Below are 113,892 nucleotides of genomic sequence, written 5' to 3' on the forward strand. Positions count from 1 at the left end.
CCACCCAACGACGACACACGAAATCGAGCCGGGGGAACATCACCGGGTACCCCGCCACCCGACGGTCACGGGAACTCGGGAACCGCCGACGATTCAGACGACCACCCGTTCTAACACGCAGCCGGGCTGGTACGTGCAAGGAAGGGCCGACCGAGAGTATTCGCTCCATTTTCCGGAAACCACGCCGCACAGATCACCACGTACCCCAGGTATCAGCATCACGGCCGTTCGCGCCCGCGTCTCCTCAGTCCGGCGCCTGCTATGTCCGGAGTCCGTAGAACCCTGCGTCGGCGAGATCCTGCATCCAGGGGTAACTAATTCTTGCGCCCACCAGCGCTGGCATCCGCAGGCCCGTCCTGCCTAGGTTCGGTCCCAGCCAGGCCCGTCCTACCCAGGCCCGCCCCGCCAAGGTCCGGCCCATCCCACCGAGATCAGGCCCAGCTCAGCGAGATCCAGCCCCGCCCAGCTCGATCCCATCCAGACAGATCCGGTCTCAGCCAGGCCCAGCCCAGCTAGGTCCCACCTTAGCCAGCCCCAGCCCAGGTAGATTCCACGTCAGCTGGCCCAGCTGGCACCAGCCCCAGCCAGCCCTGGCCCAGGCCCAGCCACCCTGGCCCAGCCAGACTCAGCCCAGGCCCAGGCCCAGGTCCAGCCACCCAGGCCCAGCCACCCTGGCCCAGCCAGACTCAGCTCAACCAGACTCAACCCGAACGAGACCCCCAGCTAGATCCCGCGTTCGGGCGTGAGAATCCCGTGCGGATCCAGCGCCGCCTTAATGGCCCGCTGCACGTCGAGCGCGGCGTCGTCAAGCTGCCACGGGAGTTCGTGCCGTTTGACGGAACCGATGCCGTGCTCGCCGGAGATGGTGCCACCCAGAGAGATCGCGAGCTTGGTGATGTCGTCGATGAGGGCGTCGGCCTCGGCGATACCAGCCACGCTATCGGGGGATTCGACGGTGCAGTGCAGGTTTCCGTCGCCCGCATGCGCGACGGTCGACACCCGCTTGCCGTGTCGGGCGGCGAGTGCGGCGACGCCCTGAAATACCTCGGAGAGCGCTGCGACGGGCACCCCGACGTCGCAGCTGATCTTGAGTCCGCGCGCGTTGAGGGCGGGGTTCGAGAGCCTGCGGGCCTCGAGCAGTGAATCGGACTCCGAGATCTCCGTGTCGGTCGCCCCCTCGGCGCGGCAAATAGCGGTGATGGTTTCTGCCTTCGCCGCGGCGTCCAGTCCGACCGTTTGCCCCACCAGCATCGCACCGGCGGGCACGGTGAGCCCGCTGGGCTGGAAGGACTCGATGATCTCCACGCTGAACGCGTCCATGAGCTCGAGCACCTCGGGCTGCGCCGGGCCGTTCACGATCGCGGTGACGGCGGCACCCGCCTCCTCGAGCGTGGTGAAGCTTGCGCGGAATGTGCGTGGCGTCCCCGGCGGCACCGGCTTGAGCCGCACGGTCGCCTCCGTAATCACGCCCAGTGTGCCCTCGGAGCCGACGAACAGGCTCGTGAGATCGTAGCCCACCACGTTCTTCCGGGTGCGTGCCCCGGTGCGCATGATGCGCCCATCGGCCAGCACGACAACGAGTGCGGCAATCGAATCGTTGGTGACGCCGTGCGCCACGCAACGCAGCCCTCCCGCGTTCGTCGCGATGTTGCCGCCAACCGTGCAGGTGCGCGCGCTCGCAGGGTCGGGCGGGAAGAACAGTCCGGACTCCCGCGCGAGAGCGTCGAGCTCAGCGGTGATGACTCCCGCCTGCACGGTTGCGGTACGGTTTGCCACGTCGAGCTGCAGGACTTCGGTCATGTTCGCGAGTGAGATGACCACACCGTCGGGGTACGCGTTCGCGCCGCCAGCGAGCCCGGTCCCGGCACCCCGGACGCTGACGGGCACGCGGTGCTCGGTGGCCCAGGCGAGGGCGGCTGCCACGTCCTCGGTATCGCGAGCCAGCACCACCGCGAGCGGCTGCCCCTCGGGCTCCGCACGTGAACTATCTCGTGCATACGGTGCGACGAGCTCCGGATCGCGAATCAGGCGCTCGCCCAGGCGGCTTTCGAGATCCTGCAGCTCCACCATAGTTGTCTCCTTCGTCAACGCTTCAGCCGTCGTGCGACGGGCCCGTTCTCGAGTCTATTGACGGCCGCGGCGTGTCGCCCAAACCCGGCCCACGGCAGGGCCGGGAACCGCGGGGTGTGGTGGCACCGTGGGAAGATGAGGGCATGCCACTGCACACGACGGGCGCCGGGCGGTACGCGCCGAGCCCCTCCGGCGACCTGCACCTGGGGAACCTCCGCACTGCGCTCCTCGCCTGGATGTTTGCCCGGTCGAGCGGCCGCCGCTTCCTGATGCGCATCGAAGACCTGGACCGCGCCCGCGATGCCGGATCCGGCGCCCGGCAGCTCGCCGACCTCGCCAGCCTCGGGCTCGATTGGGACGGCGACGCCGTGATCCAATCGGAGCGCGCCGCCGATCACGCCGCCGCGCTCGCGCAGCTTGCGGCCGCGGGCTTGGTCTACGAGTGCACTTGCACGCGCAAGGATATCCTTGCGGCGCCGAGCGCGCCCCACGCGCCGCCGGGCGCGTACCCCGGAACCTGCCGTGACCGGAGCCCCGTGGAACGCGAGGCCGCCCGCGCCGCCATCGCGCCGCGACAGCCGGCGTTGCGGCTGCGTGCACCCGAGGGGCTGCGCTCGCTCGAATTTTCGGATCTCGTGCTGGGGAACAGCCGCGGCGACATTGACGACTTCGTGCTGCAGCGCGGCGACGGCACCGTCGCCTACAACCTCGCCGTCGTGGTGGATGATGCGGCAATGGGCGTGGACCAGATCGTCCGCGGCGACGACCTGGCGCCCTCCACGCCGCGCCAGATCCTGCTGCAACGCCTGCTCGGCCTGCCCACCCCGCCCGCGGTCGAGTATGCCCACGTGCCGCTCGTCCTCGGCCCGAGCGGTGCGCGGCTCGCGAAGCGCGACGGGGCCGTCACCCTGCAGGATCTCAGCGGCCGCGGCGTCAACCCCGGCGTGGTGCGCAGCTGGATCGCGAATTCGCTCGGCCTCGCCGCACCCGGAGAGGCCATCACGGCAGGGGAGATGCTGCAGCGCTTCGACCCGACGCGCATTCCGCACACGCCATGGACGTGGGATCCGCGCGCACCCGGAGCACCCCGCCAGTAGGTGCCGCTGATCGGCCCACTGGTGGGCACCGTCGGCGAACGCGACGACCCGCCCCGGCGGCTCGTCGAGCAGCAGCTGGGGCGGGTCGTGACCGGGGTGTGTTAGCGCTTGAGGGCTCGGATGACCCGGGCGAGCGCCCGGCCCGCCACCCAGACGAAGGGCACCGCCACGACGAGCAGTGCGATGACGTTCGGCTGGAACCGCGTCACGCCGTCCTGGGTCACGTAGGCACCGACGGGGACCGACATCCCGCCGCCACCGCCGCCGGAGCCTTCGCCTTGCGCGGGCGCCTGTTCGCCAGTGCCCTCACCCATACCCTCGCCCGCGCCGAAACCGTATGTGGTGCACGCGACCGGAAGGATCGTGGCCCCATCGACCTCGACGGGAGCGCCGTAGGCGGAGTGCACCCCGACCTGCGTCACGGTGTCTGCGAGCTGCTTCGTGAGAGATGCCATGGCGTCAGCCTACCTGCTCGGGCGCATCATCAACAGAGCCGTGGCGCGCGGGGCGCAGCGTTTCCGGCTGCGGCCGCTTCGGCTCGATGCCGTCGCCCGAGGACACGTGTTTGATGCGCCGGATCACCCACGGGACGAGGTGCTCGCGTGCCCACACCACGTCCTCTTTCCGTGCTTCGCGCCAGCTCCGTTCGGGAAGCGCCGGAGGATCGAGCGGCGGCAACTCGTGCGGCACGTTGAGTGCGTCGAGGGCCGCCCGGGCGATCGTGTGATGGCCGAGCGCGTTCAGGTGCAGCCGGTCGCCCGCCCAGAACCGGCTGTCCTGCAGCTCCGAGATCGCCCACTGGTCGACAACCACGCAGTCGTACTTCTGCGCGACCTTCCGGACGTTTTCGTTGAAGATCGCGACCTTGCCACGAATACTGCGGAACACCGGCTGGAACGCGGTGTCAACGCCGGTGAAGACGAGGATTGTCGCACCCGTGGCGCTCAGGCGAGACACGATGCGTTCGAGCTTCGCCGCCACCTCATCGGGATCGGTGCCGGGGCGGATCACGTCGTTGCCGCCGGCGCACACACTGATCAGATCGGGGCGAAGATCCTCGGCGGCGGACAGCTGCTCGTCGGTGATCTGCTGGATCAGCTTGCCCCGCACGGCGAGGTTCGCGTACGAGAAGTCCTCGCTGTACTCCGCAAGCACCTCGGCGAAGCGATCGGCCCAGCCGCGCAACCCGCCCGGGCTGTCCGCGTCGGGGTCGCCGACACCCTCGGTGAAGGAATCGCCGATGGCCACGAAGCGTGACCAGGGAAGCTCAACGCCTGCCCGTTCCTCTGCCATACGAAACTCCGATTCTCCTTGGGTGCGACGGTCCTGACGCACACACAGTACCGCTAGTCTAGAGCGCTGTGACAGATTCGGACCCGGGCCTCCACCTCCCAGGGACGAGTGCCGCTGAGCATCTGCCGCCGGTCTACCCCGAGCGCGCCGCTCACGGCACCGCCGGCACACTGCGCGCCTGGCAAGAGGAGGCCATCAAGCGCTATCTCGCCGCCGCGCCGCGAGACTTCCTGGCCTCGGCGACCCCGGGCGCCGGGAAAACGACGTTCGCGCTCCGCCTCGCCGCGATCCTGCGCGCAAATCACACGGTGCGCCAGGTCATCGTGGTCGCACCGACCGAGCACCTGAAGTCGCAGTGGGCCGACGCCGCGATGCGCGCCGGAATCCGGCTGAATCCGAACTACGCGAACAGCGACGGCCTCGGCTACGGCACCCACTTCCACGGCGTCGCCGTGACCTACGCGCAGGTCGCGATGAAGCCGGTGCAGCACCGCCTCCTCACGGAGCACACCGACACGCTCGTGATCCTCGACGAGGTGCACCACGGCGGTGACGCGCTGAGCTGGGGCGACGCGATCCGCGAAGCGTACGGCACGGCAACCCGCCGGCTCTCCCTCACCGGAACGCCGTTCCGGTCCGACGATGCGCCGATCCCGTTTGTCCAGTACGCCCCGCAGGGCGACGGGTCGAGCGTGTCGCTCACCGACTACGACTACGGCTATGGCCGCGCCCTCGCCGACGGCATCGTTCGTCCCGTCGTGTTCATGGTCTACGCCGGGAAGATGCGCTGGCAGACCTCCGCGGGGGAGGAGATGGAGGCGAGCCTCGGCGAGGGCAACACGAAGGACATCACCTCGCAGGCGTGGCGCACCGCGCTCGATCCCGCGGGAGACTGGATCGCGAAGGTCCTGAAGGCGGCGGATCGCCGGCTCACGGAGGTCCGCGAGGACATTCCGGACGCGGGCGGACTGGTGATCGCCACGGATCACGCCTCGGCGAAGTCGTATGCGAAGCAGCTGCGTGAGATCACGGGGGAGCAGGTCGCCCTGATCCTTTCCGACGACGCGGGCGCGAGCGAACGGATCGACGAGTTCTCCCGGGGCGACTCGCGCTGGATGGTTGCCGTGCGCATGGTGTCCGAGGGCGTCGACGTGCCGCGGCTCGCCGTCGGAGTGTATGCGACGAGCTCCGCGACGCCCCTGTTCTTCGCGCAGGCGATCGGCCGATTCGTGCGGTCCCGCCGTCGCGGCGAGGTCGCCACGGTGTTTATCCCGAACGTGCCGACGCTGATGCAGCTCGCCGCGGAGCTCGAAAAAGAGCGCGGGCACGTCCTCGAGGGTCCCGGCAGCGCCGAGGAGATGTGGGACGCGGAGGCGGCGCTCATGAACGCCGCCGAGAAGGAGGACTCCGCGTCTTCCGAGTTGCTCGAGGGCGAAGGGTTTGTCTATCAGGCGCTCGGATCCGACGCCCACTTCGACCGCGCCGTGTTCGACGGTGCTGAGTTCGGCGGGTACGCCGAGGTCGAGAGCGAGGAAGAACTCGATTTCCTGGGCTTCCCCGGGCTGCTCGAACCGCAGGAGGTGAAGGCGCTCCTGCAGCAGCGGCAGGCCCGCCAAGCGAAACGCAGCGCCACCAAGCAGGGCATCCTGGAGCACGCGCCGGATCGGGCGGAAGCCCCCGAAGCGCTGCACCGCACGCTCGGGGAACAGCGGAAGCTGCTCTCCAGCCTGGTCGGGATGTACTCGAAGGTGTCGGGGGAGCCGCACAAGGACATTCACACCGAGCTGCGTCGCGTCTGCGGCGGGCCTGCCGTGCCGCAGGCCTCCGTCACGCAGCTGCAGAAGCGCATCGACCTGCTCCGGCGTCGGCTCCGGCCGTAGCGCAGGGGTGCGGCCGGAGCGCCACCGTAAGGTGGATGCCATGGCAAAAAAGTCGGCGGGGTCGACCCCCGCAACGGTCGCGCTCACGCGGCTGGGGATCTCCTTCACGGAGCGGAGCTACGCGCACGACGCGGCGGTGACCGATTTTGGGGCCGAGGCGGTGTCGGAGCTGGGCGTTCCCGCAGAACGCGTCTTCAAGACCCTGCTCGCGGATGTGGACGGCGTCCTCGCGGTCGGAGTCGTGCCCGTGGCCGGCAAGCTCGATCTCAAGGCCCTCGCGGCTGCGCTCGGCGGGAAGAAGGCGAGCATGGCCGATCCGGCGCTCGCGGAGCGTCGCACGGGCTACGTGGTCGGTGGCATTAGCCCGGTGGGGCAACGTACCCGGCTGCGCACCGTCGTCGACGCCTCCGCGATGGATCACGACACGGTCTTGGTCTCGGGCGGTCGGCGCGGCTTGGACCTGGAACTCGCCCCGGCCGCGCTGTGTCGCGCAACCGACGCGATCCTCGCGCCGATCGGCAGAAATACGTGAATTTTGGGAATCTCGCGGGCCGCGACGCGCGCGAGTTCCCAGAGGAATTGGATGGGGGATCGAGTTCCGTGCTAAGTTATTCCCTGTTCGGCCGGTGAGAAACCGGGAGAACAGAACAACACAACGTGAGCGCGGGTGGCGGAATGGCAGACGCGCTAGCTTGAGGTGCTAGTGCCCGTATTAGGGCGTGGGGGTTCAAGTCCCCCTCCGCGCACGTAAACGAGAACCCCCTCTTCTTCGGAAGAGGGGGTTTTCGCATTCCCGGGCCGGTCCGGGCCGGTCACGTGACCGGAGTCTGCGCCGACCGGTTCCGGCATTCACAAGTTACTGGGCAGACCAGCCGCCATCGGATGCCAGCACGACACCGTTGACGTTCGCGGAATCGTCGCTCAGGAGCCAGGTGATGGCGCTGGCGAGCTGCTCTGGCGTGGCAATCGGGAGACCGAGCGTCTGGAGCAGGGGACCCATCCGTGCGGCGGCCGCCTCGGACTTGAACGCGCCGTCCACGTTGGTCGCGACGCCGCCGGGAGCGACGGCGTTCACGCGGATGCCCTGCGGGCCGTACATGAACGCGGCGTGCTTGGTGAAGCCGACCACGGCGTGCTTGGACGAGGTGTACGCGGCGCCAGCCGCATTCCCGCGGATCCCGGCCGCGCTCGCGGTATTCACGATCGATCCGGTGCCGCGCTCGAGCATGCCGGGCAGCACGGCGCGCGTGAGCCGCATCACGCCGGTCACGTTGATGTCGAACACCCGGTCCCATACCTCATCGGTAACCTCGGCGGCGGGGAGGAAACCGTCCATGATCCCCGCGTTGTTCGCGACCGCGTCGACGGGGCCGTCCGCTGCCGCCACCACCCGCGCGATATCCGCGTCGACCGTGACGTCGCTGACGACGGTGCGCAGCGCGTCGGTGCCGGCCTCCGCGGCGAACTCCTCCAGCCGCTCCGCGGAGACGTCCGAGGCCACCACGACCCCACCCTCCGCGAGAATGCGCTGCGCAATCGCTTTGCCGATCCCCGATCCCGCGCCCGTCACGATCACCGTTTTGCCGGCAAAGCGTGCGGGAACACCCTGTGTGCTCATCTTGACCTGCTTTCTTGATGTCGAGGGAACCCGAGAAGTCCTCCGCCCTCACGGCAAGTGTCGACCCGCGGTGCGCCCCATTCCAAGCGGCGGCCTCCCAGGGAAGTCTGATCATGTCGCCCCGGCGCTCCCGCCGCTCCCGGCGCTGACACAGTTCGTGATCCCGCCCACATTCCGAGGGCTGCCCGGTAGCCTGGGGGCATGACTGTAGAAGCGAACGAGCACGCGCTCTCGGAAACCGTCCGTATCGCCCGCGATCTGATCCGGATCGACACGTCGAACCGCGGCGGCGGCGACGCGGAGCCGGAGCGCCCCGCCGCGGACTACGTCGCTGCGTTCCTCCGCGACTTGGGGCTCGACCCCGAGATCATCGAATCGGCACCGGGCCGCGCGAGCGTCGTGGCGCGCGTCACGGGCTCCGATCCGGCGCTGCCCGCGCTCGTGCTGCACGGCCACCTCGACGTGGTGCCCGCGGACGCCGCCAACTGGACCGTCGACCCGTTCGCAGGCGAGATCCGAGACGGCATGCTCTGGGGCCGCGGCGCGGTCGACATGAAGGACATGGACGCCATGATCCTGACGGCCATCGCAGAGCTGCTGCGGGCCGGCGAGCGGCCGCGGCGCGACGTGATCCTCGCGTTCTTCGCCGATGAGGAGAACGGCGGCATTTTCGGCGCTCACCACCTCGTGACGCACCGGCCCGAACTGTTCGCGGGGGCGGGCACGGCGATCAGCGAGGTCGGCGGGTACTCCATCGACATCGAGGGCACGCGGGCCTACCTGGTGCAGACGGGGGAGAAGTCTCTCGACTGGATCCGACTCCGCGCCCGCGGCACCGCCGCGCACGGCTCGCGCGTGTGGCACGACAACGCGGTGACGCGGCTCGCCGAGGCGATCGCCGCACTGGGACGCCACGAATGGCCGCTCGCGCTGTGCGATACGACGCGCGAACTCGTCGACGCGATCGCCGCCATCCTCGGTGAGGACCCGAAGGAGGTCGCCCCGGAAGAGCTGGTGCTCCGGCTGGGCAAGGGTGGCGGATTCATCCAGGCCAGCCTGCGCAACACGAGCAACCCGACGGTGCTCACCGCCGGGTACAAGCACAATGTCATCCCGGACACCGCGGAGGCGCTCGTTGACGTGCGGTCGCTGCCCTCCGAACAGGCGAACGTGCTCGCCGAGGTGCAGCGGATCGTGGGCGAAGACATCGAGGTGGAGACCGTGCACTCCGACATTGGGCTCGAAGTGCCCTTCGCGGGTGAGCTCGTCGAGGCAATGACCGCGAGCCTCACGCGACACGATCCCGAGGCGCGCGTGCTGCCCTACCTGCTGTCCGGGGGCACCGACAATAAGGCGCTCTCCCGGCTCGGCATCGTGGGGTACGGGTTCGCGCCGCTGCGGCTCCCCGCCGACCTCGACTTCCCGGGCATGTTCCACGGCGTCGACGAGCGCGTCCCCCTCGACGCACTCGATTTCGGCCATCGCGTCCTCGTGGACCTGCTCCGCACGTACTAGCACTGGCACACCCGCGTCTCAGAAGCTGAGAACACGGCCCCGCGCAACGTGAAGTCGCCCGGGGTCGTGGGCTAGTCTGGACGGCGGCCCGTTTTGATGAGGTGCGCCCCGCGTGCCGGCCAGGAAAGGACATCGTGGGAATCTTTGAGGCGATCCTGCTCGGAATCATTCAGGGGCTCACCGAGTTTCTCCCGATTTCCTCGAGCGCACACCTTCGCATCGCGAGCGAGCTGATGGGGATCGGGGACGCCGGCTCCGCGTTCACCGCCATCACGCAGATCGGCACGGAGGCCGCGGTCATCGTGTTCTTCTGGCGTGACATCGTGCGGATCATCGGTGCCTGGTTCCGTTCGCTCACCGGCAAGATTCCGCGCAAGGACCCCGACGCGCTCATGGGCTGGTGGATCATCCTCGGCACGCTGCCGATCGTGATCCTGGGCCTCCTGTTCCAGGATCAGATCGAGGGCTCGCTCCGCTCGCTGTGGTTCGTCGCCATCAGCCTCATCGTCTTCGGGATCCTGCTGGGAATTGCCGACCGCATCGGCCGCAAGCAGCGCCCGCTCGAGCAGCTCACCTGGAAGCACGGCGTCGGTTTCGGCTTCGCCCAGGCGCTGTCCCTGATCCCGGGCGTCTCCCGCTCCGGTGGCACGATCACCGCGGGCCTGCTCATGGGCTACACCCGTGAGGCCGCGGCACGCTACTCGTTCCTGCTGGCGATCCCCGCCGTGTTCGGATCGGGCTTCTACCAGCTCGCCAAGGCGCTGCGCGCCCCCGCTGACACGACGCCGATGGGGCTCACCCTCATCGCCACGGTCGTCGCGTTTGTGATCGCGCTGTTCGTGATCGGTTTCTTTATGCGCTACATCTCGAAGCGCAGCTTCATGCCGTTTGTGATCTACCGCGTGCTGCTCGGCGCAGTGATCCTCGTGCTTCTGGGCACCGGGGTACTGACCGCTGAGGGCGGCACCGCCGCCGCTCAGGCCGCGGTCGTTCTGGAAGGACACGCACTGTGAGGACCTGGACCCCGCCCGAGCTTCCCGAGCTCCCCGGCGTCGGCACCGCCCCGAAACTCTTCAACACCGCGACGCAGCGGATGGAGTACCCGGCGATCCCCGAGGGGAAAGCGCTGCTGTACGTGTGCGGGATCACCCCGTATGACGCCACCCACCTCGGGCACGCCTTCACCTACCTGACGTTCGACATCATGCAGCGCGCCTGGCGCGACGCGGGGATCGAAACCGTGTATGCGCAGAACATCACCGATATCGACGATCCGCTGCTCGAGCGGGCCGCAGCGACCGACGTGGATTGGCGCGAGCTCGCCGACGACCAGATCGGGCTGTACCGCTCCGACATGCACCGGCTCGGCATGCTCCCGCCGGAGCACTTTGTCGCGGTCACCGAGCAGATCGACGAGATCGCGCAGGCCGTGTTCGAACTGCGCGCCCGCGGCTTCGCGTACACGGTCGACACCGCGGACGCGGAGGATCCCGCACAGGACGACATCTACTTCGATACGGCCGCGGCCGAGCGCGACTCCCAGTGGCGCCTCGGCGACGTCGCACCCTACGATCCCGAGCTGATGCGCCGCCTCAGCGCCGAACGCGGCGGCGATCCCGATCGGCCCGGCAAGCGCGGGCCGCTCGATCCGCTGCTGTGGCGCGCCGCGCGGGCGGGGGAGCCGAGCTGGGATTCGCCCGTGGGGCGCGGCCGGCCGGGCTGGCACATCGAGTGTTCAGTGATCGCCACCCGCGCGCTCGGCGGGGCGTTCACCGTGCAGGGCGGCGGGGCGGACCTCGTCTTCCCGCACCACGAGTTCACGGCGGCCCACGCCACCGCGCTCTCGGGAACGCCACTCGCGCACGCCTACTGCCACGCGGGCCTCGTCGCCTACCAGGGGCACAAGATGTCCAAGTCGCGCGGCAACCTGGTCTTCGTGTCCAAGCTGCTCGCCGCCGGGGCCGACCCCTCGGCGATCCGGCTCGGCTTGCTCGTGCACCACTACCGTTCCGAGTGGGAGTGGCAGGACGCCGACCTGGCGACCGCGAACCGGCGGCTCGACGCCTGGCGTGCCGGCCTTGAGCGCCCCTGCACGGACCCCGTAGCCGCGGAGACCGTGCTGCAGCAACTGCGTGCGGCGCTCGCGAACGATCTCGACACGCCCGTGATGCTCGCGACGCTCGACGCCGCGCTCGACCGCGGCGTGGACCAGCCCGAGCTCATCGCTGACGCGGTGCTCGCCCTGCTCGGGGTGCGGCTCTAGGATTCCCGGGGACGCGGGGGTTCTCGGGGCTTCCGGGCACCCGGGGGGTCCTCCCGGGGACGAGTGACTCCCCACCAGGCTGTGGAGCGCCGAGAACTCGATCGCGCAGCTGAACGCCGTGGAAAAGCCGCGAAAACGCGAGTTCGGGGTGCACGCCCTCCGGGTTGCAGCGGCGCGGGCTGGCCCGATCAGCGGGATTCGGGGTTCTCGGAGGAGGGGGTGCCCGCATCGTCAGCCGATGCATCGGATGGGGGAGCGGGTGCTGCGCCGGGGCCCGCGGCCGGGGCATCAGCGTCCGTCGGGGGCACCGCGGCATCATCTGCATCTGCGTCTGCGTCTGCGTCTGCATCTGCAGCTGCACCTGCGTCTGCAGCTGCATCATCAATGCCCGCAGGCTCAGCGCCCGAAGCATGAGCGCCCGTAGCAGCGTCGGCCTCGCTCCCGGCCTCAGCGTCGAACGCCGCCGCCGCGCCCGCATCGATGCCGGTGGTGCTCCCGTCGTGGCTCCCCGCGTGGGCCCCGGACCCCTGGTGCGAACCGTCCTCGAGGAACTTCTCGAACTCCGCGGCGATCGCGTCGCCGGTGGTCTCCGCCGCGAGCGCCTCGTCGCGTGTCTCTTCCAGGCCCCGAATGTAGCGCGACATGTCCTCGTCGGCGGCGGCGATCCGGTTGATGTTCGCCTCCCAGTCGTTCGCCTGCGCGAGCAGCTCCCCGCGCGGGATCACGACGTCGAGGAGTTCCTCGAGCTTGTCGAGGAGCGCGAGCGTGACCTTCGGCGACGGCGTGCTGTGCACGTAGTGGGGGACCTGCGCCCACAGTGATACGGGCGGAATGCCGGCGGCGGTGAGCGCGAGGTCGACGACCGTGGCGATCCCGGCGGGGCCCTCATAGGTGCTCCGCGTCGCGCCGGTGAGCTCGCGTCGCTCCGCGCTTTCGCTCGTGATGGTCGTCACGACGGGGCGCGAGTGCGGCGCGTCGGAGTACATCGAGCCGAGGATGATGACCGTGTCGATCGCCCAAACGTCGACGAGTTCAACGATTTCGTCGGCGAAGCTTTGCCAATCTCGGGCGGGCTCCACCCCGGAAAGCAGGAACAGCTCGGTGACCCGCCCGCCGTCGATCCGGCGCACGGTGTCGCCCTCGGGGTCGTCATCACTGCCGGGGCGGTGGAGCGTGCCGAGCAGCCGCGTGTCGGGCCACTCCAGACTGCGATCGCCCGCCTCGTCGAGCACCACCTTGGGGCGATGCACCTGGTAGTCCACGTACCCCTCGGAGCCAATCACGTGGAGCACCTGCGCGTCGACAAGTTCGCCGAGGTGCTGGAGGACCTCGGTGGTGGCGTCGCCCGCATCACTCCATCCCTGGAAGGCGGCAATGAGTACGCGGGGGTACCCGGGGGAGACGTCGGTCACTGCAGGGTGCTCCTTTACGGGTCGACAGGTCTGGCCGCACGCGCGGCGGCCTGCCTCAAGGATAACGACACCGGGCGGATAGAATGGTGCAGATGACCTCGAATCCTGCTCTGCGAACCCCCGCGGCCGTGCTGTGGGACATGGACGGCACCCTCATCGATTCCGAACCCCTGTGGCTGGAGGCGGAGCTGAGGATGCTCCGCCGCTACGACATCGAGCTCACGGAGCAGGTGCGTGACAGCCTGATCGGCTCGGGCTTGCGCGCCGCCGCGGCGACCTTCCAGGGGCTCGGCGTGCCACTGACGATCGAGGAGATCATCGCCGAGTGGACGGCGAGCGTCATCGCGGGCCTGCGCTCCGAGGGGCCGCAGTGGCGGCCCGGCGCGATCGAGCTGCTGGGCTCCCTGCGCGATGCCGGGATCCCGTTCGGCCTGGTCACGATGGCGGTGCGCGAGATCGCCGACGCGGTGCTCGCGCTGCTCCCGGACGAGCTGCGATTCGCGGCGGTGCTCGGGGGCGACGAGGTCGCGCACGAGAAGCCGCACCCCGAGCCATATCTGCGGGGTGCCGAGTTGCTTGACGTTTCGATCACGGAGTGCGTCGCGCTCGAAGACTCGCTCACCGGGGTGCGCGCGGCGCGCGCATCCGGCGCGGTGACGTTCGGGATCCCGAATCTCCTGAACATCGACGCGGCACCGGCCCACGAACACTGGCCCACGCTCGCCGGCGTGGACGCCGACATACTTTCCGAACGATTCCGGCGTTATGCGCGCCCGGACACACCCACCCGAGAGGACACACACGCGTGAGCGAACAGGAAGCGGTCATGGGGACCCCGGCACCGAGCGGCCCGCTGGGCTACGGGGACCGACTGCAGTTGACCGGCCCGAAGGGGCGGTTGAACACGATCACGCTCGTGCCGGGCGGCGAGTTCCACAGCCATCGCGGCGTCATCCCGCACGCGGACATGGTGGGCCTCCCGGACGCCTCCGTCGTCGTGAACAGTAGCGGCGAAGAGTACCTGCTGCTGCGCCCGCTGCTCTCGGACTTCGTCATGTCGATGCCGCGCGGCGCCGCGATCGTGTACCCGAAGGATGCGGCGCAGATTCTGTCGCTCGCGGACATCTTCCCCGGCGCGCGCGTCGTAGAAGCCGGCGTCGGATCCGGCGCACTCTCGCTCCACCTGCTGCGCGGGATCGGCGCGACCGGTGAGCTGTTCTCGTTCGAACGCCGCGACGAGTTCGCGGATGTCGCGCGCGCAAACGTCGCTGCCTACTCGGGCGCTGCCCCGGAGAACTGGACGCTGTCGGTGGGCGATCTGCAGGACACGCTGCCCGCCGTGTGCCCGGACGGCACGGTGGATCGTGTGGTGCTCGACATGCTCGCACCCTGGGAGTGCGTCGATGTCGCCGCGAACGCGCTCCAGCCCGGCGGCGTGCTGATTTGCTACGTCGCGACGGTGACCCAGCTGTCGCGCACGGCGGAGCAGATTCGGCGCAGCGGCCTGTTCACCCACCCGCAGTCCTCCGAGACGATGGTGCGCGGGTGGCATGTTGAGGGGCTCGCGGTCCGCCCGGATCACCGGATGGTTGCGCACACGGGCTTCCTTATCACCGCCCGCCGGCTCGCTCCCAACACGGTGATGCCGAGCCTGAAGCGCCGCGCCTCGAAGGGGGAGTTCAGCGACGAGGACCTGGCGACCTGGCTGCCCGATCTGGCCGGCGAGGCGAGCGGGGACGAGGTGTGGACCCCGGAAGCGATGGGGGAGCGACCCAAGAGCGAGAAGGTGCTCCGAAAGAAGGTGCGCGAAGCCCGCACGCTGGCCGACGAGCGCGGTGCCGAGGCGGCCGCATACGGTGGCGACACGGACGCGTGATCGCCGTTCGGGGTGGGGTGCGCGGATGCGCAGCCGAGGTTCGATAGGATGGCGGAGTTCACACTGAGGCTTCCGCGAGAGGTGCATATGCTTCGTCGACTTGTTCCCGCAACCGCAGTGGCGACGCTGCTTATCGCCGGGGTCACCGGGTGCACCGCGCAGAGCGCGGCGAGTGCAGACTGCGCCCCCTCGATGTCGCCCGGTGCGCTCAGCGACAACGTGGTGGTGCTTGGCGAGTTCGGCCAGAGCCCGCAGATCACCGCACCCGAGGGCACGGAGATCCTGTCCTCGCAGCGCACCGTGATCACGGAAGCGGCGGATCGCAGCTCGATTGCCTCCGAGAATTCGCTGGTCGGCGTGAACATGGCCTTCGTGGATGCGGAGAGCGGGAAGAAGCTCTATGAGAGCCCCGGCTTCGTGGATGGCGACATGGCCCCCGAGTACCTGCTCGTCTCGGAAGACATGGCGAACCCGCTGAGCGAGGCCGTACGCTGCGCCGCCGAGGGGGACCGAGTCGCCCTCGCGCTCTCCCCGGAGGAGAGCATGCAGCTCGCCATGCAGCTCGGCGGCACCCCGGGCAGTGCGCTCGTGGGCGTCATCGACGTGACCTCCACCTCGCCGCTCGCGGCGCAGGGACCCGTCCGCGGCCTGCCGAACGGCTACCCCGCGGTCGTGACGAACGAAGATGGCGTCCCGGGTGTCGTGCTGCCGCCGCGCGCCGCGCCGAAGGGCACGACCTCGGCCACGCGCATCGAGGGTGACGGCGTGGTCGTGCAGGCCGACGACAACGTCATCGGCCAGGTCCTGGCGGTCGGCTGGGACGGTACGCCGCAGCAGAATACGTGGAACACGGGCCTCATGGCGCTCGGTTCCGAGGACCAGATCTCGCAGTCCGGCAACACGTTCCGCACGGAGCTTACGGGCGCACAGCTCGGCTCCCAGGTGGTGATCGTCGAGAACGAGGGCGGCGCTGCACGCGTAGTGGTCGTCGACGTCCTCGGGGTGAACTAGGCGCCGAGTGGCGGGCCGTTCGACGGTACCGAGCGAGCAGCGGGTGTTCAGCCTGGTGCTCGCTCTTGTCGTGAGTCCCGAGGGGCTCACGAAGCGTGAACTCCTCTCCTCGGTGTACGGGTATGCCGGCCGGGACCAGCGCGGCGCGGGCATGGCGGCACTCGAACGCCAGTTTGAGCGCGACAAGGAGCAGCTCCGGAGTCTCGGCATCCAGATCGAGACACGCGACTCACCGCTGGAACCGGGCAACAATCAGCTCACGCGGTACCGAATCTCGAAGGAACGGCTTGAGTTCCCGCGGGAACTGCGCTTCAGCGAACGCGAGCTCGTGCTCTTGCGACTGGCGGCCCTCGCCTGGCAAGAGGGGAGCCTGAGCGCGGAGTCGCGCCGGGCCGCGATGAAGCTTGAGGCGCTCGGCGCCGGCCTCGACGTGCAGCACCTCGGTGTCGCGCCGCGCCTCGGCACGCTGGAACCCGCGGCCGCGCCGCTGCAGGACGCGATCACCCAGGGCCGGATCGTGCGCTTCGACTACACGCTTCCGGGGCGTGATGCGCCACTCGAGCGGCGTGTTGCCCCGCTCCGACTGCACCGGGCCGACGGCCGCTGGCACCTTCTTTCATGGGACCTCGATCGGGAAGCGGATCGGGTGTTTCTGCTCGCCCGGATCGACGGTCCCGTCACGCTTGAGAAGCAGGAGTTCGATCCCGAACTCCGGGCACGGGTCCCCGCCGCGGAGGCCGAGCTCGCCGCGCTGCGCGAGCAGCAGCGCGCCACCGTGCGGGTGCGGCGCGGATCCATTGCGGAGGCGCGGCTCGCACCGCGCGCACGCACGCACGCCGAGGCCGACCCGGCGCTGGACCCGGAGCTGACGCTGGAACTGTCGCTGGGCATGCTCGATCCGCATCTGCTGGCGGCCGAGCTGCTGAGCTTTGGCGCGGACGTTGCCGTGGTCGCCCCGCCCGCGCTGCGCGAGCTCGTGACGACCGGCCTGCGCCGGATCGCGGCGACGCACGGGGCGGAAACGCACGCGGCGACGGCACCGACGGCACCCGGAAGTGACCCGGCCACAGGCCCGGGGGACCGTTCGGTAGATACCGGGGAGGTGTAACGTGCGGAAACCCGTGCTGGGCCCGGACCGGGTGCTGCTGCTCCTGTCGCTCGTCCCGTACCTGCGTGAACATGGGGCGGTGCCCGTGGCAGAGCTTGCCGAGCGCTTTGACGTGACCCCGGAACTCCTCCGGTCGCTCGTGCGGTTCCTCGGCACCGCGGGCGTGCCCGGAGAGACGCTGAGCTACCAGGACGAAGACCTGTTCGACATCGACTGGGACGCCCTTGAGCTCTATGACGAGGTCAGCCTGACGCGCACGGTCGCGGTGGAGGAGGCCCCGCGGTTCTCGCCCGCGGAGACCGCGGCGCTCGTCGCGGGCCTCCAAGCGATCACGGCGATGCTCCCCGAGGCGGACGCTGAGCTTGCGCGCGGGATCGCCGCGAAGCTGGGCGCCGCGCTCGGCGGGGCGGAACCCACGATGACCGTGAGCGTCGAGCCGGAAGATCCGCGGGTGCCGCGCCTCGTTGCCGCGATCGACGCTGGGCAGCCGGTGCAGTTCGTGTACCGCGACGCCGCCGGTGCGACGACGCTGCGGCGCGTCGCCCCGATCGCGCTCACACAGCGCGCGGGCGGTTGGTACCTGCGCGCCCACTGCGTCGACCGACAGGCGGAGCGCACCTTCCGCGTGGAGCAGATGTCGGAGCTGCGCGAACTCGACGGGGCGATTCCCGCCGATCCGGCACCCGCCGATCCGGCACCCGCCGATCCGGCACCCACCGATCCGGCACCGGGCGCCACGCCCGTGCTCTCCGCGATCGTCGCTCGGGTCGCGGCCCGCGCCGTGCCCCGGCTCGCCGGATTCCAGCCGACGATCCTGCAGGAGCACGCGGACGGTTCCGTGCAGCTCCGCGTGGACGCCTGGCACCGGGACACCGCGATCCGACTGGTGCAACTCGCGCCGGGGGAGATCGCGATCGTGTCGCCCGAGTCCGCGCGCGATGCCGTCCGGATGTGGGCCGATCGCGCGCTCGCGAGCTACGACGCGTAGTGCCCCGGCTCACCGGCGACGCGCGACGGGGCGCGCCCCGTCCTGAGATACACTGATCGAATGGCACGAGAGCCTCGCACGAAGCGTTCCCCGGACGGGCGCATGACCCTTGGCGACCACCTGGTTGAGCTGCGCAAGCGCCTCATGATCTCCGCAATCGCGATCGTCGTTGCGCTCGTCGCCGGCTGGTTCCTCTCGGACTGGGTGTGGGACATGCTGCGCCGCCCGATCGAACAGCTCGGGGAGCAGGGCCGGGACGCGATCATCGCCTATGGCGACATCACGGGGGCGTTCGACACCAAGGTGCAGATCGCGCTGTTTATCGCCATCCTCATCGCGTCTCCCGTTTGGCTCTACCAGATTTGGGCGTTCCTTGCCCCCGGCCTCACGAAGCGCGAAAAGCTGTACGGCGTGGGGTTCCTCGGCGCGGCGGTTCCCCTGTTCCTGGGCGGCGCGTTCGCCGGGTGGATGGTGATGCCCAACATCGTCCGGCTGCTCGCGAGCTTCCAGCCCGACGAGGACGCGTTTTACCTGCAGGCGCGGCTCTACCTGGACTTCGCCGTCAAGCTGCTGCTCGCGGTCGGGATCGGCTTCGTCATGCCGGCGCTCCTCGTGATGCTGAACTTCATGGGCGTGCTGCGCGGCCAGTCGATTCTGAAGAGCTGGCGGATCGCGATCCTGCTGATCATCCTGTTCGCGGGGATCACGACCCCGGCCGCTGACCTCATGAGCATGTTCCTGCTCGCGGCCCCCATCGCGGTGCTGTATTTCGCGGCCGCGGGCATCGCGATCCTGCACGATCGTCGGGCGGATAAACGCCGCGCCGCCGAGTTCGCGGAATACGACCTCGATCCCGTAGCCACAAAGGACGACGAATGACCGAGACTGCAGCGCCCACCACCACCCCCGAAGAGACGGCGCTGCAGTTCTTTGCCGGCCGTCTCGACTATCCGCTTGACTCCTTCCAGGTCACGGCCTGTCAGCGACTCGAAGAGGGACGCAGCGTGCTCGTTGCCGCCCCCACGGGATCCGGGAAAACCACCATCGCCGAGTTCGCGGTGTATCTCGCGCGCCGTGAGCGCGACGCGCGCATCTTCTACACGGCCCCCATCAAAGCGCTCTCGAACCAGAAGTTCCGGGAACTGTGCGCCGAGTACGGCGAGGACGAGGTGGGACTCCTGACGGGGGATCTGAACATCCGCGGCGACGCCCCCATCGTGGTGATGACCACGGAGGTGCTGCGGAACATGATCTACGCGGAATCGGACGCGCTCACGGATCTCGCCTTTGTCGTGCTCGACGAGGTGCACTACCTGGGCGACCGCTTCCGCGGCGCGGTGTGGGAAGAGATCATCCTGCACCTGCCGCGGGAGGTGCGGCTCGTCGCGCTCTCGGCCACGGTCTCGAACGCCGAGGAGTTCGGCGATTGGATGCACGCGGTGCGCGGCGACACGGACGTGGTGCTCTCGGAGCACCGCCCCGTCCCGCTCTACCAGCACGTGCTCACGCCCAAGGAGCTGATGCCGCTCTACGTAGGGCGCGACGGCGGCCTCGCGGAGCGCGGGCGGCTGAACCCCGAGCTGCGGATGTTGGAGGCCGGGGGCCGGGGCTCCGGGCGCGGCGGGCGCGATCGGGCGCGGGGCCGGGCCCCGCAGCGCCGGGGTCGCCGGGTGTCCCGCGCCGACATCGTGCGTGCGCTCGACGAGACCGAGCTGCTGCCCGCGATCGTGTTCATCTTCAGCCGGAACGGCTGCGATCAGGCGGTGCGGCAGTGCCTGTTCGAGGGCATCACGCTCACCACCCGGGAGGAGCGCGAGGAGATCCGGCGCATCGCTCGGGCCGAGACGCGCGACATGAGCGAGGAGGAGCGTCGAGTCCTCGGCGTGCGCGAGTGGATCGCGGGCCTGGAGCGGGGGATCGCGGCCCACCACGCCGGGCTGCTGCCCGCGTTCAAGGCCGTCGTGGAGCGGCTCTTTCAGCAGCGGCTCGTGAAGGTCGTGTTCGCGACGGAGACGCTTGCGCTCGGCATCAACATGCCCGCTCGGGCGGTCGCGATCGAGCGGCTCGACAAGTTCAACGGCGAGCAGCGGGTGCCCCTGACCTCGGGGGAGTACACGCAGCTCACCGGGCGTGCCGGCCGCCGCGGCATCGACGTCGAGGGGCACGCCGTGGTCGTGTGGAGCGACAGCGTCGAGCTTGAAGCGCTCGCGCACCTCGCCGGGGCGCGGTCGTTTCCCGTGAAGTCCAGCTTCCGGCCCACCCCGAATATGGCGGTCAACCTGTTGCAGCGGATGGACGAGGAGCGCGTGCGGGAGACGCTCGAACTGTCCTTCGCGCAGTTCCAAGCGGACCGCGCGGTGGTGGATCAGGCGCGGGAACTCCGCGCCGAGCAAGACTCGCTCGCCGGATACGACCGGGCCGCCGCGAAGGCACAGGGAGCCGACCGCAAGCGCTGGGAGGATCGGGCCCGCAAGCTGCGGCGCCGGATCGAGCGCGGCCGTCGCCAGGTTGCCTCGCGCACCGGCACGATCGCGCGCACCTTCGACCGGGTGGTGCACATGCTGCTCGAACTCGGGTACCTCGATCGCATCGCGGGCGAACCCCAGGTCACCATCTGGGGTGAGCTGCTGCGACGGATCTACGGCGAACGCGACCTGCTGGTGGCCGAGTGCCTCCGCGCGGACGCGTTCCGCGGCCTCGACGCCCCCGGCCTCGCGGCGATGTGCTGCGTGCTGAGCTACGAGGCGCGCCGCGACGAGGAAGGCTCACCGCGGCTTCCTGGCGGCGCCTTCCTCGCCGCGCACGATCGCGTTCTCGAGATCTGGGAGCGCCTGGACGATCTCGCGGAGCGCTCGCGCCTGCCGCGCAGCGAAATGCCCGACGCGGGCCTCGCCGGTACGATGCACGCCTGGGCCTCCGGCCAGCCGATCGAACGGGTGCTCGAAGAGGCAGGTCTCGGCGCTGGGGACTTCGTGCGCTGGACCAAGCAGACCATCGACCTGCTCGATCAGATCGCACAGGCCTGCGAAGCGGGCGTCCGGGCCGGCCTGACGAGCCCGGACCTCGGGGACCTTGCACAGCTGGCACGCTCCGCGAAGCGCTCGGTGCGCCGCGGCATCGTGGAAGCGTCGAGTACGTCGTGAGCGGGGCGCATGCCACGGGGGCAGTGACCGGGGCTGGCTCTCCGCTGAGCACGGCCCCCGTTCTCGGCAGCGCGCGCGCCGACGACGCGCACCCCGACGACGCGCGTGCGCCGCGCAGGCTGCGGTGGTGGACGTCCCTGCTTGCCGCCGCCGGGGGCGGGCTGGTGCTCGACGCGGCCGGCCCCGGACTGGGATGGTGGCCGCTTGCGCTGCCCGCGGCGGCACTGATCCTCCTCGCCGTGTGGCAGCAGCGCGCACGGTGGGGCCTGCTCGCCGGCGCCGTCGCCGGGTGCGCGTTCTGGGGTCCGCACATCTCCTGGCTGACGCTGTACCTGGGACTCGTGCCCTGGGCCGGACTCACCGCCGTGATGACGGCGTGGTTCGCGCTGTTCGGTGCGCTCGTGGCCGCCGGCACGCGCGGGCTTGCCCGGGCCGCCGTGTTCCGCTCGCGCCCGAACCTGCTCCTCGGGGCGCAGGCGGCGACAGCCGCCGGCCTGTGGGTGCTGCGTGAATCCGTGCAGGGGTCCTGGCCCTACGGCGGCTTCGCCTGGGGGCGGCTCGCCCACACGCAAGCAACGGGTTGGCTCGCGGAGTCCGTATCGTGGCTGGGGTTTTCCGGGTTGAGCGGGGCGATCGCCTGCGTCGCGGCCCTCTGCGTGGCGGCCGGAATGGCGGCGTGGGGCGCGCGTGGCGGCGGCCCCGGTGTCCGGACGCGCACGACGGCGGCCGTCGCGGGCGCCGTCGCGCTGCTCGCGGTGATGATGCTCGTCCCGGCGGCGCCGCTGCCCCAGGACGGCACGCTTCGGGTGGCCGCGATCCAGGGAAACTCGAAGTCCGCGATCTTCGATGATCGCGAATCGGGGGCGGTGTTCCGCGATCATGCCCGGGCCACAACGCGCCTGCTCGACGAGCTTGACGCTGCGGGGGAGCGCGTTGACCTCATCGTGTGGCCCGAGAACAGCGCCGAGTTCGACCTGCCCGGCAACACGCTTCGCGACTTCGAGGTTGCGGGGCTCGCTCGCCGGGCGGGGGCCCCGATCGTGGCGGGATCGATCCTCCAGGATCCGGACGGCAGCTACACGAACAGCGCCGTGGTGTGGGACGCGCGTGGCGACACGGGCGCGCGCTACGATAAGCGCTTCCCCGTGCCCTTCGCGGAGTACATGCCGAATCGGGACTTCTTCCACATGCTCGCGCCGGACCTCGTGGACCTGGTGCAGCTCGAATACACGGCGGGCACACGGTCCACCGTGCTCGAGCTGGACACGCCCGCGGGCACGGTCGCCGCGGGCCTCGCGATCTGCTTCGACATCATCTTCGACGCTCAGGCGGATGCGATGGTGGACGGGGGTGCGCAGGTGATCCTCGCCCCCACGAACAACGCGGACTTCGGGCGTACGGACGAGAGCGCCCAGCAGCTCCAGATCGCCCGGTTGCGTGCCACTGAAACGGGCCGGCCGCTCGTGAACATTTCCACTGTCGGCACGAGTGCGGTGGTGTCGCCCGCCGGCGAAACGCTCACCGGGCTCACTCCCTTCACCGCCGACGCGATGGTCGCGGAGATTCCGCTCGTGAGCGGCACGACGCCCGCGGTGCGTTTCGGTGCGGTGATTGCGGGTGCGTGGATGCTGATCGGCGCGATGGGTGCGGCGATCGGTGTGGTGCTCGGCTACGAGCCGCGGCGCTTGCGCAGGAGCTGAAGCCGCTCCTCCAGCAGTTCTTCGAGCTCTTCGCGCGTGCGGCGTTCGATGAGCATGTCCCACGGGGTGCGCTGCGAGGACTCCTTCTCCTCGAACTCGGCGCGCGCGGTGCGACCCGCCTCGTCATCCAGGAACCCGAGTTCGCCACTCTTTTGGTCGAGCCATTCGGCGGGCGGCTCGGCGTCCGCGTCGAAGAGCACCGAAAAGCGGGTGCCCCGGTCGGTCAGGTATTCGACGGTGCGACGCGGCGAGAGCTCCACGCCCTCTTCGCCCTGCAGGCTGGTCGCGCCGATGCGCGTCCCGCGAAGTGTTCGATCGGCCATGCTGGACCTCCTCACCTTCGGGGCCGGTCTGGACGGCCCCTCCCGTGCCTCGCAGCCTACTCCGTCGGGCACCCCCGCCGAAAGCCCCCCTGGAGCGAACCGGAGGCGCGGCCGTGGGGCTGGACACGGGGCCGGACACGGGACTGGCGCGCGACTTCGCCCGGTCATGCCCCGGGGGCGCGCCCGCCTCCACTACCCTGGAGTACGTTCACTTCGTCGATGTGAGGAGCACTAGTGACACAGAATCTTGAGCCGGGAAGTCTTTCCGGCCGCCGCGCGCTCGTAACCGGTTCGTCCCGCGGGGTCGGGGCCGACACGGTCCGGATCTTCGCCGAGGCCGGGGCCGACGTCGTCGTGAACTTCCGGAACAAGGCGCCCCGCGCCGAGAAGCTCGCCACGCAGCTCCGTGAACTCGGCGTGCGCGCGCTCGTGCAGGGGGCGGATCTCACGGATCCGGCCTCGGTGGCGGGCATGATGGACGCGATCCGCGAGGAGTTTGGCGGGCTCGACATCCTCGTCCTGAACGCATCCGGTGGCATGGAGGGCGGCATGGCCGAGGACTATGCGCTCCAGCTGAACCGGGACGCGCAGCTTTCCGTGCTCGAGGCGGCACTTCCGCTGATGGCTGAGGGGGGTCGCGTGGTGTTTGTGACGAGCCACCAGGCGCACTTCATCAACACCACGCCCACGATGCCCGAGTACGAGCCTGTGGCGCGCTCGAAGCGTGCCGGCGAGGACGCGCTGCGCGAGCGCATTCCGGCGCTTGCCGAGCGCGGCATCGAGTTCGCCGTGGTCTCCGGGGACATGATCGAGGGCACCGTCACCGCGACCCTGCTCAACCGCCTGAACCCGGGCGCCATCGAGGAGCGCCGCGAGCAGGCCGGACGCCTGTACAACGTCGCGGAGTTCGCGGCCGAGGTCGCCCTCGCCGCCGTCGAGCCCGTCCCCGCGGACCACACCCGCCTCGTGGGGGACACGAGCAGCTTCGGCGGCTAACGCGTCCCGCACCATTCTTTTCGCGCGGTGCCCCCTCCCGCGCGCGAGCTTCGAAGGGTGAGGTGTGACCGCTTCCGCGTACGGAAGCGGCCACACCTCACCCTTCGGCGTTTCGGACCGGTGCATGCGGCCGGCCGCGACGTGTTCGATAGTTGGCACGAGCTGGGGCGTGGTTTCAGGTATCGGATTCGACCGCGCTACGGCCTGCTCGGGCGCGATTTCCGTGGCGAAACGGTTGTGTTTCGGGCGTGTTACGGGCGCGTCAGACCTGCGGTGCCCGGGCGGCATGATCGCATGATCTGCGACAACTCCCGGGTGTCCACCGAATGCTCCGCAGGAACTGCGTTCAAGTGGTCAAAACGCCGAAGAAACGAGTGTTAGATTCGAAGTCCCCGAACAGTGAGGACCTCGATGAGCGCACGCACCCCCTCAGAACACCCCGCTGCGGTCGGGCTCTACGATCCCGCGGACGAGCGCGACGCCTGCGGCCTCGCGGCCGTCGTGACGCTGACGGGGACCCCGGATCACGAGATCGTCACCCTCGCGCTGCGGGCACTCGAACACCTGGAGCATCGGGGGGCCGTCGGCTCCGACGCGGGGACCGGGGACGGTGCGGGGATCCTGTGCGATCTCCCCGACGGGTTGATCCGGGCCGAGCTGGCCGCGCAAGATCCCGCGCTCGAGCTCCCGCCACTCGGGGGCTACGCCGCGGGCCTCGCGTTCCTGCCGACCCAGTCCACCGAGCGTCGCGCCGTGCAGTTCCGGATCGCGGCCCTCGCGGCCGAGGAGGGCCTCGCCGTGTTGAGCTGGCGGCCCGTCGCCGTGCGACCCGAGGTGCTGGGCGAGAGCGCGCGCGCCGCAGCGCCCACGATCACGCAGCTCATCGTGGCACCGGGCCACGCCACCCCGCTGTCCCCGGAGGAACTCGAGCGCCGCGCGTTTCGTCTCCGCAAGCGTGCGCAGCACGACACAGGCACCTACCTGCCCTCGCTCTCGGCCCGCACCATCGTCTACAAGGGGATGGTCACGACGCTCCAGCTCGCGGAGTTCTACCCCGAGCTGCGCGATCCCCGCTTCACGTCTCGCTTCGCGATCGTGCACTCCCGCTACTCCACGAATACCTTCCCATCGTGGCACCTGGCCCAGCCGCTGCGCCTGGTCGCCCACAACGGCGAGATCAACACGGTCCGCGGGAATCGGAACTGGATGCGCGCCCGGGAGGCGCAGCTCGAGTCCGATCGCCTGGGGGATGTGCGGCAGCTGCTCCCGATCTGCACGCCCGGCGGGAGCGATTCAGTGAGCTTCGATGAGGTCCTCGAGCTGCTGGTCATGGCGGGGCGTTCGCTGCCGCACGCCCTCGCGATGATGGTCCCCGAGGCGTGGGAGTCGGAGACGGGCCTCAGCGCCGAGCTCACGGACTTCCTCGAGTACCACTCCCTCCTCATGGAGCCGTGGGATGGCCCGGCCGCGATGATCGCGACCGACGGGAACGAACTCGTCGCCCTGCTGGATCGCAACGGGCTTCGCCCCGGCCGCACCCTGACCACGACGGATGGCCTGCTCGTGATCGCGAGCGAGGCGGGCGTGCTCGACATCGCGCCGGAACGCGTGGCCCACCGGGGCCGGCTCCGCCCCGGCCGGATGCTCGCCGTCGATCTCGCGACCGGACAGATCCGCGAGGACGCCGAGGTCAAGCAGGATCTCGCCACGAGCGCGCCGTGGGGACAGTGGCTGGACGAGGGCCGGATCCGGCTCGCCGAACAGCCCGAACGCGAACACCTGGTCCACCCGCCGGCCTCGATCAACCGCCGCCAGCGCACGTTTGGCTTCACCGAGGAAGAGCTCCGCCTCGTCCTGACGCCCATGGCGCGCGACGGCGTGGAGCCCCTCGCGGCGATGGGCACCGACACCCCGATCGCGGCGCTCTCCGATCGGCCGCGCCACCTGCACGATTACTTCGTGCAGCAGTTCGCGCAGGTCACGAACCCGCCGCTCGACGCGCTCCGTGAAGAGCTCGTCACGAGTCTGCGCGCGGGCATGGGGCCGCAAGAAAATCTTCTGACCCAGTCCGCGGCGCACGCCCGCCAGGTGATCCTCGACTTCCCGGTGATCAATAATGACGCGCTGGCGCGGATCCAGCACTTTGGTGACGATCCGCTCCGCGAGCGCGCGGTGACCCTGCGCGGCCTGTACCCGGTGGAGCGGGGGGCCGCGGGGCTCGCCGAGCGCTTGGACGCCATGTGCGCGGAGGCCGACGCCGCCATCGCGGCCGGGGCCGAGTTTCTGATTATCTCGGACCGCGACTCCACCCGGGCCCTCGCGCCCGTGCCGTCGCTGCTCGCCGTTTCGGCCGTGCACCATCACCTGATCCGGGCGGGATCGCGCATGCGCGTCGCCCTGATCGCGGAGTCCGGCGATGTGCGGGAGGTGCACCACGTCGCCGTGCTGATCGGCTACGGGGCCGCCGCCGTCAACCCCTACCTCGCGATGGAAACCGTCGAGCTTTTGGTGCGCGACGGCTCGATCACGGGCGTGGACGAGACGCGGGCCGTGGCGAACCTGATCACCGCGCTCGGCAAGGGCATGCTCAAGGTGATGAGCAAGATGGGGATCTCCACGGTCGCCTCGTACTGCGGGGCCCAGACCTTCGAGGCGATCGGCCTGGGCCAGCCCGTGGTCGATCGGTACTTCACGGGCACGGCGTCCCGGCTCGGCGGGGTCGGCCTCGACGTGCTCGCGGAGGAGATCGCCGCCCGGCATCGCACCGCCTACCCCGACGACGCGGCGGCGCTGGCCCACGAGCGCCTCGAGACCGGCGGCGAGTACCGCTGGCGGCGCGATGAAGCCCCGCACCTGTTCGACCCGCACACCGTGTTCACGCTGCAACACGCGACGCGGACGGGCCGCCGCGACGTGTTCGCCGACTACACGGCGCGCGTGAACGAGCAAGAGCAGCGGCTCATGACGTTGCGCGGCCTGTTCCGTTTCGCACCGCAGCGCCCGGCCGTGCCGCTCGCCGAGGTGGAGCCGGCCGAGTCGATCGTGCGGCGCTTCGCCACCGGCGCGATGAGCTACGGCTCGATCTCGCCCGAGGCGCACGAGACGCTCGCGATCGCGATGAACCAGCTCGGCGGGCGATCCAACACCGGCGAGGGCGGAGAGAGCACGGACCGCCTCGACGATCCGGCGCGGCGCAGCGCGATCAAGCAGGTCGCCTCGGGCCGCTTCGGGGTGACGAGCCACTATCTCACGAGCGCGGACGAGATCCAGATCAAGCTCGCGCAGGGCGCGAAGCCCGGCGAGGGCGGGCAGTTGCCGCCCGGCAAGATGTACCCGTGGATCGCCCGCACGCGGCATGCCACCCCGGGCGTGGGGCTGATCTCCCCGCCGCCGCACCACGACATCTACTCCATCGAGGATCTGAAGCAGCTCATATTCGACCTGAAGCGCGCCAACCCGGCGGCGCGGATCTCGACGAAGCTCGTCGCCCAGAGCGGGATCGGCCCGGTCGCGGCCGGCGTCGCCAAGGCGCTGTCCGACGTGATTCTCGTGTCCGGCCACGACGGGGGCACCGGTGCGAGCCCGATGAACTCGCTCAAGCACGCGGGGAGCCCGTGGGAACTCGGCCTCGCCGAGGCGCAGCAGACCCTCATGCTGAACGGGCTGCGCGAGCGCGTGGTGTTGCAGGCGGACGGTCAGCTGAAGACCGGGCGCGACGTGGTCATCGCTGCGCTGCTCGGGGCGGAGGAGTTCGGCTTCGCGACCGCCCCACTCGTGGTGTCCGGCTGCATCATGATGCGGGTGTGCCACCTGGATACCTGCCCGGTCGGGGTGGCCACGCAGAACCCCGAGCTGCGGGATCGCTTCACCGGGAAGGCCGCCCACATCGTGAACTTCTTCACCTTCATCGCGGAGGAGGTGCGTGAGATCCTCGCCGGGCTCGGCTACCGCACGCTCGCCGAGGCGGTCGGCGACACGGCCTCCCTCGACGTGAGCGAAGCGATCTCGCACTGGAAAGCGTCGGGGCTCGACCTCACGCCGATCCTGCGCGGCCCCGCGTTCGGCCCGGACGCCCCCCGCCGCCACGGCATCGAGCAGGATCACGAACTCGAAACGCACTTCGACGTGCCCGTGATCGCGCTCGCCGAGGACGCGCTCACCGCGCGGCGGCCCGTCGTCTTCGACCTGCCGGTGCGCAACGTCGACCGCGCGGTCGGCACCCTGCTCGGACACGAGGTGACGCGCCGCTTCGGTGCGGCCGGGCTCGCGCCCGAAACGATCGACCTCACCCTGCAGGGCTCCGCCGGGCAGTCGCTCGGCGCGTTCCTGCCCGCTGGGATCACCCTGCGCCTCCTGGGGGAGGCGAACGACTACGTCGGGAAGGGGCTCTCGGGCGGCGAAATCACGATCCGCCCCCACCCGCGCGCCGCGCACACGGCGGCGGGGAACGTGATCGCCGGCAACGTCATCGGCTACGGGGCGACGAGCGGCGCCCTGTGGATCGCGGGCGTGGTGGGCGAACGGTTCCTCGTGCGCGGGTCCGGGGCCACCGCGGTGGTGGAGGGCACCGGGGACCACGCGCTCGAGTACTTCACGGGCGGCTTCGCGCTGATCCTCGGCCCGACGGGCCGGAACATCGGGGCGGGCATGTCGGGCGGCGAGGCCGTGATCCTGGACCTGGATCCCGCCGACGTCAACGCGGCGGAACTCGCCTCGGGGGCGCTCCAGCTGCAGCCGCTGGGCGCGCAGGGCGAGGGCGCGATCCCGGATGGCGAGGCCCGAGCCCTTCGCGCCCGGATTCGGGAACTGCTGGAGCGGCACGTGGAGCAGACGGACTCCGCCCGGGCCGTCGCCCTGCTCGCCGAGCTGGACACCGATCCGGAACGCGGCTTTGCCCGCTTCACCCGGCTCATCCCGCGCGGCTACGCCCGCGTGCTCACCATCCGCGCACGCGCGCACGCCGCCGGGGCCGACCCGGACGGGGCACCCGTGTGGAACGAGATCTTGGAGGCAACACATGGCTGATCCGCGCGGATTCCTCACGGTGCGGGAACGGGAACTCCAGCCGAAGCGTCCGGTGGCCCTGCGGCTGCTGGACTGGCGCGAGGTCGTCGACCCCGCCGACCCGACGCTCGTGGCGCGCCAGGCGTCCCGCTGCATGGACTGCGGGGTGGCGTTCTGCCACCAGGGGTGCCCGCTCGGGAACCTCATCCCCGAGTGGAACGACCTGGTGCACCGGGGCCGCGGCCGTGAGGCCATCGAACGGCTCCACGCGACCAACAACTTCCCCGAGTTCACCGGGCGGGCCTGCCCGGCGCCCTGCGAATCCGCGTGCGTGCTCGGGATCTCCGAACCCGCGGTGACGATCAAGCAGGTCGAGAACCACATCATCAACACCGCATTTGCGGAGGGGTGGGTCGTGCCGCACCCGCCCGAGCGGCTCACCGGGAAGACCGTCGCCGTGGTGGGGTCCGGCCCCGCGGGCCTCGCGGCCGCGCAGCAGCTCACCCGCGCCGGACACACGGTCGCCGTGTACGAGCGCGACGAGGCCCCCGGCGGCCTGCTGCGGTTCGGGATCCCGGACTTCAAGCTCGAGAAGTCGCTCGTGACGCGCCGGATCGAGCAGCTCAAAGCCGAGGGCACGCGCTTCCGCTGCGGCGTGGAGATCGGCGTGGACATGAGCTGGGCGGAGCTCCGGCGCCGCTTCGACGCCGTGATCGTGGCGACCGGCGCGACCGTCCCGCGGGCGCTCGGGGTGCCAGGCGAGGAGCTCGGCGGGGTGCTCCCCGCGATGCAGTTCCTCACCGCCGCGAACCGGGCGCAGCAGGGGGAGCCGGGAGACGTCGTCCCGCCGGAGCTGTCGGCCGCGGGCAAACACGTGATCGTGATCGGTGGCGGCGACACGGGTGCCGACTGCGTGGGCACGGCGCACCGGCAGGGGGCGCGTTCGGTGACGAGCCTCGCGATCGGCGCCCAGCCCCCGGAGACCCGCGCGGCGGGTCAGCCCTGGCCGGTACATCCCACCCTGTTCGAGGTGTCTAGTTCGCACGAGGAGGGCGGCGAGCGACGCTACCTCGCCGCCACGGTCGAGTGCGTGGGGGAGGACGGCCGGGTCACGGGGCTGCGCGTCGCCGAGACCGGATTCACCGAGCACGGGCGCGCCCCGATCCCCGGGACCGAGCAACGGTTCGCGGCGGATCTCGTGCTCGTCGCGCTCGGGTTCAGCGGCCCCGAACCGATCGCGGATCCGGCGCTCTCGCTCCCCGCTGGCCCGCGCGGCGCGCTGCTGCGCGGGGACGACTACGCGACCGAAATCCCCGGCGTGTTTGTGGCCGGCGACGCCGGTCGGGGCCAGTCGCTCATCGTCTGGGCGATCGCCGAGGGCCGTTCCGCCGCGGCCGCCGCCGACCGTTTCCTGACGGGCAGCACCGTGCTTCCCAGCCCGGTTGGCGCCCAGGAACGCGCCTTTGCCGTGCCAGCTGCGCGGGAATAGGCTGAGCCCAGGCGCGGTTGCCTGACACGAGCGCCGCGAACCACGCGACGCAGCCGAACGAAGGGAAATACCCATGACTCGAGTGACCATTGTCGGCGGGAGCGGCTACGCGGGGGCACACATCGCGGAGGCCGCGGCCGTCCGCGGCTTCGCGGTGACGAGCGTGACGCGCGGCGAAGTGGCGCAGCAGATTGGCGGGGTCACCTACACCCGCGGTTCGATCCTCGATCCCGCGGATCGCGCGCGCTGGATCGCCGGATCCGACGTCATCGTGGTCGCGATCTCGCCGCGCGGGGACATGTCCGGCGAGACGCGCCGCGCAATCGCGGAACTCGCGACGGAAGTTGCGGACGCCGCCGCACCGGGCGTGCGGCTCGGCGTCGTGGGCGGTGCCGGATCACTCCTGCAGGCACCCGGCGGCCCGCGCGTGATGGACGGCCCGGACTTCCCGGCCGAGATCCAGGCGGAGGCCGCCGAGATGGGCGACGTGCTCGAGGACCTCCGCGCCACCCCCGAACGGCTCGATTGGTTCTACGTCAGCCCGGCCGGCGGCTTCGGCCCCTGGGCGGCTGGCGAGTACACCGGCGAGTACCGCCTGGGCGGCGACGTGATCCTCACCGACGACGCGGGCAACTCGAACATCTCGGGTGCCGACTTCGGGGTGGCCGTGGTCGACGAGATCGAGACGCCGGAGCACCGCCGCCAGCGCTTCACGCTCGCGTACTAGGACCGGAAGGTCCCGGCCCGGCTCTACGCTAGAGGGATGGACCTCGAACTGATCCGTCATCTCCGCGCAGACCTCCGTGCCGCAGACTACCGATCGGCCGCCGTCCGCGGCCTCCTCGGCGAGGACGCGGACGCGGCGCGGCGGCGGGGCGTATTTGTCCCCGCCGCGCGCGCCCTCGCGGAGCGGGACGCGTCGCCACTGGCCACGCTGATCCGCGTGTTCCTCCTGGGGGAGGCGGTGTCCGCCGAGCTGCTCGACGCGGCGCTGCCGACGCTCGGCGCCCAGGGCGCCCGAGAACTCGAGCTCGTGGCCGACACGCCGACCGGGCTGCGCGCCGCGCTGTCGCTGAACCCCGAGACGGTGCCCGACGCGCGGGCGGACACGCCGCCGGAGTGGTGGATCCTTTCCGACCTCGACGATCAGCTGCGCCGCGGCCCCGCCCGCCCCGATCACGTCATGGGCGTGGGCGGGGCCACCCGCTCGCTGATCGCGCAGGCACCCACCAGCGATGCCGCGCTCAGCCTCGACCTCGGGACCGGCTGCGGCATCGTCGCCCTGCACCTCGCGCTGCGCGGTGGCCGCGTCATCGCGACCGACATCTCCGATCGCGCCCTCCGGCTGGCCGCGGCGAATGCGGTGCTGAACCGCATGGAGCACGCAATCGAGTTCCGGCGGGGGAGCCTTCTGACGCCGGTCGCCGGGGAGCGCTTCGACCTGATCCTCTCCAATCCGCCGTTTGTGATCACCCCGCGCACGGGTGACGGGCCGGTCTACGAGTACCGCGACGGGGGCCTCGTCGGCGACGCGCTCGCGGCGGCCGTCGTGCGCGAGGCGCCGGCCGCGCTCGCGCCGGACGGGACGCTCCTCTGCCTCGCGAACTGGGAGACCCCGTGGGGCGGGAACGGATTGCAGCGTGTCGGCGAGTGGCTCACCGCCGCGGCGGTGCCGCTGACGGCGTGGGTGATCGAGCGCGACCGGGTGAGCCCCGCGCAGTACGCCGAAACCTGGGCGCGAGACGGGGGCGCGCGGCCCGGCAGTGCGGAATTCGATGCCCTGCTGACGGGCTGGCTTGACGACTTCGCGGCGCGCCGGATCGTGGCGATCGGCCTCGGATCGATCCGGATTCGACGCGAAGACGCCGCGGCGGATCACGCCGCCGAGTCCGTGATTCACGTTGAGCAGGCCACCGGGGCGTGGAGCGAGGACGCGCTCGGTCAGGCCCTGGAACGCGCCTTTGCCGCCGGGTCCACCGCCGCACGGTTCAGCGATACGGAGGTGCTCGCGCACCGGTGGCTGGTGAGCGATTCGGTCGCTGAGGAGCGTGTGCACGATCCCGGATCGGACGCACCCCGGGCGATCACCCTGGTCACGGACCGGCCGATCGCGCGGCGGGTGATGGCGGATCCGCTGCTTGCCGCTGCGGTGGGCGCGAGCGACGGGGACCTCACACTCGGCCAGATTGCGGACGCCCTCGCGCAGCTCCTGGAGGTGGCCCCGGCGGCCGCCCGCGCCGCGGTGGTGGCGGGCGCCCGGGAGCTCGCCTGGCTCGGAATGCTGCGGCCCGCACTACCCGACGAGGTCGACGATCCCGCGAATCAGTGAGGCGGTCGCCCCGGCGAACGCCAGGAGGATGACGAAGCGCCGCACCTGTGCGGGCGTGACGACCCGCAGCAGCCGCTCGCCGAGCACGATCCCGCCGATGACCGAGACGAACACGAGCACCCAGAACCACCACTCCATGCGCGGCAGCGCGACCGGGTCCAGCAGCAGCTTCGTGACCACGGAGACGCCGCCCGTCAGGATGAAGTACGGCTGGAGCGTCGCCGCGAACGCGGTCTGGTTCCAGCGCGTGAGCACCGCATAGGCGCTGACCGCCGGCCCGCCGACCCCGGCGAGCGAGTTGGTGAGGCCGGAGAGAAACCCCGCGGCGGCGCGGGGCGAGCGGAGATCCGTCGCGAAGCGGTTCCCCGAGAGCACCAGCGACGCTCCGAGCGCCACGATCACGATCACCCCGACGGCCACCGCCATCACCGCGGGAGAGAACTGCAGCGCGAGCCAGGATCCGAGCACGGCCCCCACCACCGCGAAGGCCCCCAACCAGCGGAACATCGACCAGTCGACGGATCGCCACACCCGCGGCAGGATCAGCACGCTCGAGATCACGCCGAGCACGTTCACGAGCAGCACGCCGGAGTGCGCGCCCAGGAGCAGCGTCATGAACGGGGCAACGAGCAGCGCAAAGCCGAGGCCGGCCATCCGTTGGGCCGCGGAACCGACGACGACCAGCCCGATGATCAGGATCGCCGTTGCGAGCGTCACCGGGGACCCCCGATGCTCAGTGTTCGGTGCGTGTGTGACTCGCGCATGTGCCGCCTTCCGTCGTGCCCCACCCATCCTCGCAGACGCGTGATGCCGGGCAGTCCCCGCCCCCTTCGGTAGGATGGACGCCGTGATGCGAACGATTGACCTTCGAGGGCGCGAGCTCTCCCGCAGCGATCTCCTGCAACTCGTGCCGCGCGCGGCGCTGAGCGCCGACGTCGCCGTCGAGCGGGTGCGCCCGCTCGTGGCCGCGGTCGCGGAGCACGGCGAGGCCGCGCTCCGCGATCAGGCCCGGGATTTCGATGGGGTCACCGGGCACGCCCTGCGCGTCCCCGCCGAGGCGATCACCTCCTCTCTGGACGCGTGCCCCGTGGACGTGCGGGAGGCGCTGACGGAGCTGATCACCCGGCTGCGCCTCGGCTCGGCCGCGCAGGTGCCCGCGGCGCAGGAGACGCGGATTGGCGACGGAGCCGTGATCCGGCAGCGCTGGCAGCCGGTCTCGCGCGTGGGGCTGTACGCCCCGGGCGGCAAGGCCGCGTATCCGTCGTCCGTGATCATGAACGCCGTTTCCGCGCAAACCGCGGGCGTCCCGAGCCTGGCCCTCGCCTCGCCGGCGCAACGCGACCACGCCGGACTGCCGCACCCGGCCGTCCTGTGGGCGGCAGCGCTGTGCGGCATCGAGGAGGTGTACGCGATCGGCGGTGCCGGTGCGATCGCCGCCTTCGCTCATGGCGTCCCCGAGATCGGTCTGGAGCCCGTCGACGTGGTCACCGGCCCCGGGAACGTGTTTGTCGCCGCGGCGAAGCGCGTGGTGAGCGGCCTGGTCGGCATCGACTCCGAGGCGGGCACCACCGAGATCCTCGTCATCGCCGACGAGTCCGCCGACCCCCGGTTCGTGGCCGCCGACCTGATCAGCCAGGCCGAGCACGACGAGGCCGCCGCATCGGTGCTCGTCACCGATTCGATGGAGTTCGCCGCCCGCGTGCAGGCGGAGGTGGCGGCGCGCGCCCCGCGCACCGCGCACGCCGACCGCGTCGCGACCGCGCTCGCTGGCCCGCAGTCCGCGGTGATCCTCGTCGACAGCCTCGCGGATGCGGTGCGCGTGAGCAACGCATACGGCCCGGAGCACCTCGAGATCCAAACCCGCGACGACGAGGGCGTGCTCGCCGGCATCGCCGACGCGGGCGCGATCTTCGTCGGTGGCTTCACGCCGGTGAGTCTCGGGGACTACCTCGCCGGATCGAACCACGTGCTCCCCACCGGCGGCACGGCGCGCTTCGCGTCCGGGCTCGGTGCCCACACGTTCCTGCGCCCGCAGCAGATCGTCAGCTACGACCGCGCCGCGCTCGCCCGGGCCGAGGCACCGCTGCTCGCGCTCGCCGGCGCCGAGGGGCTGCCCGCGCACGGCGAGGCCGTCAGCACCCGTTTTGAGGAAGAGACCGCGTAATGCACTGTCCGTTCTGCCGCCACCCCGATTCCCGGGTCATCGACTCGCGCACCGCCGACGACGGCCTCTCGATCCGCCGCCGGCGCCAGTGCCCCGAGTGTGGGCGACGCTTCACCACGACCGAGACGGCGAGCCTCACCGTGATCAAGCGCTCCGGCGTGGTCGAACCCTTCAGCCGCTCCAAGGTGATGAGCGGCGTTCGGAAGGCCTGCCAGGGGCGCCCCGTCACCGAAGCCGATCTCGCGGTGCTCGCGCAGCAGGTCGAGGAGTCCGTGCGCTCCAGCGGCATCGCCCAGTTCGACGCGAACGAGATCGGGCTCGCGATCCTGCCGCACCTGCGCGAGCTCGACGAGGTCGCGTATCTGCGCTTCGCGAGCGTGTACCAGGCGTTTGAATCGCTCGCGGACTTTGACGCCGCCATTTCCGAGCTCCGCGCGCACCCGCCCGTGGCCGCCGATCCCGCCGACCGCACGACCGGGTCACCGGCCGCGACCCAGGAGTAGTCATGCGCCTCTATCCGATGCTGTTCTCGACCGTGCTGCGCCGCATGGATCCCGAAACCGCCCACCACCTGGCGTTTCGGGTGATCCAGGCAACGCCGTTCCTCGGCGGGCTGGTGCGCCGGTTCTGCCGCCCCGCCCCGCAGCTGCGGGTGCGTGCGCTCGGGCTCGAATTCCCGAGTCCGTTCGGGCTTGCGGCGGGCTTTGATAAGAACGCGATCGGAATCGCGGGCCTCGGCGAGATCGGCTTCGGCCACGTCGAGGTGGGGACGCTCACGCGCCACGCGCAGGACGGCAACCCGCAGCCGCGCATGTTCCGCCTCGTGGGGGATCGCGCCCTGATCAACCGCATGGGCTTCAACAATGGCGGATCCGCCGCGGCCGTCCCCCGGATCGAGCGCGCACGGCTGCGCCGCAACCGGCCGGTGATCGGGGTGAACATCGGCAAGAGCCGGATCACCGAGGTCGACGACGCCCAGCAGGACTACGTCTGGAGCACGGAGCGCCTGGCACCGATCGCGGACTACCTCGCGGTGAACGTCAGCTCGCCGAACACGCCCGGGCTGCGCGGGCTCCAAGAACTCGAACTGCTCGAACCGCTGCTCGCGGCGGTCCGGGACGCGGCGGGGGGCACGCCGCTGCTCGTGAAGATCGCACCCGACATGGAGGACGCGCAGATCGACGGGATCGTCGAGCTCGCGGTCCGGCTCGGGCTCGACGGGATCATCGCGACGAACACGACGGTCTCTCGCGAGGGCCTCATGGCGTCTGCGGGCGAGCTCGAGCGGATGGGGGCCGGGGGAGTGTCCGGGGCACCGCTGAAGCACCGCTCGCTCGCCGTCCTGCGGCGCATCCGGGAGACCGCGCCGGATCCAGACTTCTGCGTCATCTCCGTCGGCGGCGTGACCACCGCCACCGACGTGCACGATCGCCTCTTGGCGGGTGCCACGCTGGTGCAGGGGTTCACCGCCTTTATCTACGAGGGGCCGCTGTGGGCGCGCGCGATCAACCGCGGGCTCGCCCGGATCGGATATCGCGGGAACGCCGCCGCCTAACCGGGTTCACCACGAGAAACGGCCCCGCTTCGATCGGATCGAAGCGGGGCCGTTTCTGGCTGCGGTGGGGGAGTCCTACTCGGGACGCTGCCCGCGCTTGACCTGCGGCTTGGGCATCCGCAGCGGGCGGAACTGGAACGCGCGCATCGCGGCGTACCAGCGGAAGCCGGGCTGCACCCGATCCTCGCCGAACTTCTCGCCCAGAATGCGCTTCAGCCGCATGCCGAGGAACACGGCATCGAGCACCGCAAGCGCCACGAAGGCCCAGATCACCACAAGGCTGATCACCTGGACGATGCCGGGGATAAACGTCATCACCAGGACCACCAGCATCATCGGGATGAGCATCTCGCCGATGTTCCACCGAGCGTCGACGTAGTCGCGCACGAAGCGGCGCTGCGGGCCGCGATCGCGCACCGTGAGGTACCGCTCGTCGCCCTCCATCATGCCCAGGCGGGCGCGCTCGCGCGCGTCGGCCTGCTGGCGGCGCTGCTCCTTCTGGAGGGCCTTGTCCTTCGATCCCACGATGGGGCGCGCGTTGGCGGCCTGGGCCTGCTTCCGCGACGGCGTTGGCCGGCCCTTGCCGACCGGGGCGGCCGCGTCCTGCTCGTTCGTGCCCGCCGCGCCTGCAGCGTCCTTCTTCGACACGCCTGTCCTCTCGATCTGGTGCGCACAGCTGCGCCCGGTCCTTGACCCACACGCGTGGGCTCACTGCGCCCCAGAATACCGTGTTGCTTCGAGGGTTTCCTGCCGACGCCGCAGCGGTAGACTAGAGGCATCTCTATTTACTGCGCGAGCGAGGAGAAGTCATGAGTACTGAGACGATCGCGGCGGACGCCGCAACGACCGGCGTGGAGCCGGCGCACGGGGTGGCACTGAGTGACGCGGCACAGGACAAGGTCCGGAGCCTGCTGGCCCAGGAGGGCCGTGACGATCTGCGCCTGCGGATCGCCGTGCAGCCCGGTGGCTGCTCGGGGCTGATTTATCAGTTGTTCTTTGACGAGCGTGAGCTTGACAACGACTCGGTCGTGGACTTCACGGGCGTCCAGGTCGTCGTCGACCAGATGAGCATCCCCTACCTGAACGGGGCCACGATTGACTTCGAGGACACGATTCAGAAGCAGGGCTTCACCATCGACAACCCCAATGCGCAGGGGAGCTGCGCCTGCGGCGACAGCTTCGGGTAAGCGAATTGCGCACCGATATTCCGCGACACCCTGCGTTGGTTCGGGGAACGCCTCGGTTCGCGCTAAGCTAACAGGGAGTAATCAGCTTCGCCTGCATTCCGGGCGGCACGAAACATTTCGAAAGGTATGCGGTGCGTTCCAATCGTCGAATGAAATGGGTTGCGGCCCCGGTAGCGCTCTCGGCAGCGTTGCTCTTGGCAGGCTGCACCCCGGAGCAGCAGCGAGGCTTCTTGCCCGCAGGCTCTGAGGGAGCTACGAACCACACGGACGGCATCACCGGGCTGTGGGTGACCTCATGGACCGTGCTGCTCGCCGTCGGCGTGCTCACCTGGGCCTTGATCATCTGGGCCACGATCGCCTACCGTCGCCGCAAGGGCCAGACCGGACTTCCGGTCCAGCTGCGGTACAACATGCCGATCGAGACCTTCTTCACGGTGGTTCCCGTGATCCTCGTGCTCGGCTTCTTCGCGTTCACCGCGCAGGAGCAGAGCAAGATCGAGTCGCGGTACGAGAACCCCGAGAACGTCGTCGAGGTCATCGGCAAGCGCTGGGCGTGGGACTTCAACTACACAAACGAGGACGTCTTCTTCTCCGGCGTGCAGGTGCAGACCGACGCCGAGGGTGAGCCGACGGAAGAGACCATGCCGGTGCTCTACCTCCCCGTCGACAAGACCACCGAGATTCGTCTTGAGACCCGTGACGTCATTCACTCCTTCTGGGTGGTGGAGTTCCTCTACAAGAAGGACATGATCCCGGGCCAGACGAACTACATGAGCTTCACGCCGACGAAGACGGGCACCTTCATGGGCAAGTGTGCCGAGCTCTGCGGCGAGTACCACTCGATGATGCTCTTCGAAGTCAAGGTCGTTGAGCAGGACGAGTACGACGCCTACATCGCGTCGCTGCGCGAGGCTGGAAACACCGGCGAGGCCGGAATTGACCTGAACCCGAACCAGGATCGCTTCTACGGCGACCAGGCCAAGGCTCAGAACGAGTAATGAGGGATATCAAGAACATGAAGAAGGGCAACGTCATCGTCTCGTGGCTGACGTCCACGGACCACAAGGTGATCGGATACATGTATCTGATCAGCTCCTTCGTGTGGTTCCTCATCGGCGGCCTCATGGCCCTCGTGATCCGCGCGCAGCTGTTCGCCCCCGGCCTTGAGGTCGTGGCGACGAAGGAACAGTACAACCAGCTGTTCACCATGCACGGCACCATCATGCTGCTGATGTTCGCCACCCCGCTGTTCGCGGGTTTTGCGAACGTCATCATGCCGCTCCAGATCGGTGCCCCCGACGTCGCCTTCCCGCGACTCAACGGGTTCGCGTTCTGGCTCTACACCTTCGGCTCGCTCATCGCGGTTGGCGGCTTCCTCACCCCGCAGGGCGCGGCATCGTTCGGCTGGTTCGCTTACGCGCCCCTGTCTGACATGACCTACTCCCCGGGCGTGGGCGGCAACCTCTGGGTGCTCGGCCTCGGTATTGCCGGCTTCGGCACGATCATGGGCGGCGTGAACTTCATCACGACGATCATCACGATGCGCGCTCCCGGCATGACCATGTGGCGCATGTCGGTGTTCACCTGGAACACGCTCGTGACCTCGATCCTCGTGCTCCTCGTCTTCCCGGTGCTCGCGGCTGCGTTCTTCGGCCTTGCCGCGGACCGTATCTTCGGCGCACAGATCTACAGCGGCGAGGGTGGCGCGATCCTCTGGCAGCACCTCTTCTGGTTCTTCGGCCACCCCGAGGTCTACATCATCGCGCTGCCGTTCTTCGGCATCGTCTCCGAGATCTTCCCGGTGTTCAGCCGTAAGCCGATCTTTGGTTACAAGACCCTGATCTACGCAACCATCGCGATCGCTGCACTGTCGATGACGGTGTGGGCGCACCACATGTACGTCACCGGCTCCGTGCTGCTGCCGTTCTTCTCGCTGATGACCATGCTCATCGCGGTTCCCACCGGTGTGAAGATCTTCAACTGGCTCGGCACCATGTGGCGCGGCTCGATCACCTTCGAGACCCCCATGCTGTGGTCGCTCGGCTTCCTCGTCACCTTCGTGTTCGGTGGTCTCACCGGCGTGATCCTGGCATCGCCCCCGCTCGACTTCCACATCTCCGACACCTACTTCGTCGTGGCGCACTTCCACTACGTCGTGTTCGGCACCGTGGTCTTCGCAATGTTCGCCGGCTTCTACTTCTGGTGGCCGAAGTGGACGGGCAAGATGCTCGACGAGCGTCTCGGCAAGATCCACTTCTGGGTCCTCTTCATCGGCTTCCACATGACCTTCCTCGTGCAGCACTGGCTGGGCGTCATGGCCATGCCGCGCCGGTACTACACGTACCTGCCGTCGGACGGCATCACCTGGGGCAACCAGCTCTCCACCGTCGGTGCCATGATCCTCGGTGCGTCGATGATCCCGTTCCTCCTGAACGTGTACATCACCTCGCGTCGCGGGTCCAAGGTCACGGTCAACGACCCGTGGGGCTACGGCCGCTCGCTCGAGTGGGCCACGTCCTGCCCGCCGCCGCGTCACAACTTCACCTCGATTCCGCGCATCCGCTCCGAGTCTCCGGCATTCGACCTCAACCACCCCGAGGTCAGCGGAGTGGAGCAGCCGACACCGGCTCCCGCGCTCTCCGAGCAGAAGTGATCTGAGGAGCACTCACTATGAAATCCAACATTGTCATCTTCTGGATCCTGACCGCCTACATGGTCTTGCTCGCCTCGGTGTACACCGTCTGGAACATCATCGAGCACGGCTACATTGAGTGGGCCGGATCGACCACGATCCTGCTCTCGGGCGGCCTGACGGCGTTCATCGCGGTCTACCTGATGCTGGTGCAGCGCAAGCAGGGCGGCGTCCTCACCGAGGACCTGCTCGACTCCGACATCGACGACGGGGACCCTGAGCTCGGCGAGTTCAGCCCCTGGAGCTGGTGGCCGCTGTTCCTGGCGCTCGCGATCTCGCTCGTGATTCTGGGCATGTGCATCGGCTTCAACTTCTGGTTCTCGTTCCTGACGATCCCGCTGGTGCTCGTCGGTGTCGTGGGCTGGGTCTACGAGTACTACCGTGGCAACTTCGCCCGATAAGTCGGCGTCCGAGTCACGTATCGTGATTCGCCGCGCGCAGAGCGAGGACGGCCGCGCCGTCCTCGCTCTCGCCCGGCAGTTCACGACGGGACGCGAGTCGATCGGGAGCGACGAGTTCCTGGTCGCCTTCGACAACGTCCTGCGCCACCGCGATCAGGAGACGAACGTCCTGTTCGTCGCCGAAGCGGGAGACACCGTCGTGGGCTACTCGCTCCTCACCGTCTCGCGCCTGCTGCACGCTCCGGGTCTCACGGCTCACCTCCAGGAGATCGTCGTCGACGAAGCGTCACGGGGTCTCGGGATCGGGGATCGCCTGATGCAGGCGAACGAGCACTACTGCATGGGTCGCGGCGTTCGGCAGTTGTCGACCGCGACCGCGCGGATTGGCTCCTTCTACAACCACCGTGGCTTCGAGCCCGTGGGTGAGCACTACCGTAAGATTCTTGACCTGGGATAACCGGATGCCGGAGCGCCGCTCTCGCCGGCGGCCCGGTGAGAATCGTGAATACCTGATTGAGGCCGGACTCGAAGAGTTCGGCCTCTCGGGCTATCACGGGACCTCGACCGCCCGCATTGCCGCCCGCGCCCAGGTCCCTCAACCGCACGTGTACACGAATTTCCGCACGAAGCGCGAGCTGTTCCTCGCCTGTGTCGACGCCGCGGTGGGACGACTCCTCGCGGGTGACGGACAGACCGCAGACGAACGCCTCGTGCTCCAGGCGATCGCGGCGGTCCCCGAGCCGAGCCTGAGTGAACCGCTGCGGGCGCAGTTGGCCCCACTCTTCACAGCGGTGGATGCAGCGCGTATGGGCGAGCTCCTGAGTCGAGCGGCGACAGAGCTGCTCAGCTAGCCAGCGCTTCGCCCGTTTCGCCGAAAGGTGCACTCAGCCTCGGGCGAACTCGACACTCAGCTCGCAATTGTTCGGCTAGTCTAACTTTATGACGCGCCACCGCGAAGCTTCGGCTTTTCCCCGCACCGGCCCGGCCACCGGTCGCCCCGCGCGCCGGGCGAGCGGGGTGGGCCTCCTCGGCCCCGCCTTCGTCGCCGCGATCGCATACGTCGACCCCGGGAATGTCGCCGCGAACCTCACCGCCGGCGCCGAGTACGGATACCTGCTCCTGTGGGTCCTGGTGGCCGCGAACGTGATGGCGATGCTCGTGCAGTACCTCTCGGCGAAGGTCGGCTTGGTGACCGGGCAGAGCCTGCCTGAACTCCTGGGTGGCCGGCTGCGGAAGTGGCCCCGTCGCCTCTACTGGCTGCAGGCCGAACTCGTTGCCGCGGCCACCGACGTCGCCGAGGTGATCGGCGGCGCCCTCGCGCTGTACCTGTTGTTCGGGGTGCCCCTGCCCGTGGGCGGGCTCATCGTCGGGCTCGTCTCCATGCTTCTGCTCGCGGTCCAGTCGCGTCGTGGGCAGCGTACCTTCGAGTTCGTGGTGATCGGTCTCCTCGGGATCATCACGATCGGCTTCCTTGCGGGCCTCCTGTTCAGCCCGCTCGACGGACCCGGGATGCTTGAGGGCCTGGTCCCGCGCTTCCAGGGCACGCAGACGGTGCTGCTCGCTGCGAGCATGCTCGGCGCCACGGTGATGCCGCATGCCGTCTACCTGCACTCCGCGCTCGCTCGGGACCGTCACGGCGCCGCGCACACGCCCCGTGGCCTGAAACGCCTCCTGTCGGTGACGCGCTGGGATGTCGCGCTCTCACTCGTCGTCGCCGGGGGAGTGAACATCGCGATGCTGCTCCTCGCCGCGGCCAGTCTTCGCGGCGTCGAGGGCACCGACACCATCGCGGGCGCGCACGCGGCCATCACGGACGCGCTCGGCCCGACGATCGGCGTGATCTTCGCGGTGGGCTTGCTCGCCTCCGGCCTCGCCTCCACGTCGGTGGGCTGCTACGCGGGCGCGACGATCATGTCAGGCCTCCTCCGCGTCCGGATTCCCATGGTCGCCCGTCGCGCCATCACGCTCGTTCCCGCGCTCATCATCCTCGCGATGGGCGTCGATCCGACGTGGGCGCTCGTCATGAGCCAGGTGTTGCTCTCGCTCGGCCTGCCCTTCGCGTTGATCCCGCTCGCGCGGCTCACCGAGAACCGGACACTCATGGGCGTGTTCCGCAACGGCACCGCGCTGCGCGTGGTCACCTGGATCGTGATCGGGCTGATCGTGACCCTCAACCTGCTCCTCATCTGGCTGATCGCCACCGGGCAGGCGTAGGGGTCGAGCGAGCCCGGGCACAACCCGGCGCGCCGGGGGGAGCCCACGGCGAGATCTGAGCCGCGGGTGACACGCCCCGCCCGCCCCCGCACAAGCCCCCGCCCAAACCCCCGCACAAGCCCCCGCGCAAAGCCCCGCCCAAACCTAGGCATTTTCGCCAGAACGAGTGAATTTCTCCCGTATTTGACTCGCTCTAGATAAAACGCCTGGGTGGAGGTGGCGGGGCGGGGGAGCCGGGGGCCCGGGGCGTCGGGTTCAGGGGCCCGTGACCGGGGAGCCGGAGCGAGCCCAGTGAGATCGAACGCGCCACTGGTGGGGTACCGGGATAGCCGGGCCGGCCGGTCGTGTGAGGGGGGATGGCGCGGGGATGTGCGCCGGGGAACCGCGGTGCCTCACCCCAGCAGAGGGCTGCTGCGCTGCCCGGGTCTCCTTGCGCGAGAACCGCGTGGGGTGCGGGACCGGGCCGCGGGTGGCGTGGCTGGGTGAGGGCATGGCGCGCAGGATGCTCCGGGGCCTCCGCCTACCCGAGGCCGCGGAGGGTCGCGGGCTGTCGCCCGAGCTCGCCAACGACTGCGCGAACGCGGCCGAAACGACGCTGGCCCCCACAGGACGAATCCTGTGGGGGCCAGCGGGGAAGCGGAGGGTTAGTGGCCCTCGTGCTTGCTCTGTTCGATCTCACCCTGCGACGGGGGAACGATCCGATCCTCGAAGAACCAGCGGCTGAAGCCAGCACGCAGGCGCTCGGAGAACGGGATACGACCGTCGTCGTTCGGGCGGAGCATGAGCGGAGCGTAGTCGTGGTAGCTCACGAGCTCCCACTTCTCGTACTCGTCGAGCGGCTTGTGCACCTCGACGAACTCGCCGCCGGGCATCCGGACGATGCGGCCGGACTCGTAGCCGTGGAGGGCGATGCTGCGGTCCTTCTTCTGGAGCGCGAGGCAGATGCGCTTCGTCACGATGTACGCGACGATCGGGCCCAGAATCAGGAGCGCCTGGAGTGCGTGGATCACGCCTTCCATGGAGAGCTGGAAGTGGGTGGCCATGAGGTCGGAGCTTGCTCCGGCCCACATCACCGCGTAGAACGTCACACCGGCGGCACCGATCGCGGTACGGGTCGGTGCGTTGCGGGGGCGGTCCAGCAGGTGGTGCTCGCGCTTGTCTCCGGTGACCCACGCCTCAATGAAGGGGTAGGCGGCAACGGCGACCAGGAAGATGCCGATGATGATCAGCGGCAGGAGCATGTTCCAGGACCAGGTGTAGCCGAACCACTCGGTCTCGAGCCCCGGCGGCACCAGACGCAGCATGCCGTCCGCGAAGCCGATGTACCAGTCAGGCTGGGTACCGGCGGACACGGGGGAGGGATCGTACGGGCCGTACGCCCAGATCGGGTTGATGCCCACGATGGAGGCGATCAGCACGATCACGCCGAACACGATGAAGAAGAAGCCACCGGCCTTCGCCGCGTACACGGGGAGGATCGGGAAGCCAACAACGTTCTGCTGGGTCTTGCCCGGGCCGGGGTACTGCGCGTGCTTGTGGATGACCACAAACGCGAGGTGCAGTGCCACGAAGAGGATCACCAGGGCAGGCAGCAGCATGATGTGCAGCATGTACAAGCGGCCAACGATGTCGGTACCCGGGAACTCGCCTCCGAAGAAGAAGTACGAGAGGTAGGTGCCGATCACGGGGATCGCCTTGATGATGCCGTCGATGATGCGGAGGCCGTTGCCGGAGAGCACGTCATCGGGGAGCGAGTAGCCGGTGAAGCCCTCAGCCATTGCGAGGACGAACAGGACGAAGCCGATCATCCAGTTGAGCTCGCGCGGCTTGCGGAATGCACCCGTGAAGAAGATCCGGAGCATGTGCAGGCCGATGGATGCGACGAAGAGCAGTGCCGCCCAGTGGTGCACGTGGCGCATGAGCAGACCACCGCGGACCGAGAACGAGATATCGAGAGTCGACGCCATCGCGCCGGACATCTCGACGCCCTTCATCGGCACGTAGGGGCCGGTGTAGACGGTCTCGATCATCGTTGCCTGGAAGAACAGCGTCAGGAACGTACCCGACAGCAGGATGACAACGAAGCTGTAGAGCGCGACCTCGCCGAGGAGGAACGACCAGTGGTCAGGGAAGACCTTACGGCCGAACTCCTTGACCGCGACGCCGATCTTCGTGCGCTCATCGATATAGTTCGCCGCAGCGGCAGTGAAACGGCTGGAGCCGTTCCGCGCGGGCGCTTCGGTTACGGTGCTGCTCACTTGAGGCGCTCCCAGTAGCTCGGGCCGACAGGTTCATGGAAATCACTCTGGGCGACGAGGTAGCCCTCGTCATCCACGGTGATGGGCAGCTGCGGAAGGGGGCGCTTGGCGGGGCCAAAGACGACCTTCGCGTGCTCCGACACGTCGAACTGCGACTGGTGGCAGGGGCACAGCAGGTGGTGCGTGTGCTGCTCGTACAGGGCGACGGGGCAGCCGACGTGGGTGCAGACCTTCGAGTACGCGACGATGCCGTCGTACGACCAGCTCTCGCGCTCGGGGAGCTCCTTGAGCTCGGCCTGGTCCAGGCGCATGAGGAGCACGATGGCCTTGGCCTTCGCGTCGAGGAAGTTGTCGCTTCCGCCGCGCTCGTCGAGCGTCATCTCGGAGAACTGCTCGTGCGTGAGCGTTTCGGGGATGACGTGGAACGCCGAACCGATGGTGACGTCGCTCGCCTTGATCGGCACACCGGAGGGGTCGCGCGCCAGGCGCACACCCTTCGTCCACATGGTGTGCTTCAGCATCTGCACCGGATCGCGATCCTGCGGGGCGAGGCCGCGCAGGAGGGTGATGCCGGGCAGCGGGAAGGCGATCAGCGCGCCGATGAGGCTGTTGCGCACGAGCGAGCGGCGGGAGAACCCGGACTCTTCGTCGGCGACCTTGAAGATCTCAGCGGACGCCTCGCGCGTCTCCTCGTCGCTGGGGACGGGGTGACGCATGTCGATGGACTCGTGGTCCGCCATCAGGGCCTTGCCCCAGTGGACGGCACCGATTCCGACCGCGAGCAGGCCCAGCGCCATGCCCAGACCCACGAACAGCGTGTGCAACCGGATCGCCATCGGGTCGCCCGACTCGATCGGGAAGAACATGTACGCGAGTACCGCACCGAGGCTGCCGGCGATCGAGATGTAGAAGAGGGTGTAGACGGTGCGCTCCGCACTCTTCGCCTTCTTCGGGTCCAGATCCGTGACGCGCTTGCGGTGCGGCGGAAGGCCCGGATTCTGCACAGCGTCGGCCGCGATGACCGCGGTACCACCCGCAGCTTCAGCCGAGCTGTGGCTCTGGGCGGCAACAACGGCACCCGTGCCGCCGCTGTTTTTCGCTTCCTCTGCCATGTTGCTCCTTGACTCCTGACTCATGAACGTTGTGCGCTGTCGAGCGCTAGTTCGACTTCGCCGTGACCCAGACGGTGAGGCCGATAATGGCGCCCAGTCCGATCACCCAGATGAAGAGGCCCTCAGCCACGGGACCGATGGACCCGAGAGCCACACCGCCGATCGCGGGCTTCTCTTCGATGTACTTGAGGTACGAGATGATGTCGGCCTTCTCCTGCGGCGAGATGTTCGCGTCGCTGAAGACGGGCATGTTCTGCGGCCCGGTGACCATTGCCTCGTAGATGTGGTTCGGTGCAACGCCGCCCAGCTTCGGAGCGAACTTGCCCTGCGTCAGCGCGCCACCGGCGGCGGAGACGTTGTGGCACATGGCGCAGTTGATGCGGAAGAGATCCCCGCCGCGCGCAATGCCCTCGTCGTCGCTGTCTGCCTGGAGGTACTGGGACTCGGGGAGCCCGGGTCCCGGCGCGAGCGAGGCCACGTAGGCCGCCATCTGCAGCGTCTGCTCGTCGGTGAACTGCGTCGGCTTCACCATGCCCTGCGGGCCCTGGAAGGCGAGGGGCATACGGCCGGTGCTGACCTGGAAGTCCACCGACGCCGCGCCGACACCGATCAGGGTGGGGCCGTCAGGAGTGCCCTGCGCAGCGGCACCGTGACAGGTGGCGCAGTTGGCACCGAACAGCTTCTCGCCGGCCTCGATGGTCGCGGGGGCCTCGAGGTCGATCTCCGCGGTCGCGGAGGTCTGGCTGAAGCCTGCGTATGCGCCGCCCGTGACGAGCAGGCCGACCGCGATCAGCGCGGCAGTTGCAAGGGGGTGGCGACGGCCACTCTTGCGGACGTTCTTCTTGGCGCGAGCCATGATGTCGATACTCCTGACGCTACTTGAGGACGTAGATGATGATGAAGAGGATGATCCACACGATGTCGACGAAGTGCCAGTAGTAGGACACAACGATCGCCGTGGTCTCTTCCTTGTGCGTGAAGTTCTTGACCGCGTAGAGGCGACCGATCACGAGGAGGAAGGCCACGAGGCCGAGCGCCACGTGAATTCCGTGGAAGCCGGTGGTCATGTAGAAGGCGGAACCGTAGGGATCGGAACCGAGCGTGATGCCCTCAGAGACGAAGGTCGCGTACTCGTAGATCTGGCCCGAGACGAAGACGGCACCCATGAAGAAGGTGAGGTAGAACCACTCCACCGTTCCCCACTTGCCACCGCTCCGACGGGGACGGCCGTTCTCGGCGGCGAAGACGCCGGCCTGAGCCGTGAAGGATGAGGCGACCAGGATCAAGGTATTGATCAGGGCGAAGGTGAAGTTGTGCTTCGCGGTCTGCTCGGCCCACAGCTCGGGGTTCATCGCGCGCAGCGTGAAGTAAATCGCGAACAGGCCGGCGAAGAACATCACCTCGCTGCCGAGCCACACGATCGTGCCGACGGCGACGATGTTCGGTCGCTTGACCGACGGCACGGCTGACTTGGTATTCATAGTGGTCGTTGTCACCCCTCCATTATGGCTGAAAGTTTGGTGTGCGTTTTCACTGGTAACCGGCGCGCCGAACTTTCTGCGAGATTCCTGACAAGCCTACCGCTTCGCGGGGGTGGTCAAAGCCAGCACGCCGTGCTTTTCGGCTCTGGGTGTCCTTTTTTCGGCATTCTTGAGTGGCGACACGCGGCCGGCCGCGCGGGAATCCGCCCGGGGGTCGCGGCGCCCGCGCGTGGCGTGCTCCTCGCTAGACTTGAGTAATGATTGATGAGCGCACCTGGCCGACCGTTCTCACGACCCTGCTCGAGCGGGAGAATCTGAGTGTGTCTCAGGCCGAGTGGGCGATGTCCCGGTTCATGACGGGCGAGGCGAGCGGTGCGCAGATCGGCGCCTTCCTGGTCGCGCTCAACGCGAAGGGGATCACCGTCGACGAGGTGATCGGATTCCGCGACGCGATCCTCGCCGAGGCGATGCCGCTCGCGCTTCCGGCGATGTCGCTGGACATCGTCGGCACCGGTGGCGACCGCTTCGGCACCGTGAACGTGTCGACGATGGCGTCCATCACCGCCGCCGCGGCCGGCGTTCCCGTCGTGAAGCACGGAAACCGGGCGGCGAGCAGCCAGTCCGGCTCCTCCGATGTGCTCAGCGCGCTCGGCGTCGAGCTCGAACTCGACGCGGCACAGCTCCAGGAGACCTTCGAACGCGTGGGCATCGCCTTCGTCCACGCTGCCCGGTTCCTCCCCGGCTTCCGGCACGTGGCACCCGCCCGCGCCGAGCTGGGGATTCCCACGGTCTTCAACTTCCTCGGGCCCCTGTGCAACCCGGTCCGCCCCGAGGCCTCGGCGGTCGGGGTCGCCGACATCGATCGTGTCCCGATCTTCGTGGGCGTGTTCCGGCTCCGTGGGGCCTCCGCGCTCGTGTTCCGTGGCGATGACGGGCTGGACGAGCTCACGACCACCGGCCACTCGCGCCTGTGGGAGGTCAGCCGTGGGGGCCTGACCGAGCACGACATCGATCCGCGCGAGCTCGGTATTGCGCGCGCCGAGATTCAGGACCTCGTGGGCGGCACGCCCGAAGAGAACTCGCAGGTGGTGCACCGCGTGTTCCAGGGGGAGCGCGGCCCGGTGCGCGACATTGTGCTCCTGAACGCGGCCGCCGGCCTCGTCGCCTATGACCTCGCGAAGCATCCCGAGAGCGTGGAGCGCGCGCTGCTCGAGCGGCTGCAGGAAAAGCTCACCATCGCCGAGGCCGCCATTGATTCGGGTCGCGGGGCGGCGAAGCTCGCCGAGTGGTCTGCGGCGACGAGCGCCGTCCGCGCTTAACTCGGCGGGGCTGCGAGGTCACCTCGCGCCGCATGAGGCCCGCGCCACTCAGCTGAGTGGCGTGGGCCTCATGCGTGTGGCGAAAGCGCCTAGTCCGCAGCGGGCGTGGGGACCGGCACGGGAGTCGTCGTCGGAGCGACGGCCTTCTCGTCGCGATCCATCTGGCTGTACTTGGCGAGGAACGGCATCGGATCGACGGGCTCGTCATCCACGCGCAGCGCGAGATGCAGGTGCGCGCCGAAGGCCATTCCGGTCGCGCCGACGCGGCCTGCCGGATCGCCCATCTTGATCTCGTCACCCACCTGGTAACTGTGGGAGGCGTCCTGCATGTGGCAGTAGCGGCTCGTGACCGTCTTGCCGTCGATGTCGTGCTCGAGCTTGAGGCCGAACCCGCACCCATCGGTGGTGGAGCCTGCCTCGAGGACCTTGCCGTCGGCGATCGCCTGGATCGGGGTGCCCGCGGCCGCGCCGAAGTCCTGCGCGTCGTGGAACTGCTCGACGGGTGCCGTGCGGTATCCGAAGGGGTCAGTCAGCAGCACGGTCTCCGTGAACGGATAGTTCACGAGGGAGCGCGCGCGGAAGGCGTAGCTGCCCGGGATCGGCTTGTCGACGTCGACGGCCGTGATCTCGGAGAGGCTTCCGGGGATCTCGTCGGCAGACACCTCGGAGAACAGCTGCTGCTGTGCGGCGGCGACCTGCGTGTCCTCGCTGTCCTGCAGCAGCGGCACCGCCGCGGAGAGGAACAAGCCGCCCACGCTCGCCGCCGCGACCACTCCGGCGACGCGGCGGCGGAAGGACCACCGAGCGCGCGGCGCGGCCGGAGTCGTGGCCGCCTCGGAGGGCACCGCGGGGACGTGCTCGCGCACGGGCACGCGGACGTACTCCGCGGCACCGTTCACCAGGTGGCTCGGTGCCGGATCCTGCGCGGGTGCTGGATCCTGCGCGGGTGCTGGATCCTGGGAGGCTGCCGGATCCTGGGAGGCGGCCGGGGCCGCCGACGCGGCAGAGGCGTCGGGGGTCGCCGGGGCCTCGGGGCGCGCCTCAGGGGTGCTGGAATGCACCGCGCGAAGTGATCTGCGGGACGGGAACGGGCTGCGTTCGCCCGTGGGTGAGTCGGTCATGCACACTTTCGGTTGGCGGAGCATCGGTCGTGCGGCCGTGCTGAAGATAACGAACAGGTTACAGTTCGCTCCTGAAAATTGCGAACTTTTTGTTCATTCCCTGATCACGCCCCATCCTTCGGCGGGACTTCTGGGTCCTCCGGGAGGTGATCCACGCGCTCGCCGACCGTGAGTGAAGCGTCACCGGAGGCGGCGTGATCCGGGCGATCCGGACCCTTGGGCTGGATCCGACCTGGCTCAAGCGTGCGCTGCACGTCCTCGGGGGTGACCTGTTCGATCGGCCCGGTGGTCGCGTCAACGTACCACTCGGTGAGCACCGGATCCGCGCTGTCGAAGCCCGCACCCGCGCCCTCGTCCGCCGGGACCTCGCTCGTGCCGAACACGAAGTCGTCGCCGTACTCGTCGATCCCGCGCCGCACGCCCTGCGCGATCGCGGCCTGTGCGTACTTGCGGCGGATGATGTAGGGGTCGGTCTTGAGATCCTTCGCCCACGCGATCATGATCCCGATCACCACAAACGCGAAGGGCAGCGCGGAAACGACCATGAGGGATTGCAGCCCGCCGAGGGTGCCGCGCCCGCCGGCCAGGAGCAGTGAGATCGCGATGAGGCTGAGGAGGAGGCCCCACATAATGGTGACCCACTTCGACGGTTCCGGCCGGCCGGCCTGCGACATCGACGCCATCACGATGGAGGCCGAGTCGGCGGCGGTCACGAAGAACACGACGACCGCGATCATCGCGATCACCGAGGTCAGCATGCCGAGCGGGAGGCGCTGCAGCAGGTGGAAGAGGACCTCCTCGCCGGAATCGCCGGTCTGCAGGTTCACCCCGTTCAGGCTCATGTAGATCGCGGTGCCGCCGTACACGACGAACCAGGCGATCACGATGGCGGAGGGAACGAGCACCACCGTAGTGACGAACTCGCGCAGCGTGCGGCCGCGGGAGATCTTCGCGATGAACATCCCCACGAACGGCGTCCAGGAGACCCACCACGCCCAGTAGTAGGTGGTCCATGACGCGAGGAACTCCGCCGTGGGCGCCCCCTGATTCGGGTTGCGGGCGAGCATCATCGGGAGTTGCTGGAAGAACTCCACAAGCGACGAGGGGACGAAGTTGAGGAGGAACACGGTGGGGCCGAGCACGAGGACGAAGAGCCCGAGGCTGCCGGTGAGCACCATGTTCAGATTCGAGAGGCGCCGGATCCCGCGCTTCACGCCCGACACTGCGGACGCGATGAACAGCGCCGTGAGCACGGAGATCGCGCCCACCAGGAAGGTGTTCCCCAGTGGTCCGAGTCCCGTGACCATCCGGAAGCCGCTCTCGATCTGGAGCGCGCCGATTCCGAGCGACACGGCCGTGCCGAACAGCGTCACGATGATCGCGAAGATGTCGATGGTGCGGCCGAGCGCGCGGTGCGTGGCCCCGGGGAAAACGGGTTCGAAGAGGGCCGAAATGAGCGGGGCGCGGCCGCGGCGGTACGCGCTGTACGCGATGGCCCCGCCGACGAGCGCGTAAAACGCCCACGCGATCGGTCCCCAGTGCAGGATCGTCTGGGCGAGCGCTGGGAGCGCGGCGTCCGCGGTGCCGCTGGCCTCGCTGAGCCCCGGCGGCGGGTTCAGGAAGTAGGTGAGCGGCTCCAGCGGGCCATAGAAGAGGAGGCCGATGCCGAGTCCGGCGGCAAAGAGCATGGAGATCCACGAGGGGGTGGAGAACTCGGGGGCCTCGTCGTCCGCGCCCAACCGGATGCCGCCCGTACGGCCGTAGCCGACGACGAGCATGAACAGTGCGACGGCGATGGCCAGCGCCCCGAAGAGCCAGCTGAAGTTCTCGGTGACCCAGGCCAGGGAGGTGGCCCCCACCTCGGCGAGCATGTCGGGGGCGATGAACGCCCACGCGATCACACCGACCGTGAGGCTCAGGGCCACGATCAACACCACCCAGTTGGTGGGGAAGCGCATCCCGGTCTGCTCGACGCCGATCCCGGGGATCAGGCCGGGGTGTGGCAGCGGCGGTGGCGTCGGCAGCGTAATTTTGCGCGTGCGTTTGCCTGGCTGTTGCGGTTCGGGCATGGCCTCCGCCTCCGTTCCTCACGCAGTCGGGGCGGTCGGGATCGACGTGCCCCCTCAGGCCACGCTAGTGAGGCGAGTGCCGGAACCGGCGTCAATTCTGCGCGGTTCGCGAAAGTCGCGGGCGGGATCAGACCCGGGATCGGGAATTTCTTCCGCTATGTGGTCGGGGCGAGCCCCTGGCGCGCCGCCGCGATGAACCGCGTGATCCGCTCCAGGTCCTTCTCGCCGGGGGCAGATTCGACGCCGCTTGACACGTCGACGCCGCCCGGACGCACCGCCGCGATCGCCTCGGCCACGTTCTCGGGCGAGAGGCCGCCCGCGAGGAGCCAGTCCGTGCCCAGCCGCGCCGGATCGAGCTGGCTCAGGTCCCAGGTGCTGCCCGAGCCGGGCTCGGCGCCGTCCACCAGGAGGCGTTCTTCGCCGTACGCGCCGGCGGTGAGCGCAGGATCGTCGGTGAGTGAGGTGGCGCGCCACACCCGCGGGATCAGTTCCTGCGCGGCCCGCACGTCGGCGGCGCGGTATCGGCCGTGGAGCTGCAGCACGTCGAAGCCGAGGTCGCGGGCCAGCGCGGCGGCCTCCGCCGCGGCCATGCGATTCACTACGAGCACCGTATCGACGTCGGCGCGTGCGGAGCGGGCCGCGGCGAGCACCACGCGCGCCTGCTCGGGCGTCGCGTGGCGGGGGCTGCGCGGGCTCATGACCACGCCGATCGCGTCCGCCCCCGCGCGTACCGCGTGCCGCGCGGACTCGGGCGTGCGCAGTCCGCAGATCTTGACGTACATGGGAGCCTCCTCGGTGACGCTCCCAGCGTACTGCGCTGGGAGCCGCGGTGACCGCGGCCCCCAGCCTGGCGCTACTTCGCGGGCGCGATCAGCCCGGAGGTCTGGGCCTGCGCGGCAGTGAAGCGGCGCTGCACATCGGCCCAGTTGACCACGTTCCAGAACGCCTTCACGTAGTCGGCGCGCACGTTCTGGTAGTCGAGGTAGTAGGCGTGTTCCCACACGTCGAGCTGCAGCAGCGGGGTGACGCCGAGCGGCGCGTTGCCCTGCTGATCGAAGAGCTGGAACACGACCGGGCGCGCGCCCACCGAATCCCAGGCCAGCACCGACCAACCGGATCCCTGGACCCCCAGAGCGGTGGCTTCGAAGTGGGCGCGGAACGCGTCGATCGACCCGAAGTTCGCGCCGAGCGCCTCCGCGAGATCGCCCTCGGGCTCGCCCCCGCCGTTCGGTGACATGTTCTCCCAGAACACGCTGTGGTTGATGTGGCCGCCCAGGTTGAAGGCGAGGTCCTTCTCGAGCTTGTTGACGTTGCGGAGGTCGCCGGACTCGCGGGCCTCGGCAAGCTGGGCCAGTGCGGTGTTTGCGCCCGTCACGTAAGCCTGGTGGTGCTTGGAGTGATGCAGTTCCATGATGCGGCCGGAAATGTGCGGCGCGAGCGCGGCGTAGTCGTAGGGCAGGTCGGGGAGCGTGTATTCAGCCATGACAGCATTCCTTTCGGTGGGCGCGGCGCGGGATCGCGGGGCGCGTGGTGTGGCGTTGCGGTGGTCTGGATCGGGGCGGGGCCCCGCGGCTAGTGAGCTTCGCTGAGCTGCGGCGGGAGTGCGGCGACGATCGGGTGATCGAAGTCGTACGCCCCGGCCTTCGCGGCACCGCCGGGGGAGCCGATCTCATCGAAGAAGGCGACGTTGGCGGTGTAGTAGTCCGCCCACTCGCTCGGGAGGTCGTCCTCGTAGTAGATGGCCTCGACGGGGCAGACGGGTTCACAGGCGCCGCAGTCGACGCACTCGTCCGGGTGGATGTAGAGCATCCGGTCGCCCTCGTAGATACAGTCCACGGGGCACTCGTCGATGCAAGCGCGGTCTTTTAGGTCAACGCAGGGGAGCGCAATAACGTACGTCATCGGGACTCTGTGGGGGAAACGTGCATGACTCCACCGTAGAACCTCAAGTACACTTGAGGTCAAGCGGAAGGAGTCGCATGTCAGACGCGGTCGAGCCGGTCCTCGGGGGCGCGCACGTGCCCGAGGAACTCCTCACGGTGGGGGAGATGAGCCGCCGCACGGGCGTCGCCGTGTCCGCGCTGCACTACTACGAGGAGCTGGGGCTCATCGCGTCCAGGCGCACCGCCGGCAACCAGCGCCGCTACCCCCGGTACATGCTGCGCCGGGTCGCGCTCATCTCGGTCGCCAAGCGGCTCGGCATCCCGCTCGCCGACGTGCAGGAGAGCTTTTCGGGGGTGCCGCTCGAAACCCCACCGAGCCACGAGGACTGGCAGCGCGCCTCCCGCAAGTGGAAGCGCACGCTCGAGCTGCGGCGCCAGGGGATCGAAGAGCTGGAGCGTGAGCTCACCGGCTGCATCGGCTGCGGCTGCCTGTCCATGAAGGCGTGCCGGCTCCTGAACCCCGACGACGAACTCGGAGACAGCGGATCCGGCGCGCGTCGCATTCGCGTGTGAGGGCGGCGCCGTGCCCCGGACGCGGGCCGGGTGGATAGGCTGCCCACATGCGGGTGCGTGTGAGTGTCGAGCAGATCCGGGCGTTCCGGCTGCGCGGGCACGGACTGGATCGGGACGGGGGTGAGCGGCCTCCCGAAACCGCGATGCTCGACGCCGCGAGCCGCTGCGGCGTGCAGAACAGTCCGCCGGGTGCCGCGCTCCTCGCGCTCGGCGCCCGCGTGGAGGACACGAGCATCGCGCACCTCGAGCATGCCCTCGCGAATGAGCGCTCGCTGCTGCAGACGTGGAGCCTGCGCGGCGCGCCCTATATCTTTCCCACCGCGGATGCCGCGCTGTTCACGAGCGGAGTGCGGCCACCCAGCGAGGACGCGGCGCGGCGATTCTTGCCCGGGGTGGTGCCGGCGCTCGACACGCTCGGCATCACGCTGACCGAGATGACCGATCGGTTGGCCGCCGAACTGCCCGCGGTGCTCGCCGGGCGGCAGCTCGACATCCACGAGTTGGGGACGGCGCTCGCGCCGCGGGTCGAACCGCGCCTCAGCGCCGCACAGCGCGCCTTCTGGAGCGAGGAGGGGCCGCACGCGCCGGGGCAATCGCAGGGCGAGGCCGTGGTCCACTTCGTGGTGCGGCTGCTCGCGCTGCGGGGGCTCATCTGCATCGCGCCGCGCACCGAAGCCCGGGCACAGTTCGTGCTGGTGCGCGAGTTCCTCGGGGCCGAACTCCCGCAGGGTGATCCGGCGCTCGCGCGTGCGGAGTTGCTGCGCCGCTACCTGCGCTGCTCCGGTCCCGCGACCCGCGCGGACTTCGCGGATTGGGTGGGTGTCGGATCCCGCGACGCGGAATCCTGGTGGGGGCTCTGCGCGGACGAGCTCGCGCCCGTGCGCACCGAGGCCGGGGAGCGGTGGCTCCTGGCCACGGATGTGCCAGCGCTAACGCGGGCGGCGCCCGGGGCTGCGTCGGGGCCGGTGTCGGGAGCACTGTCGGATGGTGCCGAGGGGGTGCGCCTGCTGCCGCCGAGCGACCCGTATCTGCGCCAGCCGGATCGCGAGGTGATCGTGCCGCGGGAGCGCCACGCCGAGGTGTGGCGGACGGTCGGCGCGCCCGGGGTGGCGTTGCGCGACGGGATCGCGGTGGCGAGCTGGCGCGCCAGGCTCCGGGGGCGTCGGCTCGACGTGACCTTCGCCCCGTGGGGCGCGCTGAGTCGTCAGGCACGGGATCAGCTCGCGGACGCCGCCGAACGCATGGCGCGGCTCCGGGGCGCGGCGCGCGCCCGCGTCGAGTGTGCGGCAGGCTGATCCGACACCAAATCCGAACACGCCGCACCTGAGTTCCGGAGCGCCGTGCCGTAGCATTTCGTGTACGGTGCATCGCACCCGATGCGTGGCCCGCGGAGGCCCGAGCACGCACGACCACCGACGAAGGGCACCCGATGGGTATCAAGACCGAGCTCGAGACTGCACAGCCGACCGCGATGAAGGAGCGCGCGGCCGCCACGGGCGAAGCGCGCGAAGTCGCCGACCGCCGCCTGCTCGCGATCCGTGGCGCCCTCGGTGCTCTGGGAGAGGCCGAAACCGCGGGCAAGGAACGCCGCGAGCTTGACGATGCCGAGCAGCTCGCCATCGTGAAGAAGGAGGTCGCGAAGCGCGAGCAGAGCGCCGCGATTTACGACGAGGCTAACGAAGCCGAGCGTGCTCGCGCCGAGCGCCTCGAGGCCGATGCGTTGCGCGCATTCCTCCCGGCCGAAACCTCAGAGGCAGAGATCCGCGCTGCGGTCGAGCAGATCATCGCGGAGCAGGGCCTCGCAGGCCAGGGTGGCCGCGCCATCGGCGTCGTCATGGCTGAGCTGAAGACCCGTTTCGAGAACTTTGACTCCCGCGCGGCCTCCGCGCTGGTGAAGGAGCTCGTCTCCTAGTTCGCGGCGCTCGCGGGGCGGCCCGGCGGTGTTCTGCTGGGTCTCCCGCGCCCGCGCGCGCGGGGCTTCCGTGCTGCGATCCTGCCCAGGGGCTACGGCTCGAGATACGCGGCAAGATTCGCGAGCGAGGACGTGAGCCCCGCGGCGTGATCGCGCGCGCGGACCCCGGCGGGAACGTTGCGCGCGACCACCTCGACGTCGGTGCCATCCTCGGTGCGGCGAAGCGTCCACTCCATCCGCATCGTGCCGTGAAACGCCGGGTCCTCCGACTCGAAATCCACCTCCTGCACCACGCGCTCTCCCGGCACGAGCTCCGCGATGCGCACCTCCGCCACGTCGGAGGCGTCCGAGGTCTTGCCTGGGGCGCCCGAGGTGTCCTCGTAGCTGAGCACGAGGCGGAACGAGCCGCCCTCGCGCATGTCGAACCGCTCGAAGTGACCACGCATCCCCTGTGGTGGAAGCCAGGCCGCCAGCGCGTCAGAACTCGTGAGCGCCGCGAACACCTCCGCCGCGTCCAGGTGGATCAGGAGACTCGCGCGATCTGTTCTGCTCATGACGCCACCGTATGCGCTGGTGCCGACTGAGCGCCAGAGTCAATGCCACCTGAGCGTAGGAACGCACTGTACGCAAGATCTCCGGAGGAGTACGCGAGGCCGCTGCGTGCGCACGCTGCCGCCGCGCCACGGAATCGCACGACGGTCATTGTTGGGGTGGGAGCGTGGGGGAGCCTGGCGTTACGCCCCCTCGCCAACGCCGCTTCGCCCCGAGGCACTCGCCGGCGGCAGCACCAGGTCGAATGCCCACGCAAACACGAAGGTGTAGACGAAGAAGAACGCGAGGATGCCGAGCTCCAAGACGAAGGCGTCCAGCAGCGAGATCCCGAGGATCCACGAGAGCACGGGGATGAGAAACACCACGAGGCCGCCCTCAAAACCCAGCGCGTGGGCGATCCGGCGCGGCACCGTGCGGGTCTGCGACGCCTGGCGCTTCTCCCACGCCTCGAACAGCGAGGTGCAGACGAAGTTCCACATCAGCGCGACCGTGGAAGATGCCACCGCGACCAGGCCGGAGCCTCCGCCGCCATGACCGAGAGCGAGCAGTCCGAGCGTGATGAACAGGATCGCGAGCGCTTCGTAGCTCACGACGTAGATGATCCGGCGAACAATTGCAGACATAGATGTCCTCCTGAGATGAGTCCATGGGAAGTCCTCAGAGGTTCACGTCCATGAAGTGAGTCACACGTTCGATCGCGCAGGGCGATGCGTGCGCGATGGGTGCAAAGCTACTCACATTCCCTGATCACCCCCTGATCAGACCGTGGTCATGTCCTGACCAGGTGGCGCACGCGCGGCGGAGCGGCGTGCGTGCGCAATTAATGGGGGTGTGCACCCATTAATGTGTTACGGTGTTTCCGGCCCGCCGCGCGGGCATCATGTCGAGCCTCCGGAGATCCATGCACCGCAGCCCTGCAACGCCCCGCCCACAGATCCCGCTCCTGCTGTCCGCGGTATTCCTCGCGTACCTCGCGCAGATGACGCTCAACCCGATCATCGCACCGCTCGCGCGGGAGGTGGGGCTCGCGGAGTGGCAGGTGGGCGTGACGATCAGCACCGCGGCCGTCATGGTGGTCGCCACCAGCCAGTTGTGGGGGAGACGCTCGCAGTCCTGGGGGCGCAGAGCCGTGCTCGTCGCCGCCCTCGCCCTCGCCGCAGTGACGATGACGGGCTTCGCAGTGACGGCGGCCGCGGGCATGCGCGGCGCCCTGACCGGGACCGCTCTGTTCGCGCTCTTCGTCCTTCTCCGCGGGATCGGGTTCGGCACTGCGATCGCGGCGATCCCACCCACCGCACAGGCCTATATCGCGGACGTGACGCCGGGTGAAGCGGCCCGCGTGAAGGGAATGGCGGGTGTGGGCGCCGTCCAAGGCGTCGCGATGATGGCGGGCGCGGTCGTCGGCGGTGCCCTCGCGGGATTCGGGCTCCTCACGCCACTCATCGTCGTCCCGGCGCTGCTCGTGATCGGACTCGGGATCGTGGCGTTCGGGCTGCGGCGTGAGCCCCGACACGAACGCATCGCCGATCCGCCCCGCGTCCGCGTCACCGACCCCCGCGTGTGGCCGTTCCTCCTCACTGGGTTCGGCATGATGACCGCGCTCGGGTGCATCCAGGTGATCGCGGGCTTCATCGTGCAAGACCGCTTCGGACTCGATGCGGCGCGCACCGGGCTTGCGACCGGCGGCGTGCTGCTTGCCGCCGGCGCCGGCATGGTCGTCGCCCAGGCCGTGATCGTGCCGCGCAGCGGCTGGGCACCCACGCGTCTCCTGCGGGTGGGAACCGCGGGGGCTGTCGCGGGGTTCCTGATCCTCATTCCGAACGTCGGTGCCGTGGCGCTGGCCGCTGCGATGCTCCTGATCGGTCTCGGCCTGGGGGTTGCGATGCCTGGGTACTCGGCCGGCCCGTCGCTCCTGATGCGCCGCGACGAACAGGGCGCCCTCGCCGGGCTCATCGGTGCCACGAACGGACTCACCTTTGTCGTTGCACCCACCGTGAGCACCGCGCTCTACGGAATCTGGCACCCGCTCCCCGTTATTCTGGGCACAGTGATCATGGCCGGGGTGTTCGGCTTCGTGTGCGTGCACCCCCGCTTCAGGCAGCTCGTGGGAACACCCACTCGCGGGTGACGGTGGAGAACAGGGGACGCAACATGAGCGAAGGACCGCGGCGCGGGCGCCCGCCGCGCATCGGTCGCGAGGATATCGCCGCCGCCGTGCTCGACGTTGGCTTTTCGGAGCTCACCTTCGCGGCGGTGCGGGAGCGGCTCGGCGTGGGGGAGAGCACCCTGTACCGTCATGCGCCGGATCGCGACGCGCTCGTGCGGATCGGCCTGGATCGCGCCCTTGCCGAGATCTCCTGGCCACCGCTCGACGCACCTTGGCGTCAGCTCCTCGAAAGCTACGCGCACGCCGCCTGGCACGCGCTCGCCGCGCATCCCGGCTCGGCGACGGAGATCGCGCGCGGCGTCGTCCCGCCGCGCATGACCGGCCTGTTCGCGCGCGTCGGCACCGCCCTGATGCGCGAGGGATTCACCGCCGAACACGCGGTCTTGAGCGGTGACCTCGTGTTCGATCTGGTGACCGATAACCGGCGCGGGATCGAGCAGCTCGACGCCCTCGTGGGGGCCGCGGGGCCGGGGCGCGCCGGGGTCGCTGAGCAGTGGGCGGCCGGTGAGGTCGCGGATGGTGCGGGCGGCGGCGAGCCCGAGGCGGCGAGCCACGCTCCAGAGACCGCGGAACTCCACACGCGGGTGCACGCCGCGATCGCCGCCGAGCCGTTCGCGTGGTTCGTCTCAAAGCTGGGCGTCGTGCTGGCGGGGATCGACGTGACGCTCGCCCCGCCGCGAGGCGACACATCGAAAGCCGGCCCGGACCGAGCCTGAGCGCCGAACGGTCCGCAGCGCCGGATCAGGCGGTCCCGGGCGCCAGCGGCCCGACGGCCGCGTGAGCGTCGGCGTCGCCCGGATCGACGAGCGCGCGGGCCCCGAGCTCGAAGCCCACCGCGGGGGAGAGCGCCGCGTGGCGGGTGATCACGTGCGCGTCGCGCCACAGTCGACCCACGGTGTCGCCCTCCAGGCAGGCGCGGGATCCGGCGACGAGGCTCAGCTCGTGCGTCGCGGCGGCGACGTCGGCGGTGACACGGCCCAGTATCATCCGGGCCGCGGTCAACTGCGCCGCCGGAAGCAGCTCGCCGTGCGCGACCGCGGCATCGAGTTCGTCCGCGGCGGCGAAGAGCACCGCCCGTGCCCCCGCGACGCGCGCGTGTGCGGCCCCGAGCGTCTGTGCCACGCCGGGCCGGTTGATCCCGCGCCCCGGCAGCGCGGCGACGCGCGCGCGATCCGCGTCACCCCGGACCGCTGCGGCGAGCCCCGCGACGAGTGCCTCCGCGGCACCCACCCCCACCGCGGCGAGGCCGAGCGCGGTGCGGAGGCGGCTCGGGACGCGCAGCGCGAGCGGGCCATCCGGTTCGGGCGCGAACAGCACCGAGGTCGGGAGGAATCCGGCGCTCGGCACCACCAGCTGTGCGGCGGCGAGCGTGTGGCTGCCGGTGGCGCGCAAGCCGAGCGCCGCCCAGCGTGCGTGTACAGTCAGCGCCGCGCGCGGCACCCAGACGAACCCCGCGCCGTGCTCCGCGGTGGCGACGTTCAGGAGCGCCCACTCGGCCAGCTCGCTGTTCGACGCGTACCGCCACACGCCGTCGACCACCCAGTCCGGGGAGCCCGCACCCTGCGGGGCCGCGTGCGCCTCGGTGCTCGCAAACACGCCGCACCACTGGGTATCGGGATCCGCGGGGAACGCGGTCCCGCTAAGACGTGCAAATGACTGCGCGAGCAGGCTGTTGGTGTGCGAGACCACCAGGTTCCAGGCGGCCGCCGCGTGCACGCGGGCGAGCCCGGCCGCGACGCGAACCAGCCCGGCACCCCCGAACTCGCCGCCCGCCGAGAGCCGGTACCCGCCCGCCTCCCGGATCGCCGCTGTGACCGCGGGGGCAATCTCACCGGAGGTATCGGCCGCTTCGGCGTCGGCACGGAGCAGGCCGTCGACCGCGGCGAGTCGCCCCAGAACGTCATTCGCGCGCGCAACGCCGGTCTCGACGGCGGGTGTGTGGTGGATCATCGCTGACTTCCTTCGCTGGGGGATTAGGGCTGGGTGGATCAGGGGTGGGTGCTTCAGAGCTGGGACTGCGGCGTCGGGAGCGCATCGGAGGTGTGGAGGAGCGCGGCGAGCAGGGCGCGGCGCGGCGCGGTCAGCGCCGGATCATCGAGCGCGCGATCCCTGCCGAGGTGGCGCAGATCGAGCTGTTCCGTGATGCGGGCCACCGGCGCGCCACCGAGCACGAGCGCGCGATCCGCGAGGGCGAGCGCATCGTCGACGTCGTGGGTCACGAAGACGATGGTGCGGGGCCGCTCGCGCTGCATGGCCTGCACGTCGTGGATCAGCGCGCGCCGCCGCCGCACGTCGAGCCCGGCGAAGGGTTCATCGAGGAGCAGCAGGCCGCTGTCGCGCAGGAAGCCGCGGGCGAGCGCCCCGCGCTGCCGCATTCCACCCGACAATTCGGCGGGTCGGCGATGCGCGGCGTCCGCGAGCCCGAGCGCCGCGAGCTGCGCGCGCGCCGCGTCGGAGGAGACGCCCGCGAACAGCGCGACGTTGTGCTCCAGGGTGCGCCACGGCAGGAGCCGATCCTCCTGGAATACCCACGCGGTGCGCGTGTCCGGCGCGCGCTCGACGGTGCCGTGTGCGGGCCGGGCGGTGCCCCCGAGCACGCGCAGCAGTGACGACTTTCCGATGCCCGAGGCACCCAGGATGGCGGTGATACTGCCCGGCGCCGCGGAGAAGCTCAGGTGCTCGGCGAAGAGACGTTCGCCGTGCGCAAGAGACACCTCCCGGCAGGCAATCGCGTCGGGCTGAGCCGGTGCCCGCGAGGGCTCGGGTCGTTCCGGCCCACCGCACCCCCGGCTGCTGGGGCGTACGCGCGCCGCGTCCGGCGTGCTCCGGTGCCCGGTGCCCCGAAGCCCCGTGAGCAGCCGGATCCCACCCTCGATCACCACCCACGTGCAGACGAGCACCACGGTGATCGCGATCACTCGGTCGGTCTGCATGTGCGCCTTCGCGACGACCAGCTGCTCGCCGAGCCCGCGCGAGGCCGTCAGGAATTCGCCCATCACGGTGAGTTTCCACCCGAGCCCCGCCATGGCGAGCAGCGCGGCGCGCGCGGAGCTGAGGAGAGGCGGCAGGGTCACGTGTCGGAACCGGGTGGTGCGGGGGAGCTCGAACGCGTCGGCGAGTTCGTCGAAGCCGGGGTCGCGATCCCGCACCGCGTGCTGCAGCGCCGCGGCGAGGATCGGGGCGCTCGTGACCACAACGAGGAACACGGTGGGGCCCGCGCCGAGCCCGAACCAGATCATGGCGAGGCCCATCCAGGCCACGCTCGGGACGGCGTTGAGGATCGCGATGAGCGGCGCGAGCGCGGCGCGCGCGGCGTCGCTGAGACCCGCGAGGAGCCCCAGCGCACCGCCCAGTACGGCGGCAACGAGGAGGCCGCCCGCGAATGTCGTGAGCGATTCGCCGAGCGCGGCGTAGGTGTCGGGCTCCCGGAGCAGGCCCCCGACCGCGGCCGCCGTAGCACCGAGGCCGGGCAGAACGATCGCGGGGAGTGCGCGTGCGGTGATCCACCACACGAGCCCGAGCACGAGCACGCTGGCGAACGACCAGATCCACGGCGCGGGGAACCCGGACCTCGGATTCCCCGCGCAGGGCGAGCGACGCGGGATCACCGCTGGTAGAAGCTCGCCTCGGGCAGCGCGCCGCCGACGCTCTCCGGCCAGCGCGTGAGGAGTGTGCTGAAGTACTGTTCCACCGCCGGGCGCGCTTCGGACGCGGCCTGCGCATCCCACGCGATCCTGGGGATTGCGGCGGCCACGATGGCTCCCGGGAGGCCCAGCTCACGCTCGGCGAGCGCTCCCGCTTCCTCCGGATGCTCTGACACCCAGGTTGCCGCCTCGGCGTACGCCTCCTGGAACGCGGCGGTGGTCTCCTCGTGTTCCGCGGCGAAGCTGCCGTTGACGAAGGTGCCGGCGGTGGGGAGCGGCAGCTTCGAGTCGGTGAGATCCGCCCACTCGGCAGCGAAGTCGATCAGGTTTCGCGCTTCGGGGTCCCGGGCCTGGAGCATCGTGACCTGGGGTTCGACGGTGACGAGCGAGGAAATCTGGCCGGAGAGGAACTGTTCGGGGCCGTTCATCGGGTCGACGTAGACGATGTCCACACTGTCCGAGAGCCCGTGTTGTTCGAGTATGAGCTGCATGGTGTAGTCGACCGCGGAGGCGCGCATGGCGATGTGCAACTGGGTCCCCGCGAGATCCGCGACCGACTGGATCGCCGGATCGTGGGTGACGAGGCCCATGACGGCCCAGGCACTCACGTTGAGGAGGCTGAGATCAGCCCCGCCCCGGGCGAGCGTCGCCCCGGTGGTCAGCGGGGCCGCGACAAACTCATGTCCGCCGGTTGCGGCCGCAGTGAGCTGATCGGCGCTCTCCCAGCGATTGAACACGATGTCCGTTTCGCCGAGCGCGTCGGCCTCGATCATGCGAAGGATCGGGAGGCTCGGGGGAGAGGCGGGACCGCTGACGCGCACCTCTGCCGGGGCCGCCACCGGGGCCTCGGCCGGGGTGGCTGAGGCGGAGTCGGCGGACACCGTCGGGACGCTCGTGCCGCATCCGCTCAGCAGCACGGCGCCCAGGGCGGCGATACTGAGGAGGGTCGTCTGCACTGTGGAACGGGACATGGGGGCCTTTCGGGGCGATCACCTTACATCGGATGTAGGTGAGGGTGGGCTAAGTTCTGTGCAGTAGTCTGACAGCGCAGCCGACCGTCCACGGTTGCCCCAGCAACAGAAAGCATCCATGCGCGCCACAACTCTTCCCATTCCACCGACGGAGGGTGCCTCGCCCCGCACTGAGCCGGGCCCGTTCCTCGCCGGCATCACCGAAGACCACCTTCGTTGCATGCAGGCGTGCCTCGGCCTGCACGCCTGTACCTTCGAGAAGGACGAGGACATCCTCTCCTGCACCGGGGGACCCGTCACCTACGGGGTCCTTCTGAGCGGGGCCGCACTCGACGTGCGTCGCCACCCGCACGGTGACCGGACACTCGTGGACGTCATCGAACCCGGCGATCTGTTCGGCGAAGGGTGGCAGACGCCGCGTTGGGGGAGCGCGGCGTGCCCCCAGGAGCGCGCGGCGGTGGGGGCCGTGCCCGGCACCGTGCTGCTCCTCGATCCTGCGCGCCTGTCCGACCCCGCGGTGGCGTGCCCGGCGAAGGCGGTGGTGCAGAACAATCTGCTGCGCTCGGTGCTCGAGAAACAGGAGCGGCTCCGCGCCAAGCTCGAGATCCTCCGCCACCGCTCGCTGCGCAAGCGGATCACCAACTATCTCCTCGTCGAGGCGCAGCGTCGCGGGGCGCAGCGTCGCGGGGCTGCCCGGTTCAGCATTCCCCTGACGCGGATCGAGCTCGCACAGTACCTGCACGCCGACCGGGCCGCCCTGTCCCGGGAACTGGCGCGTATGAGGACCGATGGCCTCATCGATTACCACCGCAATTCGTTTGTGATTCCGGATCCGCGGGCGGCCGCGCTGATCCTCGACTAACGGCTGCTCCGGGTCAGGCCGGGTCGCGCCGTGGCGCTATGCCCCAGGGACGAAACTCAGCAGCAGCAGGCTCTCGGCATCGGCCTCGACCCGGTGCAGCGCATCCGGCACCGGATAGAGGTCCCCGGCAGTCAGGGTGTGCGTCCGGTCCGCATCGCTCTCGATGAACCGCACCTGTCCGTGCACGACGTGGAGTCGCGCTTCCCCGGGATTCCCGTGTTCCGGCAGCACCCCACCCGCGGGGAGCCAGATGGCGAGCTGCTGCAGGCGTGCACCCGCGGTAATGTGACGCCGCGCGAGCGGGGCGCCCGCCGCTTCGGCCTCGGCGCGCAGTTCCTCGTGCAGGGTGGGGAGCGAGATGAGTGTCATGGTGCCTTTCACGGGTGCCCTGTAGCGGGCTGATCTGGTCGACCCTCTCAGTGTGCCCGTTCGGTGGATCGGCCGGTGTTGCCCCAGTCACGCCTGGCGATGCCGTGCCCGCGGCGAATGTCGGCGGTCGCCCCTAGCCTGACCCCACCGACGAAACCGTTGCCGACCGCCTCACCGGAGAGGACGTACACGTGCATGACCACCATGGACCATCACTCAACAGGCGAAGTCATCGTGTACCAGGAGGAAGACGGTGCTCCCGCGCTCGAAGTGCGGCTTGTGCACGACTCCGTATGGCTGAGCCAACAGCAGATTGCGGAGCTTTTCCGAACGACACGAGAAAACGTCACGATCCACCTCCGCAACGTATACGGAGAAGGGGATCTGACTGAGAGCGCAACCCGTAAAGAATCCCTACAACTTCGCACAGAGAGTACCCGATCCGTGCGTCGCCGTGTACTCATGTACAACCTCGACGCGATCATCTCCGTCGGGTACCGGGTGAAGAGCAAGGTGGCGACGCAATTCCGAATCTGAGCCACGGAGCGGCTCCGGGAGTTCTTGCTCCAGGGGTACGCGCTCAATCAGCAGCGACTCGCCGAGCTCGGGACAGTAGTCCAGAGGCTCAGCCGATGAGACGATGACCTTGTCGGAGGAGTTGCTGACGTGCTCGCCGCGTACATCCCGGGACTCACCCTGTTGCGTGACTACGACGAGGGCCTGCTCGATGCCCAACCAACTGCAGTCCCGGGATGGGTGCTCACGCTTGACGAGGCGCGGCAGGTGATCCGGCAGCGCACCGCCGAGTTCCCAGAGGACCGCCTGCTTGGACGAGAGCAGGGCACCGCGCTTGCCTCAGTCGTTGCAACCATCTATCAGGGCTTTGACGGCCACGAACTCTATGTCTCGACGGAGGAGAAGGCCGCGAACCTGCTCTATCTGGTGGTGAAGGATCACCCACTGGTGGACGAGAATAAGCGCAGCGCTGCAGTGCTCTTCGTCACGTTCCTCGCCCGGAATGGGATCTTGAACCGCAACGATGGGACACCGCGCATCACGAGCCTCGCTCTCGCCGCGGCGACACTGATGATCGCGATGAGTGATCCGGGGGAGAAGCGCCTGAGGGTGACCCTCTTGATCCGCATGCTGGTCGACGGGTGAGGCGTTGAGCGAAGACGCGGTGATTCGCCGGTGCCGGTGCCGGTGTTCGTTGAGGGCGAGGACGGGGAGGGCGACGACGTCTGGGCGGATGTGCGAACAGGTCGGGGGCGCTACGAACCCGACATTCGCCGGCTGCCATCGCGGGCAATGGATCGCTCACGGTCACGCCATTACCGCTCATGTATTGAGATGCAGGCACTGGTGCGCAGGCAGCCGCTCGGACTCCCGACCATCAATTCCACACGGAGGAGGGGCCTCAGCGAAGGAGGTCGACATGAACACTCGCAATTCGACCGCGCCGGTGATGACCGAGCACGACCGTGAAATGGCGGAGAAACGTGACCGCAGCATCGAAGATCCCGAGGCGTGCTATGCCGCGGCGAGAAAAGCCGCAGGCGTGATGTTGCGTCCGCGCGCCGCTGCGAAAGGCACCGAGACCGCGGCCTCAGAGCGGAGTTTGCCAGCAGTGTTGTGCTGGGTCGCTCGTCGGTGCGTACTCATCACCGGGCCTGCACGGGTCTCAGCCGGTCCCAGCGAATCGTTCGCCCAATAGGGTTGGCGCTGTGGCTCTCGCGTGCATCATGCTCCTCATCGCGGGTGCGTGTATTGTCCTTGCCGGAATCCGAGTCCGTGGCTTGGTACCCCGACATTGGGAAATAGTGGACGGGGAGTGGCTTGGCCCGGCCCTGCGGCACGCTCCACAAAGGTATCGGTACCGTAGTCTCGACGGGGTCGAGCGCACCGGGGAGACCCGGCTGAAGGTGTTCTGGCGGGCTCAGTACGGGGGTCGCTGCCGGGGAAGCGGCTCATACCGCGCGCAGCCGCTACGGGCGCGGCTTGACTGTGCCGCGACGGCATCGTTTCTGATGGGGGCATGCACAGAAACACCCTCGTCTATTTCGGCTCATTCAGTCTGTCGCTCCTGGGAAACGGGATCGCCGCGGTGCTCTTTCCGCTGTTGGTCCTGGCGCGGACCGGCGACCTGCTCGCGGCGGGCATCCTGGCCTCGATCAACGCGGCGGTGGCGGCCATCGTCAGCGTTTGTGCCGGGGTGGTCGTGGATCGCCTCAATCGGCGCACGGTGTCGATCGTCAGCGATCTGCTCTCCGCGGCGTCGATCGCCGCGCTGCCCGTCGTCGATGCGATCTGGGGCTTGAACCTGGGCTGGTTCATCGCGCTGAGTGTGATCGGCACGTTCGGTGATGCGCCCGGCATGACGGCCCGAGAAACGATGCTGCCGCGCCTCGTGCGCTTGGCTGGCGAGAAGCCCGGGGCGCTGGATCGGCTCGTGGGCGTCCGCGAAGCCCTCGCCGCCACCCTGATCCTGATCGGCCCCGGCCTCGGCGGCCTCCTCGTGCTGCTCTGGGGCGTGAGCTCGGCGGTGCTCCTCATCACTGCGGCCACGAGCCTCGCCGCGGCCCTGCTGACGCTCGCCCTCAGCCCACGGGTCGGAGAGCTTGACCGGGCCGCGGAGAACGGTGCGCCGCTCCCCACCTCGGGTGTGCGCGGGATGTTCACGGATCTGGTGCTCGGGTGGCGATTCCTGCTCGGCAACCCGCTCGTGCGTGGGGCGAGCCTCGTATCGGCGGTGTTCGCGGCGCTGCTGGCCGGCCTGCAGGCCACCGTCCTGCCCGCCTACTTCACGGAACACCGCCTCCCGGAACTCAGCGGTATGGCGATTGCCGGGCTCGCCCTCGGCAGCCTGGTCGGGGCCGGGCTGTATGCGGCGTCTATCGGCCGGATCACCCGACGCCGCTGGTTGGTCGTCGGCATGCTCGGGCTGGCACTGGGCTTCACCGTCCTCGGCGTCCTGGGCGCGCCCTGGCTCGTTGTGCTGGGTGCCGTCGTGATCGGGGCCACCAGCGCCCCCATGTCCGCGGCGCTGGGCGTGGCGACACTCGAGGCGACGCCGGATCGCATGCGCGGGCGCGTGCTCGGCACCCAGCACGCGCTGATGCTCGCGGCCCCGGCACTCACCTCCGCGCCGCTCGCGGCTCTGGCCGTGAGCTGGGGGCTCCCGGCGGCGGGACTCGCCGTCGCGGCGGTCATGGCGGTGACCGCGGTGATCGCGCTCGTCGCGCCCGCGTTCCGCACATTGGACAGAATAGAGCGAGAAGCCCAGTGCGCGGTGGAGGAGGAGCGATGGCATGGAGCACGCGGCAACTCGCCGACCTCACGGGGGTGACCCTGCGAACCATCCGCCACTGGCACGACGTGGGGCTGTTGCCCGAGCCGGAACGACTCAGCAACGGCTACAAGCAATACACCGCCCAGCATCTCGTGCTCGCGCTCCGCATCGCCCGACTCGCGAGCCTCGGGTTCCGCTTGGATCAGGTGGCCCCCATGCTGGCGTCGGCCGAGCAGAGCGCACCGCTGCTGCGCGACGTGCGGGCCGAGCTCGACGAGCGGATTGCCGCGCTCACCCGGCTGCGGGCCGATCTGGACGGACTGATCGAGGCCGGGGCCGCGCCGGATCTCTCCCCGGAGGCCGTGCTGGCACTTGACGCGCTCGGCGCGGATCCTGGTGCCCGAAATGTCGCGATCCTCCTCGCTCGCATGTTGCCCAAGGGGGACATGCCGGGCTTCGCGCGGACCATGCAGAACGCGCCTCGTGAGCTCACCGCGGTGAATGAGGAACTGCTCGCACTCCCGCCGCATGCCTCGGAGGCAACCGTCGGGGAGCTCGCAGACCGCGGAGCCGCAGCGATTGCCGCGTTTCTCGCCGATCAGGGGACCGCACTGCCACAGCTCTCGGCGGGCCTGGACGGTGGCGCGGGCCCGGGCCTTGACGCCATGGCGGCACTCCTGCGGGAGCACCTGAACCCGGCGCAGCTCCGGGTCATGACGCAGATCATGCGGCAGTTCACGGACGAATAGCGGCTCGAACAGCGCTCTCGGAGGAGCCCGAGTCGGCACCGAGCGCTCCGCCTCGCACCAAAATGTTGCATTTCTGCATCACCCGCGCTAGCTTTGGTGCATGGATAGCGGGCTTTCGGAAGTGTTTCTCCGTGCCGGGCGCACCCGTTCGGAGATCGCTCGGCGCGCCGGCGTGAATCGCTCCACGATGTACCGGGCAAGCGAGGGCACGGTCGACGTGCGCCTCGACACGCTGACGGAACTCGCGCTCGCGAGTGGCGTTGAACCGATCATCACCTATCGGCCCCTGTCGGATCCGGCCGCCGCCGACGCGGGACGCGTCCTCATGGAGGGCGCAGCCGAGCTGGGGGAGATGCCCGCGGCCACCGCGGAGTGGGTGGCACGCATTGAGCGCTTTGCTCAGCCCGCGACGCTCGGCAGCATCGCGGCCGAGGCGGGGCTCGCGGCATCGCTCCTGCACCGCGCCGACGCCCTGGGGGTGTCCGGCACCTTCACCGCCGCCGTGCTCGACGCCTGCGGCGCGGTGGCGGGAGGGGAGTGGGCGCTCTCGGGTGCCGCGGCGCTCGCGGCACTGGGCGCCGACGCGGCCGAGCTGAGTGCTGCCGTGCAGATTCTCTGGACGCCGGATCCCGGCCGCGCGCTCCAGCACCTCGTCGGGCTGGGCGGGACCGTGGCGAACCCTGCCGCGGCCTCCGTGATCCTGTGCGCGCCGGGCGAGCTGACGCTGCAGGGCAGCGCCTCGCGCAACGGGGTCCGCGTGGTGGCACCCGCGCAAGCGATCATCGACAACCTGGGCCTGGTCGATCCCCAGCGCTCCGCGGCGGCGCGGCTCGTCGCGAGCTGGGGGTAGCGCTGCGGCGCTGCGCTGCATCACTGCATCACTGCATCGTTGCAGGGCAGAGCAGAACGGCGCACGGGGAGCACCCCGCACACGATCAAACTGACATAATATAGATTATCAACGAGCGCGTGGAGCGTGGGTGAGGGGCCCCGGCGACTCGCGAGCACCCGCGCCAGCTACGCCGGCCACGGCGGTTGGTGACCTGCGGATCCAGCGGCGGCGTCAGTGGCCGCAGCCGACGCCGCGGCCCGCGTGAGCACTCCGTGCCAACACTCGGTGACCTCGCCGGTGCGCGCGGGCACCGAACCGGGACCCGTGCCCGCGTATGCGAACCCGGCGCGCTGGGCGACACGAAGCGAAGCCGTATTGCCGACCACGGCTTCCCAGTGCAGCGCCGCGAGGTGAGCGACGCGCGGGCCGAGTGGCCCAGTGGCCCCCTCCGGAGGGAGCGCCGCTTCCACGACGACCGCCACCGCAGCTGACATAATCCCGCCGCCGCGGTGCGGCGCGCCCAGCCAAAAGCTGATCTCTCCCCGCGGCAGCTTGAGCCCGATGGTCCCGAGGAGCGGCCCGTCGGGATCCCGCCGGATGGCCCAGACGAGCTCGGTGCCGTCGCGCCACGCCGCCGGCGCGTACTCGTGCACGAACCAGGTGGCATCGGCCGTCGTGTACGGCCAGGGCGTGGACATGAATCGCTCGAACGCGGGGTCAGCGCAATATTCGGCGATGCGCGAGACGTCGGCGTCCCGAAGCTCGGTGAGCGAGATGCCGCGCCCGCTCAGTGGGGTCACCGTCATGGGATGCGCGCCTCGAGCAACGTGAGGAACTCGTCGGCCATCTCGAGCTGCCGGGCCAGCTTCGCGCGGCGCTCGCGGGCGTCGCTCCGGAAGTCGCCCAGTGCGCTCTGCGCGTCGGTGGCCGCACCCGGCTCGCCGGCCCCCTGCTCCCCCGCGGCGTCGATCGCGCGCAGCAGGTCCCGCATCTGCTCAAGTGAGTACCCCAGTGGCTTCATGCGGCGAATCAGCATCAGGCGCTCGAGATCGCCGTCCGTGTAGAGGCGAAAGCCTCCGTCCGAGCGGCCGCTGGGCGTCAGGAGGCCAATCTCGTCGTAGTGGCGAATCGTGCGCAGGGAGAGCTCCGTGCGCTCCGCGAGTTCGCCAATGTGCATCATGTCACCCTCGGGCATCGCGCTCCCTGTTCGAAAAACTCTCACGTTACGTTAGTGTTGTCGGGTGTCCGCCCGCATCCGGACTCACGCACCCTCCCCCCATGGTGGCACGCCGCGCTCGGCACCGCCCCGGCACACTCTGAGGAGCACATGACTCGCCACGCACCGCTCGCCCCGTCGCGCCCCGGCGTCGGCACGGATCACTCGGTCCGCACCGCGCTGCGCACCCCGCGCATTCTCATCCGGGAGGTCCTCGCGGGCGTGGTCGTCGCGCTGGCGTTGATCCCCGAGGCGATTTCCTTCTCGATCATCGCGGGCGTCGATCCGAAGGTGGGGCTCTTCTCCTCCTTCATCATGGCGGCGACCATCGCGATCGTGGGCGGCCGCCCCGCCATGATCAGCGCGGCAACGGGCGCGGTGGCGCTCGTGATCGCGCCCGTTGCGCGCGAGTACGGCATGGACTACTTCGTGGCGACGGTGCTGCTCGCCGGGCTGTTCCAGATCCTGCTCGCCGTGTGCGGCGTCGCGAAGCTGACCCGCTTCATCCCGCGGAGCGTGATGGTCGGCTTCGTCAACGCGCTCGCGATCCTCGTGTTCGCCGCCCAGCTCCCCCACCTCATCGGCGTGCCGTGGGCCGTCTACCCGCTCCTCGCGCTCGGCCTTGCGATCCTGATCTGGATGCCGAAGATCACCCGCGTTATTCCGGCCCCCTTGATCTCGATCGTCGTCGTGACCGCCGTGGTCGTCGTGTTCGCGATCTCCGTGCCGACCGTGGGCGACCAGGGTGAACTCCCCCGCAGCCTCCCCGAGCTGTTCGTCCCGAACGTCCCCCTCACCTTGGAAACACTCACGATCATCGCCCCCTACGCGTTCGCGATGGCGCTCGTCGGCCTGCTGGAATCCCTGATGACCGCGAAACTCGTGGACGACATCACTGACACTCCGTCGAACAAGACCCGCGAGAGCTGGGGGCAGGGCGTCGCCAACATCGTGTCCGGGTGCTTCGGCGGCATGGGCGGGTGCGCCATGATCGGCCAAACGATGGTGAACGTGAAGGTGTCCGGCGCGCGCACGCGCATCTCGACGTTCCTGGCGGGGGTGTTCCTGCTCGTGTTGGTGGTCGCCCTCGGGGACGAAGTGGCGAGGATCCCGATGGCGGCACTCGTGGCCATCATGATGATGGTGTGCGTCAGCACCTTCGACTGGCACTCGATCGCTCCGAGCACGCTGCGCCGGCTCCCCCGCAGTGAGACCGCCGTGATGGTGCTGACGGTGGGCGTCGTGGTCGCCACGCACAACCTCGCGATCGGCGTCATCGCGGGGGTCTGTGCGGCCTCCGTGCTCTTCGCGCGACGCGTCTCACGGCTGGCGCGCATCGACCGGGAACTCATCGTCCGAGACGGGAAGTCCCACGCGCGCTACACGGTGCAGGGCGAGTTGTTTTTCGCCTCGGTCGCGGACCTCGGGGCGAACTTCGCCTTCGCCGAGGATCCCGAACGGGTCGTGATCGACCTCAGCCAGTCGCACATCTGGGACGCGTCGACCGTGGCGGAGCTCGACGCGATCACGCGCAAGTACGACCAGCACGGGATCCGCGTGGAGCTGATCGGCATGAACCCGCACACACGCACGCTGCACGGCCGGTTGACGGGGCAACTCGGTGCCGAATAGCGGGGCGCGGGCCCGCCGGGCCGCACCCCGGACCGGGTGGCGGACCGGATGCCGGCCGACGCGCGCTACGCCCGGCCAGCGCTGAGGAGCAGGATCGACCGCGCCGCGAGCGCGCTCGCCCCGACGCCACCGAACTCGCCCGCGGTGAGCATCAGGTCGGGGTGGCTCTGGAGGGCGGCGATCCCCGCCAGCACGAGCGCCGCGCCCACCACGATCCAGCCGATCAGCGCGAGCCCGATCGAGAGCGTGCGTCCGAGCGCGACGCGGCCGCGGGCGCGGGCCGGGCGTGCGAGGCACGCGAGCGCAAAGGCGAGGACTCCGAGGGCGAGCGCTCCCAAAATGTCGCTCGGCCGGTGCCAGCCGTAGGCCAGCAGCTGCCAGCTCACGGCACCGAGCAACGCGGCACCGGCGACCGCGACGAACGCGCGAATTCGGGCGGGCACCGCCCAGATCAGTCCGGCAACGAGCGCCGTGAACACCGTCATGTGGCCACTCGGGAAGGTGTTCGGAGCATCAAACTCAAAGAGCTGCGGGCGGGTCAGTAGCTGCAGCTTCAGCAGCTGCGAGGCGGCGATCGCCGCGGCGGGCAGCAGCGTCACCACGAGGGCGCGCTGGATCCCGTGGGCGAAGAGCGCGAGCACGCCGATGATCAGCAGGGCGACCGCGATCGCCGGTGTGGACACCAGGTTGAGCGGTGCGGGCGGACTCGTGGTGAACTCCGCGGCATCGAGGACGACCCCCTCGGCCCGCTGGCCCAGTTCGCTCTGCACCCCAATGATGAACGAGCCGACGCCCACGGCGGCCCACAACACCGTGAACCACAGCGCGCGGCGGCGGCCGCCCACCGCGATCCCCGTCATCCGGGGACCCCCGTGGTGAGCGTCCGAGCGGCCGCGCCGCTCCCCCGCTGGTCGCCCGTGCGCACCGCCCACATGGCGAGTGCGGCGGCCGTGGCCACGTTCAGCGAGTCCACGCCGTGCTCCATCGGGATCAAGACGGTGCGGGTGGCCGCGGCGAGAGCACGTCGGCTCAACCCCGGCCCCTCGGTGCCGAACATGATCGCGAGCCGTTCCGGGAGGTCCTCGACGTAGTCCGCGAGGTCCTCGGCGTCATCGCGCAGCGCGAACGCCGTGAGCTCGTAGCCCGCATCACGGATCAGCGGTCCGGCCTCGCGCCAGTCCGGGAGCCGCGCCCAGGGCACCTGCAACACCGCACCCATGCTGACGCGCACCGCGCGCCGATACAGCGGGTCCGCGCAGCCCGGCGTGAGGAGCACGGCGTCGGCCCCGAGCGCGGCGGCGGAACGGAACACGGCGCCGACGTTCGTGTGATCGGCGAGATCTTCGAGGACCACCACGCGCCGCGAGCTGCGCAGCAGCTCCGCAGGGTCGAGCGGGGCGGGGCGGTGCATCGAGGCAATGGCGCCGCGATGCATGTTGAACCCCGTGAGCTGTTCGAGCTGATCCGGCAGGCCGATGTACACCGGGACGTCTGGGAAGTCTGCGAGTGCCGGTTCGATCCGCGGCAGCCACTCGGCCACCATGAGCAACGCTCGCGGGCGGTGTCCGGCGCGCAGCGCACGCTCAATCACCTTCGGCGACTCCGCGAGGTACAGCCCTTCCTCCGGCTCGCGCACGCGGCGCAGCGCCACGTCCGTGAGCTGCGTGAAGTCGGCAAGCTCGGGGGCGGCGAGATCGTCGATGTGGATCAGCTTCACGCGGAGGGCTCCTTGGCGGGGGACGGCGACTCGGGGGACGTCTGGGGGGTGCCTGCTGGCGCGCTGGCGCGCAGAAACGCGAGGATCGCGGCGACCGCGTCGGCGACGGCCTCGTAGTGCACGAGGTGACCCGTGCCGGGCAGGATGCGCAGCTCCGACCCGGGGATCCGGCGCTGCAACTCGAGCTGTTTCGCGAGCGGCGTGATGTCATCCCGCGCGCCCGCGATGAGCAGCGTCGGGGCGACGAACGCGTCGGCCCAGCCGATGACCGTGTGGGAGACGGACGCGCGGAACGCGTCGAGCAGAGTGCCGGGGTCCGCGAACACGCTGAAATACCGATCGTGTTGATCGTGGATCCAGCGACGCAGCTCCCGATCGTGCGTCTTCGCCATGACCTCGCTCATCACGCGCACGATCAGCGGGTTGCCGAGCAGGCCGCGCGCGGCCCGCTCGGGCAGGAGGTCGGCGGCACGGTAGTAGGCGATCGCCAGCTGCGTCATGACGGCCTGCGGGCCCTCGAGCGCCGGGGCGGAGATCGGATTGATGAGGATCGTGCGCTCGGGCGCGAGCCCGCTGGCGAGCGCGGCCGAGACGACGAGTGAGCCAAAGGAGTGGCCGAGGATCGCGAAGCCGTCGGGTGCCGTCGCCGCCGCGAAGGCGCGCAGCCATGCTCCGTAGAGCGCGATGTCGTGGGTGCGACCCGGGATCGCGGGCGACGCGCCAAAGCCGGGCAGATCGGGCACAAGGATCCGGAGTTCGGGCGCGCTGGCCGCAAGTCCCTGGGCGATTCCCTGCAGCCCGTGGTGGTCGCCGCGGAAACCGTGCACGAGGATCAGGGTCGGCCCCGCCGCCGCGCCATAGCGCCACGCGCGGGTCTCGGACCCGAGCGCGGGGACGGCGAAAGGAGTGGGGACGGAGCTCACGAAATAACCTTAGCGGCGCGGGCTGGCAAAGCGCCGCGCACCGCCCCGGGGCGCGGGATCTCGCGCGGCTCGGTACGATCGAGGAAACGAAAGGAGCGCCGTGACCGCTCAACTCCCCCTCTGGGCCGCGAACCTCGCCGTGTTCGATACCGAGACGACCGGCATTGACATCTCCGAAGACCGGATCGTGAGCGCCACCATCGCGCTGCTCGGCCCCGGCGGTGAAGTCACCGAGCGGTACGACTGGCTGCTCGATCCGGGCATCGAGATCCCCGAGGCCGCAATGCGGGTCCACGGCATCACCACGGAGATTGCGCGCGCCACGGGGATCTCCGCGGCCGTTGGCGTGCAGCAGATCGTGGCGCAGCTCGCCGAAATGATGGAGCGAGGCTACCCCGTCGTCGCCTATAACGCCCCATATGACCTGTCGCTGCTGTCCGCCGAGGCCGCGCGGCACGGCGTGTCGCTCCCCGCGGCGATCGCCCCCGTCATCGATCCGCTGATCCTCGACAAGCAGTTCGACCGCTATCGCAAGGGGAAGCGCACCCTCGTGGCGGTCGCAGCCCACCACGGCGTGGAGATCGGGAACGCCCACGACGCCGGCGACGACGCGATCGCCTCGGGCCGGGTGCTGCAGGCCATCGCGCGGAAGTACGCGGACGTGATCCCCGATGACCTCGACGCGCTGCACACCTCCCAGGTCAGGTGGGCGGCCCAGCAGGCGGCGAGCTTCCAGGAGTACATGCGGCGCGTCCGTGACCCGAATTTCGTCGCGGACGGGGCTTGGCCGCTGCGCGCAGGATAGGCGCGGGGGCCGGGCCGGCTTCCGGCAGGCGACACAGCAGAACGGGCGGCGGATCCGAAGATCCGCCGCCCGTTCTCGCGTTCGCAGTGCTTAGGCGCCGAAGCCCTTGAAGCGCTGGTTGAACTTCTCGACGCGACCGGCCGAGTCCATGATGCGCTGCTTGCCCGTGTAGAACGGGTGCGATGCGCTGGAGATTTCCACGTCGAGGACCGGGTAGGTCTCGCCGTCGAGCTCGATCGTCTTCTCGCTGGTGAGGGTCGAGCGGGTGAGGAACGTCTCCCCCGACGCCAGGTCGCGGAACACGATTGCGTTGTACTCGGGGTGAATGTCGGTCTTCATGAGTGTCCTTATTGTGGGTGATGAATGATGCGTCTAGCGCATCGAAGCCTTGCGGAACTACCGCGCCAAGGGTCCACTTTAGCAGACCGAGGCGGGGAAATGCGTGATTGAGCGTTAGGGGCGCGCCACGGCGGCGTAGCGCCCCGCGTTCACAGAGAGCTCGAACGGCATGCCAAAGGTCGCTTCGAGGTTCGCGGCGGTCAGGGTCGTTGCGAGCGGGCCCGCCGCCTGTACGCGCCCGTCGCGCAGCATCAGCACGTGGGTGAACCCGGGCGGAACCTCCTCGACGTGGTGCGTCACCATGACCATGGCGGGCGAGGCGGGCGACGCGGCAAAGCCCGAGAGCATCTGCAGCAGGCGCTCCCGCGCACCCAGGTCGAGGCTCGCGCTCGGCTCGTCCAGCAGCAGCATCTCGGGATCCGTCATCACGGCGCGGGCGATCAGGGCGCGCTTGCGCTCCCCGTCGCTCAGCGTGCCGAAGCTGCGGTCGGCGAACCCGGCGAGGTCCCACTCGGCGAGGATGCGCTCGGCCTGGCGCACGTCCAGGTCCTCGTACTCCTCGTTCCAGCGGCCCTCAACGGAGTAGGCGGCGGTGAGCACGATGTCGCGCACGAGTTCGGTGGGCGGGATCCGACGCCCCGTTGCCGAGGACACCGCACCGATGCGGTTGCGCAGCTCGAACACATCGATGTTCCCCAGCCGCTCGTCGAGCACCTCCACGGTGCCGGAGGTGGGGTGGGATGACGCCGTCGCGAGTGCGAGCAGGGTGGACTTCCCGGCACCGTTGGGGCCGAGGATCACCCACCGCTCGGCATCATCGACCGACCACGTGACCCCGTCGAGGATCGGCCGGCCATCGCGGACAACGGACACATCGGTGAGTCGCAGGACATTGACCATACCCCCAGCCTAACGAGTGCCGCGCCTCGCGCGGGTCACGGCGCGCCACACCGAAACCGTAGACTGGTGTGCATGACCGTTGCAGCGCCTCTCATCGTCCTTGATTGCGATTCCACGACCATTCAGGACGAGGTGATTGAGCTGCTCGCCGACGTCGCGGGCACCCGCGAGCAGGTCGCCGAGGTGACCGAGCGCGCCATGCGCGGCGAGCTCGACTTCGCGGAAAGCCTCACGGAGCGCGTCGCGACGCTGGCGGGCACGCCGGAGTCCGCGTTCGCTGACGCGTACGCGCGCGTGCGCCTGACGCCGGGTATCCGCGAGCTCGTCGCCGCCGTGCACGAGCGCGGCGGAAAGGTCGGGGTGGTCTCGGGCGGCTTCCACGAGGTGCTGGACCCGATCGCCGCGGATCTGGGCCTCGACTTCTGGCGCGCGAACCGCCTCGAGGTGGCGGACGGCCGCATGACCGGGCGCACCATCGGCCCCGTGATCGACGCGGCCGCGAAGGCCGCGGCGCTGCGGGAGTGGGCTGCGGACTCGGGCATCCCGCTGAGCGCCACCGTTGCGATCGGGGACGGCGCGAACGATCTCGACATGATGGCCGTCGCGGCGATCGGCGTCGCGTTCAACGGGAAGCCGCTCGTGCGCGAGCGCGCCGACGTGGCCATCGAGGGGGATCTGGCGCTGGCACTCCCCCTCCTGGACCGCCTCACGGCGTAGCCGCGGCGCGCTCGCGGTGCGGCTCAGAAGTTGTTGAGCTGCTCGGTCTCCGCGGGAATCACGCCGTCGCCGTGGAGCGACTCGCCGAGCCGCTTCAGCGCGGTCAACGCCACGTTCTGCGGCATCGGGCCGTACGAGATCCGGGCCACACCCAGCTTCTCGTACGCTGCCGCGGTGAGGGCCCCGGGGAGGCCAATGACGCTGACGGCCTGCGGGCCGATCCCGGCGACCAGCGCAAGCGTGTCCTCTTCGGAGAGCACCCCCGGCACGAAGATGCAGGTCGCGCCCTCGTCGCGGTACGCGCGGCCGCGCTCGATCGCCTCCGCGATGGCCTCTGCGCGGGGCCGCTCCGGATTGCGAACCAGCGCGTCCGTGCGCGCGTTCAGGGCGAACGCAATGCCCTCCTGCTCGCCGGTGCGCACGGCCGCGCGCATGATCGCGACGGACTCCCCGAACGGGCGCATCCGGTCCTCGATGTTCGCGCCCGAGACCCCCACGCCGATCGCGCGGCGGACGGTCTCCGAGACGTCGCCGTAGCCGCCGTCGAGATCCGCCGTCACCGGGAAGTGCTCCGCGGCGGCCGCGATCCGGCCGATGCTCGCGAGCATAAGATCCAGGGGGATCTGCTCGCCGTCCGCGTACCCGTGGCTCGCGGCGATCGAGTGGCCCGCGGTCGCGATCGCCCGCGTGCCGGGAAGCTCTGCGACAACGCGCGCGCTCGCGGCGTCCCAGACATTGACGACGCGCAGGATCTCGGGAGCTGCGTACAGCTGTGCGAGGGCCTGCGCGTCGACGGCGACGCGGGTGGGGGTCCGGGGATGAGTCTGAGCGTTCATATCCTCAGGCTACGCCGGATCCGGCCGCGATTGTAGGGGTGACCCGGGATTAGTGGCCCATCCCCAGGCCGCCGTCCACCGGCAGCACCGCGCCCGAGATGTAGGCGGCGTCGTCGCCCGCGAGGAACGACACGGCCCCAGCGATCTCCGATACCTGCCCGAACCGGGAGGCGGGGATCGAATCGAGGTACTGCTGCTGCTGCGCCTCGGGAAGTTCCGCGGTCATGTCCGTCTCGATGAAGCCCGGAGCCACGACGTTCGCCGTGATCCCGCGCGACCCGAGCTCGCGAGTCAGCGAGCGCGCGAAGCCGACGAGCGCGGCCTTCGACGAGGAGTAGTTGATCTGCCCGGGCGAGCCGTACAGGGCCACGACGCTGGAGATGAGGATCACGCGACCGAAACGGCCCTTCAGCAGCCCCTTCGCGGCGCGCTTGACCACGCGGAAGGTGCCGGTGAGGTTCGTGTCGATGACGCTCGTAAACTCCTCCTCGCTCATGCGCAGGAGCAGCGTGTCCTTCGTGATCCCCGCGTTTGCGACGACCACCTCGACGGGGCCAAGCTCTGCTTCGATCTGGGTGAAGGCGGCGTCGATCGAGGCCGCGTCCGCCATCTCAGCGCGCACGGTCAGCGAGCCCGCGGGGCCCTCGCCGGAACGGGCGGTCACCGCGACACGGTGGCCGTCGGCGATCATGCGTTCGGCGATCGCGAAGCCGATGCCGCGATTGCCGCCGGTGACGAGTACGGTACGGGAGGTGCTCATGGGGGTCCTTCCATTCAGACAGTGCGGTCTAGCCTACGGGAGCACCCATGCCGCGTGCCCGGGGCACGCGGCGCGGCCGCCCGGGAAACCGCGAACGTTGGGGTGCTCTCCAGCCAAACGGCGTAGGCTGGAGCGGTACGTGAGAAGGAGCGCATGGCCAAGAGCTACAGTGTCACCTCGGCGGGCGTGAGCCCCGCCGAGGATCGCGCGCACCGCATGCGGATGTACTTCATCGCCATGGCCCTGCGGGTGCTGTGCGTGGTGTCCCTGTTCTGGGTGCGCGGCTGGTGGGTGCTCCTCGTCGCCGCCGGCGCGGTGCTCCTCCCCTGGTTTGCCGTGATGGTCGGCAACGCCGTCGCGCACAACCCGGGCGAAGCCCCCGACGCACCCGAACCGCAGCAGCTCGCCGCGCCCGAGGCGTCGCTCGCCGAACCGGGGGCGCCGGCCGAGCTGATCGTCATCGACGTGGAGCCCACGCGCCGCGCCGCGGCGGATCCCGGCGGCGGGCCCGGGGACGCCCCCGGTTCCCCCGACACCACCGGCGACGCCGGAGGTGCCGCATGAGTGGGATCAGCAATCCGATCGTGACGCTGGGCCTGCCCCCGGAGCACGAGTACTCGTGTTCCCGAGCGGGCTGCCGGGACGAGGCGAGCTGGGCGATCCAGTGGCGCAACCCGAAGATTCACGCCGAAGACCGCCGCAAGATCTGGCTGGCCTGCGAGCCACACCGCGACACGCTGCGGGACTTCCTCGCGTCGCGCGATTTCCCGCTCAGCGTGGTACCCGTGAGTGAACTCGAGAACTGAGAGACGACGACCGTATGACCCAGGACACCGCTCCCGCACCGGCCGCCCCCTCCGAGGCCACGCGGTCAACGCCCGACGGGCCGCAGATCGGCTGGACGTTCCTGCGCTCGGGGCGCTGGTTCGGATACTTCACGATGCTCGTGGTGTTCTCCATCGCCTGCGTCCTGCTGGGCAACTGGCAGTTCGATCGTCGCGCGCAGGCCCGGGCGGAGATCGAGCGGCTGGACGCGAACTACGGCTCCGCCGCGGTGCCGCTGGCAACGGAACTCCCCAGCCTGGACGCGTTCGACGTTGACGCGCAGAAGTGGCGCACCGTGTCGATGCGGGGCGAGTACATCGGCGAGCCGACGCTTGCCCGCAATCGCCCCGGGCCCCAGGGCGTCGGCTCGGACCTGATCCAGGCGCTGCGCACGGACGCGGGCGAGGTGTTCTTTGTGGACCGCGGCTGGGTACCCGTCGACGGCGGCGCGGCGGCACGCGGTGAGGTCTCGGTGAGCGATCTCCCGCAGGCGCCGTCCGGCCCGGTCGTGGTCGAGGCGCGGCTGCGCGCCTCGGAACCCCGGATTGATGGCCGCACGAGCTCGGGCATGACCGTTGCGAGTATCGAGCTGCCGGAGCTCGCCCGGCTGAGCGGCACGGAGGGCGAGGCCTACACCGGGGCGTACGGGATGCTGATCTCGGAGGACCCCGCGGGCGAACACGGGGTGCTCCCCGCCGAGCCCGAGCGCGACGAGGGCCCGCACCTCTCCTACGCGCTGCAGTGGTACGTGTTTATCCTCATCGCCGGGATCGGCGTCTACGTCGCGGCCCGGCGCGAGTACCGCAGCCTCAACGCGGGCAGTGAGATCGTGCGCGCCCAGGATCGCCGCGCGGCCGAGCGCAAGGTGCGCCGCGGCCCCTCCGACGCCGACATCGAGGACGCGCTCCTCGACCGATAGCCCGTCGGCGCTCGTGGAGCTGCCGGGCGTGATCTCGATCTCGATCCCGATCTCGATCCCGCTCTCGACGCGGATTGCCTCCCACGCCCCGACCGGACCAGGGGCACACGCTCTCTCCCCCGCCCCGCGCGCCGCCCGCGACCTACCGGTAGAAGCCCTCGCGCAGGTTGATGCGATGCTCCACCCAGGCCTTCATCGCCGCGAGCATGCCGGTCCATCCGGCGCAGTTCCCGAACGCTGCGGTCGCGCCGGCCGGCGTGGCCTGCCAGGCCGACTCGGTGATGGTCACCAGCGTGCGGGTATCGTCGTCGACCGGGGCGAAGGTGAACGTCACCGTCGTCTCCCCCGCGGCGTCGCTCGTCGCCTCCCCGTCCCACGCGATCACGATTGTTTCGGGAGCTCGGGCCTCGATCACCCGCACCGGAAAGGCGCCGGGAAAGTCGGCGAAGTCCCAGGTCACGGTCTCCCCCGCGACGAGCCTGCCCCGCGCAGCGCCGGTCGTGAAGTAGCGCGAGAGCGTGTGGGGATCCGCCACGGCCTCATACACCTCGGCACACGGACGTGCGATGTGGCCGGACACGGAAAAGGTGAGGTCGGTCAGAGCTGCTGTGGACGTCATGCGTCAATTACAGCGCGAACGGGCCGCACACGGAAGAGTCGTGTGCGGCCCGTTCGGGTTCACTCAGCTTCTGATCAGGAGATCACGCGAGTTCGATCAGCTCCAGGTAGTCCTTGGACCAGTGGTCCTCGGTTGCCTCGGGCATGATGAGCACCCGCTCCGGATTCAGTGCCTCGACGGCACCCTGATCGTGGGAGACGAGCACAACGGCACCCGAGAAGTGCGCCAGCGCGTCGAGGATCTCCTCCCGGCTCGCCGGATCCAGGTTGTTCGTGGGCTCATCGAGGAGCAGCACGTTGGCGCTGGACACCACGAGCATCGCGAGTGCGAGGCGCGTCTTCTCGCCGCCGGAGAGCACGCCGGCGGGCTTCAGGACGTCGTCACCCGTGAACAGGAACGAACCCAGCACCTTCCGCGCCTCCGTTTCGGTGAGGTGCTGCGACACGGAGATCATGTTCTGCAGCACGCTCGCCTTGACGTCGAGGGTTTCGTGTTCCTGCGCGTAGTAGCCCACCTTGAGGCCGTGGCCGGCGATGATCTCGCCGGTGTCCGGCTCGTCCACTTGCGCGAGCAGTCGCAGCAGCGTCGTCTTGCCGGCACCGTTGAGCCCCAGGATCACGACCTTCGAGCCCCGGTCGATCGCGAGGTCGACGCCCGCGAAGATCTCGAGCGAGCCGTAGGACTTCGACAGCCCCTGCGCCATGAGCGGTGTCTTTCCGCACGGCGCCGGATCCGGGAAGCGGAGCTTCGCGACGCGATCCACCTGGCGCACGTCCTCGAGGCCCGAGAGCATCTTCTCGGCGCGGGCCACCATCTGGTGCGCCGCGGCCGCCTTCGACGCTTTCGCCCCGAACTTCGCCGCCTGATCCTTCAGCGCCGACGCCTTCTTCTCGACGTTGGAGCGCTCCTTGCGGCGGCGCTCCTCATCGGCGGCGCGCTGGCGCTGGTAGAGCTTCCAGCCCATGTTGTACACGTCGATGACCTGGCGGTTCGCGTCGAGGTAGAAGACGCGGTTCACGGTTTCCCCCACGAGGTCGATGTCGTGACTGATCACGATCACGCCGCCCTTGTAGGTCTTCAGGAACTCGCGCAGCCACACGATGGAGTCCGCATCGAGGTGGTTGGTTGGCTCGTCGAGGATCATGGTGTCCGCGTCGGAGAACAGGATGCGGGCAAGCTCGATGCGGCGGCGCTGGCCGCCCGAGAGGGTCTTGAGCGGCTGATCCAGGATCCGGTCGGGCAAGCCCAGGTTGTGCGAGATCGAAGCGGCCTCGGACTCGGCCGCGTACCCGCCGAGCGCCTGGAACCGGTCGGTCAGATTCCCGAACCGCTTCATGGCCTTCTCAGCGACAGCGGGATCCTCCGAGGCCATATCGGCGGAGGCCTTCGCGAGGTTCTGCTGCAGGGTGCCGAGCCCGCGGGCGTCCAGGATCCGGTGCCGGGCAATCTGCTCCGGATCGCCGGTGCGGGGGTCCTGCGGGAGGAAGCCGAGCTCCCCCGAGATCGTGATCTTTCCCTCGGCGGGCTGAAGCTCGCCCGAGAGGGTGCGTGTCAGGGTCGTCTTGCCGGCACCGTTGCGGCCCACCAGCCCGATCTTGTCACCCGGGTTCACGCGAAACGTGACGCCGGACATGAGCCGACGCGCGCCAACATCAATCGCGAGATCCTCGACGGTAATCATGGGTCCTTCTTCTGTCGTTGTTCGTGCGAGGCTGCCCCGCACGCGGTTCGGCCCGGGGCAGGAAACCCACCCCGGGCCGAACGTCGGTGTTGCGATTTAGATCGAGAAACCGAGCGCCCTCATCATATCCCGACCATCGTCGGTGATACGCTCCGGCGTCCACGGCGGCATCCACACCCAGTTGATCCGGAACGCGGTCACCAGGCCGTCGAGGGCCTCGGCGATATCGTTCTCGATCACGTCCGTGAGCGGGCAGCCCGCGCTGGTCAGCGTCATGCTGATCACCAGGGCGTCGTGCTCCTGATCGAAGGCGAGATCGTAGATCAGGCCCAGGTCGACGATGTTCACGCCGAGCTCCGGATCCGACACGTTCTTCAGCGCCTCGATCGCCTGCTCCCGGAAGTCCGGGTCGATCGACTGCGGAACGGTGACTGCTTCCTCACTCATAGGACTAGCCTACGCCCTACGCGTTCGTGAGGAAACGGTCGTAGCCCTCTTCCTCAAGACGGTTGGCGAGCTCGGGGCCGCCCTCTTCCGCGACGCGGCCGTCCACGAACACGTGCACGAAGTCCGGCGTGATGTAGCGGAGGATACGCGTGTAGTGCGTGATCAGGAGCACGCCGAGGCCGGTGTTCTCCTTGGCGCGGTTGACGCCCTCGGACACGATCTTCAGCGCGTCAACGTCGAGGCCGGAGTCGGTCTCGTCGAGCACGGCGAACTTCGGCTGGAGGAGCTCGAGCTGCAGGATCTCGTTGCGCTTCTTCTCGCCACCGGAGAAGCCCTCGTTGACGTTTCGCGACGCGAAGGACTCGTCCATGCGCAGGTTCGCCATGGCGTCCTTCACGTCCTTCATCCAGGTGCGGATGGCGGGCGCTTCGCCGTCGATGGCGGTCTTTGCGGTGCGGAGGAAGTTGGCGTTGGTCACGCCCGGGATCTCCACCGGGTACTGCATGGCGAGGAACATACCCGCCTGCGCGCGCTCGTCCGGGCCGAGCTCGGTGATGTCCTCACCGTCGAGCAGGATCTGCCCGCTGGTGATCTCGTAGCGGGGGTGGCCGGCGACGGCGTAGGCGAGCGTCGACTTGCCCGAGCCGTTGGGGCCCATGATCGCGTGCGTCTCGCCCTTGCGGATCGTGAGGTCCACACCCTTGAGGATGGGCTTGGGACCCTGCTCGGTCTCAACGCTGACGTGCAGGTCCTTGATTTCAAGCACAGAAGTCATACGGCAATCTCTTTCGTAACGTGGGGGTCAATGTATACGACGCCGTCTTCGATTTCGACGACGTAAACGGGTACCGGCTCGTAGGCCGGGAGGTTGAGCGGCTTGCCGGTGCACAGCGAGAACGCGGAGCCGTGGGCCCAGCACTCGAGCGTGTCACCGTCAACGAATCCCTCGGAGAGGCTGATCTCACCGTGCGTGCAGGTGTCGCCGATGGCGTGGACGTCACCCTGACCGTCCAGCACCACAGCCATCGGTACGCCGTCGAGCACGACGCGCGTCGCCTGATCCTGCACCAGATCGCTCAGATCGAGCGCCTTCATCCGGGACATTACGCCAGCACGCTCTGCTGCAGCTCGGCCTCAATCGCGGTCTGGAGACGTTCTTCGATCTGCTCGTTGCCGATGCGCTGAATGACCTCGAAGAGGAAGCCGCGCACCACGAGCTTGCGTGCTTCGTCCTCGGAGATGCCGCGGCTCTGCAGGTAGAAGATGTGCTCTTCGTCAAAGCGGCCCGTCGTCGACGCGTGGCCGGCGCCCTCGATGTCGCCGGTCTCGATCTCGAGGTTCGGGATCGAGTCCGCGCGCGTGCCCTCGGTGAGGGTGAGGTTGCGGTTCTCCTCGTAGCTGTCGGTGCCGGTCGCCACGCGCCGGATCAGCACGTCGCCGATCCACACCGCGTGTGCGGCCTCGCCCTGCAGCGCGCCCTTGTAGGCGACGCGGCTGCGGGTGTGCGGCGCGTTGTGGTCGATGTAGACCTGGTGCTCGAGGTGCTGGCCGGCGTCCGCGAAGTACGCGCCGTAGGCCTCGCCGTTCGCGCCCTGACCGTCGAGGTGGATCGACGGGTTGACCCGCACGATCTTCCCGCCGAGCGAGACGACGATGTGCTGGAGGTTGCCGTCGCGGGCGACGACCGCGTTGTGGCTCGCGAGGTGAATCGCGTCCTCGTCCCACTCCTGGAGCGACACGACGGTGAGGTTCGCGCCCTCGCCGACGACGATCTCGACCGTCTCGGTGAGGTTCGCGGTCCCCGTGTTCTCGAGGATCACGAGGGCGTTTGCCTGTGCGGCCGCCTCGATGATCGTGTGCGACGCGGTCGGCGCAGTGGTCAGCGCGGTGCGCGTGACGGTGACCGTCTGGCGCTCCTCGCTGGTGAGCAGGATCCGCTGCGCGGTGCCGGCCTGGCCCCACGCGTTCGCCGCGGCGCGATCCTCGGGAAGGCCGCCACGGCCCACGAGCTCCGAGTCCATCGGGATCGAGGTGACCTCGACGCCCGCGGCATCGGAGACCTCGAGCGCGGAGGCGCCGGGAGCGAGGTCACCGGTGAGCAGCGATGCGAGCTGCGCGACCGGCGTGTACTTCCAGTTCACCTCGCGGCCCGTGACGTCCGCGAAATCTGCGACATTCGCGGACTTCATGCGGTCGGACCGGGTCTGCACCGGCGCGCGGTTGTCCCAGTCGCCGTCGCTGTGCGCCTTCGCGCCGTGCTGTTCAGTCTGAAGCGTTGTCATCGTTAACCGACAGATCCTTCCATGCTCATCTCGATGAGCTTGTTCAGTTCGAGGGCGTACTCCATCGGGAGCTCGCGAGCGATCGGCTCGATGAAGCCGCGGACGATCATCGCCATCGACTCCTCCTCCGACAGGCCGCGGCTCATCAGGTAGAAGAGCTGCTCTTCGCTGACGCGGGTGACGGTGGCCTCGTGCGCGAGGGTCGCGTCGTCCGTGCGGATGTCGATCGCCGGGTAGGTGTCCGAGCGCGAGATCGTGTCGACGAGCAGCGCGTCACAGACCACCGAGTTGGCGGCGTGATGTGCATTCGCCTCCACACGAACCTCGCCGCGGTATCCGCTGCGGCCGCCGCCACGGGCGATCGACTTTGCGAGAATCGAGGACTTGGTGTGCGGTGCGAGGTGGATCATCTTCGCGCCGGTGTCCTGGTGCTGGCCCGGGCCCGCGAACGCGACCGAGAGCGTCTCGCCCTTGGCGTGCTCGCCCGTGAGGTAGATCGACGGGTACTTCATCGTGACCTTCGAGCCGATGTTGCCATCGACCCACTCCATGGTCGCGCCCTCTTCCGCGATCGCGCGCTTCGTGACGAGGTTGTACACGTTGTTCGACCAGTTCTGGATCGTCGTGTAGCGCACGCGGGCGTTCTTCTTCACGATGATCTCGACGACGGCCGAGTGCAGCGAGTCCGACTTGTAGATCGGGGCCGTGCAGCCCTCGATGTAGTGAACGTAGCTGTCCTCGTCGGCGATGATCAGGGTGCGCTCGAACTGGCCCATGTTCTCGGTGTTGATCCGGAAGTACGCCTGGAGCGGGATCTCGACGTGGACGCCCTTCGGGACGTACACGAAGGAACCGCCCGACCAGACGGCCGTGTTCAGTGCCGCGAACTTGTTGTCGCCCGAGGGGATGACCGTGCCGAAGTACTCCTCGAAGATCTCGGGGTGCTCCTTGAGCGCGGTGTCGGTGTCGAGGAACAGGACGCCCTGCTCCTCCAGGTCCTCGCGGATCTGGTGGTAGACGACCTCGGACTCGTACTGCGCCGCGACGCCCGCGACCAGGCGCTGACGCTCGGCCTCGGGGATCCCGAGACGCTCGTACGTCTCCTTGATCTCCTCGGGCAGCTCCTCCCAGGAGGTCGCCTGCTTCTCCGTGGAGCGCACGAAGTACTTAATGTTGTCGAAATCGATGTCGGTGAGGTCGGCGCCCCACGAGGGCATCGGCTTCCGATCGAAGATCTGCAAAGCCTTCAGGCGGCGCTGCAGCATCCACTCGGGCTCGTTCTTGAGCTCCGAGATCTCACGGACAACTTGTTCACTCAGGCCGCGTTTTGCAAGCGCACCGGCCTCGTCGCTGTCGTGCCAGCCGAATTCATACTGACCCAAGCCTTCAAGCTCGGGCCGGTCGATCAATACCTCCGGCATGATCCCTCCCTCATTCTTCGTCTCGCCGGGCAACCCGTCGCGAGACCGGAGGGTCCGGCTCGGAAGGTGCGTGCGCACGCATCGGGTTCCCTGCAGCGGTGCAGTAGTCTGGGCTTCGGACGGAACCGTTCAGGTGCTGTGCACCCGAGCGATTCGCCGTACGCAACCACAGCTTCCCATTCTACAGGTTCCCGCGCGTTTGCGGGAGGGGCGCGCGCAGCGCACTTGGATCACCTGGGAGGCCCCTGAGAGGAGTCCCGTTGTCGAGCGCGACCACGCCTGAAACCGCACGCGCAAGCCGCCTGTCGAGGTGGATGCCCGACCGGGTAACCTCCCGGGTAAAGGCCCTCGCCTGGTGGGTGTTCGCCACACAGGTGCTGATCGTCGCCACGGGCGGCGCGGTTCGGTTGACGGGATCGGGCCTGGGCTGCGACACCTGGCCGAAGTGCACCGACGAATCGTTCGTGAACAACCCGGCGATGGGGATCCACTCGTACATCGAGTTCGGCAACCGGACGCTCTTCTTCCTGCTGGAGATCGTTGCGATTCTGGCGCTGCTCGCCGTGTGGCGTTTCCGGAAGCAGCGCCCCGATCTGTTCTGGCTCACGGTGGTCCCGGCGCTGAGCGTCTTCATCCAGGCCATCATCGGCGGCATTACGGTGCTCTCGGGCCTCAACCCCTACGTGGTGGGGATCCACTTCCTGTCGAGCGTCGTGCTCGTTGTCCTCGCGGCGCTCCTCGTGCTGCGCGTCTACACCGGCCCGGGACCGCGAAAGCTCGCGGTGTCCGCGCCCCTGCTGCAGACCGTGTGGCTCGCGGCGATCTTCGGCTTCGTGACCATCACGCTCGGCATTCTCACCACCGGGTCCGGCCCCCACGCCGGGGACGGCGGGGCCGCGCGCAACGGCCTGGAGTCCGAGGCGCTGCAGACCGTGCACGCGGTGGCCTCCTATGGCACGCTGCTGTTCACGGCCGTCGCGCTGTTCCTCGCCCGGAGCGAGCGCGCCTACCGCATCGTGCGCTGGACCGGCTGGTCCATCGCCGTCATGCTGGTGCAGATCGGCGTGGGAATCGCGCAGGCCCGGCTGGCCCTGCCCCCGCTCCTGGTGGGCATCCACATGGTGCTCGCGTGCCTCCTGGCCGCGGGCCTGTTTCTCGCCCTGGTCGAGACGCGCCAGCGCCTCACGCCCGCAGTTCCCTCCTCCCCCGCGCCGGAGCCCGCCGCGTAGCGCGCGTGCCGCGCGCACTGCGTGCGCGACTGCGCTCGAGACCGCAATCACGCATCTGGTTTCACTGGGACCGGGTGCGAGATTGCGGTCTCGCTGCGTGTGAGCGGGGTGCACGGCACCTCCGCGCCCGGGGCCGCCCCTGACCCTCGCTGAGTTGCGCGCCGGCGCGCAGCTCGCACGCGGGACGGGTGCCCGCCGAGCTGGCACGCCTGCGTGTTGAACGCTGGCAGGTGTCGACACGCCGCGCGAACTGAAGCACGGGAGGCGTTCAAAGCGCTCAAGAAGCGTGAAGCGAAGCGTGGCGGCACGGCACGGCATGCTCCCCTGGCGGCATCCGAGTGCGGACCGACCAGTGCCGCGCGTGGCCCAGCGCGTGGACGTGCACGGCCCGTGCAGCTCCTCAGCTGGTGCGCCCACTTGGCCAGTGAGGTCGCCCGCATCAACGAGACGAGAACGACCAGACAATACCGACCAGACAATACCGACCAGACAATACCGACCAGACAATACCGACCAGACAACACCGACCAGACAACGCTTCGCAGGCAACACGCCAGCCCAAAGGAGCCTCTTCGCCCACCCATGATCGCCCTGCACTCCATGAGGCAGGCCCCAAGCCCCATGGCTCAGGCCCCCAGGCCTCGCATCACCACACGCCGAGGTGCCACCGAAGCACGCGAATTCTCAGAGAAACGCGCGAGACCGCGTTCTCGACGAAGGTGGGTTTCCACTTGCGGCAGGACTGCACCAGGCCTGCGACATGCAGACATGCAGGCTTTGAGGGCTACGGCAGTCAGACAGCCAGACAGTCAGTCAGTCAGTCAGTCAGCACTGTAGTGATCGGACGGACGGACCGGGGCCCGCCGCGTTAGAAGGGCAGCAGCGGGTCGATGGCGATGGCGAGCGAGAGCACCGACAGGTACGTGATGGAACCGTGGAAGACCTGCATGGGCTTGCCCTCCTGGCCACGGATAGCGCTGCCGTAGAGCCGGTGGGCCTGCAGAATGAAGTACCCGCCCGAAATCAGCGCCACGGCGGCGTAGACCCAGCTCACTCCTGGTGCGGGGATGAGGAGCAGGCTCGAGGCGACCGTGGCCCACGCGTAGAGGATTACCTGGAGTCCCACGGTGGCCCGCCCGCGCACGACGCCGAGCATCGGCACGCCGGCTGCGGCGTAGTCGTCGCGGTAGCGCATCGAGAGGGGCCAGTAGTGTGCGGGCGTCCACAGGAAGATGATCAGGAAGAACACCCACGCGGGCCAGTCCAGGCTGCCCGTCACCGCGGCCCACCCGATCAGCACCGGGAAGCATCCCGCGATGCCGCCCCAGATGATGTTCTGCTCGCTGTGCCGCTTGAGCAGCAGCGTGTAGATCACGACGTAGAAGAAGATCGCGGCGGCCGACAGGGCGGCGGCCAGCACATTTGTCGTGACGAGCAGCCACGCCACGGAGAGCACCCCGAGCACAGACGCGAAGATGAGCGCGTTGCGATCGGAGATCTCGCCCGTTACGAGCGGCCGATTCTCGGTGCGCTTCATCTTGCGATCCATGTCGCGATCGAGGTAGCAATTGAAGGCTCCGGCGGATCCGGCGCTCATCGCCCCACCGATCAGCGTGGCGAGCACGAGCCAGATGCTCGGGAAGCCGCCCTCGGCGAGAATCATGGCGGGGACGGTCACCACCAGCAGCAATTCCATCACCCGCGGCTTCGTCAGCGCGACGTAGTTCTTCACGGTGCGGCCGAACGGTCGACGCTGCGGTGCCGCCTGGGTGGGAATCTGGGTGGACATCACGCCTCTATGGTAGCCGCTCCGGCTAGGATTGGGGGCGGGCCCTTACCGGCCCCCAAAAATATGTACTTCCCTTCGGAAAGGTCAGTCTTGGGAAACGAACTGCAGTGGGACGAACTCGACGACCTGGCGGTCAACACCGCCCGTGTACTCGCGGCGGATGCCGTGGAGAAGGTCGGGAACGGCCATCCGGGAACGGCGATCAGCCTGGCGCCCGTCTCCTACCTGCTTCACCAGAAGGTGATGCGTCACGATCCCGCTGACTCGGCCTGGGTGGGCCGCGACCGTTTCATCCTCTCGGTCGGGCACTCCTCCCTTACGCAGTACGTCCAGCTCTACATGGGCGGGTACGGGCTCGAGCTTGAGGATCTCCAGGCGCTGCGCACCTGGGGGTCGAAGACCCCCGGCCACCCCGAGTATGGTCACACCGACGGCGTGGAGATCACGACGGGCCCGCTCGGCCAGGGCCTCGCCTCGGCCGTGGGCTTCGCGTACGCTGCGCGCTACGAGCGGGGCCTGTTCGACCCCGAGGCCGCGCCCGGGACGAGCCCCTTCGATCACTTCATCTACGTGGTCGCGGGCGACGGGGATCTGCAGGAGGGCGTCACGAGTGAGGCATCCTCGCTCGCCGGGCACCAGGAGCTCGGCAACCTGATCGCGATCTACGATTCCAACCAGATCTCCATCGAGGATGACACCGACATCTCCTTCTCCGAGGACGTCGCGAAGCGCTACGAGTCCTACGGCTGGCAGGTCATCGAGGTCGACTGGAAGAAGACCGGCGCGTACGTCGAGGACGTCGCCGAGCTGCACCGGGCCATCGCGGAGGCGCAGGCGGAGACCACGAAGCCGAGCCTGATCATCCTGAAGACCATCATCGGCTGGCCCTCCCCCGGCAAGCAGAACACGGGCGGGATCCACGGCGCCAAGCTGGGTGCCGAGGAGCTTTCCGGCCTGAAGGAGGCCCTGGGCTTCGACCCCGCCGAGCACTTCGCCGTCGCACCCGAGGTGATCGCGCACACGCGCGGTGCCGTCGCGCGCGGTGCCGAGGCGCGCCAGGCTTGGCAGCAGGGCTTTGACGCCTGGGCCGCCGCGAACCCGGAGCGGAAGGCGCTCTTCGATCGGGTGGAGGCGCGCGAGCTCCCCGCCGGCGCGCTCGAGGCGCTGCCCACCTTCGAGCCGGGCACGAGCGTCGCGACGCGTTCCGCGAGCGGCAAGGTGCTCGCCGCGCTCGGTCCGATCATGCCCGAGCTGTGGGGCGGATCGGCGGATCTCGCCGGATCGAACAACACGACGATCCCCGGCGTTCCCTCCTTTGTGCCCGCGAGCCACTCGACGTCGACCTGGTCGGGCGACCCCTACGGCCGGGTGCTGCACTTCGGCATCCGTGAGCACGCGATGGGCGCGATCCTCAACGGGATTCAGCTCCACGGCAAGACGCGCAGCTACGGCGGCACGTTCCTGATCTTCAGCGACTACATGCGTCCCGCGGTGCGTCTCGCGGCCCTGATGAACGTGCCCAGCATTTTCGTCTGGACGCATGACTCGATCGCCCTCGGCGAGGACGGCCCGACGCACCAGCCCATCGAGCAGCTCGCAACGCTCCGCGCGATCCCGAATCTCGCGGTGGTCCGCCCCGCCGATGCGAACGAGGTCTCGATCGCGTGGCACGAGATGCTCACGCGGCACGCCGGTCCCGCCGGTCTCGCGCTGACCCGTCAGAACGTGCCCGTCCTGCCGCGCGGTGGCGAGTTCGCGTCCGCCGAGCAGGCCGCTGAGGGGGTGCGCCGCGGCGCATACGTGCTGGCCGAGTCCCCCACCGGGACGACTGACGTGCTGCTGATCGCAACCGGCTCCGAGGTCCAGCTGGCCGTGGCCGCCCGAGAGACGTTGGCCGCCGAGGGCATCGGCGCGCGGGTGGTTTCGGCACCCTGCCTGGAGTGGTTCGCCGAGCAGGATGCCAGCTACACGGAGCAGGTCCTGCCCTCCGCGGTCACCGCGCGTGTCAGTGTCGAGGCCGGGCTGAGCCTGGGCTGGGAGCGCTTCGTCGGCGATCGGGGCCGCTCGGTGTCGATCGAGCACTTTGGTGCGTCCGCCGACTTCGAGACGCTGTTCCGCGAGTTCGGGATCACGGCCGAGGCCGTGGTCGCTGCGGCGCGCGAGTCGCTCGCCGCGCAGTAGCCCCGCCTCGTTCAATCGCATCACTGTAGAGGAGTACAGGCATGACCACCTCCCCCACCGCTGCGCTCAGTCGCGCCGGCGTCAGCATCTGGCTTGACGATTTGTCGCGTCACCGAATTGAGAGCGGCGAGCTTCGTGACCTCCTGACCACGCACCACGTGGTCGGCGTCACGACGAACCCGACGATCTTTGCGGGAGCGATCGGTGGGGGCGTCGGCTACGGCGAGCGGATCGCCGCGTGTGCCGCACGCGGCCTCAGCGCGAGCGAGACCATCGTGGAGCTCACCACGGCCGACGTTGCGGACGCCTGCGATATTTTCGCCGACGTCTACACGGCGAGCAACGGCTTTGACGGCCGGGTGTCCATCGAGGTGGAACCGGGCCTGGCCCGAGACACGGCGGGAACCGTCGCGCAGGCCCGCGAGCTCTGGGCGCGGGTGGACCGTCCGAACGCGATGATCAAGATTCCGGCGACCGAGGAAGGCCTCGCGGCGATCACGGCGACCATCGCGGCTGGGATCAGCGTCAATGTCACGCTGATCTTCAGCATCGAACGCTATCGCCAGGTCATCAACGCGTACCTGACCGGCCTGGAGCAGGCGCGCGCCGCGGGGATCGATCTGTCGACGATTCACTCGGTCGCCTCGTTCTTTGTGTCGCGTGTTGACACGGAAATCGATACCCGGCTGGCCGATCTCGGGACCCCCGAGGCGCAGGCGCTGCTCGGGCAGGCCGCAATTGCGAACGCGCGCCTCGCGTACGAGGTGTACACGGATACGTTCTCCAGCGAACGCGCTCGTCACCTGGGCACGCTGGGGGCCAACCCGCAGCGGCCGCTCTGGGCGTCTACCGGGGTGAAGAATCCCGACTTCCCCGACACTCGCTACGTCACGGAGCTCGTCGCCCACGGGGTCGTGAACACGATGCCCGAGGCGACGCTGCGGGCGGTGGCGGATCACGGTGAGGTCCGCGGGGACACCATCAGCTCCGAGTACCTCGAGTCGAACCAGGCGCTCAACGCGGTTGACGCGCTCGGGATCGACTATGTGGCGCTGACTGAACAACTCGAGCGGGAGGGCCTCGAGAAGTTCGACGCGTCGTGGGCGGAACTCTGCGACACGGTCGAGTCGGCGCTGCGGGAGTCTCGCGCGTAATGGCGATCACCCTGGGCGCCAGCGCGCCGAGCACCACTGCCCATCGCATTCTGAATCGGCTGGTGTCGGATCGCGTGGCGAGCCGCGTGTTCGCTCGCGACGCGTCCCTGTGGAGCGACTCCGCGCAGGTGACGAACCGGCTCGGCTGGACCGACTTCGAAGCGAACGCGCGCGCCGCGATCGCCGACGCGGAACAGATCCGGGATGAGTTGCGCAGCGCCGGGATCGACCGCGTTGTCCTGTGCGGCATGGGCGGATCGAGCCTGGCGCCCGAGGTCATTGCCCGGTGGTCCGGGACCCCGCTCACCGTGATCGATTCCACGCATCCCGGCTTCCTGGCCGCGGAACTCACCTCGGATCTCAGCCGCACCCTCGTCGTGGTCAGCTCCAAATCGGGCAGCACGATCGAAACGATGAGCCATCGCGCGGCGTTCGCCGCGGCGTTTACCGCGGCTGGTATCGATCCCGCCGAGCGGATCCTGGTGATCACCGATCCGGGGTCCCCACTGGAGCGCTCCGCGCGGGATGCCGGGCAACGGGTGTGCTTCGCCGACCCGGATGTGGGGGGACGATTCTCCGCGCTCACCGCGTTCGGCTTGGTGCCCACCGCGCTCGCGGGCGTCGATGTCCGCGAGCTGCTCGATGACGCCTGCGCGGCTCGCGAGCTGCTCATGTCCGACGATCCTGCGAACCCGGCCCTCCGTCTCGCCGCAGAGATCGCCGCAGGCCTGCCGTCGCGCTTTGTGCTCGGCATTGCGGAGGCACCCGGCACTGACTGGGGGCTCGGCTCCTGGATCGAGCAGCTCGTCGCCGAGTCCACTGGGAAATACGGGCACGGCGTGTTCCCGATCGCGCTCCCCCGCACGGCCCCCGAGTTCGCCGCACCGCCGGCGAATCTGATCCGGGTCCGACTCGGCGCGTCCGAGGCGGCCGAGGTGGCGCAGGCGGGCGCGGAGCTGACCGTCGCCGCCAGCCTCGGGGCGCAGTTCCTGCTCTGGGAGGTCGCGACCGCAGTGCTCGGACACCTGCTGGGAATCGACCCCTTCGATCAGCCCGATGTGGAGTCTGCGAAGCTGGCGGCCCGCGCGGTGCTGGAGCATCCGGAGGATTCGGGCTCGGCGGGTAAGGCAACGCCCATCGCGGAACTCTCCGCCGTGCTCGTCGCTGCACCGCCGAAGTCGCTGCGCGGCGCCGCAGCGGATCTCCCGGATACGGCGGCGGAGTTGCTCACGGCGCTCCAGGCCGCCGTCCCGCCCGGGGGCTACCTGGCCGTGCAAGCCTATCTCGACCCCAGCGGCGGCTCGGCGAGCGCATTGGCGGCACTCCGCGACGCGCTCGCCCAGCGTCTGGGTGTTCCCGTCTCGCTCGGCTGGGGGCCGCGCTATCTCCACTCGGTGGGGCAGCTCCACAAGGGCGGCCCCGCGCTCGGCGCGTTCCTGCAGCTGATCGATACCGCCGCGCCCGATCTCGCGATCCCGGGGTCCGATTCCGGCTTCGGTACGCTGATCGCGGCCCAGGCGCGCGGCGATCGGAAGGTGCTCTCCGGACGCGGCCGAGCGGTGTTTGCCCTCGGGAGTCCCGACCCCGCAGCCCTCATCCCTGAGCTCATCGACGCGGTCTCGGCCTGGGAACCGGTCGTCCCCGAACCGCGGTAGCCGTCTCGGCGCGGCCGCGCGCACGCAAGGCACCGCGCACGCCGGGTACCGCCCGCACGCCCGGCAGCGCCCGCACGCCCGGCACCACCCGCACGCCCGGCAGCGCCCGCGGCCGTCGCCCGCGCGGCGTCCGCACCGGCGATTCGCCGCGACACAGCAAACGGCCCCGACGAGATCTCGTCGGGGCCGTCGTGCGTGCTGGTGCAGCGGAGCGCTGCTGCGCGGCTACGCCGTGGCGCGCGCGGTACCGCGGCGCTGGCGCAGCTTCAAGAGCGCCGCCTCGAGGAGCTCTTCGGCCTCCTCGGGAGTCCGCCGCTCCTTCACATACGCGAGGTGCGTCTTGTAGGGCTCGTTCTTGAGCAACTGCGGCGGGTTCGCCTTGTCCCGGCCTGCGGGCAGGCCCGAGGTCGGTGAATCGATCTGCTCAGGGATCTCCTCGTCAGCAACGTCGGCCGCGAAATAGCGGACGGTTTCGTTGCCGAGAGCATCCCAGTAGGACACCTGAGTACGGTCGGCGCGCGAGCCGTGATCCTTCTCCCCCATAGGGCCGGATCCGACGCGGGCGCCCCGGATGGCATTGCTGCTAGCCACGGACTGCCTTTCTTCGGTGGGTGTGGTGCGGTCGTGTTAGACGACCGAGAAACGGGCGACGAGGCCCAGCCCCACGATTGAGACGACCCACACGATCGACACAATCACGGTGAGGCGGTTGAGGTTTCGCTCGGCCACGCCTGAGGACCCCAGGCTGGAGGTCACGCCGCCGCCGAACATGTCGGAGAGGCCGCCGCCGCGGCCCTTGTGCAGCAGGATGAACAGGGTGAGCAGCAGACTCGTGATCACGAGAATGACGATCAGAGCGATCTTGAGAATAAGCACGCAGATCACCTTTCCGGGGTTGTGGGCGTGAAGCGCCAGCGTCCAGTATAGCGGCGCTGGGAAAAATCAGGGCGGCGGCAGGCCTAGCCCGCAGTAACGTGCTTGCGGAACTGCACGATCTTGCTGAACTCGTCGGCCTTCAGGCTCGCGCCACCCACCAGAGCGCCATCCACGTTCCCCTGGGCGAGGAAGCCGGCGATGTTCTGACTGGTGACGGATCCGCCGTACAGGATCCGGGTTGCGGCGGCACGCTCGTCGCCGAGCAGGTCGCGGAGCGCCTCACGGATCGCGCGCGCGACGTCTTCCGCCTGCTCGGGCGTGGCGGCCTGGCCGCTCCCGATCGCCCAGACGGGCTCGTACGCCACCACGACCTCGGCATCCGCCGGGAGATCGGCGACGGCTGCGGCGAGCTGGGCGAGCGGCACTGCCGCGGCCCCGTGCTCGGCGAGATCCTCGGCGGTTTCGCCGACGCAAATCATGGGGATCAGGCCTGCGCGGTGTGCCGCGAGCGCCTTCGCGCCCACGGTCTCGTCGGATTCTCCGTGGCCGTGGCGGCGCTCGGAGTGGCCGACGAGGGCGTAGTGCACGCCCAGCTTCTGCAGCATCGCGCCCGAGATATCACCGGTGTAGGCGCCGGACTCGTGCGGGGAGAGATCCTGGGCACCGAGGGCAAGCGGCAGCTTGTCCGCGGTGAGGAGCGTCTGGACGGAACGCAGATCCGTGAACGGCGGGAAGACCGCCACCTCGGTGTCGGCGTAGTCATGCCGAGCGTCCTTCAGGGACCAGGCCAGCTTCTGCACGAGCGCGATGGCCTGCAGGTGGTCCAGGTTCATCTTCCAGTTGCCCGCGATCAGGGGCGTGCGAGCCGTGGGCGGCAACGCCGGCCGTGCGGGAGTCTCGGGGACGTCGGTCGTTTCGCTCATGCCAGGACCTCCAGGCCGGGGAGGGTCTTGCCCTCGAGGAATTCGAGGCTGGCGCCGCCACCCGTCGAGATGTGGCCGAAGCGATCATCGGTGAAGCCGAGTGCGCGCACAGCGGCTGCGGAGTCGCCGCCGCCGACGACGGTGAAGCCGTCGGTGTCGGCGAGGGCCTGCGCAACGGCACGGGTGCCGCCCGCGAAGGCCTCCATTTCGAACACGCCCATGGGCCCGTTCCAGAAGACGGTGCGGGATCCGGCGATCACCTCGGCGAACGCGGCCGCGGATTCGGGGCCGATGTCCAGCCCCAGACCCGCCGCGCCGAAGCTCGAAGACTCGATCGCGTCCGCGGCAACGACCTCGTGTGCGGCGTCCGCCGCAAAAGCCTCCGCAACGACCACGTCACTCGGGAGCACGATCGTGACCCCGCGCTCGGCCGCCGTGGCGAGATAGCCGCGGACCGTGTCCAGCTGATCCGCCTCCAGCAGGCTGGCCCCGACCGCGTGCCCCTGCGCGGCGAGGAACGTGAAGAGCATCCCGCCCCCGACCAGGATCGTGTCGACCCGCTCGATCAAGTGCGAGATCACGCCGAGCTTGTCGGACACCTTGGAGCCGCCCAGCACGACCGTGTAGGGGCGCTCAGGAGTGTCGGTGAGGCGCTGCAGCACCTCGAGCTCACCCGCAACGAGGCGGCCCGCCGCGCTCGGGAGCAGCTGGGCGAGGTCGTACACGCTCGCCTGACGGCGGTGTACGACCCCGAACCCGTCGGAGACGAAGGCGTCCCCGAACGTTGCCAGCTGCGCCGCGAACGCGCCGCGCTCCGCGTCATCCTTGCTCGTCTCGCCCGGGTTGAACCGCAGGTTCTCGAGCAGGACGACGTCCCCGGGTGCGAGGGCGGCCACCGCTGCGGTCGCCGCCTCGCCCACCGTCTCGGCCACGAACTGCACGGGAGCACCGAGCAGTTCCGCCATGCGGGCGGCCACCGGGCGGAGCGAGTAGCGCTCCTCCGGTGCGCCCTTGGGGCGACCCAGGTGGCTGATGAGAACGATCTTGGCCCCGGCCTCGCGCAGTTCGCGGATCGTCGTGAGCGAGGCGCGAATGCGCCCGTCATCGGTGATCACGCCGTCGGCGAGCGGGACATTCAGATCGCACCGCACGACTACCGTGCGGTCAGTGAGCGATCCCAGGGATTCAATGGTGCGCATGTGTGCGGCGGGCTCCTCGGTGCAGAGAGTCGGTCAGGCCGGAATTAGATGAGGCCGGGCGTCTGCGTGCGCGCTGCGTCGAAGCGCTTCGCGACGTCCTGCCAGTTGGCGATGTTCCAGAACGCCTTGACGTAGTCCGCCCGGACGTTCAGGTAGTCCAGGTAGTAGGCGTGCTCCCACACGTCGAGCATGAGCAGCGGAACGGTGCCCGCGGGGAGGTTCCCCTGCTGGTCGAAGAGCTGGACGATGTTCGGGCGCTGGCCCAGCGCGTCCCATGCGAGCACGGCCCAGCCGGAGCCCTGCACGCCCATCGCGGTCGCGGTGAAGTGCTTCTGGAACTTCTCGAAGTCACCGAAGTACTCGTCGATCGCCGAGCCGAGTTCACCCTCGGGACGCCCGCCGCCCTCGGGCGACATGTTGTTCCAGAAGATCGTGTGGTTGACGTGACCGCCCACGTTGAAGGCGAGGTCCTTCTCGAGCTTGTTGACCGCGGCGAGGTTGTCCGCGTCGCGGGCCTCCGCGAGCTGCTCGAGGGCCGTGTTCGCGCCGGTCACGTACGCCTGGTGATGCTTGTCGTGGTGCAACTGCATGATCTTGCCGCTGATGTGCGGCTCGAGAGCTGCGTAATCGTAGGGAAGTTCGGGAAGTGAGTAGGCAGCCATGCGGCGCTCCAATCTTGTTGGCGAACAGGGTCGGCCCCAGTCTATCGAGGCGCGCGCATGCTGTGGGGTGAATCCGCTGACCGGGAAATTCGTCGGGGCGCGCGCGTACCGACCACGTACGCGCGCGCCCCGATCGGCGCTACATCCGGTCGAATTCCTCGGGCAGGCTCGCCTCGGTGCCGGGGATGCCACGGTTCGCTGCTTCCTTGTCCGCCATGGCCAGCAGGCGGCGAATCCGGCCGGCGATCGCGTCCTTGGTCAGCACCGGCTCGGCCCGTGCGCCGAGATCGTCGAGGCTCGCTTCGCGGTGCGCGAGGCGGAGCTCGCCGGCGTACTTCAGGTGCTCCGGGATCTCGTCGCCAAGGATCTCGAGCGCACGCTCCACGCGCGCGCACGCGGCCACCGAGGCCTGTGCCGAGCGGCGAAGGTTGGCGTCGTCGAAGTTGACCAGGCGGTTCGCGGTCGCACGGGTTTCACGTGCCCGGCGCAGCTCATCCCAGCTGGTCCGCGCCTGGGTCGCGCCCATGGCACCGAGCATCTCGCCGATGGACTCGCCGTCGCGAATCAGCACCTTGTTCTGCCCACGGATCTCGCGGCTCTTCGCGTCGATCCCGATTCGGCTCGCGGCACCCACGAGCGCCATCGCGACCTCGTTGCTCGGGCACACGATCTCCAGGCTCGCCGAGCGGCCGGGGGCGGTCAGCCCGCCGCGGGCCATGAACGCCCCGCGCCAGACGGCCGCGAGCTCGGGCTGCGCACCCGTGGTCAAACGGTTCGGGAGGCCGCGGATCTGGCGGCGTCGGGCATCGAGGAGGCCGAGCTGGCGGGCGAGGGTCTCGCCGTCGATCACGCGGACAAGGAACTGGGGCGCGCCGGGGCGCGTACTGGACGGCGGGAGCTGCTTGGCCTCGGAGCGGACGCCGTAGAGCTCCGCGAGGTCCTTCCGAACACGCTGCACAATCTGGGGGGTGTGCAGCTCGGCTTCGAGCGCGATGCGCCCGGAAATGGTGTGCAGCCCGCCGGCCAGGCGGAGGATCGTCGCGACCTCAGCAATACGCTCTCCGGTGCGCTGCACCGGGAAACGTACGAGCTCACTCTTCACCTCTTGGGTCGACAGCACGAATGGGTCCTTTCAGATCACAGGAAGAAATTGGCGAAGCGGCGGCGCAGCGCTGCAACTACTCGCGACCGAGGTCGCGGTGGCGCAGACTGACGCTGACGCCTGGCAGGCCTGCGAGTCGGTCAGCGAGCTCGCGGGCGGTGGCGACAGAACGATGTTTGCCGCCGGTGCATCCTACCGCGAGGGATGCGTGCCGCTTGTTCTCACGTTGGAAGCCAGCCAACACCGGGGTGAGGGCGGCAACGTAGTGATCCAGGAACTCGGCGGCGCCCTCGCGACCGAGTACGTAGTCCTTGACTTCGGCATCAACGCCGGTGAGGGCCCGCAGCTCGGGCTCCCAGAAGGGGTTCGGCAGGAAGCGCATGTCCACCATCATGTCGACGTCCGTCGGGGTCCCGTACTTGAAGCCGAAGCTCACGACCGAGAGCTGCAGGCCGGGCGTGTTGTCGTCGGAGAAAAGCTCTCGGGTTGCCGTCGAGAGATCGTGCACGTTGTATCGCGACGTGTCGATGACGACGTCGCTCGACGCGCGCAGTTCCTGCAGCCGCTCGCGTTCGAGTCGGATGCCGTCGAGGAGGCTGCCCGCCTCGCCCTGCAGGGGGTGTGGCCGGCGGACCGACTCGTACCGACGCACAAGAATCTCATCGGTTGCGTCGAGAAACACCACACGAACGGTCGCGTTCTCACGAAGCTCCGTGACGGTGTGCTGAATATCGGCGAACAGGTCACGGCCGCGTACGTCAACGACGGCTGCGATACGCGGGAGGGCCCCGCCCGAGCGATCGGCCATATCGGCGAGCGTCTTCAGCATGGTGAGCGGGAGGTTATCGACGACGTACCACCCGAGGTCCTCGAGCGTGTTCGCGACGGTGCTGCGGCCCGCACCGCTCATCCCGGTCACAATGAGGATCTCCTGCGTGGACACCACTTCATTCATACGACATCCTCCTCGCCCGGCAACGGCTCTTCGCCTCCACCCAGCTTACCGTCCGCCGGCGCGTCGGGCTCGCCCGAATCCGCGGGAACTCCCAGGTGGGCACGCACCTGTTCCGCAAGCTTGGGACCGAGGCCGGGCGCGGCCGAAAGCTCCGCGAGCGAGGCCGCGCGCAGACGGGCCACCGAGCCAAAATGACGGAGGAGCCCCTGCACCCGCTTCGGGCCGAGCCCGGGCACCTCGGAGAGCCGGCTCGCGATCGAGGTGCTCCGCCGCTGCCGCTGGAAGGTGATCGCGAAGCGGTGTGCCTCGTCTCGGATACGCTGCACGAGGAACAGCGCCTCGCTCGTGCGGGGCAGGATCACGGGGAAGGGATCGCTCGGCAGCCAGATCTCCTCCAGCCGTTTCGCGACACCGCAGAGCGCGATGTCCGTGATTCCGGCCTCCGCGAGCGCGCGGGCGGCGGCCTTCACCTGGGGTTCGCCACCGTCGACGATCAGCAGTTGCGGCCGATCTCGGTAGATGCCGCTCGGCTGCTCCCCCGATTCCTTCGCGTGGTTCAGCTGCGCGGCGCGACGTGACACCACCTGGTATATCGAATCGGTGTCATCGGTCGTCGATTCGATCCGGTACTTGCGGTACGCACCCTTCGCGGGGAGGCCGTCCTCGAACACCACCAGCGAGGCGACCACTCCGGTCCCCTGCAGGTGCGACACGTCGATGCACTCGATCCGCAGCGGCGCCTCGGCCATGTCGAGGGCGCGCTGCAGCTCGGCGAGGGCGTCGGTGCGCGCCGTGAGATCCGCCGCACGCTTGAGCTTGTGCCGGATCAGGTTCTCGCCCGCGTTGAGCACCGCCCGCTCCATGAGCTGCACCTTCTCGCCCCGCTCGGGCACGCGCAGCGCAACCCGTCCGCGGCGCGGGCGCCGGGCGCTCAACGCCTCCTCGAGCTCCCGCTGCCCCTCGGGCAGGAGCGGGACGAGGATCTCCGGGGGCGGCTCCCGCTCCCCCTCGTAGGCCGACTGGATGACCTGTTCGAGCAGCGTACTGGGCGAGTCGTCAAGTTCGACGTCAACGATCCAGCTCCGCTCGCCGCGGATCCGACCCCCGCGAATGATGAACTGGTGCGCGGCCGCCGCGAGCTCGTCGGCGCGAAGCCCGAACACGTCGAGGTTCACGTCGTGTCCCAGCACGACCGCGTTCTTCTCGAGCACGTGCTCGACGGCTTTCACCTGGTCCCGGAGCCGCGCCGCGTCCTCGTACCGCTGCTCGACCGCGGCCTCCTTCATCTGGCGTTCGAGCGCCTTCAGGTGGCCGGAGTCGCCGCCCGCGAGAAAGGCGACGAGTTCGTCGACTCGGGCCCGGTGATCATCGATCGTGATGAGCTGAGAACAGGGGCCGTGGCAGCGCCCAATTTGCCCCGCGAGGCAGGGCCGCCCGCTCGACATCGCGCGCTTATAGTCGGCGTCGTTGCAGGTGCGGATCGGGAATGCCTGCTGGAGGAGGCCCGTGGTCTCTCGCAACGCCCACACCTTCGGGTACGGCCCAAAGTAGCGCGCGCCGCGAATCCGCTCGTTGCGCGTGATGATGAGCCGCGGGGACTCCTCCCGCAGCGTCACCGCAAGGTACGGATAGGTCTTGTCGTCCTTGAACTGGACATTGAACGGCGGCTTGAACTCCGTGATCCAGGTGTGCTCCAGCACCAGCGACTCGGTGTCGGTCGCGACCACCGTCCAGTCGAGCTTGGCGGCGAGGGTCACCATGCGCCGGGTGCGCGGCAGGAGCGAGTGCAGCGGCTGGAAGTAATTCGCCAGCCGTGCCCGCAGGTTCTTCGCCTTGCCGATGTAGAGCACACGCCCGTACTTGTCGCTGAAACGGTACACGCCCGGACTCGTCGGGATCTCGCCCTGAGCGGGCCGGAAGGCGGTCCGCGAGTCACGCACCGCGGACGGCGCGAGGGGATCCGGATCCACCGCAGCGAGTTCCCCGGCGGGTGCCGCGTCCCCGCCGATCCCCGAGGACTCCTGGATCACGCGCTCGCCCTGGTGCCCGCCTCCAGCGCCCGCGCGGACTTCGCGGCCCACCCGTCGAGCACTTCGGCGAGGAAGCGCCCCGTGTGGCTTTCGGGATGCTCCGCCACCTGCTCAGGGGTGCCGACCGCAAGGATCGTGCCGCCGCCGGACCCACCCTCGGGACCCAGATCAATCACCCAGTCGGCGCTCCGGATCACGTCGAGGTTGTGCTCGATCGTGATCACCGTGTTGCCCTTGTCCACGAGGCCGTTGAGCACGAGCAGGAGCTTGCGCACGTCCTCGAAGTGGAGACCCGTGGTCGGCTCATCGAGTACGTAGATGCTGCGCCCGTTCGACCGTTTCTGGAGCTCGGTCGCGAGCTTCACGCGCTGCGCCTCGCCCCCGGACAGGGTGGTGGCGCTCTGGCCCAGCCGGACATAACCCAGGCCCACGTCGACGAGGGTCTTCATGTAGCGGTGGATGCTCGAGATCGGCGCGAAGAACTCCTCCGCCTCGGCGATCGGCATGTCGAGCACCTCGGAGATGTTCTTGCCCTTGTACTGCACCTGCAGCGTCTCGCGGTTGTAGCGGGATCCGCCACACACCTCGCACGCGACGTACACGTCAGGCAGGAAGTTCATCTCGATCTTGAGGGTGCCGTCACCCGAGCAGGCCTCGCACCGGCCACCCTTGACGTTAAAACTGAAGCGGCCGGGCAGATAGCCGCGGGTCTTCGCCTCGGGCGTTTCGGCGAACAGGTTGCGGATCTTGTCGAACACTCCCGTGTACGTTGCGGGGTTCGATCGCGGCGTCCGCCCGATCGGGGCCTGGTCGACGTGCACCACCTTGTCGAGGTGCTCAAGCCCCGTCACGCGGGTGTGCTTCCCGGGGACCAGACGTGCCCCGTTGAGCTGATTGGCGAGCACGCGGTACAGGATGTCGTTGACCAGCGTGGACTTGCCCGATCCGGAGACGCCGGTCACCGCGGTCATCACGCCGAGCGGGAACGTCGCGTCAACGTTCTGCAGGTTGTTCGAGCGCGCCCCCACGACCTTGAGCTCGCGCTTCCGGTCGCGCTTGCGGCGCCGCTTCGGGGTCTCGATGCTTCGGCGCCCGGCAAGGTAGTCGCCCGTGACCGAGGCCGTGTTCGCGATCAGCTCCGCGTACTCGCCGGAGTGCACCACCGTGCCGCCCTCGACGCCGGCACCGGGGCCAATGTCGACGATCCAGTCGGCCGCCTCGATCGTCTCCTCGTCGTGTTCCACCACGATCAGCGTGTTCCCGAGATCCCGCAGCTTCACGAGCGTCTCGATGAGGCGCCGGTTGTCGCGCTGGTGCAACCCAATCGAGGGCTCGTCGAGCACGTACAGCACGCCCGTGAGGCCCGAACCGATCTGGGTGGCGAGCCGGATGCGCTGCGCTTCTCCGCCGGACAGCGTGCCCGCGGCACGTGCGAGTGTGAGGTAACCCAGCCCCACCTCGATGAGGAAGTCGAACCGGAGGCGGATCTCTCGCAGCACCTGGGCCGCGATCTTCGCCTCACGCTCGGTGAGCGTCACCTCGTCGAAGAAGCGCTTCGCGTCGGAGAGACTGAACTCCCCCACCCCGGCGATGGATTCGTCGTTCACCGTGACGGCGAGCACTTCGGGCTTGAGGCGCTGGCCCTGGCACGCGTGGCAGGGCACTTCGCGCAGGAACTCGGACCAGCGGTCCCGCTTCGTGTCGGACTCCGCCTCCTGGTACTGGCGCTCGATGAACGGGATGACGCCCTCGAAGCCCGAGGAATACTTCACCTCACGACCAAAGCGATTCTTCCACCGCACGTTCACCTTGAAGTTGTTGCCGTAGAGCACGGCCTCGCGCACCTCATCGCTGAGCTTGCCCCAGGGCGTCTTGAGCGAGAAATCGAGATCATCGGCGAGACCGACGAGCAGCTTCTCGTAGTACTGGTAGAGGCTCTTGCCCTGGCTCGTCCACGGCACGATCACGCCCTCGGCGATCGAGAGTTCCGGATCGCCGAGCACGAGATCCTCGTCAACCGACATGCTCGTCCCGAGGCCGGAGCAGGCGGGGCACGCACCGAAAGGCGCGTTGAAGGAGAACGTGCGGGGCTCGATCTCGGTGAGCTGCACGGGGTGCTGGTTGGGGCAGGAGAGCTTTTCCGAGAACAGCTGCGTGCGATCGTCTGCCGTGGCGTCGCGATCGACGAAATCGATCGACACGACGCCGCCGGACAGGCGCAGCGCCGTCTCCAGCGAGTCGGTGAGCCGACCGAGCACGTCGGGCCCCGCGACCAGGCGGTCGATCACCACCGAGATGTCGTGCTTGATCTGCTTCTTCAGCTTCGGCGGATCGGAAAGCTGAATCAGTTCGCCGTCGACATGCGCGCGCGAATAGCCGCTGGCCGCGAGCTCCTGGAAGAGGTCAACAAACTCGCCCTTCTTCTGAGTCACGACCGGCGCAAGCACCTGGAATCGGGTGCGTTCTTCCAGCTCCATGAGCTGATCCGCGATCTGCTGCACCGTCTGCGCCGCGATCCGCTCCCCGCAGATGGCGCAGTGCGGGATCCCGACGCGCGCCCACAGCAGTCGCATGTAGTCGTAGATCTCGGTGATCGTGCCGACCGTCGAACGCGGGTTCCGGTTCGTGGACTTCTGATCGATCGACACCGCCGGGCTCAGCCCCTCGATGAAGTCAACATCCGGCCGATCGACCTGACCCAGGAACTGGCGTGCATACGCGCTCAAAGACTCGACGTAGCGGCGCTGCCCCTCCGCGAAGATGGTGTCAAACGCGAGGCTCGACTTGCCACTCCCGGACAGGCCAGTGAAGACGACAATGGAGTCGCGTGGGATTTCGAGGTCGACGTTGCGCAGGTTATGCACCCGCGCCCCTTGCACGCTGATGTGGGCATGCGCGGCGGATGAACGGATGGGGGCGGGGCTCTTCGAGGTCACTCCCCTATCTTATGCGCGCTCCCCTGAAAATTCGAACATATGTGCGAGAGTTGATGCGATGTGCTCCGATGCGATGTGCCTCGCGCGCACAAGTGACAGAGGATCAACACCACCCGCACCCCACCCTGTCACACTGGAGCCATCATGGCCCTCCTGAATGGGTTTCGCTCCCGAAGCTGCCCCGTGTGCGACGACGTGGCAATTCGCCCAGATCCCCCGACGGCATCGCGGAGGCCGATCGATGTCGAGCGCACCACAGCGGCCCTGATCCGGCGCACCGCGGCGGGTCAGATGCGCGTGCTCCGGGCGGACGTCGCGCTCGAGGACATGCTTCCCCTCGCGGAGTCCGAGCTGCGCTACACCGTCGTCAGCTTTCTCCAGTGCATGCACTGCCACGCGACGAAGCTGTGGGGGCTGTGCATTCGCGGCGAGCCGCTGTACCGAACCGAGGCACCGGGGGCAGAGCTCCGTTGGCAGTGGCAACCGGTTCCGCCCCGACACGAGTGGGCCCCGGTGGCCTGACGTTTCCGCACATCCCTGGCGGAAACTGGCACAACGTGCCAAGCTGGAGGGCGGTGAGCAATCATCAGACGATCAAGGAGAAGCATGTCCGCAGCTGAGACCCGCACCGCAAGCCCGGCGCGCCCCGTACGCCCCCAGATTGTCCTGGAGGTGATCGAACGGGTGCAGCTCTCACGTCACCTTGTCCGCATCGTCGCGGGCGGGCCCGGGATTACCGCCATCGAGCCGAGCGCGCACACGGACGCCTACAGCAAGATGCTCTTCGCACATCCGAGCACCGACCTCGTCCCACCCTACGATCTCGACGCGCTGCGGGGCGAGCTCTCCCCGGAACACATGCCGAGCACCCGTACGTATACGATCCGGCGCTTCGATCTTGAGCGCGGCCAGATCTGGATCGACTTCGTCACCCACGGGGACGAGGGCGCGGCGGGCCCCTGGGCAGACACCGCAAAGCCCGGTGATCCAGTCGTACTCCGCGGGATCGGCGGCGGCTACGCGCCCGATCCCAGCGCCGACTGGCACCTACTCGCGGGCGACGAGGCGGCAATCCCCGCGATCGCCGCTGCGCTCGAGGCCATGCCGGCCGATGCCACGGGCGTCGCCCTGATCGAGGTCGCCGCCGACGAAGACCGGCTCGAGCTCGCCGCACCGGCCGGGATCGATGTGCAGTGGGTATTGCGCGGCGAGGCTCCGGCCGGCACCTCCAGCGTCCTTGTTGACGCGGTGCGCGCGGTGGAGTGGCGGCCCGGCCGCGTGCAGGTCTTCGTGCACGGCGAACGCGGGGCGATGAAGGCACTGCGTCCCTACTTCACCGATGAGCGCGGCATCGAGCGCGCCCAGCTCTCCCTGTCGCCCTACTGGGCCTACGGCCGCCGTGAAGACGCCTTCCAGGCAGAGAAGCGCGAGGCGGTCGGCCAGATCTAGTGCCCGCTCTGTTCCCGGTGGGTATTCACCGGAAGTCTGGCGCCTGGGAGTCCGCGCCTTGAGCAGCCGCTCTCTTCCCGGGCCGCCGACCGACCGGCTTCACAGCGGGCCGGAGCGTTTCGGTGCGCAGCGTTCGCAGACGACTTCGAGCAGGCGTTGCGGGTTCGGGCTTCGGGCTTCGGGCTCGGGTTTGGGTTCCTGACTTCGGGCTGGGCTCCTGCGTTCCAGACTTCGGGCTGAGGATTGGGTTCCTGGCTCCGACCTCGGGGTGCGGGTTCGGACTTCGGGTCTCGGGGTTGCAGGTTCGGGCTTCGGGTTTCGGGGTCGCGGGGTCAAGCTGCGAGTTGGTGCATCAGCGTCGGATATTCGACAATCGGGGTCGCCCATACTGTTGGCACTCCAGGTGCCCGATCGATCGCGGATGCCGTATGACCCCGAGTGATTTCTGGCGAAGGCGCGGTGTTGACCACGCAGTAAGAAGCGCTGAGCTGTCTGCCGTCCATGGGGTCGGCCAGGATGTGACCCGGCGCAGGAACTTGAGGCTCAATGGCGGTGGGCAATGGAGGCCCTGAGGACACCCGCCTCGGTCTCCAGATTTGACGCATCGGGGCGCTGCGTCCTGACCGGGCTCCCGCACTGTCAGCGCGGCAGATAGGTGAAACCCGTCGAATTCGAGTCGCGGGCGGTGTCTCGTATTGCGTTCTCGGTGAACACCGGGGCGCGAAGGTGTTCGCTCGGGGCATCGATCACTCCTTCCAGCACCGTGTCGCCTTGTGGTGAGGCCAGGAACCGTGAGCGCCAGCTGGGGAGCTGCTGCCGGTAGCGACTGCCGGTAGCCGCTGCGGGTGTTGATGTTGGTGTTGGTGTTGGTGTTGGTACCGGTACGACGTCCCGCCGTGTCGCCGTGTCGCCGTATCGCCGTATCGCTGTGTCGCGGTTCGGTGTTGTACGGCCTGTGCGACCTGCGTGGCTTGCGCGTCCCGCACCCTGAACAGAATCCCCGCTATGCGGTTCGCCCGCCGTACGACTTGGCCGCCTTACGGCATCGCCGCCGAACTGCAGGACGGCATGTCGCCTGGTGCGGCTCGGATACTGGCGCGGCGAGCTGCCTAGAACGGGTGTTCACTCGAGCCCTCAACTTGGCCGGGTGATTCTCGTGTGTCGTCGTTGGGCGGTTCGATGACGGGTACGAACCTGACCCGGCTCGGTGCCCGGTCCTGGTATGTGCGTCCGGTCGGGTCTTTCCAGGACACCTCCCCCGCGTCGTGTTGGGTCAACGTCCACCCGGTGTGGTGTTTCATGACGTGATGGTTACGGCAGAGATGTGCGAGGTTATCGACCCGGGTAGGGCCGCCGTGTGCGGCATCGATAGTGTGATCAATATCGCAGCGGTGCGCTGGGACGCGGCACCCAGGGGTACGGCAATGCTGATCCCGAGCAGCAAGATACCGACGTTGTGCCTGTGTCGGGGTGTACGTGTTCGTGGACATGACTTGCCCATCGAGGGTGACACGGATCTCTTCCCACCGGATCGCTTCTCCCGCGATCCGTGCGGCGGTATCAAGATCGATGGGACCGTAGCCGACAAGCTCCGCAACCGGGGCCGCAGTCACGGTCCCCTGAATGGGGGTGGTGTCTGGGAGTGGGATGCCGGGGATCCCGAGGAGGGAGCCCGGGGTGATGGTTTGGATGCGGCCGTGGATGCCCGTGTAGTCATCATGGTGTTTCCCGGTGAGGAGGTCGGTGAGGATATCCGCACGGAGTTCGTCACGCGACCGCGCATCCGGGGTGGCGTCTGAGCGGTCAGCGGGGGTCGGGTCCTGGGTGCTGGCTTCGATGGTGGTGTCGAGCTCGGCGTTGGTGTTGGTGTTGGTGTTGGTGCCGGTGACGGTGTTGGTAGTCGTGTTGCCCGGAGTGTTCTCAGCACTCTCGGCGCTCTCGGTGGGAGTTCCGAGGCGGGTCTGGGCGTCATCGTGTGTAGCGTCGACATCCACGGCGGCAGCGTCCACAGCGTCGGAGTCCGCGCCTTCAGCGCCGGAGTTGGTGTCAACGTCGACGTCGACGTCAATGTCAGTGCTGGTGCTGTCCGAGGTGCTCGTATCATTCTCGGTGCCCTGGACGCCCTTGGTACCCGCAGTACTCCCGGCGTCCCCGCCACTCCAGGCGTCCCCGGTACTCCCGGTGGTACCCGGAGAAGAGTGCGGGGCGCCAGAAGACTTCTGGGGGCTCGTGCCGGGAACCGTGCTTGATAGGCCATCGGATTTCGAGGGGTCAGCAGCCCCTGCGGGGCAAGTCGTGTTTACCGTGTCGGGATCCACGGGCACACGCACCGCTTCACCCCCACCGGCTTTGCCCTGCGTGTCAGTGTCACTGGTTTCACCAGCTCCTGTCCCGGGTCCGGTGTGGTTCGTAGCGGGCTCCGCAGGATGTGCTGCAGGGTGTGCTGCAGAGCGTCCTACGGGGTGTTCTGTGGGGCGGTCGTGGACATGCTTCGCGAGACGCGTGAGCCGGTCGTAGATCTCGTACGCTTCTTCCGCGGGTAACACCGCGCGAAGTTCCGCCATCCCGTCATCAAGCTCCACCACCCGCACATGCCGACGCTTGAGCGCCTCCCGATGCCGCTCGGCAAGGGTTTTCTTGGCGTACATCGCGGCGAGCCTGCGCGCGATCGGGCGAAACCGGTTCGGGGTTTCCTTCTCCGCGTACCGGATCGCGTCCTGCTCGTACAGGGTGCGCCGCCTCGCCAGGTCTTCGAGCTGTTCCTCTACCGTGAGCGCATCAGGGGTATCGGGGTTTGGGGTGGTGAGGGTGTGAAAGATTGCCCCTTCATCGACCACGATGCGTGCATGTGGCAGCGCGATCGTCCCCGCACGTAACGCGTCAAGCGTCGCGGGAAGCGTGTGCCGGGTCTCGTAAGCAAGGTCCAGGTCACGGGCGGCGACGTGTTCGCTGGTGTGGCAGGCCATCGCGACCATCGCCCGGAGAGAACGGAACGCGAGCTCACTGTTCTTCCCCTGGAACGCGGGCGACACCCGCAACTGGGCCTGCGACTGCGGCGACGTGCATGGGGTGGGGGCTTTGGTCTCGTCGGGTGTCGAGCCTGCTGGGTGAGTATCGGGGAGGTTCGCGTCGCCGGGAGTGCCCTCCGCATTCGAATTGGCACCGGCTCCGGCGCTGGCCGCGGCTTCGGTATCGGCCGGGGCGTCAACGTCGAGACTGGCACCGGGATCAACACTGGCACCGGCATCAATGTCAGTACTGGCACTGGCACTGGCATCGGCATTTGCTTCTGCACCTGCGCCTGCACCTGCACCTGTGCCAATGCCAGCAGCACTTGAACCCGTGCCAACAGCACCAGAACCCGTGCCCTCGCCGGTATCCGACTCCGCGCCAGCGTCTGCACCTAGGGCGGCCTCGTGAAGATCCGCGAGAATACTCAACCGCTCCGCGTCACGACGCCGCTGCTCCTGCTCCCACGCCTCAAGTGACGTCAATAGTGCGTCGACGCGCACGATCCGGGGTGGCACCATCGACCCAAAACTCGCACCCGAACCAGCCCCTGGGAGGGGCTCGGGATGTTGCGTGTCTCCGGTGAACGTCATGCGCCCATTCCAGCACACACCACCGACAACGAACCCCGCGAAACCGTTGAAAACACGCGGAAGTTGACCCGCTCGGGGACGCGTGCGGGAGGAAGTCCTGATGGGTGTAGTACGTTTCCGAAGAGGACACGGAAAAGTAACGATTCGAAACTCTGTTCGAATTTAGTCGAATGACCAGCCGCTCGCGCATCATCATTCTTGGTGCCCCTCCCCCAGCCCCGAGTGATCATCCCGCCCACGACGCGTCCGAAACATACAAGCCCGGCACCGCCCGCCGGGCATACGCTGAAGCCATGACCACTCTTTCATTCAACTTCATCGGCATCGTCACCCGGGATTTGGCCACATCACTCGCGTTCTACCGCAGCTTGGGGCTCGATATCCCGGCGGATCAGGACCACGCCCCGCACGTAGAGATCACGCTCGGCGGCGGCGTAACGCTCGCTTGGGACCCCCTGAGCACCATCCAGAGTTTCAACCCCGACTTCGTACTTCCCGAGGGCGTGGGACGCGTGAGCTTTGCGTGCGAGGCGACGGATCCCTCGGCGGTGGACGAGGCGTACGCGGCCGTGACCGCCGCTCACCCCGAGGCCTCGCACACACCGCCGTGGGACGCACCCTGGGGCCAGCGCTACGCAACCGTGCAGGATCCCGACGGCAACACGGTCGACCTCTACGCCCCGCTCCCCAGCGCGTAGCCCGTTCGACGCCCGGGGCCGCTCGCCGTGCCCCGGGCGACTGCGCGACGCCCGGAGCGCATGTCCCTGAGCTCCCTGGCGCGCCCGGCGAGTTCGCCACGCAGGCTGCACGCCTGACTGCCGCCAACGACTGCGGCCGGGCCACCACGCCCCCGGACGCGCGGCACACCCCAGGACGACGAGCCTACAGTTCGGGCTCGCGTACGGACGGCGGCAAGCCAGACGCGGCGTCCCATGCGACCCCGGAGCCCACGGCGACCCCGGAGCCCACGGCGACCCCGGAGTCCACGGCACCCCCGGGCTCGTGCTCGCCGCCCCCAGCCCCACGCCCGACCCCGCGCGCCGCAGCCCAACGCCCCGGAGTTAGGCCGGCAACTCGCGCGAACTCGCGCGTGAGGTGCGCCTGGTCGGTCCATCCGCACGCCACGGCGACCTCGGCCAACGGATGCCCCACGAGGATGAGCTGCTGCGCCCGTTCGACGCGCAGGATCCGGCGCAGCGCGGCGACACCGTAGCCGAACTCGGCGTTCATGCGCCGCTGGAGCTGACGCTCAGAGTAGCCGAGGATGCGGGCCAGCTCGCGCGCGGATTCCCCGCGCACCGCCGACTGCCGTGCCCGCTCCGCCCATCGGCGTTCCATCACGCGATCGTGCAGATCGGCCCCCAGTGCGTGGTGAACCACCCGAGCCATCTCACGCCTTAGTAGCGGGAGCCCAAGCGAACCGGTGCGCGTCGCGCCATCCGGCCCGCCCAGAGCCCACGCATCAGCCCCGTGCGGCTCGGACAGCCGCCGGATCCGCCGCAGCGCCGTGGTCCCCCGCCGTATAACCGCAGGATCCAGCGCATGCTCGGCCTCGAGCTGCTGGTCGCGCACCCGGTCGGCGGGCAAACGCAGCGCCGCACCCGCCAGACCGGGCAGAAA

106 protein-coding genes and 1 tRNA gene (1 of these 107 only partly in view) are annotated in these 113,892 nt (G+C 69.2%); 56 read left to right on the forward strand and 51 right to left on the reverse strand.

Translation table 11 applies throughout. The features are described from left to right. Window positions 1–723 precede the first annotated feature (723 nt). On the reverse strand, window positions 724–2,070 hold the full coding sequence (locus D3230_RS07890) for an FAD-binding oxidoreductase (protein WP_202344512.1): 1,347 nt from the start codon (window positions 2,068–2,070) through the stop codon (window positions 724–726). A 143-nt stretch (window positions 2,071–2,213) separates the two neighbouring features. Between D3230_RS07890 and gluQRS the strand changes: the two genes are divergently transcribed. Further along, complete coding sequence (gene gluQRS / locus D3230_RS07895) at window positions 2,214–3,167, forward strand: tRNA glutamyl-Q(34) synthetase GluQRS (protein WP_202344513.1); 954 nt, start codon at window positions 2,214–2,216, stop codon at window positions 3,165–3,167. A 101-nt stretch (window positions 3,168–3,268) separates the two neighbouring features. Here the strand turns inward: gluQRS and D3230_RS07900 are convergent, their stop codons facing one another. Together D3230_RS07900 and D3230_RS07905 are read right to left on the reverse strand one after the other, a co-directional pair. Next, window positions 3,269–3,622 carry a spore germination protein GerW family protein gene (locus tag D3230_RS07900; protein WP_202344514.1) on the reverse strand — a complete coding sequence of 118 codons (354 nt, stop codon included), beginning with the start codon at window positions 3,620–3,622 and terminating at the stop codon, window positions 3,269–3,271. 4 nt (window positions 3,623–3,626) lie between these two features. After that, the gene (locus D3230_RS07905) at window positions 3,627–4,460 is read right to left on the reverse strand and encodes an SGNH/GDSL hydrolase family protein (protein ID WP_202344515.1); all 834 of its coding nucleotides are present in this window, start codon (window positions 4,458–4,460) and stop codon (window positions 3,627–3,629) included. A 68-nt stretch (window positions 4,461–4,528) separates the two neighbouring features. Here D3230_RS07905 and D3230_RS07910 point away from each other — a divergent pair, with 68 nt between their 5' ends. The 3 genes from D3230_RS07910 to D3230_RS07920 all read left to right on the forward strand — a co-directional run bounded on the left by D3230_RS07910 (window position 4,529) and on the right by D3230_RS07920 (window position 7,086). Then, window positions 4,529–6,340, forward strand: a complete 1,812-nt coding sequence (locus D3230_RS07910) for a DEAD/DEAH box helicase family protein (RefSeq protein WP_202344516.1) — start codon at window positions 4,529–4,531, stop codon at window positions 6,338–6,340. 40 nt (window positions 6,341–6,380) lie between these two features. Then, window positions 6,381–6,872, forward strand: coding sequence for a Cys-tRNA(Pro) deacylase (ybaK, locus tag D3230_RS07915; protein WP_202344517.1), 492 nt, complete (start codon window positions 6,381–6,383; stop codon window positions 6,870–6,872). Between the two features lie 129 nt (window positions 6,873–7,001). Continuing rightward, window positions 7,002–7,086: transfer RNA gene (locus D3230_RS07920), tRNA-Leu, on the forward strand. A gap of 110 nt (window positions 7,087–7,196) precedes the next feature. Here the strand turns inward: D3230_RS07920 and D3230_RS07925 are convergent. Continuing rightward, window positions 7,197–7,958, reverse strand: a complete 762-nt coding sequence (locus D3230_RS07925) for an SDR family NAD(P)-dependent oxidoreductase (RefSeq protein WP_202344518.1) — start codon at window positions 7,956–7,958, stop codon at window positions 7,197–7,199. 201 nt (window positions 7,959–8,159) lie between these two features. Here D3230_RS07925 and D3230_RS07930 point away from each other — a divergent pair, with 201 nt between their 5' ends. The 3 genes from D3230_RS07930 to mshC all read left to right on the forward strand — a co-directional run bounded on the left by D3230_RS07930 (window position 8,160) and on the right by mshC (window position 11,736). Beyond that, window positions 8,160–9,473, forward strand: coding sequence for a M20/M25/M40 family metallo-hydrolase (locus D3230_RS07930; protein ID WP_202344519.1), 1,314 nt, complete (start codon window positions 8,160–8,162; stop codon window positions 9,471–9,473). 134 nt (window positions 9,474–9,607) lie between these two features. Continuing rightward, the gene (locus tag D3230_RS07935) at window positions 9,608–10,486 is read left to right on the forward strand and encodes an undecaprenyl-diphosphate phosphatase (RefSeq protein ID WP_202344520.1); all 879 of its coding nucleotides are present in this window, start codon (window positions 9,608–9,610) and stop codon (window positions 10,484–10,486) included. Then, window positions 10,483–11,736: a cysteine--1-D-myo-inosityl 2-amino-2-deoxy-alpha-D-glucopyranoside ligase gene (mshC, locus tag D3230_RS07940; RefSeq protein WP_202344521.1), complete on the forward strand. Its 1,254-nt coding sequence runs from the start codon at window positions 10,483–10,485 to the stop codon at window positions 11,734–11,736. Before D3230_RS07935 ends, mshC begins: the two co-directional genes overlap by 4 nt. 188 nt (window positions 11,737–11,924) lie before the next feature. Here mshC and D3230_RS07945 read toward each other — a convergent pair whose 3' ends face one another. Further along, entirely contained in the window at window positions 11,925–13,148 is a 1,224-nt protein-coding gene (locus D3230_RS07945; protein WP_202344522.1) for a PAC2 family protein, read from the reverse strand. Window positions 13,149–13,240: 92 nt separating this feature from the next. Between D3230_RS07945 and D3230_RS07950 the strand changes: the two genes are divergently transcribed. From D3230_RS07950 to lnt, 8 genes are all read left to right on the forward strand, one after another. Then, a complete protein-coding gene (locus tag D3230_RS07950; RefSeq protein ID WP_237467228.1) occupies window positions 13,241–13,957 on the forward strand; it encodes an HAD family hydrolase in 717 nt (238 codons plus the stop codon). Window positions 13,958–13,974: 17 nt separating this feature from the next. Further along, complete coding sequence (locus tag D3230_RS07955) at window positions 13,975–15,024, forward strand: tRNA (adenine-N1)-methyltransferase (RefSeq protein ID WP_202344848.1); 1,050 nt, start codon at window positions 13,975–13,977, stop codon at window positions 15,022–15,024. 87 nt (window positions 15,025–15,111) lie between these two features. Continuing rightward, window positions 15,112–16,035: a peptidylprolyl isomerase gene (locus tag D3230_RS07960; RefSeq protein WP_202344523.1), complete on the forward strand. Its 924-nt coding sequence runs from the start codon at window positions 15,112–15,114 to the stop codon at window positions 16,033–16,035. 7 nt (window positions 16,036–16,042) lie between these two features. After that, a complete protein-coding gene (locus D3230_RS07965; RefSeq protein WP_202344524.1) occupies window positions 16,043–17,143 on the forward strand; it encodes a WYL domain-containing protein in 1,101 nt (366 codons plus the stop codon). A 1-nt stretch (window position 17,144) separates the two neighbouring features. After that, complete coding sequence (locus D3230_RS07970; protein ID WP_202344525.1) at window positions 17,145–18,131, forward strand: WYL domain-containing protein; 987 nt, start codon at window positions 17,145–17,147, stop codon at window positions 18,129–18,131. 60 nt (window positions 18,132–18,191) lie between these two features. Then, on the forward strand, window positions 18,192–19,010 hold the full coding sequence (tatC, locus tag D3230_RS07975) for a twin-arginine translocase subunit TatC (protein WP_237467229.1): 819 nt from the start codon (window positions 18,192–18,194) through the stop codon (window positions 19,008–19,010). Then, window positions 19,007–21,274 (forward strand): DEAD/DEAH box helicase, encoded by a 2,268-nt coding sequence (locus tag D3230_RS07980; protein ID WP_202344526.1) that lies wholly within the window; start codon window positions 19,007–19,009, stop codon window positions 21,272–21,274. Before tatC ends, D3230_RS07980 begins: the two co-directional genes overlap by 4 nt. Further along, a complete protein-coding gene (gene lnt / locus D3230_RS07985; protein ID WP_337249134.1) occupies window positions 21,271–22,974 on the forward strand; it encodes an apolipoprotein N-acyltransferase in 1,704 nt (567 codons plus the stop codon). Before D3230_RS07980 ends, lnt begins: the two co-directional genes overlap by 4 nt. Here the strand turns inward: lnt and D3230_RS07990 are convergent. After that, a complete protein-coding gene (locus D3230_RS07990; RefSeq protein WP_202344527.1) occupies window positions 22,944–23,297 on the reverse strand; it encodes an RNA polymerase-binding protein RbpA in 354 nt (117 codons plus the stop codon). The two genes, lnt and D3230_RS07990, sit on opposite strands and share 31 nt — an antisense overlap. 234 nt (window positions 23,298–23,531) lie before the next feature. Between D3230_RS07990 and D3230_RS07995 the strand changes: the two genes are divergently transcribed. From D3230_RS07995 to D3230_RS08015, 5 genes are all read left to right on the forward strand, one after another. Continuing rightward, window positions 23,532–24,293, forward strand: coding sequence for an SDR family oxidoreductase (locus D3230_RS07995; protein WP_202344528.1), 762 nt, complete (start codon window positions 23,532–23,534; stop codon window positions 24,291–24,293). Window positions 24,294–24,704: 411 nt separating this feature from the next. Beyond that, entirely contained in the window at window positions 24,705–29,318 is a 4,614-nt protein-coding gene (gene gltB / locus D3230_RS08000; protein ID WP_202344529.1) for a glutamate synthase large subunit, read from the forward strand. Continuing rightward, window positions 29,311–30,786 carry a glutamate synthase subunit beta gene (locus D3230_RS08005; RefSeq protein WP_202344530.1) on the forward strand — a complete coding sequence of 492 codons (1,476 nt, stop codon included), beginning with the start codon at window positions 29,311–29,313 and terminating at the stop codon, window positions 30,784–30,786. Before gltB ends, D3230_RS08005 begins: the two co-directional genes overlap by 8 nt. A gap of 73 nt (window positions 30,787–30,859) precedes the next feature. Then, entirely contained in the window at window positions 30,860–31,513 is a 654-nt protein-coding gene (locus D3230_RS08010) for an NAD(P)-dependent oxidoreductase (RefSeq protein WP_202344531.1), read from the forward strand. Between the two features lie 36 nt (window positions 31,514–31,549). Continuing rightward, on the forward strand, window positions 31,550–33,115 hold the full coding sequence (locus D3230_RS08015; RefSeq protein ID WP_202344532.1) for a DUF7059 domain-containing protein: 1,566 nt from the start codon (window positions 31,550–31,552) through the stop codon (window positions 33,113–33,115). Here the strand turns inward: D3230_RS08015 and D3230_RS08020 are convergent. Beyond that, a complete protein-coding gene (locus D3230_RS08020; RefSeq protein WP_202344533.1) occupies window positions 33,080–33,832 on the reverse strand; it encodes a TSUP family transporter in 753 nt (250 codons plus the stop codon). The two genes, D3230_RS08015 and D3230_RS08020, sit on opposite strands and share 36 nt — an antisense overlap. A gap of 133 nt (window positions 33,833–33,965) precedes the next feature. Here D3230_RS08020 and hisD point away from each other — a divergent pair, with 133 nt between their 5' ends. From hisD to D3230_RS08035, 3 genes are read left to right on the forward strand one after another with little or no spacing between them, the layout of a single operon-like run. After that, entirely contained in the window at window positions 33,966–35,279 is a 1,314-nt protein-coding gene (hisD, locus tag D3230_RS08025) for a histidinol dehydrogenase (protein ID WP_202344851.1), read from the forward strand. After that, a complete protein-coding gene (gene nrdR, locus D3230_RS08030) occupies window positions 35,279–35,782 on the forward strand; it encodes a transcriptional regulator NrdR (RefSeq protein WP_202344534.1) in 504 nt (167 codons plus the stop codon). The genes hisD and nrdR overlap by 1 nt, the downstream gene beginning before the upstream one ends. A 2-nt stretch (window positions 35,783–35,784) precedes the next feature. Then, the gene (locus tag D3230_RS08035) at window positions 35,785–36,834 is read left to right on the forward strand and encodes a quinone-dependent dihydroorotate dehydrogenase (RefSeq protein ID WP_202344535.1); all 1,050 of its coding nucleotides are present in this window, start codon (window positions 35,785–35,787) and stop codon (window positions 36,832–36,834) included. A gap of 75 nt (window positions 36,835–36,909) precedes the next feature. On the opposite strand, the gene D3230_RS08040 is transcribed toward D3230_RS08035, so the two are convergent. Then, window positions 36,910–37,482: a DUF3043 domain-containing protein gene (locus tag D3230_RS08040; protein WP_202344536.1), complete on the reverse strand. Its 573-nt coding sequence runs from the start codon at window positions 37,480–37,482 to the stop codon at window positions 36,910–36,912. A gap of 161 nt (window positions 37,483–37,643) precedes the next feature. Here D3230_RS08040 and D3230_RS08045 point away from each other — a divergent pair, with 161 nt between their 5' ends. The 7 genes from D3230_RS08045 to D3230_RS08075 all read left to right on the forward strand — a co-directional run bounded on the left by D3230_RS08045 (window position 37,644) and on the right by D3230_RS08075 (window position 43,328). Continuing rightward, on the forward strand, window positions 37,644–38,021 hold the full coding sequence (locus D3230_RS08045) for a HesB/IscA family protein (RefSeq protein ID WP_202344537.1): 378 nt from the start codon (window positions 37,644–37,646) through the stop codon (window positions 38,019–38,021). Window positions 38,022–38,170: 149 nt separating this feature from the next. Next, entirely contained in the window at window positions 38,171–39,019 is an 849-nt protein-coding gene (gene ctaC, locus D3230_RS08050; protein ID WP_202344538.1) for an aa3-type cytochrome oxidase subunit II, read from the forward strand. A 17-nt stretch (window positions 39,020–39,036) separates the two neighbouring features. Next, window positions 39,037–40,674: an aa3-type cytochrome oxidase subunit I gene (ctaD, locus tag D3230_RS08055; protein WP_237467265.1), complete on the forward strand. Its 1,638-nt coding sequence runs from the start codon at window positions 39,037–39,039 to the stop codon at window positions 40,672–40,674. Window positions 40,675–40,691: 17 nt separating this feature from the next. Then, window positions 40,692–41,114, forward strand: coding sequence for an aa3-type cytochrome oxidase subunit IV (gene ctaF, locus D3230_RS08060; RefSeq protein WP_202344540.1), 423 nt, complete (start codon window positions 40,692–40,694; stop codon window positions 41,112–41,114). Next, on the forward strand, window positions 41,095–41,571 hold the full coding sequence (locus D3230_RS08065; protein WP_337249135.1) for a GNAT family N-acetyltransferase: 477 nt from the start codon (window positions 41,095–41,097) through the stop codon (window positions 41,569–41,571). The genes ctaF and D3230_RS08065 overlap by 20 nt, the downstream gene beginning before the upstream one ends. Beyond that, a complete protein-coding gene (locus D3230_RS08070; protein ID WP_202344541.1) occupies window positions 41,558–41,965 on the forward strand; it encodes a TetR/AcrR family transcriptional regulator in 408 nt (135 codons plus the stop codon). The genes D3230_RS08065 and D3230_RS08070 overlap by 14 nt, the downstream gene beginning before the upstream one ends. An 88-nt stretch (window positions 41,966–42,053) precedes the next feature. Beyond that, the gene (locus D3230_RS08075) at window positions 42,054–43,328 is read left to right on the forward strand and encodes an Nramp family divalent metal transporter (protein ID WP_202344542.1); all 1,275 of its coding nucleotides are present in this window, start codon (window positions 42,054–42,056) and stop codon (window positions 43,326–43,328) included. 644 nt (window positions 43,329–43,972) lie between these two features. Here the strand turns inward: D3230_RS08075 and qcrB are convergent. From qcrB to ctaE, 4 genes are read right to left on the reverse strand one after another with little or no spacing between them, the layout of a single operon-like run. Beyond that, the gene (gene qcrB / locus D3230_RS08080; RefSeq protein WP_202344543.1) at window positions 43,973–45,586 is read right to left on the reverse strand and encodes a cytochrome bc1 complex cytochrome b subunit; all 1,614 of its coding nucleotides are present in this window, start codon (window positions 45,584–45,586) and stop codon (window positions 43,973–43,975) included. Then, complete coding sequence (gene qcrA, locus D3230_RS08085) at window positions 45,583–46,698, reverse strand: cytochrome bc1 complex Rieske iron-sulfur subunit (protein ID WP_202344544.1); 1,116 nt, start codon at window positions 46,696–46,698, stop codon at window positions 45,583–45,585. The genes qcrB and qcrA overlap by 4 nt, the downstream gene beginning before the upstream one ends. A 46-nt stretch (window positions 46,699–46,744) precedes the next feature. Further along, entirely contained in the window at window positions 46,745–47,554 is an 810-nt protein-coding gene (gene qcrC / locus D3230_RS08090) for a cytochrome bc1 complex diheme cytochrome c subunit (protein WP_202344545.1), read from the reverse strand. Window positions 47,555–47,573: 19 nt separating this feature from the next. Next, entirely contained in the window at window positions 47,574–48,179 is a 606-nt protein-coding gene (ctaE, locus tag D3230_RS08095; protein ID WP_202344853.1) for an aa3-type cytochrome oxidase subunit III, read from the reverse strand. A gap of 257 nt (window positions 48,180–48,436) precedes the next feature. Here ctaE and trpD point away from each other — a divergent pair, with 257 nt between their 5' ends. After that, a complete protein-coding gene (gene trpD / locus D3230_RS08100; protein WP_202344546.1) occupies window positions 48,437–49,498 on the forward strand; it encodes an anthranilate phosphoribosyltransferase in 1,062 nt (353 codons plus the stop codon). An 89-nt stretch (window positions 49,499–49,587) separates the two neighbouring features. On the opposite strand, the gene D3230_RS08105 is transcribed toward trpD, so the two are convergent. The 5 genes from D3230_RS08105 to fdxA form a co-directional block, all read right to left on the reverse strand. Further along, a complete protein-coding gene (locus D3230_RS08105; RefSeq protein ID WP_202344547.1) occupies window positions 49,588–50,619 on the reverse strand; it encodes a M23 family metallopeptidase in 1,032 nt (343 codons plus the stop codon). A 104-nt stretch (window positions 50,620–50,723) separates the two neighbouring features. Beyond that, on the reverse strand, window positions 50,724–52,688 hold the full coding sequence (locus tag D3230_RS08110) for a BCCT family transporter (RefSeq protein ID WP_202344548.1): 1,965 nt from the start codon (window positions 52,686–52,688) through the stop codon (window positions 50,724–50,726). Window positions 52,689–52,843: 155 nt separating this feature from the next. Beyond that, on the reverse strand, window positions 52,844–53,470 hold the full coding sequence (locus D3230_RS08115) for a phosphoribosylanthranilate isomerase (protein ID WP_202344549.1): 627 nt from the start codon (window positions 53,468–53,470) through the stop codon (window positions 52,844–52,846). A gap of 71 nt (window positions 53,471–53,541) precedes the next feature. Then, complete coding sequence (locus tag D3230_RS08120) at window positions 53,542–54,171, reverse strand: superoxide dismutase (protein WP_202344550.1); 630 nt, start codon at window positions 54,169–54,171, stop codon at window positions 53,542–53,544. An 89-nt stretch (window positions 54,172–54,260) separates the two neighbouring features. Then, window positions 54,261–54,590, reverse strand: a complete 330-nt coding sequence (gene fdxA / locus D3230_RS08125) for a ferredoxin (RefSeq protein ID WP_202344551.1) — start codon at window positions 54,588–54,590, stop codon at window positions 54,261–54,263. A 77-nt stretch (window positions 54,591–54,667) separates the two neighbouring features. On the opposite strand from fdxA, the gene soxR reads away from it, so the two are divergent. From soxR to D3230_RS08140, 3 genes are all read left to right on the forward strand, one after another. Continuing rightward, on the forward strand, window positions 54,668–55,144 hold the full coding sequence (gene soxR, locus D3230_RS08130; RefSeq protein ID WP_202344552.1) for a redox-sensitive transcriptional activator SoxR: 477 nt from the start codon (window positions 54,668–54,670) through the stop codon (window positions 55,142–55,144). A gap of 47 nt (window positions 55,145–55,191) precedes the next feature. After that, on the forward strand, window positions 55,192–56,439 hold the full coding sequence (locus D3230_RS08135; RefSeq protein WP_202344553.1) for a DNA glycosylase AlkZ-like family protein: 1,248 nt from the start codon (window positions 55,192–55,194) through the stop codon (window positions 56,437–56,439). 134 nt (window positions 56,440–56,573) lie between these two features. Continuing rightward, window positions 56,574–57,056: a GatB/YqeY domain-containing protein gene (locus D3230_RS08140; protein WP_202344554.1), complete on the forward strand. Its 483-nt coding sequence runs from the start codon at window positions 56,574–56,576 to the stop codon at window positions 57,054–57,056. 92 nt (window positions 57,057–57,148) lie between these two features. Here the strand turns inward: D3230_RS08140 and D3230_RS08145 are convergent, their stop codons facing one another. Further along, window positions 57,149–57,610 carry an SRPBCC domain-containing protein gene (locus D3230_RS08145; RefSeq protein WP_202344555.1) on the reverse strand — a complete coding sequence of 154 codons (462 nt, stop codon included), beginning with the start codon at window positions 57,608–57,610 and terminating at the stop codon, window positions 57,149–57,151. A gap of 180 nt (window positions 57,611–57,790) precedes the next feature. Next, entirely contained in the window at window positions 57,791–58,231 is a 441-nt protein-coding gene (locus D3230_RS08150; RefSeq protein WP_202344556.1) for a PACE efflux transporter, read from the reverse strand. Window positions 58,232–58,509: 278 nt separating this feature from the next. Between D3230_RS08150 and D3230_RS08155 the strand changes: the two genes are divergently transcribed. Together D3230_RS08155 and D3230_RS08160 are read left to right on the forward strand one after the other, a co-directional pair. After that, a complete protein-coding gene (locus D3230_RS08155) occupies window positions 58,510–59,736 on the forward strand; it encodes an MFS transporter (RefSeq protein WP_202344557.1) in 1,227 nt (408 codons plus the stop codon). A gap of 23 nt (window positions 59,737–59,759) precedes the next feature. Beyond that, on the forward strand, window positions 59,760–60,491 hold the full coding sequence (locus D3230_RS08160) for a TetR family transcriptional regulator (protein ID WP_202344558.1): 732 nt from the start codon (window positions 59,760–59,762) through the stop codon (window positions 60,489–60,491). 25 nt (window positions 60,492–60,516) lie between these two features. Here D3230_RS08160 and D3230_RS08165 read toward each other — a convergent pair whose 3' ends face one another. The 3 genes from D3230_RS08165 to D3230_RS08175 are packed head-to-tail and all read right to left on the reverse strand — an operon-like array spanning window position 60,517 to window position 64,390. Beyond that, complete coding sequence (locus D3230_RS08165) at window positions 60,517–61,725, reverse strand: acyl-CoA dehydrogenase family protein (RefSeq protein ID WP_202344559.1); 1,209 nt, start codon at window positions 61,723–61,725, stop codon at window positions 60,517–60,519. Between the two features lie 53 nt (window positions 61,726–61,778). After that, on the reverse strand, window positions 61,779–63,383 hold the full coding sequence (locus D3230_RS08170) for an ATP-binding cassette domain-containing protein (protein ID WP_202344560.1): 1,605 nt from the start codon (window positions 63,381–63,383) through the stop codon (window positions 61,779–61,781). Beyond that, window positions 63,380–64,390, reverse strand: a complete 1,011-nt coding sequence (locus D3230_RS08175) for an ABC transporter substrate-binding protein (protein WP_202344561.1) — start codon at window positions 64,388–64,390, stop codon at window positions 63,380–63,382. The genes D3230_RS08170 and D3230_RS08175 overlap by 4 nt, the downstream gene beginning before the upstream one ends. Window positions 64,391–64,508: 118 nt before the next feature. Between D3230_RS08175 and D3230_RS08180 the strand changes: the two genes are divergently transcribed. Next, window positions 64,509–65,252: a Crp/Fnr family transcriptional regulator gene (locus D3230_RS08180; protein ID WP_202344562.1), complete on the forward strand. Its 744-nt coding sequence runs from the start codon at window positions 64,509–64,511 to the stop codon at window positions 65,250–65,252. A gap of 36 nt (window positions 65,253–65,288) precedes the next feature. On the opposite strand, the gene D3230_RS08185 is transcribed toward D3230_RS08180, so the two are convergent. Further along, window positions 65,289–65,621, reverse strand: coding sequence for a cupin domain-containing protein (locus D3230_RS08185; protein ID WP_202344563.1), 333 nt, complete (start codon window positions 65,619–65,621; stop codon window positions 65,289–65,291). Window positions 65,622–65,816: 195 nt separating this feature from the next. Between D3230_RS08185 and rhuM the strand changes: the two genes are divergently transcribed. From rhuM to D3230_RS08215, 6 genes are all read left to right on the forward strand, one after another. Next, window positions 65,817–66,158, forward strand: coding sequence for a RhuM family protein (gene rhuM / locus D3230_RS08190; RefSeq protein WP_237467232.1), 342 nt, complete (start codon window positions 65,817–65,819; stop codon window positions 66,156–66,158). A gap of 129 nt (window positions 66,159–66,287) precedes the next feature. Further along, the gene (locus D3230_RS08195; protein ID WP_202344564.1) at window positions 66,288–66,782 is read left to right on the forward strand and encodes a Fic family protein; all 495 of its coding nucleotides are present in this window, start codon (window positions 66,288–66,290) and stop codon (window positions 66,780–66,782) included. 274 nt (window positions 66,783–67,056) lie between these two features. Next, window positions 67,057–67,335 (forward strand): hypothetical protein, encoded by a 279-nt coding sequence (locus D3230_RS08200; protein ID WP_202344565.1) that lies wholly within the window; start codon window positions 67,057–67,059, stop codon window positions 67,333–67,335. A 321-nt stretch (window positions 67,336–67,656) separates the two neighbouring features. Next, entirely contained in the window at window positions 67,657–68,967 is a 1,311-nt protein-coding gene (locus tag D3230_RS08205; RefSeq protein WP_202344566.1) for an MFS transporter, read from the forward strand. Next, on the forward strand, window positions 68,925–69,659 hold the full coding sequence (locus D3230_RS08210) for a helix-turn-helix domain-containing protein (protein WP_202344567.1): 735 nt from the start codon (window positions 68,925–68,927) through the stop codon (window positions 69,657–69,659). The genes D3230_RS08205 and D3230_RS08210 overlap by 43 nt, the downstream gene beginning before the upstream one ends. 100 nt (window positions 69,660–69,759) lie before the next feature. Next, window positions 69,760–70,509, forward strand: a complete 750-nt coding sequence (locus D3230_RS08215) for a helix-turn-helix domain-containing protein (protein ID WP_202344568.1) — start codon at window positions 69,760–69,762, stop codon at window positions 70,507–70,509. Window positions 70,510–70,676: 167 nt separating this feature from the next. Here the strand turns inward: D3230_RS08215 and D3230_RS08220 are convergent, their stop codons facing one another. Both D3230_RS08220 and D3230_RS08225 read right to left on the reverse strand, forming a co-directional pair. Next, window positions 70,677–71,297 carry a GNAT family N-acetyltransferase gene (locus D3230_RS08220; protein WP_202344569.1) on the reverse strand — a complete coding sequence of 207 codons (621 nt, stop codon included), beginning with the start codon at window positions 71,295–71,297 and terminating at the stop codon, window positions 70,677–70,679. Then, window positions 71,294–71,686, reverse strand: coding sequence for a MerR family transcriptional regulator (locus D3230_RS08225; RefSeq protein ID WP_202344570.1), 393 nt, complete (start codon window positions 71,684–71,686; stop codon window positions 71,294–71,296). Before D3230_RS08225 ends, D3230_RS08220 begins: the two co-directional genes overlap by 4 nt. A 132-nt stretch (window positions 71,687–71,818) precedes the next feature. Here D3230_RS08225 and D3230_RS08230 point away from each other — a divergent pair, with 132 nt between their 5' ends. Next, window positions 71,819–73,339 carry a SulP family inorganic anion transporter gene (locus D3230_RS08230; protein WP_202344571.1) on the forward strand — a complete coding sequence of 507 codons (1,521 nt, stop codon included), beginning with the start codon at window positions 71,819–71,821 and terminating at the stop codon, window positions 73,337–73,339. A 65-nt stretch (window positions 73,340–73,404) separates the two neighbouring features. Here the strand turns inward: D3230_RS08230 and D3230_RS08235 are convergent, their stop codons facing one another. Genes D3230_RS08235 through D3230_RS08245 form a run of 3 tightly spaced genes read right to left on the reverse strand, consistent with a single transcriptional unit; the run spans window position 73,405 to window position 75,979 of the window. Beyond that, window positions 73,405–74,199 carry a phosphatase PAP2 family protein gene (locus tag D3230_RS08235; protein WP_202344572.1) on the reverse strand — a complete coding sequence of 265 codons (795 nt, stop codon included), beginning with the start codon at window positions 74,197–74,199 and terminating at the stop codon, window positions 73,405–73,407. Then, window positions 74,196–75,056, reverse strand: a complete 861-nt coding sequence (locus D3230_RS08240; RefSeq protein WP_202344573.1) for a TrmH family RNA methyltransferase — start codon at window positions 75,054–75,056, stop codon at window positions 74,196–74,198. The genes D3230_RS08235 and D3230_RS08240 overlap by 4 nt, the downstream gene beginning before the upstream one ends. Then, entirely contained in the window at window positions 75,053–75,979 is a 927-nt protein-coding gene (locus D3230_RS08245; protein ID WP_202344574.1) for an alpha/beta fold hydrolase, read from the reverse strand. The genes D3230_RS08240 and D3230_RS08245 overlap by 4 nt, the downstream gene beginning before the upstream one ends. A gap of 100 nt (window positions 75,980–76,079) precedes the next feature. Between D3230_RS08245 and D3230_RS08250 the strand changes: the two genes are divergently transcribed. After that, on the forward strand, window positions 76,080–76,784 hold the full coding sequence (locus D3230_RS08250) for an exonuclease domain-containing protein (RefSeq protein ID WP_202344575.1): 705 nt from the start codon (window positions 76,080–76,082) through the stop codon (window positions 76,782–76,784). A gap of 90 nt (window positions 76,785–76,874) precedes the next feature. Here D3230_RS08250 and D3230_RS08255 read toward each other — a convergent pair whose 3' ends face one another. Then, complete coding sequence (locus D3230_RS08255; protein ID WP_202344576.1) at window positions 76,875–77,123, reverse strand: type B 50S ribosomal protein L31; 249 nt, start codon at window positions 77,121–77,123, stop codon at window positions 76,875–76,877. Window positions 77,124–77,237: 114 nt separating this feature from the next. Then, on the reverse strand, window positions 77,238–78,023 hold the full coding sequence (locus tag D3230_RS08260; RefSeq protein WP_202344577.1) for an ABC transporter ATP-binding protein: 786 nt from the start codon (window positions 78,021–78,023) through the stop codon (window positions 77,238–77,240). A gap of 72 nt (window positions 78,024–78,095) precedes the next feature. Here D3230_RS08260 and serB point away from each other — a divergent pair, with 72 nt between their 5' ends. Beyond that, entirely contained in the window at window positions 78,096–78,740 is a 645-nt protein-coding gene (serB, locus tag D3230_RS08265) for a phosphoserine phosphatase SerB (protein ID WP_202344578.1), read from the forward strand. Window positions 78,741–78,763: 23 nt separating this feature from the next. Here the strand turns inward: serB and D3230_RS08270 are convergent, their stop codons facing one another. Next, window positions 78,764–79,576: an isocitrate lyase/PEP mutase family protein gene (locus D3230_RS08270; protein WP_202344579.1), complete on the reverse strand. Its 813-nt coding sequence runs from the start codon at window positions 79,574–79,576 to the stop codon at window positions 78,764–78,766. A 49-nt stretch (window positions 79,577–79,625) separates the two neighbouring features. After that, on the reverse strand, window positions 79,626–80,336 hold the full coding sequence (gene fabG / locus D3230_RS08275) for a 3-oxoacyl-ACP reductase FabG (protein WP_202344580.1): 711 nt from the start codon (window positions 80,334–80,336) through the stop codon (window positions 79,626–79,628). A gap of 153 nt (window positions 80,337–80,489) precedes the next feature. Between fabG and D3230_RS08280 the strand changes: the two genes are divergently transcribed. From D3230_RS08280 to D3230_RS08290, 3 genes are read left to right on the forward strand one after another with little or no spacing between them, the layout of a single operon-like run. Then, the gene (locus tag D3230_RS08280; protein ID WP_202344581.1) at window positions 80,490–80,900 is read left to right on the forward strand and encodes a DUF3099 domain-containing protein; all 411 of its coding nucleotides are present in this window, start codon (window positions 80,490–80,492) and stop codon (window positions 80,898–80,900) included. Next, the gene (locus tag D3230_RS08285) at window positions 80,897–81,142 is read left to right on the forward strand and encodes a hypothetical protein (protein ID WP_202344582.1); all 246 of its coding nucleotides are present in this window, start codon (window positions 80,897–80,899) and stop codon (window positions 81,140–81,142) included. The genes D3230_RS08280 and D3230_RS08285 overlap by 4 nt, the downstream gene beginning before the upstream one ends. 14 nt (window positions 81,143–81,156) lie before the next feature. Further along, window positions 81,157–82,080 (forward strand): SURF1 family cytochrome oxidase biogenesis protein, encoded by a 924-nt coding sequence (locus D3230_RS08290; protein ID WP_202344583.1) that lies wholly within the window; start codon window positions 81,157–81,159, stop codon window positions 82,078–82,080. Window positions 82,081–82,222: 142 nt separating this feature from the next. On the opposite strand, the gene D3230_RS08295 is transcribed toward D3230_RS08290, so the two are convergent. The 7 genes from D3230_RS08295 to sufB form a co-directional block, all read right to left on the reverse strand. Beyond that, window positions 82,223–82,699 carry an SRPBCC domain-containing protein gene (locus D3230_RS08295; protein ID WP_202344584.1) on the reverse strand — a complete coding sequence of 159 codons (477 nt, stop codon included), beginning with the start codon at window positions 82,697–82,699 and terminating at the stop codon, window positions 82,223–82,225. An 82-nt stretch (window positions 82,700–82,781) separates the two neighbouring features. Continuing rightward, window positions 82,782–84,380 carry an ABC-F family ATP-binding cassette domain-containing protein gene (locus D3230_RS08300; protein ID WP_202344585.1) on the reverse strand — a complete coding sequence of 533 codons (1,599 nt, stop codon included), beginning with the start codon at window positions 84,378–84,380 and terminating at the stop codon, window positions 82,782–82,784. 96 nt (window positions 84,381–84,476) lie between these two features. Continuing rightward, on the reverse strand, window positions 84,477–84,827 hold the full coding sequence (locus D3230_RS08305) for a metal-sulfur cluster assembly factor (protein ID WP_202344586.1): 351 nt from the start codon (window positions 84,825–84,827) through the stop codon (window positions 84,477–84,479). Between the two features lie 16 nt (window positions 84,828–84,843). After that, complete coding sequence (gene sufC, locus D3230_RS08310; RefSeq protein ID WP_202344587.1) at window positions 84,844–85,602, reverse strand: Fe-S cluster assembly ATPase SufC; 759 nt, start codon at window positions 85,600–85,602, stop codon at window positions 84,844–84,846. Further along, window positions 85,599–85,931, reverse strand: coding sequence for a non-heme iron oxygenase ferredoxin subunit (locus D3230_RS08315; RefSeq protein ID WP_087013687.1), 333 nt, complete (start codon window positions 85,929–85,931; stop codon window positions 85,599–85,601). Before D3230_RS08315 ends, sufC begins: the two co-directional genes overlap by 4 nt. Next, complete coding sequence (gene sufD / locus D3230_RS08320; protein ID WP_202344588.1) at window positions 85,931–87,109, reverse strand: Fe-S cluster assembly protein SufD; 1,179 nt, start codon at window positions 87,107–87,109, stop codon at window positions 85,931–85,933. The genes D3230_RS08315 and sufD overlap by 1 nt, the downstream gene beginning before the upstream one ends. 2 nt (window positions 87,110–87,111) lie before the next feature. Next, entirely contained in the window at window positions 87,112–88,530 is a 1,419-nt protein-coding gene (gene sufB / locus D3230_RS08325; protein WP_202344589.1) for a Fe-S cluster assembly protein SufB, read from the reverse strand. 314 nt (window positions 88,531–88,844) lie between these two features. Between sufB and D3230_RS08330 the strand changes: the two genes are divergently transcribed. Continuing rightward, window positions 88,845–89,759: a COX15/CtaA family protein gene (locus tag D3230_RS08330; protein WP_202344590.1), complete on the forward strand. Its 915-nt coding sequence runs from the start codon at window positions 88,845–88,847 to the stop codon at window positions 89,757–89,759. Between the two features lie 868 nt (window positions 89,760–90,627). Here the strand turns inward: D3230_RS08330 and D3230_RS08335 are convergent. Continuing rightward, entirely contained in the window at window positions 90,628–91,548 is a 921-nt protein-coding gene (locus D3230_RS08335; protein ID WP_202344854.1) for a heme o synthase, read from the reverse strand. A gap of 90 nt (window positions 91,549–91,638) precedes the next feature. On the opposite strand from D3230_RS08335, the gene tkt reads away from it, so the two are divergent. Genes tkt through D3230_RS08350 form a run of 3 tightly spaced genes read left to right on the forward strand, consistent with a single transcriptional unit; the run spans window position 91,639 to window position 96,538 of the window. Beyond that, window positions 91,639–93,729, forward strand: a complete 2,091-nt coding sequence (tkt, locus tag D3230_RS08340; protein WP_420029026.1) for a transketolase — start codon at window positions 91,639–91,641, stop codon at window positions 93,727–93,729. A 41-nt stretch (window positions 93,730–93,770) separates the two neighbouring features. Further along, window positions 93,771–94,883, forward strand: coding sequence for a transaldolase (gene tal, locus D3230_RS08345; protein WP_202344592.1), 1,113 nt, complete (start codon window positions 93,771–93,773; stop codon window positions 94,881–94,883). Next, the gene (locus D3230_RS08350) at window positions 94,883–96,538 is read left to right on the forward strand and encodes a glucose-6-phosphate isomerase (RefSeq protein ID WP_202344593.1); all 1,656 of its coding nucleotides are present in this window, start codon (window positions 94,883–94,885) and stop codon (window positions 96,536–96,538) included. The genes tal and D3230_RS08350 overlap by 1 nt, the downstream gene beginning before the upstream one ends. Window positions 96,539–96,763: 225 nt before the next feature. Here the strand turns inward: D3230_RS08350 and D3230_RS08355 are convergent, their stop codons facing one another. From D3230_RS08355 to uvrA, 9 genes are all read right to left on the reverse strand, one after another. Continuing rightward, window positions 96,764–97,129, reverse strand: a complete 366-nt coding sequence (locus D3230_RS08355; protein WP_202344594.1) for an RNA polymerase-binding protein RbpA — start codon at window positions 97,127–97,129, stop codon at window positions 96,764–96,766. Between the two features lie 36 nt (window positions 97,130–97,165). Beyond that, window positions 97,166–97,414, reverse strand: a complete 249-nt coding sequence (gene secG / locus D3230_RS08360) for a preprotein translocase subunit SecG (RefSeq protein ID WP_202344595.1) — start codon at window positions 97,412–97,414, stop codon at window positions 97,166–97,168. Between the two features lie 83 nt (window positions 97,415–97,497). Beyond that, window positions 97,498–98,337 (reverse strand): triose-phosphate isomerase, encoded by an 840-nt coding sequence (tpiA, locus tag D3230_RS08365; RefSeq protein ID WP_202344596.1) that lies wholly within the window; start codon window positions 98,335–98,337, stop codon window positions 97,498–97,500. After that, a complete protein-coding gene (locus tag D3230_RS08370) occupies window positions 98,334–99,536 on the reverse strand; it encodes a phosphoglycerate kinase (RefSeq protein WP_202344597.1) in 1,203 nt (400 codons plus the stop codon). Before D3230_RS08370 ends, tpiA begins: the two co-directional genes overlap by 4 nt. A gap of 44 nt (window positions 99,537–99,580) precedes the next feature. Continuing rightward, window positions 99,581–100,198: a superoxide dismutase gene (locus D3230_RS08375; RefSeq protein ID WP_202344598.1), complete on the reverse strand. Its 618-nt coding sequence runs from the start codon at window positions 100,196–100,198 to the stop codon at window positions 99,581–99,583. A gap of 139 nt (window positions 100,199–100,337) precedes the next feature. Further along, on the reverse strand, window positions 100,338–101,318 hold the full coding sequence (gene whiA, locus D3230_RS08380; protein ID WP_202344599.1) for a DNA-binding protein WhiA: 981 nt from the start codon (window positions 101,316–101,318) through the stop codon (window positions 100,338–100,340). 58 nt (window positions 101,319–101,376) lie between these two features. Continuing rightward, window positions 101,377–102,255, reverse strand: coding sequence for an RNase adapter RapZ (rapZ, locus tag D3230_RS08385; RefSeq protein WP_202344600.1), 879 nt, complete (start codon window positions 102,253–102,255; stop codon window positions 101,377–101,379). Further along, complete coding sequence (uvrC, locus tag D3230_RS08390) at window positions 102,252–104,195, reverse strand: excinuclease ABC subunit UvrC (protein ID WP_202344855.1); 1,944 nt, start codon at window positions 104,193–104,195, stop codon at window positions 102,252–102,254. Before uvrC ends, rapZ begins: the two co-directional genes overlap by 4 nt. 86 nt (window positions 104,196–104,281) lie before the next feature. Then, window positions 104,282–107,221 carry an excinuclease ABC subunit UvrA gene (gene uvrA / locus D3230_RS08395; RefSeq protein ID WP_202344601.1) on the reverse strand — a complete coding sequence of 980 codons (2,940 nt, stop codon included), beginning with the start codon at window positions 107,219–107,221 and terminating at the stop codon, window positions 104,282–104,284. A 195-nt stretch (window positions 107,222–107,416) separates the two neighbouring features. On the opposite strand from uvrA, the gene D3230_RS08400 reads away from it, so the two are divergent. Together D3230_RS08400 and D3230_RS08405 are read left to right on the forward strand one after the other, a co-directional pair. Beyond that, window positions 107,417–107,743 carry a hypothetical protein gene (locus D3230_RS08400; RefSeq protein WP_202344602.1) on the forward strand — a complete coding sequence of 109 codons (327 nt, stop codon included), beginning with the start codon at window positions 107,417–107,419 and terminating at the stop codon, window positions 107,741–107,743. 84 nt (window positions 107,744–107,827) lie between these two features. After that, window positions 107,828–108,670 (forward strand): siderophore-interacting protein, encoded by an 843-nt coding sequence (locus D3230_RS08405; protein ID WP_202344603.1) that lies wholly within the window; start codon window positions 107,828–107,830, stop codon window positions 108,668–108,670. 1,109 nt (window positions 108,671–109,779) lie between these two features. Here D3230_RS08405 and D3230_RS08410 read toward each other — a convergent pair. After that, window positions 109,780–112,272 (reverse strand): HNH endonuclease signature motif containing protein, encoded by a 2,493-nt coding sequence (locus tag D3230_RS08410; RefSeq protein WP_202344604.1) that lies wholly within the window; start codon window positions 112,270–112,272, stop codon window positions 109,780–109,782. A gap of 293 nt (window positions 112,273–112,565) precedes the next feature. Between D3230_RS08410 and D3230_RS08415 the strand changes: the two genes are divergently transcribed. Continuing rightward, window positions 112,566–112,970, forward strand: coding sequence for a VOC family protein (locus D3230_RS08415; RefSeq protein ID WP_202344605.1), 405 nt, complete (start codon window positions 112,566–112,568; stop codon window positions 112,968–112,970). Window positions 112,971–113,154: 184 nt separating this feature from the next. On the opposite strand, the gene D3230_RS16395 is transcribed toward D3230_RS08415, so the two are convergent. Next, on the reverse strand, window positions 113,155–113,892 hold the 3' portion of the coding sequence (locus D3230_RS16395; protein ID WP_202344606.1) for a helix-turn-helix domain-containing protein. The gene runs 192 nt beyond the window's last position; only the last 738 of its 930 coding nucleotides appear in the window; the start codon falls outside the window, past its right edge — the gene reads right to left on this strand; its stop codon occupies window positions 113,155–113,157.

It is taken from the genome of Leucobacter chromiireducens subsp. solipictus, assembly GCF_016758195.1.
In the GTDB taxonomy this organism is placed as follows: Bacteria; Actinomycetota; Actinomycetes; order Actinomycetales; family Microbacteriaceae; genus Leucobacter; species Leucobacter solipictus.

Bases quoted from the DNA above. Each gene is read 5' to 3' on its own strand.
- gltB (WP_202344529.1), top strand. From the start codon at position 24,705: ATGAGCGCACGCACCCCCTCAGAACACCCCGCTGCGGTCGGGCTCTAC.
- D3230_RS07900 (WP_202344514.1), bottom strand. From the start codon at position 3,622: ATGGCATCTCTCACGAAGCAGCTCGCAGACACCGTGACGCAGGTCGGG.
- D3230_RS08220 (WP_202344569.1), bottom strand. From the start codon at position 71,297: ATGACGGTGACCCCACTGAGCGGGCGCGGCATCTCGCTCACCGAGCTT.
- rapZ (WP_202344600.1), bottom strand. From the start codon at position 102,255: ATGAATGAAGTGGTGTCCACGCAGGAGATCCTCATTGTGACCGGGATG.
- gluQRS (WP_202344513.1), top strand. From the start codon at position 2,214: ATGCCACTGCACACGACGGGCGCCGGGCGGTACGCGCCGAGCCCCTCC.
- D3230_RS08120 (WP_202344550.1), bottom strand. From the start codon at position 54,171: ATGGCTGAATACACGCTCCCCGACCTGCCCTACGACTACGCCGCGCTC.
- D3230_RS08315 (WP_087013687.1), bottom strand. From the start codon at position 85,931: ATGTCCCGGATGAAGGCGCTCGATCTGAGCGATCTGGTGCAGGATCAG.
- D3230_RS08200 (WP_202344565.1), top strand. From the start codon at position 67,057: ATGAACACTCGCAATTCGACCGCGCCGGTGATGACCGAGCACGACCGT.
- D3230_RS08035 (WP_202344535.1), top strand. From the start codon at position 35,785: ATGCGCCTCTATCCGATGCTGTTCTCGACCGTGCTGCGCCGCATGGAT.
- D3230_RS07890 (WP_202344512.1), bottom strand. From the start codon at position 2,070: ATGGTGGAGCTGCAGGATCTCGAAAGCCGCCTGGGCGAGCGCCTGATT.
- D3230_RS08260 (WP_202344577.1), bottom strand. From the start codon at position 78,023: ATGGTCAATGTCCTGCGACTCACCGATGTGTCCGTTGTCCGCGATGGC.
- D3230_RS08235 (WP_202344572.1), bottom strand. From the start codon at position 74,199: ATGACGGGGATCGCGGTGGGCGGCCGCCGCCGCGCGCTGTGGTTCACG.
- tatC (WP_237467229.1), top strand. From the start codon at position 18,192: ATGGCACGAGAGCCTCGCACGAAGCGTTCCCCGGACGGGCGCATGACC.
- D3230_RS08290 (WP_202344583.1), top strand. From the start codon at position 81,157: ATGACCCAGGACACCGCTCCCGCACCGGCCGCCCCCTCCGAGGCCACG.
- D3230_RS08150 (WP_202344556.1), bottom strand. From the start codon at position 58,231: ATGTCTGCAATTGTTCGCCGGATCATCTACGTCGTGAGCTACGAAGCG.
- D3230_RS08160 (WP_202344558.1), top strand. From the start codon at position 59,760: ATGAGCGAAGGACCGCGGCGCGGGCGCCCGCCGCGCATCGGTCGCGAG.
- D3230_RS08210 (WP_202344567.1), top strand. From the start codon at position 68,925: ATGGCATGGAGCACGCGGCAACTCGCCGACCTCACGGGGGTGACCCTG.
- D3230_RS08270 (WP_202344579.1), bottom strand. From the start codon at position 79,576: ATGAACGCTCAGACTCATCCCCGGACCCCCACCCGCGTCGCCGTCGAC.
- fabG (WP_202344580.1), bottom strand. From the start codon at position 80,336: ATGAGCACCTCCCGTACCGTACTCGTCACCGGCGGCAATCGCGGCATC.
- D3230_RS08350 (WP_202344593.1), top strand. From the start codon at position 94,883: ATGGCGATCACCCTGGGCGCCAGCGCGCCGAGCACCACTGCCCATCGC.
- D3230_RS08075 (WP_202344542.1), top strand. From the start codon at position 42,054: ATGACGCGCCACCGCGAAGCTTCGGCTTTTCCCCGCACCGGCCCGGCC.
- D3230_RS08330 (WP_202344590.1), top strand. From the start codon at position 88,845: ATGCCCGACCGGGTAACCTCCCGGGTAAAGGCCCTCGCCTGGTGGGTG.
- D3230_RS08205 (WP_202344566.1), top strand. From the start codon at position 67,657: ATGCACAGAAACACCCTCGTCTATTTCGGCTCATTCAGTCTGTCGCTC.
- D3230_RS08010 (WP_202344531.1), top strand. From the start codon at position 30,860: ATGACTCGAGTGACCATTGTCGGCGGGAGCGGCTACGCGGGGGCACAC.
- rhuM (WP_237467232.1), top strand. From the start codon at position 65,817: ATGACCACCATGGACCATCACTCAACAGGCGAAGTCATCGTGTACCAG.
- D3230_RS08405 (WP_202344603.1), top strand. From the start codon at position 107,828: ATGTCCGCAGCTGAGACCCGCACCGCAAGCCCGGCGCGCCCCGTACGC.
- D3230_RS08415 (WP_202344605.1), top strand. From the start codon at position 112,566: ATGACCACTCTTTCATTCAACTTCATCGGCATCGTCACCCGGGATTTG.
- D3230_RS08300 (WP_202344585.1), bottom strand. From the start codon at position 84,380: ATGATTACCGTCGAGGATCTCGCGATTGATGTTGGCGCGCGTCGGCTC.
- D3230_RS07930 (WP_202344519.1), top strand. From the start codon at position 8,160: ATGACTGTAGAAGCGAACGAGCACGCGCTCTCGGAAACCGTCCGTATC.
- ctaF (WP_202344540.1), top strand. From the start codon at position 40,692: ATGAAATCCAACATTGTCATCTTCTGGATCCTGACCGCCTACATGGTC.
- D3230_RS08165 (WP_202344559.1), bottom strand. From the start codon at position 61,725: ATGATCCACCACACACCCGCCGTCGAGACCGGCGTTGCGCGCGCGAAT.
- D3230_RS08005 (WP_202344530.1), top strand. From the start codon at position 29,311: ATGGCTGATCCGCGCGGATTCCTCACGGTGCGGGAACGGGAACTCCAG.
- D3230_RS08255 (WP_202344576.1), bottom strand. From the start codon at position 77,123: ATGAAGACCGACATTCACCCCGAGTACAACGCAATCGTGTTCCGCGAC.
- D3230_RS08225 (WP_202344570.1), bottom strand. From the start codon at position 71,686: ATGCCCGAGGGTGACATGATGCACATTGGCGAACTCGCGGAGCGCACG.
- D3230_RS08140 (WP_202344554.1), top strand. From the start codon at position 56,574: ATGGGTATCAAGACCGAGCTCGAGACTGCACAGCCGACCGCGATGAAG.
- D3230_RS08145 (WP_202344555.1), bottom strand. From the start codon at position 57,610: ATGAGCAGAACAGATCGCGCGAGTCTCCTGATCCACCTGGACGCGGCG.
- D3230_RS07990 (WP_202344527.1), bottom strand. From the start codon at position 23,297: ATGGCCGATCGAACACTTCGCGGGACGCGCATCGGCGCGACCAGCCTG.
- D3230_RS08015 (WP_202344532.1), top strand. From the start codon at position 31,550: ATGGACCTCGAACTGATCCGTCATCTCCGCGCAGACCTCCGTGCCGCA.
- D3230_RS08135 (WP_202344553.1), top strand. From the start codon at position 55,192: ATGCGGGTGCGTGTGAGTGTCGAGCAGATCCGGGCGTTCCGGCTGCGC.
- D3230_RS08045 (WP_202344537.1), top strand. From the start codon at position 37,644: ATGAGTACTGAGACGATCGCGGCGGACGCCGCAACGACCGGCGTGGAG.
- soxR (WP_202344552.1), top strand. From the start codon at position 54,668: ATGTCAGACGCGGTCGAGCCGGTCCTCGGGGGCGCGCACGTGCCCGAG.
- D3230_RS07950 (WP_237467228.1), top strand. From the start codon at position 13,241: ATGACCTCGAATCCTGCTCTGCGAACCCCCGCGGCCGTGCTGTGGGAC.
- D3230_RS07925 (WP_202344518.1), bottom strand. From the start codon at position 7,958: ATGAGCACACAGGGTGTTCCCGCACGCTTTGCCGGCAAAACGGTGATC.
- D3230_RS07980 (WP_202344526.1), top strand. From the start codon at position 19,007: ATGACCGAGACTGCAGCGCCCACCACCACCCCCGAAGAGACGGCGCTG.
- D3230_RS08305 (WP_202344586.1), bottom strand. From the start codon at position 84,827: ATGAGTGAGGAAGCAGTCACCGTTCCGCAGTCGATCGACCCGGACTTC.
- sufB (WP_202344589.1), bottom strand. From the start codon at position 88,530: ATGCCGGAGGTATTGATCGACCGGCCCGAGCTTGAAGGCTTGGGTCAG.
- D3230_RS08180 (WP_202344562.1), top strand. From the start codon at position 64,509: ATGCGCGCCACAACTCTTCCCATTCCACCGACGGAGGGTGCCTCGCCC.
- D3230_RS08335 (WP_202344854.1), bottom strand. From the start codon at position 91,548: ATGTCCACCCAGATTCCCACCCAGGCGGCACCGCAGCGTCGACCGTTC.
- sufD (WP_202344588.1), bottom strand. From the start codon at position 87,109: ATGACAACGCTTCAGACTGAACAGCACGGCGCGAAGGCGCACAGCGAC.
- D3230_RS08185 (WP_202344563.1), bottom strand. From the start codon at position 65,621: ATGACACTCATCTCGCTCCCCACCCTGCACGAGGAACTGCGCGCCGAG.
- D3230_RS07905 (WP_202344515.1), bottom strand. From the start codon at position 4,460: ATGGCAGAGGAACGGGCAGGCGTTGAGCTTCCCTGGTCACGCTTCGTG.
- D3230_RS08230 (WP_202344571.1), top strand. From the start codon at position 71,819: ATGACTCGCCACGCACCGCTCGCCCCGTCGCGCCCCGGCGTCGGCACG.
- qcrC (WP_202344545.1), bottom strand. From the start codon at position 47,554: ATGGCTCGCGCCAAGAAGAACGTCCGCAAGAGTGGCCGTCGCCACCCC.
- sufC (WP_202344587.1), bottom strand. From the start codon at position 85,602: ATGACTTCTGTGCTTGAAATCAAGGACCTGCACGTCAGCGTTGAGACC.
- D3230_RS08115 (WP_202344549.1), bottom strand. From the start codon at position 53,470: ATGTACGTCAAGATCTGCGGACTGCGCACGCCCGAGTCCGCGCGGCAC.
- D3230_RS08105 (WP_202344547.1), bottom strand. From the start codon at position 50,619: ATGACCGACTCACCCACGGGCGAACGCAGCCCGTTCCCGTCCCGCAGA.
- ctaC (WP_202344538.1), top strand. From the start codon at position 38,171: ATGAAATGGGTTGCGGCCCCGGTAGCGCTCTCGGCAGCGTTGCTCTTG.
- D3230_RS08110 (WP_202344548.1), bottom strand. From the start codon at position 52,688: ATGCCCGAACCGCAACAGCCAGGCAAACGCACGCGCAAAATTACGCTG.
- D3230_RS08215 (WP_202344568.1), top strand. From the start codon at position 69,760: ATGGATAGCGGGCTTTCGGAAGTGTTTCTCCGTGCCGGGCGCACCCGT.
- trpD (WP_202344546.1), top strand. From the start codon at position 48,437: ATGATTGATGAGCGCACCTGGCCGACCGTTCTCACGACCCTGCTCGAG.
- D3230_RS08375 (WP_202344598.1), bottom strand. From the start codon at position 100,198: ATGGCTGCCTACTCACTTCCCGAACTTCCCTACGATTACGCAGCTCTC.
- hisD (WP_202344851.1), top strand. From the start codon at position 33,966: ATGCGAACGATTGACCTTCGAGGGCGCGAGCTCTCCCGCAGCGATCTC.
- tpiA (WP_202344596.1), bottom strand. From the start codon at position 98,337: ATGAGCGAAACGACCGACGTCCCCGAGACTCCCGCACGGCCGGCGTTG.
- D3230_RS07955 (WP_202344848.1), top strand. From the start codon at position 13,975: ATGGGGACCCCGGCACCGAGCGGCCCGCTGGGCTACGGGGACCGACTG.
- D3230_RS08285 (WP_202344582.1), top strand. From the start codon at position 80,897: ATGAGTGGGATCAGCAATCCGATCGTGACGCTGGGCCTGCCCCCGGAG.
- serB (WP_202344578.1), top strand. From the start codon at position 78,096: ATGACCGTTGCAGCGCCTCTCATCGTCCTTGATTGCGATTCCACGACC.
- D3230_RS08280 (WP_202344581.1), top strand. From the start codon at position 80,490: ATGGCCAAGAGCTACAGTGTCACCTCGGCGGGCGTGAGCCCCGCCGAG.
- fdxA (WP_202344551.1), bottom strand. From the start codon at position 54,590: ATGACGTACGTTATTGCGCTCCCCTGCGTTGACCTAAAAGACCGCGCT.
- ybaK (WP_202344517.1), top strand. From the start codon at position 6,381: ATGGCAAAAAAGTCGGCGGGGTCGACCCCCGCAACGGTCGCGCTCACG.
- D3230_RS07960 (WP_202344523.1), top strand. From the start codon at position 15,112: ATGCTTCGTCGACTTGTTCCCGCAACCGCAGTGGCGACGCTGCTTATC.
- qcrA (WP_202344544.1), bottom strand. From the start codon at position 46,698: ATGGCAGAGGAAGCGAAAAACAGCGGCGGCACGGGTGCCGTTGTTGCC.
- D3230_RS08155 (WP_202344557.1), top strand. From the start codon at position 58,510: ATGCACCGCAGCCCTGCAACGCCCCGCCCACAGATCCCGCTCCTGCTG.
- ctaD (WP_237467265.1), top strand. From the start codon at position 39,037: ATGAAGAAGGGCAACGTCATCGTCTCGTGGCTGACGTCCACGGACCAC.
- ctaE (WP_202344853.1), bottom strand. From the start codon at position 48,179: ATGAATACCAAGTCAGCCGTGCCGTCGGTCAAGCGACCGAACATCGTC.
- D3230_RS08295 (WP_202344584.1), bottom strand. From the start codon at position 82,699: ATGACGTCCACAGCAGCTCTGACCGACCTCACCTTTTCCGTGTCCGGC.
- D3230_RS08370 (WP_202344597.1), bottom strand. From the start codon at position 99,536: ATGCGCACCATTGAATCCCTGGGATCGCTCACTGACCGCACGGTAGTC.
- nrdR (WP_202344534.1), top strand. From the start codon at position 35,279: ATGCACTGTCCGTTCTGCCGCCACCCCGATTCCCGGGTCATCGACTCG.
- D3230_RS08410 (WP_202344604.1), bottom strand. From the start codon at position 112,272: ATGACGTTCACCGGAGACACGCAACATCCCGAGCCCCTCCCAGGGGCT.
- tal (WP_202344592.1), top strand. From the start codon at position 93,771: ATGACCACCTCCCCCACCGCTGCGCTCAGTCGCGCCGGCGTCAGCATC.
- D3230_RS08175 (WP_202344561.1), bottom strand. From the start codon at position 64,390: ATGTCCCGTTCCACAGTGCAGACGACCCTCCTCAGTATCGCCGCCCTG.